Origin of the sequence: Serratia sp. JSRIV004 (assembly GCF_019968705.1) — a bacterium.
Lineage (GTDB): Bacteria > Pseudomonadota > Gammaproteobacteria > Enterobacterales > Enterobacteriaceae > Chania > Chania fonticola_B.
Map to the genome: position 1 here is coordinate 2,814,612 of NZ_CP074140.1, position 114,589 is coordinate 2,929,200.

Genomic DNA, 114,589 nt, shown 5'->3' on the forward strand with positions numbered 1-114,589 from the left:
ACACGGCGAACGTGTCGGTTTCATCGGTGTGGTTCACCCAGAACTTGAACGTAAACTGGATCTTAACGGCCGTACTGTGGTATTTGAATTGGAGTGGAACAAGCTCGCAAGCCGCGCCGTGCCTCAGGCCCGTGAGGTTTCTCGCTTCCCTGCAAACCGCCGCGATATCGCCGTTGTAGTGGCTGAAAACGTCGCCGCAGAAGATATTTTGGCAGAGTGTAAGAAAGTTGGCGCAAATCAGGTAGTTGGCGTAAACTTGTTTGATGTGTACCGTGGCAAGGGCGTAGCTGAGGGTTATAAGAGCCTGGCTATCAGTCTGGTGTTGCAGGATACCGCCCGTACACTGGAAGAAGAGGAGATTGCCGCTACCGTTGCAAAATGTGTAGAGGCTCTAAAACAGCGATTCCAAGCATCCTTGAGGGATTGAACCTATGGCGCTTACTAAAGCTGAAATGTCAGAACACCTGTTTGAGAAGCTAGGGCTTAGCAAACGGGATGCCAAAGACCTGGTAGAACTGTTCTTTGAAGAGGTCCGTCGAGCTTTGGAGAACGGAGAACAGGTCAAGCTGTCTGGTTTTGGCAATTTTGATTTGCGAGACAAGAACCAACGTCCGGGACGCAACCCGAAAACCGGTGAGGACATTCCGATTACGGCGCGCCGCGTGGTCACTTTCCGTCCGGGACAGAAACTGAAAAGCCGGGTGGAGAACGCCAGCCCGAAAGAGTAGGTTACACAACGCCAAAAAGGCCGCGCAAGCGGCCTTTTTCTTTGGGCGGTTTACCAACCTCAATTGGTCAGCGCTGCATGCTGTTCCCATCTATTACCATCATCACCTCGATGATCGGCATTGCCAGCCGCTGCTTTCCCCACCATTCGTTCACTCAGTTCTTCCCCTAAACGGCCGAACCTCCTACTATTTGCTGCAAGACGTTATTTTCAGGCCGCTATCGGCCAGTAGGGAAGTTGTGTAGTTATGCCGAGCAGTCAGACCTTCACTTTGTTACAACAGCATCAACACCGCCGTGATAAACGCTATTTGGCCTGGCTGACGCTGGGCGTCGTACTGGCATTTTCCTTCAGCCTGAGCGCCGGGGATCTGTGGATCTGGCCTGCGCAGTGGTTGGGGGAGCCTGCACAGCTGTTTGTCTGGCAATTGCGCCTGCCACGAGCGCTGGCGGTGATGCTGGTGGGGGCAAGCCTGGCGGTGGCCGGGGCGGCGATGCAGGCTCTGTTTGAGAACCCGTTGGCGGAGCCTGGACTGCTTGGCGTATCCAACGGTGCCGGAGTGGCGCTGGTGCTGACGGTGCTGTTTGGCAACGGCCTGCTGCCGGTGGCGCTGATGAGCATGAACGCCATCGCAGGTGCCTTGGTGATGACCTTCCTGTTGCTGATTTTTGCCCGCCGTCGCCGCTTGAGCAACGCACGTTTGCTGCTGGTGGGGGTAGCGCTGGGGATTGTGTGCAGCGCGATTATGACCTGGGCCGTGTATTTCAGTTCGAGCCTCGACCTGCGGCAACTGATGTACTGGATGATGGGCGGTTTCGGCGGGGTGGATTGGCGGCAGAAATGGCTGTTGTTAGCCCTGTTGCCGGCGCTGCTGTGGCTATGTGCGCAAGGCAAGGTGCTGAACTTGATGGCGCTTGGCGAAATGCAGGCGCGGCAGTTGGGTCTTTCCCTGCACGTATGGCGTAATCTGCTGGTGCTGGCCATCGGCTGGCTGGTGGGCACCAGTGTGGCCTTGGCGGGTGTGATTGGCTTTATCGGCCTGGTGATCCCGCATATTTTGCGCCTCAGCGGTTTGACCAACCAACGTTATCTGTTACCTGGCTGCGCGCTGGCGGGCGCGGGCGTGCTGTTAGTGGCTGACGTGGTGGCGCGGATTGCGCTGTTTTCGGCAGAATTACCCATCGGCGTGGTTACTGCAACGCTGGGAGCGCCTCTTTTTATCTGGTTACTGGCCCGGACAAAAAGCGTAAGGTAAACCGGCTGCCGGTAATGACCGGCGGCGTTTTTCTGTCTCACCTGCAAATAAAACCAAAGGAAAACATCTGATGAGCAACCCCATTTATGCCATTCCCCTGCAAACCATTGAGAACCAATCTACCACGCTGAACGCCTATGCCGGCAAAGTACTGCTGGTGGTCAACGTAGCGTCGGAATGCGGCCTGACCAAGCAATATGAAGGTCTGGAAAAGCTTTATGAAACCTGGCGTGAGCAGGGTTTTGCGGTGTTGGGCTTCCCTTCCAATGAGTTTCTTGGCCAGGAACCGGGCAGTAATGAGGAGATCCTGGCGTTCTGCCGTGGCACCTTTGGCGTCCAGTTCCCGATGTTTGCCAAAATTGAAGTCAATGGTGAGGGCCGTCATCCGCTGTATCGGGAACTGATTGCCGCACAGCCACAGGCCGTCGCACCAGAAGGCAGTGGTTTCCTGGAGCGGATGAGCAGCAAGGGCCGTGCGCCGAAGCAGACCGGCGATATCCTGTGGAACTTTGAGAAATTCTTGATTGGCCGCGACGGTCAGGTGATCCAACGCTTCTCGCCGGATATGACGCCAGAAGATCCACAGGTGTCCGAGGCCATCAAACAGGCTTTGGCCAAGTAAAGGAGCGTTCAGAACCATGCTGCAGCTCAGTGAGGTAGGGGTAGAAGGGCGATTGATGCCGTTTTCTGGGCAGATCGCCGCTGGGTTGCAGGTGCACCTGATCGGCCCAAACGGCGCGGGTAAGAGTACGCTGTTGGCCAGATTGGCGGGTATGCTGCCAGGGTTTGGCGAAGTTCGGCTGTCTGGACGTTTGCTGGAAGCGTATACGGGGAATGAACTGGCAAAACACCGGGCTTATCTGTGCCAGCAGCAGCCTCCGGTTGCGCTGATGCCGGTATTTCAATATCTCGCCTTACATCAGCCCGCCGGGGCGGACGAAGGTGACCTGGAAAAAGCCATCCTGTATTTGGCACGTAGCCTAAAGCTGGCGGATAAATTATCCCGCATGTTGACTCAACTCTCTGGGGGGGAATGGCAACGTGTGCGGCTGGCCGCAGTATTGTTACAGGTTTGGCCAACGGTTAACCCGCTAAGCCAATTACTGCTGCTGGATGAACCGACCAACAGCCTGGATGTGGCGCAAAAGGTGGCGCTCGATCGCCTGTTGCGCGAATTTTGCCAAAGTGGCCGCAGCGCCCTGGTTTGCGCTCACGATCTCAATCATACCTTGCAACAGGCCGATCGGGTCTGGTTGCTGCAAGCCGGAAGGTTGGTCGCCGAGGGGGGGACCCACGAGGTCATGGAGCCGGGGTTATTATCCAAGGTTTATGACGTGGATTTTCATTTGCAGGCGGTAGGAGAGCAGCGCTGGATTATGACCAAAACGGCCTAGCGATGTTTAGCTGCTATTTTAATCGGTTAATTAGAAGTTAAACGGAAAGTAAACGTGCTCGATATAATTCCCCTGCATGGGGACAAATTCTCTGGTTAAGCTCACAAAATAAGATGGAAAATCCACGATTACCTGCTACGCTGATCGGGTTGAAAAAAAATAAGTAAAAAAATATAACTGCATAACTCAATGATTATGCAACTAATTATAAGTTCCTTGATGAAGAAGTTTTACAGAAGGTTTCCTGATAATAATTTCTCCCTTAAGGTTTAGTTAAGCTTGCCCAAGTACATTGGCAGTTAATCCACCAGTGATCATTCTTTGCGACGTTTACTATTCGTTAAATGTAAAAGTCTTACAGTAGTTTAAAGAAAATCGAGACGTTTGGGGTTTAATTATGGATCAATTCCTGCCTTTTTCACGCCCGGCCATTGGGGATGAAGAAATTGCGGCGGTAGAAAAGGTGTTGCGTTCTGGCTGGATCACCACCGGGCCGCAAAATCAGCAGTTGGAAAGCGAGTTTTGCCGAACTTTCGGCTGCAAGCATGCGGTTGCCGTCTGCTCTGCAACGGCGGGAATGCACATCACTCTGATGGCTCTGGATATCGGGCCAGGGGATGAAGTCATTACCCCTTCACAAACCTGGGTTTCCACCCTCAACATGATCGAATTGCTTGGCGCTACGCCGGTGATGATCGATGTTGACCGGGACACTTTGATGGTCAGTGCAGCCGATGTTGAGGCGGCCATCACCCCACGTACCAAAGCGATTATTCCCGTTCACTATGCGGGCGCACCATTACCGATGGATGAACTGCGCGCAGTGGCTGAACGCCACAACCTCCCCCTGATTGAAGATGCGGCTCACGCCGTAGGCACCCGTTTCGATGGTGAATGGGTGGGCGCGCGGGGTACTGCCATTTTCTCTTTCCACGCCATCAAAAACCTGACCTGTGCTGAAGGCGGCCTGATCGCGACCGATGACGATGAACTGGCCGATCGCGTCCGCTGCCTGAAGTTCCACGGCCTGGGCGTTGACGCTTTTGACCGCCAACTGCAGGGGCGTAAGCCGCAGGCAGAAGTGGTTGAACCTGGCTACAAATACAACCTGTCAGATATTCATGCGGCGATTGCTGTGGTGCAGCTGGCGCGTTTGCCAGAGTTGAACGCCCGGCGCAAGGTGCTGGCGGAACGTTACCTGGCCGCGCTGCAAGATTCGCCTTTCCAGCCGTTGGGGTTACCAGATTATCCGCACGATCACGCCTGGCACCTGTTTATGGTGCGTGTTGATGAACAACGTTGCGGCATTGGGCGCGATCAACTGATGGAACGGCTGAAAGAAGTTGGGGTTGGCACCGGTCTGCATTTCCGCGCCGCCCATACGCAAAAATTCTACCGCGAACGTTACCCACAGCTGTCACTGCCCAATACCGAATGGAACTCGGCACGCCTGTGCACTTTACCGCTGTTCCCAGATATGACCGAAGCCGATGTCGATCGCGTGGTCAATGCCTTGTCTTCCGTATTGGAGTCTTCCCGTGTCTCGCGCTGAACCTATTAGCAAAGTTTCGGTGGTGATCCCGGTGTACAACGAGCAGGAGAGTTTACCTGCCTTGTTGGAGCGCACCACCGCCGCCTGTAAACAACTATTGCAACCTTATGAAATTATTCTGATTGATGATGGCAGCAGCGACAACTCTGCCGCCATGCTGACCGCTGCGGCGGAACAGCCTGATAGTTGCATTATTGCCGTGCTGCTGAACCGTAACTACGGCCAGCATTCCGCCATCATGGCGGGCTTCAATCAGGTCAGTGGCGATCTGGTGATCACCCTGGATGCCGATTTGCAAAACCCGCCGGAGGAAATTCCCCGTCTGGTCAGCGTCGCGGAAGAGGGTTATGACGTGGTGGGGACCGTGCGTGCCAACCGTCAGGACTCCTGGTTCCGCAAGACGGCTTCCCGCATGATCAATATGATGATCCAGCGCGCGACCGGTAAATCCATGGGCGACTATGGATGCATGCTGCGTGCCTATCGCCGCCATATCATTGAGGCGATGCTGCACTGCCATGAGCGCAGTACTTTTATTCCGATCCTGGCCAACACCTTTGCTCGCCGTACCACGGAGATCGAGGTGCGTCACGCTGAGCGCGAGTTCGGTGACTCCAAATATAGCCTGATGAAGCTGATCAACCTGATGTATGACCTGATCACTTGCCTGACTACCACGCCGTTGCGTCTGCTCAGCGTGGTAGGTAGCGTGATTGCGCTGTCAGGCTTCGTGCTGGCGGTGTTGCTGATCGTGCTGCGCTTGGTCCTGGGGCCGGAATGGGCGGCAGGCGGAGTGTTCACGCTGTTTGCGGTGTTATTCACCTTTATCGGTGCACAGTTTGTCGGTATGGGATTGTTAGGGGAGTACATCGGCCGGATTTATAACGACGTCCGCGCTCGTCCCCGCTATTTTGTCCAGAAAGTGGTCGGTGCCAAACCAACCCAAAATAATCAGGAAGAAGAATGATGAAAGCTATTGTATTTGCTTACCATGATATCGGCTGCGCAGGTTTGAAAGCGCTGACAGAAGCGGGCTATGACGTACAGGCCGTATTTACCCATACCGATGATCCAGGTGAAAACAACTTCTTCTCTTCCGTTGCTCGCCAGGGTGCTGAACTGGAGCTGCCGGTGTATGCGCCGGAAGATGTCAATCATCCGCTGTGGGTTGAGCGTATCCGTGAACTACAGCCGGATATCATTTTCTCTTTCTACTACCGCAATATGTTGAGCGATGAGATCCTTTCTCTGGCTCCTAAAGGCGGTTTTAACCTACATGGTTCACTGTTGCCACGCTACCGTGGTCGCGCGCCGATCAACTGGGCGCTGGTGAACGGCGAAACCGAGACCGGTGCTACGCTGCACAAGATGGTCAAACGTCCGGATGCCGGTGATATCGTAGGTCAGCATAAAGTGGCGATTTCCGAGCAGGACACCGCGCTGACGCTGCACAAAAAAGTGTTGGAAGCGGCGCAGATTGTCTTGAAAGAGCAGTTGCCGAAACTGAAAAACGGTACGGCCAGCCTGACGGTGCAAAACGAAGCGGAGGCCAGCTATTTTGGCCGCCGTACCGCTGCCGACGGTGAGATCCAATGGCACAAGTCTGCTCATGAAATCAACAACCTGGTACGTGCTGTCACCGAACCTTATCCGGGCGCATTCAGCTATCTGGGCCAGCGCAAAGTGATCGTTTGGCGCGCACGCGTGCTGGACACCGCGCATGATAAGCAGCCTGGCACGGTGCTGAGCACCACCCCATTGGTGATTGCCTGTGGTGAAGGCGCGCTGGAAATCGTGGCTGGCCAGAGCGAATCTGGTTTGTATGTACAAGGCAGCCGCTTGGCAGCGGAAATGGGCATGGTGAGCGACGTACGTCTGGCTGCCAAGCCAAGCTCTGTGATGAAGCGCCGTACCCGCGTGCTGATCCTGGGCGTGAACGGTTTTATCGGCAACCATCTCACTGAACGCCTGTTGCGCGAAGATCGTTATGATATCTATGGCCTGGATATCGGTTCTGATGCCATCAGCCGTTTCCTGGATAACCCACGCTTCCACTTTGTGGAAGGGGATATCAGCATTCATTCCGAGTGGATCGAATATCACATCAAGAAGTGCGACGTGGTTCTGCCGCTGGTGGCGATCGCCACACCGATCGAATACACCCGTAATCCGCTGCGCGTGTTCGAGTTGGATTTCGAAGAAAACCTGAAAATCGTTCGCGACTGTGTGAAATACAACAAACGCATCATCTTCCCGTCCACTTCAGAAGTTTATGGCATGTGCGACGATAAAGAGTTTGATGAGGACACCTCGCGTCTGATCGTCGGGCCAATCAATAAACAGCGCTGGATCTATTCGGTTTCCAAACAGCTGTTGGATCGGGTGATCTGGGCTTATGGGGCCAAAGAAGGCCTGAAGTTCACGCTGTTCCGTCCGTTTAACTGGATGGGGCCACGCCTGGATAACCTGGATGCGGCGCGTATCGGCTCATCGCGCGCGATCACCCAGTTGATCCTGAACCTGGTTGAAGGCTCACCGATCAAGCTGGTGGACGGTGGGGCGCAGAAACGTTGCTTTACCGATATCAACGACGGTATTGAAGCGCTGTACCGCATTATTGAAAACCGCGACGGCCAATGCGATGGTCAGATCGTCAACATCGGCAACCCAACCAACGAAGCCAGTATTCGTGAGCTGGCGGAAATGCTGCTGGCCAGCTTCAATGAGCATCCGCTGCGCGGCAATTTCCCGCCGTTTGCCGGTTTCAAGGACGTGGAAAGCAGTAGCTACTACGGCAAAGGGTATCAGGACGTTGAACACCGTACGCCAAGCATCAAGAATGCTCGCCGCCTGCTCGGCTGGCAGCCGACGATCGCTATGCAGCAAACCGTTGCCGAGACGCTGGACTACTTCCTGCGTACCACGGTAAAGGAAGGTGATGGTGCATGAGGAAGGTCGGCCTGCGAGTTGATGTAGACACCTTTAGCGGTACCCGTGAAGGGGTGCCGCGCCTGCTGGAACTGTTTGCCAAATACGATATTCAGGCCAGCTTTTTCTTCAGCGTCGGGCCGGACAACATGGGGCGCCACTTGTGGCGCCTGCTTCGTCCCCAATTCCTGTTGAAAATGCTACGTTCCAAGGCCGCTTCCCTGTATGGCTGGGATATCCTGCTGGCGGGAACTGCGTGGCCTGGGCGGAATATTTCCCGATCTTTGGGGCCGTTGATGAAGCGCACGTTGGAAGTGGGCCACGAAGTGGGGTTGCATGCCTGGGATCATCAAGGGTGGCAGGCCAAGGTGGGGCAGTGGTCCAAACCCGAGTTGACACGTCAGGTTCAGTTGGGTGTTGATGCACTGGCCAATGCGATCGGCCAACCGGTCCGATTTTCGGCGGTGGCGGGGTGGCGTGCCGATCAGCGCGTCGTGGAGGTGAAGCAAGGTTTTGGTTTCGAGTACAACAGTGATTGCCGCGGCACCCATCCTTTCCGTCCGCTATTAGAGAACGGCCAGCCGGGCACGGTGCAAATCCCCGTTACGCTCCCCACCTTTGATGAGGTGATTGGCCGTGAAACCAGCATGGCGGATTTCAATGATTATATTCTGCGAGCGATAGAAAACGATCGTGGGGTGCCAGTGTACACCATACATACCGAGGTGGAAGGTATGTCGCAGTCGGCCATGTTCGAACAGCTGTTACAGCGTGCAAAACAGCAAGGCATCGAGTTCTGCCCGCTGAGCGCATTGCTGCCCCAAGACGTGTCATCACTGCCGCTAGGCCGCATTATACGCGCACCATTTCCTGGCCGAGAAGGCTGGTTGGGTTATCAAACCGAAGTTGGGGGAGAAAAGGTTTCATGAAAGCGTTGAAAGGATCCTGGGCCATCGTATTGGCCATTTTTTTTGCCCTGGTGTATCTGCTGCCGGTGAATGGGCGGCTGCTGTGGCAGCCGGATGAAACCCGCTACGCCGAAATCAGCCGTGAAATGCTGGCACGCGGAGATTGGATAGTGCCTAATCTGCTCGGCCTGCGCTATTTTGAAAAGCCGGTCGCCGGTTACTGGTTTAACAACATTAGCCAGTGGTTGTTCGGCGATAGCAACTTTGCCGTGCGCTTTGGCTCGATATTCAGCACTGGCCTGACCGCCTTGCTGGTCTTTGCTCTGGCCTGGCTGATGTGGAAAAATGCGCGTCGTGCCTACCTGGCGGTGCTGATTTTCCTGTCAATGGTGCTGGTTTTCAGTATCGGTACTTATAGCGTGCTCGATCCGATGATCTCGCTGTGGCTGACGGCAGCCATGGTCAGCTATTACCTGACGCTGAAAGCCACCACAGCCAAAGGTAAGCTGGGTGGCTATGTGTTGCTCGGGCTGGCCTGTGGCATGGGTTTTATGACCAAAGGCTTTCTGGCGCTGGCAGTGCCGGTGATTGCCGTTATCCCCATTGTTATTCAGCAGCGTAAGGTCAAAGATCTGTTCTGCTATGGGCCAGTGGCGATCGTGGTGGCGGTACTGCTCAGCCTGCCGTGGGCGCTGGCAGTGGCCCAACGAGAGCCGGATTATTGGAACTACTTCTTCTGGGTGGAGCATATTCAGCGCTTTGCCGAAGAGAATGCCCAGCATAAGGCACCTTTCTGGTATTACATCCCGATCCTGATCGCTGCGGTACTGCCGTGGTTGGGGTTGTTGCCAGGTTCCCTGCTTAAGGGATGGCGTGAGCGTGTGCAGCGCCCGGAGCTGTTTTTCCTGTTGAGCTGGGTGGTGATGCCGCTGATCTTCTTCAGCATCGCCAAAGGCAAGCTGCCGACCTATATTCTGCCTTGCATGGCGCCGTTGGCACTGCTGATGGCGGCTTACGCCGAGGATTGCGCGGGGCAGTTACGTACTCGCGTCTTTAAGGTGAATGCCCTACTGAATGGCCTGTTTGGTCTGATTGGCATTATCGCGTTGTTGCTCATCGGCTCCGGTGTGTTACATAAAGTGCATCTGTTTACCGCCGATGAGTGGCCAAAAATCGTGCTCGGCCTGATTGCCTTTGGTGGTTGGCTGTTGTTTGCCGTGATTTCCGCTCGTGATAACGCAAAACGCTGGACCTGGGCGGCCGCCTGTCCGCTGCTGCTTTGTCTGTTGATCGGCTACGCTATTCCGCAGCAGGTGATCGACTCCAAGCAGCCGCAAAACTTCATTCGTGACAATATCGCCACGCTCAGCCAGAGCCAGTTTGTGTTGGCCGATCGTGTGGGTATCGCCGCTGGCCTGGCTTGGGAACTGAAACGCAGCGATGTGCTGATGTACGGTGAAAAAGGCGAGCTGAGTTATGGCTTGGCGTATCCCGATGCACGTGGCCACTATATCGGCGAAGAAGATTTTGCTGGCTGGTTGGCTCAGGCTCGCAAACAGGGGGATGTGTCACTGGTAATGCAACTCTCACGTGGTGAGCACGTGCCGACAGATTTGCCACCGCCAGACAGCGTGGTCGAGATGCACCGCATGGCATTGGTATGGTATAAGCAGCAACCATGATGGGGTATTTGTTGGTGATCCTGGTTAGCCTGTTCACCTGTGCGGGGCAGCTGTGTCAGAAACAGGCTGCCCTTACCTGGCAACAGGCTGGCGATCGGCGGCGGGCTTTAACGCTGCGCTGGTTGGCGCTGGCGGTGCTGCTATTGGGGCTGGGCATGCTGGTGTGGCTAAATGTGTTGCAGCGCCTGCCGCTCAGCCTGGCCTATCCGATGCTGAGCCTCAATTTTGTCCTGGTGACGCTGGCGGCACGCTGGTTGTTTAACGAGCCGACTACGGTGCGTCATTGGTGCGGCGTGGCGTCGATCATGCTGGGGATCCTGCTGATGAGTCTGCAATCATGAAAGGTTATCTTTGGGGGGCGGGCAGCGTTCTGTTAGTGACGTTGGCCCAGTTGCTGATGAAGTGGGGAATGGGGCAAATCCCGCTGTTGTCGTTTGCCGATGTTACCTGGCCGTTACTCAGCCAGTACGGAATTGCCTTGATAGCGGTGGCCGTTGGCATCTTCGGCTATGCATTATCAATGCTGTGCTGGTTCTTCGCGCTACATTATCTGCCACTGAACCGGGCTTATCCGCTATTGAGCGTCAGCTACGCGCTGGTTTACCTAGCGGCGGTGATCCTACCCTGGTTTAATGAATCGGCCACCTTGCTCAAAACGCTGGGGACGCTGTTTATTCTGTTCGGCGTCTGGTTGATTAACAGCCATCGGGCGGCAAAAAATCGTTAATAGCGGAAAAAAACGCTGTTGATTCGAATATCTCATGGACAAAACTTGCCTTTTTATTATCTTGAGCGATAAATTAATGCCAAACAGCATTCTCCTTACCTGGGGTGGCGTGGTGAAATATCGCAGGCGGTTGATCCGCTTCGGTGTTCAAGTGAAAGGTAAAATGCGATGCGTGTGTGGTTTCTATTAGCCAGTTTAATTCTCGCCGGTTGCAGTAGCCATGCGCCGCCGCCGAGTGGCCGTTTGTCCGATTCCATCGTGGTGGTAGCGCAATTGAACGAGCAACTGCGTCAATGGTATGGCACCCCGTATCGCTACGGTGGGCTAGATCGCGGCGGTGTTGACTGTTCCGGCTTTGTCTATCGCACCTTCAGCGATCGTTTTGATATGCAATTACCGCGATCCACGGCGCAGCAAACCGGGCTGGGGACCAAAGTCTCGCGCGACGAGCTGATGCCGGGCGATTTGGTGTTCTTTAAAACCGGCAGCGGAGAGAATGGCCTGCATGTGGGGATCTACGATACCAACGACGAGTTTATTCATGCTTCTACCAGCAAAGGCGTGACGCGTTCCTCACTCAACAACGTTTACTGGCGCAAGGTGTACTGGCAGGCGCGCCGGATTTAACGCCCCAAACCCGCTATCTGGTGTATTATGGCAGCACTGCATGATGAGGTGACTGCCATGAATTCCTTACGTTTATTGATTTCCGATTCCTACGATCCCTGGTTTAATCTGGCGGTAGAAGAGTGCATCTTCCGCGAAATGACCACGCAAAAAATCCTCTTCCTGTGGCGTAATGCCGAAACCGTGGTGATCGGCCAGTCGCAGAACCCGTGGAAAGAGTGCAATACCCGGCGGATGGAGCAGGATGGCATTCGTCTGGCACGGCGCAGCAGCGGCGGCGGGGCAGTGTTTCACGATTTGGGCAATACCTGCTTTACCTTTATGGCCGGTAAGCCCGGTTATGATAAAACCGTCTCTACCGGCATTATTCTGGCGGCGCTGAAACAGCTGGGTGTTGATGCTTCGGCTTCCGGACGTAACGATTTGGTGGTCGAAACGGCCGACGGAGTGCGCAAGATCTCCGGCTCAGCCTACCGCGAAACTCAGGATCGCGGTTTTCATCACGGTACGCTGCTGTTGAATGCCGATCTCAATCGCCTGGCAGACTATCTCAATCCCGATCCGAAAAAATTGCAGGCGAAAGGCATCACTTCCGTGCGTTCCAGGGTCGCCAACCTGGCCGAGTTTGTGCCAGAAATCGACCATCAGCAGGTTTGTGACGCCGTCATTCAGGCTTTCTTCACCCATTATGGTGAAACGGCACAGCCGGAAGTGATCTCCCCGGATGTCTTCCCAGACCTGCCTGATTTTGCCCAGCAATTTGCCAAGCAGAGCAGTTGGGAATGGAATTTTGGCAAAGCGCCAGCGTTTAGCCACTTGCTGAATGAGCGCTTTACCTGGGGTGGGGTGGATATCTTCTTTGACGTGGAGAAGGGCGCGATTGTACGCGCGCAGATCTTCACCGACAGCCTTAACCCTGCGCCATTACAGACTTTGGCCGAAAAGCTGGTGGGCTGTGCCTATCGCAGCGAGGCGTTGGCAGACTGTTGTGCACAGCTGGTAGCGCAATATCCGCAGCAGGAGAACGAGCTTAGTGAGTTGCGGCGTTGGCTGTTGGAAACCATCAAGTAGTGCTGTGTGGCAAATAAATTAGGAATTTTATTAATAAAATCAGGTGGTCGCCGCATCACCTGATCGTTGAACATCAAAAATGAATTCACACCTTGCATAAGGCTATTAATTTGTAACGATAGCTGCCGCAAAGTAAATTAACGCATCTGACTGCCTGCACAAAAAAACATCGCTAAAACTATCAATTACTTGGCAATGCCTGGCTAATCGCATTACTATTTCTGAACTATCTCCCAGGGATTGATCGGTATAACTTATTGTTATAGGATGTTTTGCACGCCATTAAGCCTCTGGCATTAAAATGAATATTCAATCTGACGTTGATTTTATTAGTCAGTATGTCTTCCTGCCGATTTACGCCATGACGGGAAGATTACTGGCGGTGGAACTTCTCACCCGTTTTACTGGCTCGGGCGATAACCTGGCGATGCCTACGGAGATCGGCCTGCGGTTATTAACCCCGGAACAAAGGATTGAGTTATTCAACGACCAGTTAATGCTGGCCGAAAAGCAGGCCTCGTGGTTTGTTGCCAACAAGGTGCTGTTGACCATTAATATCGAAGAAACGGTTGTCGATTGGCTGCTTGGCAGCGAAGAGCGTCGTCAACGCGTTCAGCAGTTGCCGTTTATTGCCTTTGAAATCAACGAGAGTTTCCCCAACCTTTCCGCGGGGAAAGACAACGGGAAAATCCGCTTGTTAAGTGCTTACTTTTCGCTGTGGCTCGATGGCTTCGGTTCGGGCAAAGCGACGTTGACCGCGTTGTACGATGGTTTATTTGATGTTGTGAAGATCGACAAACGTTTTTATTGGCAATTGGTTACCCAACAGGGATATGACCTGGTTATCGATTCACTGCTTAAGAATATCAATCAACTTTGTAAGGGAGTTATTGTTTGCGGCATTGAGAAACATGAGTATTTCAATAAACTGACCAACACCGGTGTTTTAGGGCTACAGGGATTTTTATGGCCTGCCATCAGTGTGGATAATCTGCGGTCTCTACGCAGGATTGCTGAAGAGTTCGATAATAATAACTGATTTTTGCTTACACACCGGGGTAAATAGTGGACTGGATGATTTTTACCGTGATCCCAGTACTGATAATTATTGTCGCTTTATCATTGATAAAGCACTTTAGCCATGCGCGTAGTAGGTCATTAAAAGACTCACGTCGCCGGCGCTAAATAACCAAGCTAACAGGGCTCACCACCGCTTTTTAGTCTACCACGCCCCTGCTGCTTTCCGGCCAGGGGCGATTCCCTTGTAAATCCTCCGTGTTAATCCGCTCCTCCAGGCTCTACACTAAGCGTTACGGAGGGCCTATGCCGCAATTTGAAAACGCTTATTACCAACAGCTGCCTGGTTTTTATACCGCACTGCAGCCGACGCCGCTCAAAGCGGCCCGTTTGCTGTATTACAGCCAGCCGCTGGCTGAGGAACTGGGGTTGGACGCTAGCTGGTTTACTCCAGAGAAAACGCCAATCTGGGCAGGTGAAACCCTGTTACCCGGCATGCAGCCTTTGGCGCAGGTTTACAGCGGCCATCAGTTTGGTTCCTGGGCGGGGCAGTTGGGAGATGGCCGGGGGATCCTGCTGGGTGAACAGCGGCTCGCGGACGGCCGCAGTATGGACTGGCATCTGAAAGGCGCTGGGTTAACGCCGTATTCCCGCATGGGCGATGGGCGGGCGGTGCTGCGCTCGGTGATCCGTGAATTCCTGGCCTCCGAGGCGCTATACCATTTGGGGATCCCGACGACGCGGGCCCTGACAATTGTCACCAGCGAGCATCCGGTGTTCCGTGAACAACCGGAGCGCGGGGCAATGCTGCTGCGAGTGGCGGAAAGCCATGTCCGCTTTGGTCATTTCGAACATTTCTATTACCGCAAACAGTCGGAACAGGTCAGGCAACTGGCGGACTTCGTTATTGCGCGCCATTGGTCGCAATGGGTTGATGAACAAGATCGCTATCTGCTGTGGTTTACCGATGTGGTGGAACGTACCGCACGTATGATTGCTCACTGGCAGTGCGTGGGGTTTGCCCACGGGGTGATGAATACCGACAATATGTCGATCCTCTGCCTGACGATGGATTATGGGCCTTATGGGTTCCTTGATGACTACCAGCCAGACTATATCTGCAATCACTCCGATCATCAGGGCCGTTATGCGTTCGATAACCAGCCAGCCGTGGGGCTATGGAATCTGCATCGATTGGCGCAAACGCTGTCCGGTTTGCTGAGTGCCGAGCAGTTACAGCAGGCGCTAGCCGCCTATGAACCGGCGCTGATGCAGGCTTATGGCGAGCAAATGCGTGCCAAACTAGGCTTCTTCACCCAGTCAAAACAGGATAACGATCTGCTGACCGGCTTATTGAGTCTGATGGCACAAGAAGGGCGTGACTACACTCGCACCTTCCGTCTGTTGAGCGATGTTGAGCAGCAACAGTCGCAAACGCCAATGCGCGATGAATTTATCGATCGAGAGGCGTTTGACGGCTGGTATCAACAATATCGCCAGCGCTTACAGCTTGAACAGGTGAGTGATGCCGTGCGCCAGCAAGCGATGAAGCTGGCGAATCCTAAACTGATTTTGCGTAATTATCTGGCGCAGCAGGCCATCGAAGCGGCAGAGCAGGACGATGTCACTAAGCTGGCACGTTTGCACCAGGCGTTGCTGCAACCTTTTGCCGATGATGCCCAGTATGACGATCTGGCGGCCTTGCCACCGGATTGGGGCAAGCATCTGGAAATTTCCTGTTCGAGCTAAATGCAGCAAGCCCTCCATGGCTTACCGTTACTGACGTAAAAACACCTGCGGCAGTGCGGTCTCTGGGTGGGCGGCGACACCGAGATCTGCCTGATACCAACGCGTCAGGATATCCGTCTGTAATACCTGCTGCGGGGTACCGGAAGCGACCAGGCGGCCCTGATGCAACAGCAGAATGCGATCGGCGTACAGCGCGGCCAGATTAAGATCGTGCAATACGCAACAGACCGCCAACGGCTGCTGACGCGTCAGGGAGCGGAGCAGGCGTAAGGTATGTTGTTGATGATACAGATCGAGCGCCGAGGTGGGTTCGTCAAGGAATAACCAGGATGGTGCGGGTTGTGGCTGCCACAACTGCACCAATACTCTGGCCAGTTGCACCCGCTGCTGTTCCCCGCCGGAAAGCTGGCGGTAATCACGGTGGGCCAGGCTGGTGCAATCGGTCTGCTCCATCACCTGTTGGATCGCCCGTTTGGCATCGCGCCCGCTATGCGGGGAGCGTCCCATGGCCACCACTTCTTCTACGGTAAACGGAAAGGCCAGCTCGCTGTGTTGACGCATTACCGCCCGGACCTTGGCCAACTGCTGCGGTTGCCACTGCTCAAGCGGTTTACCTTGCAGGCGGCACTCGCCACAGTCTGCGGCCAGATAACCGGTAAGTAAGCGAAGCAGGGTCGACTTCCCCGCGCCGTTGGGGCCGATAATCGCCACCATCTCACCGCTGGCGATGCTGAGGGAAACATCGGTGATCAACCGGCGCTCCCCCAGGTTGTAACGCAATTGCCGTGCCGTCAGCGTTGATGAATCATCCACCCGTGCGCTCCCGCTGGCGCATCACCAGCCACAGAAAATAGGGACCACCGATCAGGCTGGTCATCAGGCCTACTGGCATTTCTGCCGGAGCGACCAGCGTACGTGCCAGCGTATCGCTCACCAGCAGCAGGCAGGCACCGCCGAGGGCAGAGGCTGGTAACAACCAACGGTGATCGCCCCCAAGCCGCATGCGCACCAGGTGGGGGACCACCAGGCCAATAAAGCCGATCACGCCACTCATCGCTACGGCGGCCCCAATCAGCAGGGCGCTGAGCAATAGCAACTGCAGCTTGGCGCGTTGCACATTGACCCCAAGGTAATGTGCCTCTTCATCGCCCAGCTGTAGCAGATTCAAACGACGAGCCTGTAACAGCGTCAGCAATGCGGCAGGCAGGATCAGCGAAGCGGATACCACCAGGGTGGGCCACTGTGACTGGCTAAGGCTGCCCATCATCCACAGCGAAAACTGACGTAATTGCTGGTCGCTACTGAGGTACGACAGCACGCCAATCGCTGCCATGCACAGCGCATTGATGGCGATACCGGCCAGCAACAGCCGCGACAGGCTGCCGTGTCCGCTGCGGCTGATGCCGTAAATCAGTATTGAAACCAGCAGGCTGCCAAGAAACGCCGCCAGCATATGGCTATACAGAGCGATGAGCGGGGGCAGAGCCAGCGGCATGACGATCACCAGGGCGACGAACAGTGCGCCGCCGCTGCTGATCCCCAACAGGCTGGGATCGGCCAAGGGGTTGCGGAACAATCCCTGCATCACCGCCCCGGAAACCGCCAACGCGCAGCCGATCACTACGGCCAATAGCACGCGTGGCAGGCGAATATTCAGCCAGATATGCCAGGAGGCATCGCTGAAAGGAGCTTGCCACAGGGTGCGAAATGACAGTGTCAACGCCCCAAGGTTAGCGGCCCCAAGCGCCAGGATCGTCAGCAGGATCAGCAGGCTGACGATCGCCAGGCGGGGTGAGGTTCGGCAACGCATTACTTTTGCTCCGCCGCTTTACGCAACAGGCCCAGCGCCTGCGGCGTTTCCAGACCAAAACCGAGCAGTGCCATATCATCAACGATCAGCACGCGGCGATTTTTCCCCGCCGGTGTCAGAGCCATGCCGGGCAACAGCCACAGGTTTTCCTGGCCACCGATGGAGCGAACGCCATCGGTAGTCACCAACAGCAAGTCTGGTTCGCTGGCAATCACGCCCTCTTGCGAGAGCGGGCGGTATCGGCTGAAACCTTGCATCGCGTTTTTCAACCCAGCGGCTCTGATAATGGCATCTGCCGCGGTTTGCTGGCCCGCGGCCATGGGGGTGATACCTCCGTGACTCATCACGAACAGCACTTTCACCGGTAGCGGCGTATTGGCTATCGCTGCCAACTGTTGCTGATAGCGTTCGGCCAACTGCTTGCCTTGGCTACTGCGATTGATGGCATCGGCTATCACGCTGATTTTTTCGGGCACCGCCTGCACGGTGGTATCCCCAGGGATACGCACCACCTTTACGCCACTGTCTTCCAATTGCTTGAGCACCAACGCTGGCTCTGCCAACTCGGTAGTCAGGATCAGGGTGGGTTTCAGCGCCAGAATACCTTCGGCATTCAGCTGGCGCATATAGCCTATGTCGGGCAATTTCTGCACCGCAGCAGGGTGCAAACTGGTACTGTCTCGTGCCACAACTTCATCGCCCGCGCCCAGCGCGAAGGCAATTTCGGTCACGTCACCGCCTATCGAAACAATCCTCTCGGCCGCCACGGCGGCTAATGGAAACGCCAGGGCGATGCACAGCGCCAGGCGACGGGGCAATGAAGCTATCATGCGGCGACTTCCTTCGGTTCAAGTGCAGCAACCTGCTCACGCCACTGGAGCTGCTCCGGTTGGCCTTCGGTACGCTGCCCGTAAAGTTGCGCGATCTGGGTGCCATCGGCAGCAAACAGCTCCAGGCTGGTGACCACGCCATCTTTGGTTGGTTTGCGGGTGATCCAGCTTTCGGCGATCGCCCCTTCAATCAGGTGCAGGGTAAAGTGGCGATTGAAGATGTTGACCCAGCCGTCCTGCGGCATCAGGCGCTCAATCTGGCCGGTAAAGATTTGCACACAGCCCCGGTTGCCGACGAAGATCATGATTTCGTTCTGCGCAGACTTGGCGGCTTCCAGGAGCGCCGTCAGCGCGCTGTTGTCCACACGATAGGCCAGATCGTTACCCACGGCGCGGAAGGCCTGTTGGCGGGTAAGATTATTGCGGCTCAGCAGTTGGAAGAACTGGTGGACGTCGGTCATGGCTCGCCAGTCGGCATCGATTTTGGCGGCATCTGGCGCGCTGTTGCTCTCTTTAATTTCGGCCGGTTGCAGCTCCAGTGTCGGGTTTTCCGCACTTTGATGGCGCTCGACCAGGGCGAACCAGGCGGCGAGATCGGTTTCGTCTGTGGTGTAGACCTTATGCAGCGCGTCGCCTTGATGATCAAAGAACTGAATGCTGTGGCGCACGCCACGCTTGTTGGTTTCACTCAGGGCAAAAACGCTGGCCCAGTGGTTGAGGAACAGGCGCAGATCCAGCTCGCGCGGATTGAGGATCAGCCCGGCATGGCCATTGAGGTGCTGATTCTGATAACGTCCAACCTGCTCGTGTACCGCATAGCTGTTACGCGTGATGGATTTGGTGACGCCAACCTGTTCCAGTTCGGTCAGCAGCGTACGGGCATCGGCCTGCAGGCGACGAGCATCGTGGCCGACGCGGGCGTGGGTCAGTTCGCCTTCGCTGATACCCAACAGCTCGGCCAGATCGCGGGCATATTTACCTGGGTGATCAATTTTCGCCTGCTCATAACGTTGGTATAGGGTCTCGCTCATTAATTTGATTCCTGTGTTAGTGGGTGAGGAGCGGGCAAAAACGGTCTGCCCGCTGTGGTTCAAAGGGTTACCACTGATAGCTGACCAGCAGTTTGGCGTTACGACCATCCTGCGGAATGCCCTGTGGTGAGTAATATTCTTTATCGAAGGCGTTCCCCAGTACCACGGTAGTGGTGACGCCCTGCAGGTCTTCGCGGCCTTTATAGCTTAGGTAGAAATCGTTCACGCCATAACCGGCTTGCTTGGTGTAGCCGGTAGCCACGTGGTGGGCACTCTGGGCAAAGGTTCCAACCCAGCCGGTGGATAAACCGGTCTCGGCAATAGGAATATCCAACACGCTGGTGACCGTATCCGGGTTGATACTGGAGAGCCAGTCACCCGTCGCTTCATCTTTACCACGTGTGCGGTTGTAGGCCAGATCCAAACCGAACCACCGGGTTTTATAGTTCAGCGAGGCATCCCATCCCCAAATCTTGGCGCGATCGATGTTGGTTGAGAAGGTGGTACAGCTGATGCAGTACATACCGCGTGGGCCACGGCCTAACTCCATGGTGACACCGGTAGTAATATAATCTCTGGCTTTGGTATCGAAGTAGCTGGCCTTGAATTGCAGGCTGTCATCGGCCATTAACAGATCGTCAAAGCGCAAGCCGAAGCCGTATTCCTGCGTGGCGTTGGTTTCCGGCTTCAGATTCGGGTTAGGCACCCAATAGTTGGTGATGGTGGTCGGGCCCATCGGGATCGAGAAGTGCTTGGAGTCGTTGTACATCTCGCCCATGGTTGGTGCGCGGAACGCCTGAGCATAGGAGGCGAACATCATCAGCCAATCGGTAGGGGTAACGCTCATCGCACCACGGGATGACCACTTGTTGGCATTGACGTCGTCATAACCGTCGCTAGAGCCTTTGTAGTTGTCATAACGCGTCCCGGCCAGGAAAGAGACGGGCAGGTCACGCAGAGTGATCTCATCCTGCAACCAGCCGGAAGCGAAGTTGATTTTGGCCTGCGGGAAGCTCTCTGTTGCCCCCCCCGGCGTCTGTTCCTGTCGGTAGGCTTCGCTACCATAGGTAAACAGGTGCGAAGCGAAGCTGTCAGCAAACAGGCGGGTACGGTTTTCCAGCTTGCCACCTTTGGTAGTTTGTTTGCGAGCTTCATCCGTGCTGCCGTCGGTATGCGCATTGATCTCTACTTCGGAGTAATAGAGCTTGGCATCGGCATCCAGCCAATCCTGGCCTGTGGGCTTGAGCTTATAGCCGAGCTGTGCGTCACGCTGAATTGTAGAACGGTCAGTTAACACATTGCTGCTGGAAACATCAGGCGTTTGCGGGTTCTTAGGTTCTTGCGCCCGGTTGTTGTAATAACGCAGATTACCGCTCAGGGACTGGTTGTCATCGATGGCCCAGGTGCCTTTGGCCAGAACGTTGCTGATGGTCTCGTCGTTCGGTGCATTAAAGCCATCGCCCTGGCGAATATCACCGATATCGCGGGTGCCGAAAGAGATCAGACCATCGAGATCGTCAGTTTTACCGTAAGCGCTGGCGCCCATGCCCAGGCTATGATCGCCGGTAGCCGCTGTGCCGAACACGCGGTAGCCGGTGTTATGGCCGGGCAACAGCAGATCGGCGGCATCCACCGTTTCATAGGAGATAACCCCACCTAATGCGCCACTGCCGTACAACAGTGCCGATGGGCCACGCACTACTTCAATCCGTTTTACCAAGCCAGGATCCAGGAAGGTGCCATTGATATGGCCGGTATCGGTTCCCTGACGAATACCATCAACCAGGATCAATACGCCACGGCGATCGTAACCCCGCATCATAATGTCTTGCCCATTGCTCCGGCCAGTACCGGTTACGGTAACCCCAGGCACATGACGCAGCATATCGCCGGCGGTGGTGGCGGTTTGGCTCTGAGGGCTGTTGCCGTCGATCACCGTCACCATCATCGGCGCTTCAAAACTGCTGCGCTGATTACCGGTGGCGACCACGGTCATGGTCTCATCTTTGTTTTTTTCTTGTGCCTTGGTGGCAGCGGAAACACTGGTGTCGGTCTGGGCAAAAACCACCGTAGGCAAAGCGCAGGCAATGGCCAGGCTTAATGCGGATAAACGCAGCCGGGAGGCAAAAATGGCAGGCATGTGGCAACTCTCCGTATGTTTTAAACATATCAATAGATTTGCTGGCTGCCTGGATCGCAAGATCGGGGTGGCTGGCGTTAAAAGGAACTAAGACGTTATTTGGTTAAGATCAATTTTCCCGCTTTGGTTTGGCGAAGTTGATAGCGTTGCCCTTGATGGATGATCACCGCCAGCCCATCGGTGCCCAGCAGCTCGGCACTGTCGAAGCAGGGCGGTAAAGCGGCAGGAGCACTGCCGTCAGGAGTCACCAAAGCGTTGTTGGACTGTTGGCAATTATTGAGATTGTCCATAAATTCAACCGGTAAATGGTAATTAATATCAAATTGATAATCATTATCATGTGAACGAAAGGTTACATCAAGGGAAATTTTCTTACCGATGGAACCTTTTTGTCGTCATGCTTACCGGGGCTAGATTGATTGCGATCAATTTGCTGATAAAACGGCTATTTCAACAAAGTTTCGATACGGCTGAACAGGCGCTCAGGTTTGGTGATGGGGGCAAAGCGTGTGATGCGCTCGCCATCGGCGGTGAGCAGGAATTTGGTGAAGTTCCACTTGATACGTTGGCTGCCTAACAGACCGGGGGCGCGGCGCTTTAACTCGCTGAACAGGGGATGCGCCTGCGCGCCATTGACGTCGATCTTGCTGAACAGCGGAAAGCTGACGCCATAGTTGAGGGTGCAGAAGTTGGCAATCTCCAGCGGATTGCCCGGCTCTTGTCCGCCAAACTGATTGCAGGGGAAGCCCAGCACCATCAACCCGCGTGAGCGATAATACTGCCACAGCTTTTCCAAGCCCGCATACTGCGGGGTAAAGCCACACTTGCTGGCGGTATTGACCACCAGGTAGGCTCGCGCCGGGAAGTCGGCCAGCGTTTTATGTTCCCCTTGCAGGGTGATACAGGGAATGGACAGCAGTGAATGGTTCACGGAAGAGGGCTCCAGATCGGTTTAGTTCAGATGTTTGGCAAGTATAGCGGAATGACGTAAGAATACTTCGTAGAATATGGCATCAATAACCTGATTTAGGTGATGAAGATCCGGTAATGCAGTGTTTAAGATCCCCACTTACTCGTAGGAAAACAATGATTAAATTAAAGCCAGCATCATATGCAAATGCCATTTTATATTTAAAATGTTTAATTGAGTGAGTAATCATAGGTGTTCAGCTTTTATTTTACAGGCATTGACGCTTGGGTTTTTGAATGTGTAATATTATTTTTTTGTGGTATCTACGTAAATAGGGAAAGTATGAGCTAATTGTTACATAGGGAGATGATATGAATGTGTTAATTGTTATTTTTCTAATATTATCAGTGTGTTGCCACTTCTTTGTGGGGGTGGGAGTATTTCCAGACGTTAAGAGGAATACAATGGCACTTGCCTCTTTGATGCTTTTGTTTGCAGGGGTATCTAGTGGCTATAAGATTTTCACTGCAAATTTTTGCATTATTCTCATGCTATTGGCTTGTGTAATACGGTGGGTTAAAGGAAAGAAACGTCTAAAAGAAATAGATAACATAGGTATGTTGTACGTAACGCTTTCTTTCATCCCTTTTTTGGTTTTTATGATTGAGTGGATGAATTATTGAGTTTTCAATCCCATCACGAAAGTGATACTGCGTGAACGGATAAATGAGAGCCAGCAGGCCAAAAGCATGCTGGCTAAAATAATCAGAAACGGGTATCCACCGCATCGGCCAGCATAGCCAGCAACTGCTCGCTGTCCGACCAGCTCAGGCAAGGGTCGGTAATGGATTGGCCGTAGGTTAGCGATTGGCCAGCCACGATTTTTTGCGTGCCTTCCACCAGGAAGCTTTCAGCCATCACGCCAGCGACGGCCACTGAGCCTGCGCGGATCTGTTGGCAGACGTTTTCCGCCACTTCCAACTGGCGGCGATGCAATTTCTGGCAGTTGCCGTGGCTGAAGTCGATCACCAGCTGTTCAGGTAAATCGAACTCGCGCAGGCTATCACAGGCGGCTACCACATCGGTCGCGTGATAGTTTGGCGTCTTGCCGCCGCGCATGATGATATGGCCATAAGGATTACCGCTGGTCTGGTAAATGGTCATCTGGCCGGTTTTGTCTGGCGACAGGAACATATGACCGGCGCGCGCGGCACGGATGGCATCAATGGCGATGCGGGTATTGCCGTCGGTGCCATTTTTGAAACCGACCGGGCAAGAGAGCGCAGAGGCCATTTCACGGTGGATCTGGCTTTCGGTGGTGCGAGCGCCAATCGCGCCCCAGCTGATCAGGTCGGCAATATACTGGCCGATCACCATATCCAGAAACTCGGTCGCCGTTGGCAGGCCAAGCTGGTTTACTGACAATAGCAGCTTGCGCGCCATCTCAATACCACGGTTGACCTGATAGCTGCCGTCCAGATCGGGATCGGAAATCAAGCCTTTCCAGCCCACTACGGTGCGCGGTTTTTCAAAATAGGTGCGCATCACGATTTCCAGGCGATCCTGATAGCGCTCGCGCAGTACGTTAAGACGGGTGGCATAGTCCATTGCCGCATCCAGATCGTGAATGGAGCAGGGGCCAATCACCACCAACAGGCGCTTGTCTTCGCCAGTGAGGATTTTTTCAATACGTTTACGTGACGCTGTCACGTTATCGGCTACCGATGCTGAGATCGGCAACTTTTCTGCCAACGCCTGAGGCGTGACCAAGCTGTCGATGCGCGCGGTCCGCAGTTCATCTGTTTTGTGCATGATTGTCTCTAAAACTGTTCTTCGCGACGGCAGGAATACCGGGAAGTGATGGCGATCACAATAACGCAAAAACGGCTGATTTCAACCGTAGAGATTGTGATCGGCTGATTAAAACCGGTAAAAAAGCACAAAAGAGGGGGGATGGACGACTATCCGGCCAGCCCCTACTATCAGAACATTCGCCGGCTCATACCGAGGATATCGAGGATCTTGGTGGAGATTTCCTCCACCGAATAGTTGGTGGTATTGAGGTAGCGGATCTGGTTTTTGCGAAACAGTGCTTCCACTTCGGCAACTTCCATCCTGCATTGGCGCGGGGAAGAGTAGCGGCTGTTTTCGCGGCGTTCTTCGCGGATCGCCGTTAACCGCTCTGGGTTAATGGTCAACCCAAATAATTTATGTTGAAACGGCTTTAGCGCGGCAGGTAGCTGCAAATTGTCCATATCATCGGCCGTAAACGGATAGTTGGCCGCGCGGATACCAAATTGCATCGCCAGATACAGGCTGGTAGGGGTTTTACCGCAGCGGGATACGCCGAGCAGGATCACCTGCGCCTGATCGAGATTGCGCAGCGATATGCCGTCATCATGGGCCAGGGTGTATTCAATGGCCGCGATCCGGGCGTCATACTTGCCCAGATTGTTTTCCGTCAGCCCGTGGGTGCGATTAGGGACCGGCGTTGGATCCACCGCTAATTCTCCCTGTAGCGGGCCAACCAGGGCTTGCACGATATCCTGGCAGAATCCTTCACTTTGGGTGATCACCTGGCGAACCTCCGGCGAGATAATCGAATAGAACACCAGTGGGCGCACACCGGTTTGTTGGTAAATATCATTGATCTGCTGGCATACGCCCCGCGCACGTGCTTCGGTTTCCACAAAGGGCAGAGTGAAAGTGGTGGCCTTGACGGGAAACTGTGACAGCACCGCATGCCCCAATACTTCGGCGGTAATGGCCGTGCCATCCGAGATATAAAAAACGCTTCTTTCCACCCATAACTCCTTAATGCCTGAAACGACTGATAGCAACATCATGGTCTGCATACCCACATACGGTAAAGAGGAGGACAGAAATTTTGTGACGCTGGGGATCATTCGCGGCAATTGAATATATTTAATAAAACTATATTTCATTTTTAATAAAATGAATGGTGCTATTTTAACTACCTGCTCCGACGCAAATTGGTGCTATTTTCGTCAAATCAATCACTAAAATTACGGGTATTTAAGCAAAAGTTTAAATAATACATAATTTGTTGAATTGTAAGCTTTTAGCCAGTTAGGGAACGATCCCTAATAAAATTGTGCTCGCTGGAATTCTCTTAATTGCTATTTTCTTCATTGGCTTGATCGATTCACCTGTCTATTGTCTATGGATCATTGTGCTAGTGTGGGTGGGTGCCGTTTTTGCGGTACCCGTCAAAAATCCGTCAATACCCTACTGATAGCAATAAGGATTGTCTCGATGTCTAACAATGGCCCAGACTTGCGTAATGTGCTTTGGTACAACCAGCTTGGCATGCACGACGTTGACCGTGTCGGTGGCAAAAATGCCTCCCTCGGTGAAATGATCACCAATCTCTCCGATTTGGGCGTGGCCGTACCCAACGGTTTCGCCACCACCGCCCAGGCATTTAACGATTTTCTTGAGCAAAGTGGGGTTAACCAGCGCATTTATCAGCTGCTGGATCAGACTGACGTGGACGATATTGCTCAACTGTCCAAGGCCGGTGCGCAAATTCGCCAATGGGTGATCGATACGCCTTTCCACGCGGAATTTGAACGTGAAATTACCCTGGCGTACCAACAACTGTCCGAGGGCGAAAGCGAAGCCTCCTTTGCCGTGCGTTCTTCCGCCACGGCCGAAGATATGCCAGACGCCTCGTTTGCTGGCCAGCAGGAAACCTTCCTCAACGTGCAGGGCATTGATGCGGTGATGGTGGCGATCAAACACGTCTTCGCCTCTCTGTTTAACGACCGGGCCATCTCTTACCGTGTGCATCAGGGTTACGATCACCGTGGCGTGGCGCTTTCCGCCGGTGTGCAGCGCATGGTGCGCTCCGACCTGGCTTCCTCTGGGGTCATGTTTACCATTGATACCGAGTCCGGCTTTGATCAGGTGGTATTTATTACCTCGGCGTTCGGCCTGGGGGAAATGGTGGTGCAAGGGGCGGTCAACCCGGATGAGTTTTATGTCCATAAACCGACGCTGCTGAAGGGCAAACCGGCCATTGTGCGCCGCAACCTTGGCTCGAAAAAAATCCGCATGGTGTACGCACCTTCACAGGATCACGGCAAACAGGTCCGTATCGAAGATGTGCCAGAAGAGCAACGCAATCGTTTCTCTTTGACCGATGATGAAGTCCAGGCACTGGCACATCAGGCGTTGTTGATCGAAAAACACTATGGCCGCCCGATGGATATCGAGTGGGCCAAAGACGGCCACACCGGCAAGCTGCTGATAGTCCAGGCGCGGCCAGAAACCGTGCGCTCCAATGAGCAGGTGATGGAACGCTACCAACTGAACGGTAACAGCACCGTGCTGGTGGAAGGGCGAGCCATTGGCCATCGCATTGGGGCAGGCCCGGTGAAGGTCATCCACAATATCAGCGAAATGGATCGTATCGAGCCGGGCGACGTATTGGTCACCGACATGACTGACCCGGATTGGGAACCGATCATGAAGAAGGCGGCAGCGATCGTAACCAACCGTGGTGGACGTACCTGCCATGCAGCGATCATTGCACGTGAACTGGGGATCCCTGCCGTTGTAGGCTGTGGCCACGCAACGGACCTGCTGAAAGAAGGGCAGAAAGTCACCGTCTCCTGCGCCGAAGGCGACACCGGCTTTGTCTACAGCGACATGCTGGAGTTCAGCGTACAAAGCTCGGAAGTCACTGAACTGCCGGAACTTCCGTTGAAGATTATGATGAACGTCGGAAACCCTGACCGTGCGTTCGACTTCGCTCGCTTGCCAAATGAAGGCGTAGGGCTGGCCCGGTTGGAGTTTATTATCAACCGCATGATCGGCGTACACCCGCGTGCCCTGTTGGAGTTCGACCAGCAAACTCCAGAGCTGCAGGCAGAAATCAAGACGCTGATGTTGGGCTATGACGATCCGGTCGAGTTCTATGTCGGTCGTTTGACCGAAGGGATCGCCACGTTGGGCGCGGCATTCTGGCCGAAGCGCGTGATCGTGCGCCTTTCCGATTTTAAATCTAACGAATACGCCAACCTGGTCGGCGGCGAGAAATATGAGCCGCACGAAGAAAACCCGATGTTAGGTTTCCGTGGCGCGGGTCGTTACGTGGCTGACAGCTTCCGCGACTGCTTCGCCATGGAATGTGCCGCGATGAAGCGAGTACGCAATGAGATGGGCCTGACCAACGTTGAGGTAATGGTGCCGTTTGTGCGTACCGTGGCTCAGGCGGAAGCCGTGGTGGCAGAGCTGGGGCGTCAAGGGTTGAAGCGCGGCGAGAACGGGCTGAAAGTGATCATGATGTGTGAGATCCCTTCCAACGCCTTGCTGGCCGATCAGTTCCTTGAGCACTTTGATGGCTTCTCTATCGGTTCCAACGATATGACGCAGCTTACGCTGGGGCTGGATCGCGATTCCGGAGTGGTCTCTGAGCTGTTTGACGAGCGCAATGAGGCGGTCAAGGCGCTGCTTTCCATGGCGATCCAGGCGGCCAAGCGTCATGGCAAATATGTCGGCATCTGTGGACAAGGCCCGTCAGACCATGCGGACTTTGCCGAGTGGCTGATGGATCAGGGGATTGATAGCCTGTCGCTTAACCCGGATACCGTGGTGCAGACCTGGGTTAATTTGTCACAAAGAAAGTAAACCTGAATAACAACGTCTATTGAAAACATAAAACCGCCGGTTAAACCTGGCGGTTTTTTTATATTGGCGGGTTATTTTGCACAAAAAAAAGCCCATCAAAAGACGGGCAAAGACTACACACAGCAATTCAGTGATTCGGAGTAACTCTGTTAGATGACTTGACTGGCAAACAATGCATGGAAAGCAATGCTTTTCAGCAAGATAGAGTTTCATACTAGGCAGTTATCTGGCGCGCGTCATTAAGAATCGTCCCAATAAAACAGCCTGGATTGTATTGGCGCATTGCAAGAACAGGTATTTGATTGGTATCTATTTTGCACCAGGTGAGTCAGCAGAATAATTATCGGGAACGATGCGGTGGGGAATGGGAATATTTGGATTTATCGCCTGCCCAATGAATGAGCAGGCGATGTAGGGATCACAACTGTTCTAAATCTTTAGCGACTTCTTCCAGATCGGCGGTGGGCTCTGGAGCTTCGTTCACCCAGGCGCTAACCAACCGATAAGAGACCGCCAACACGACTGGGCCGATAAACAGACCAATCATCCCGAAGGCCAGCAGGCCACCGATAACGCCTGACAGGATCAGAATCAACGGCAGGTCGGCACCCATGCGGATTAGCGCCGGGCGCAGGAAGTTATCCAGAGTTCCGACCACACAGCTCCACACCAATAGCACGGTGCCCCAGGTGGTATCACCGGTCCAGTAAAGCCAGATAATGGCCGGGACCAAGACCAGCAATGGCCCCAGTTGAGCGAGGCAAAAGACGAACATCACTACGGTCAGCAAGGTGGCCGCCGGAATGCCGGAAACGGCCAGCCCAATACCGCCCAGGATCGACTGCACCAATGCGGTCACCACCACGCCTAATGCGACTGCACGGATCGCTTGCCCGGCCAGTAACACGGCCGCGTCGCCCCTAGTGGAAGCAAGGCGTACGGCAAAATGGCGGATCGCCATGCCAACCTGCTCACCGCGGGCGTACAGCAAGGCGCTGAACAGTAACATTAGCGAACAGTGGATCAGGAAACGGCCAATATGTGCTGCCTGGGTGACAAACCAGGTGGCGGTCTGGCCAAAGTAAGGTTGAATTTTGGCCACCAGAGCGTTACCACCGGTGTTCACCAACAGATGATAGCTGTTATAGACTTTGTGCCCGATCACTGGAATGGAACGCAGCCACTCCAACTGTGGAACGTGGAGCTGGCCCGGCGAGTTCACCCAGGCTACGATTGGCGCGCTGTTGTCCACCACGCTGCTGATCAATAGGGCAATAGGCAGCACAAACAGTAAGAGCAGCAGGATGGTCATCACCAGCACGGCTAGCGACCGGCGGCCCCAAAGTAGGCTCTGTAGTTTAATCAATACCGGCCAGGTGGCGATCACCACCATCGATGCCCAGGCAAATCCCAGAATAAAGGGTTGAATGACCCAAAAACTGGCGACGATCATAATGGCGATAAACAGCACACCAAAAATTATCGTCGGTAAATCGTAGCGGCGTTGCGGTTGTGTCATGAATGCGTTTTCATCCTAGTGAGTTAATTCCTTGGTACCCTTTTATCATGGAGCATTTTTGGCAACTTTCACAGTCAGCAGCACATTTTGCCGTGGAACGTCATCAGCGGTACCGCCTTTCACTATTAAGCGCAGTGGAATAACCGCCAGATTTTCTTCTGCCGAAAGCGCAGCCATCGGTTGCGCTATCATTTTCCCCGCCAAATAATGCCAAATTCAGGATGTACAAGCGGCAAAACACCCGCCATTATGAGGTAGATAGCGATGATGCAGGGGCGGGTAACGGCCCTTGCGGTTATCGTGATAATAAAAGACAGGGGAGGGTCAGTTCCGGGCCCGGTTAAGCAATGAAGAGCAGACAGAGTCAAACAAGCGAATGATCCCACAAATTTCTCAGGCATCCGGCCTCGTTCAACGGGTGCTGGACTTTTTGGCCGCGTTAAAACAGAGCGGATTCAACGGCGATACCGCCACTAGCTATGCCGATCGGTTGACGATGGCGACGGATAACAGCATTTACCAGCTGTTGCCCGATGCGGTGGTGTTTCCTCGCTCAACCGCCGATGTGGCGCTTATCGCCCGGCTGGCCGACGAGGAGCGCTTCAAGGCGCTCACCTTCAGCCCGCGCGGTGGTGGCACCGGCACCAATGGGCAGGCACTTAACACCGGCATTGTGGTTGATATGTCGCGCTACATGAACCGCATTCTGGACATCAACGTCGAGCAAGGTTGGGTGCGGGTAGAGGCCGGAGTGATTAAAGACCAGCTTAACCAGTATCTGCGGCCGTTCGGCTATTTCTTCTCGCCGGAGCTTTCTACCAGCAACCGCGCCACCCTAGGTGGCATGATCAATACCGACGCGTCTGGCCAGGGCTCGCTTGTGTACGGCAAAACCTCAGACCACGTGCTGGGGCTGCGGGCGGTGTTGCTGGGGGGCGAAATGATCGACACTCGCGCCATGCCAACGCCGCTGGCGGAAACGATTGCCCAGGAAGATACGCCAGAGGGGCGGATCTACCACACCGTGCTGAACCGTTGTCGCGAGCAACGCGCACTGATCCTGGAAAAATTCCCCAAGCTTAACCGCTTCCTAACCGGCTACGATCTGCGCCACGTGCTGAGCGACGATCTGCAAACCTTCGATCTGACCCGCATTCTTACCGGTGCCGAAGGAACCTTGGCCTTTATCACCGAAGCGCGGCTGGATATCACACCGCTGCCGAAGGTGCGGCGGCTGGTAAACGTCAAATATGACTCTTTCGATTCGGCCCTGCGCAATGCGCCCTTTATGGTGGAAGCCAAGGCGCTGTCGGTGGAAACCATCGACTCTAAAGTGCTGAATCTGGCCCGCGAAGATATCGTCTGGCACTCGGTCAGCGAACTGATCACCAACGTGCCCGATAAAGAGATGCTCGGGTTGAACATCGTTGAGTTTGCCGGTGACGATAAGGAACTGATCGACGGCCAGATGGAAGCGTTGTGCGAGCGTCTGGACGATCTGATCTCCGAGCAACAGGCTGGGGTGATCGGCTATCAGATTTGCGGCGATTTGACCGGCATTGAGCGTATCTACAATATGCGCAAAAAAGCGGTTGGGTTGCTGGGTAACGCCAAAGGGCAGGCCAAACCCATCCCGTTTGCCGAAGATACCTGCGTGCCGCCGCAGCATCTGGCCGACTATATCACCGAGTTCCGCCAACTGTTGGATAGCCATAACCTGAGCTACGGTATGTTCGGCCACGTTGATGCTGGTGTGCTGCATGTGCGCCCGGCCTTAGATATGTGCGATCCCCAGCAAGAAGTGCTGATGAAGCAAATATCTGACCAGGTGGTGGCGTTAACCGCCAAGTATGGCGGCCTGTTGTGGGGAGAACACGGGAAGGGCTTCCGGGCGGAGTATAGCCCGGCGTTCTTCGGCGAGGAGCTCTATGAAGAACTGCGCCGCATCAAGGCCGCGTTTGACCCGCTCAATCGCCTCAATCCGGGGAAAATCTGCCCGCCGCTGGGCGTAGATGCCGTTATGATGAAAGTCGATGCGGTGAAACGTGGCACGTTGGATCGCCGCATCCCCATCGATGTCCGCACTTCGTTCCGTGGCGCGATGGAGTGTAACGGCAACGGACTGTGCTTTAACTTTGATGTCCACAGCCCGATGTGCCCATCGATGAAGATCACCGCGAATCGGATCCACTCGCCGAAAGGCCGAGCGGCCCTGGTTCGCGAATGGTTACGCTTATTGGCAGAGCAGGGCGTGGACCCCGTCGCACTGGAAAAGCAGTTGCCGCAGCAGCGCCTCAGCTTCCGCACGCTGGTTGAGAAAACCCGTAATAGCTGGCATGCAGGCAAGGGCGAATATGACTTCTCCCATGAAGTCAAAGAAGCGATGTCTGGCTGCCTGGCCTGTAAAGCCTGTTCGACCCAGTGCCCGATCAAGATCGACGTGCCGGGCTTCCGTTCGCGCTTCCTGCAGCTTTATCACACCCGTTATCTGCGCCCAATGCGTGACTACGTGGTCGCTGGCGTTGAGAGCTATACCCCGTTGATGGCCAAAGCGCCAAAGGTGTTCAACTTCTTCTTCAAGCAGCCATGGGTGCGCGAACTGAGCCGCAGCAGCATCGGTATGGTGGATTTACCGCTGCTATCGAGCCCAACGTTACGCCAACAACTGTCGGGCCATAGCGCGTTCAGCATGACGCTTGAACAGTTGGAAGCATTGAGCGAAAGCCAGCGCGAACAGCATGTGCTGGTGGTGCAGGATCCGTTTACCAGCTATTACGATGCCCAGGTTGTGGCAGACTTTGTACGGCTGGTGGAAAAGCTGGGCTACAAGCCGGTGCTGTTGCCATTCTCACCGAACGGCAAGGCACAGCATATCAAAGGGTTCCTGACACGCTTTGCCAAAACGGCGCGCAAGACAGCGGACTTTCTTAACCGGGTAGCCAAACTGGGGATGCCGATGGTGGGTGTCGATCCGGCGTTGGTGCTGTGTTATCGCGACGAGTATCAAGAAATTCTCGGGGCCGAGCGGGGTAATTTCCAGGTGCAACTGGTTCATGAGTGGTTGCAACAGTTGCTGGCAGAACGAGCAGAACAGCCTGCGACCGGTGAAGCCTGGTATCTGTTTGGCCACTGTACCGAAACTACCGCATTACCGGCGAGTACCCAGCAGTGGGCCGCCATCTTTGCCCGTTTTGGCGCCAAGTTGGAAAACGTCAGCGTGGGTTGCTGTGGCATGGCGGGCACTTACGGTCACGAAGCCAAGAATCTGCAAAATTCCCTGGGGATTTATGAGCTATCATGGCATCAGGCGCTACAGCGTTTGCCAAGGCAACGCTGTCTGGCGACCGGTTATTCTTGCCGCAGCCAGGTAAAACGCATTGAAGGCAATGGCGTGCGGCATCCATTACAGGCACTTCTGGAGATGATTGCGTGAAGCTGTGGAAACGTGAAACAACGCTGGAACAACTCAACCAAAGCGGTGAAGGATGCATGGTGGCCCATGTGGGCATTCAGTTTACCCGCTTGGAAGATGACTATTTAGAGGCGGTGATGCCCGTCGATCACCGCACTACCCAGCCGTTTGGCCTGTTACACGGTGGGGCTTCGGTGGTGCTGGCCGAGTCGATGGGCTCAATGGCGGGGTATCTGTGCACCGAAGGGGAACAAAAGGTGGTGGGGTTAGAGATTAACGCCAACCACCTGCGCGCGGTATTTAAAGGGCAGGTGCGCGGGGTTTGTCGTGCATTGCACGCCGGCCGCCGCAATCAGGTCTGGCAGATTGAGATCTTCGACGATCGCGATCGCCTCTGCTGTACCTCACGGCTGACCACGGCAGTATTAGAGTAACACCAACCCCGCAGGTTTTCGCCTGCGGGGTAAACGTTACAGCTGGAACGGCACCCGTTTCACAAAATCCTTCTGAAAAGCGGTAGCCTTGTCCCAGCCGCCTTCCATCGAATATTTCTGGCAAATCAGCGTTAGCGTATGCCGGGCAAAATGATAGCACTGCACGCGGAACAGCTGACAACGCTGTGGGTTGTTGATCTCGACAATCAGCCGGTTATGCAGTTTGCTCAGCGCATGCAGGTAGCTCTCGTCATCGCCATTTTCCAGGCATAAATTCGCCATGCCAAGGCTGACACCGTTGTAACGCTTCAGATGATTGATGTTGCATTCAGGCCGCTGTAGCGCCGCTTCCGCCATATAGAAATCCACCGTGGCATCACGGATGTTGAACTTGTATTCATCAATTTTGCTCAGCAGCCACGCATTCATCGAGATAGCCATAGGTCCACGCTCAATTAAAGCTTAATGATAATCATTATCATATTTGTAGCTGTGGCGATGATCAATGCTCCCCGCAGATTTTTTTCTGTGGTCGGTCTTTTGACCGCCACGGGCTAAAAACACGCGAGCGACTAGACTTAAAGCAGGGAAAGGCATTTTTCAGACAGACAAAATGCAGAAATAGGTATTTTCTATGAATGTTTAAAACAGACGACTTATCCGGCGCTATAACCTTGTCGGAACAGCGGGATAAGCCGTACGAGATATGATGAATTGCTATGAATTCAGAGGGATAAAAATTATCCCCATATCTATTTTGCTTGGATACGCCATCGATTTATCGTGTTGCCGAGCGTAAATCCGGGCGTTTGGTAAATACCCCCGCAAAACAAAAAGTTGAAGTGATAATCATTATCACTAACATGGGCGGTAAGCCAGATCGGCTGTAGTAAACACGAATGTGAGGTAGGCCATATGCATACGGAAGATGTTGGTACTTTTTCTTTGGCAGACAACGTCTGGCAAGGCATTTCGCTGAGCGACAGCGCGGTGAAGCAGATAATCAGACTCATGCAGCAGGATGCTCAGGTGAAAGGGCTGCAACTCGGCGTCAAACAATCCGGCTGTGCGGGCTTTGCCTACGTACTGGATTTGACCCGCGAACCGGCCAGCGACGATCTGTTGTTCGAACGTGACGGGGCCAAGCTGTTCGTGCCGCTCAAAGCGATGCCGTTTATCGATGGCACCACGGTAGATTTTGTTCGGGAAGGGCTGAATCAGATGTTCAAATTTAATAACCCTAAAGCTCAGAACGCCTGCGGGTGCGGTGAGAGCTTTGGCGTTTAAGCGATGCAATCAACATGACACGAAGCAACGTAGAAACAGCGAAAGATGTACCGGCTTGGGTCAGCGAAGGTCGCTATAAGGAAGGATTCTTTACCCAACTGGCCACCGATGAGTTGGCCAAAGGTATCAACGAAGAGGTGGTACGCGCCATCTCTGCCAAGCGTAACGAACCCGAGTGGATGCTGGAATTCCGCCTGGAGGCTTACCGTGCCTGGCTGCAAATGGAAGAACCACACTGGCTGAAAGCCAACTATGACAAGCTTAACTATCAGGATTACAGCTACTATTCAGCGCCGTCCTGCGGTAGCTGTGATGACTCCTGCGGTTCTCAGCCTGGGGCGGAGCAGCAGCCTGGTGCCAGTTCGGAGAACGGCTACCTGACCAGCGAGGTTGAACTGGCGTTTAATCAGTTGGGTGTACCTGTGCGTGAAGGTAGTGAAGTGGCGGTAGATGCCATTTTCGACTCGGTTTCTGTCGCGACCACCTACCGTGAAAAGCTGGCAGAGAGTGGGGTGATCTTCTGCTCGTTCGGTGAGGCCATTCACGACCATCCAGACTTGGTACGTAAATATCTGGGCCGAGTGGTGCCGCATAACGACAACTTCTTTGCCGCACTTAACGCAGCAGTGGCTTCTGACGGCACCTTTGTCTACGTGCCGAAGGGCGTACGCTGCCCAATGGAGCTTTCCACCTATTTCCGTATTAACGCCGCGAAAACCGGCCAGTTTGAACGCACCATCCTGATTGCCGATGAAGGCAGCTATGTCAGCTACATCGAAGGCTGCTCAGCGCCGGTACGCGACAGCTATCAGCTGCACGCGGCGGTGGTTGAAGTGATCCTGCATAAAGACGCCGAAGTGAAGTATTCCACGGTGCAAAACTGGTTCTCCGGCGGCGGCGAAAGCAAGGGCGGTATTCTCAACTTCGTCACCAAGCGGGCGCTGTGTGAAGGCTCAGGGTCCAAAATGTCCTGGACACAGTCTGAAACCGGCTCGGCAATCACCTGGAAATACCCAAGCGTGATCTTGCAGGGCGACAACTCGATCGGTGAGTTTTTCTCGGTGGCGCTGACCAGCGGCTACCAACAGGCGGATACCGGCACCAAGATGATCCACATTGGTAAAAACACCAAGTCGACCATTATTGCCAAAGGGATCTCCGCCGGACACAGCCAAAATACCTATCGTGGGCTGGTGAAAATCCTGCCTGGGGCGGAAAACGCCCGTAACTTTACCCAGTGCGATTCAATGCTGATCGGGCCCAACAGCGGGGCACATACCTTCCCCTATGTGGAAACTCGCAACAACAGCGCCCAGCTTGAGCATGAGGCTACCACCTCGAAAATCGGTGACGACCAACTGTTCTACTGCCTGCAACGGGGCATCAGCGAAGATAATGCCATCTCGATGATCGTCAATGGTTTCTGCAAGGACGTGTTCTCCGAGCTGCCGCTGGAGTTTGCCGTAGAGGCACAGAAGTTACTGGCTATCAGCCTGGAACACAGCGTCGGTTAAGCACCCGTATTTATAGCGCAGCAGCGCGATCAGAGGACACAGCATGTTAAGTATCAAGAATTTGCACGTCAGCGCCGAAGGTAATGAGATCCTCAAGGGGCTGAGCCTGGACATCAAACCGGGCGAAGTGCACGCCATTATGGGACCCAACGGCTCTGGCAAAAGCACGCTTTCCGCCACGCTGGCTGGCCGGGAAGAGTATGAGGTCACCGCAGGGGAAGTGACGTTTAAAGGCAAAGATCTGCTGGAGCTGGCTCCTGAGGATCGGGCCGGTGAGGGCGTATTCCTGGCGTTCCAGTATCCGGTAGAGATCCCCGGCGTCAGCAACCATTTCTTCCTGCAGACCTCGGTGAATGCGGTGCGTAATTACCGTGGCCAAGAGGCGCTGGATCGCTTCGACTTCGCCGACTTTATCGAACAGAAGATCGAGTTGCTGAATATGCCAGCGGATTTGTTGACCCGTTCGGTCAACGTCGGTTTTTCCGGCGGTGAGAAGAAGCGCAACGACATCCTGCAAATGGCGGCGCTGGAGCCGGAGCTGTGCATTCTGGATGAAACGGATTCCGGGCTGGATATCGATGCCCTGAAGATCGTCGCCAACGGCGTCAATTCGCTGCGTGACGGCAAGCGCGCCTTTATTATTGTCACCCACTATCAGCGCATTCTTGATTACATCAAACCGGATTACGTTCACGTGCTTTCCCAGGGGCGCATCGTGAAGTCCGGTGATTTCTCATTGGTGAAACAGTTGGAGGAGCAGGGCTATGGCTGGCTTTCCGACCAACAGTAATTCACGGGCACTACAGCAGATGTACAGCCTGTTCGAAGCCCGCGGCGGCGAGCAGTCTGCGCATGCGTTAGCCCATTGGCAGCAGGTTTTGCGCCAAGGCTGGCCGACTCGCAAGCAGGAAAACTGGAAATATACCCCGCTGGAAGGCTTGTTGGAGCAGCAGTTTCTGGAGCCTGTAGACCACGTGATTAGCGAGGAGCAGCGTGACCAGTTAGCGTTGAAGATTGATGCGTATCGCTTGGTGTTTGTCGATGGGCGCTTATGTCCGCAATTGAGCGATGAGGATCTTGGTGACTACCAGTTGAACAGGGTGACCTATGATGCGCCAATAACGCTGCCAGAACCGATCCAGCCAGAAATTTTTCTGCATTTGACCGAAAGCCTGGCGCAGGAAACCAGTGTGATTAGCCTGGCGGCAGGCAAAGCTCCGGCTAAACCGCTCTATCTGTTGCATCTCAGCACTGGTCGCGAGCAGCCCGGAGAAGTGAATACGCTGCATCACCGGCACCACCTGGAGATTGCAAGTGGTGCACGAGCTTCGGTCATCGAACACTATGCCAGCGTCAGCGCTGCGGCCCACTTCACCGGTGCGCGCCTGACCGTGACGGTGGGTGATAATGCCGAGCTGCATCATTGCAAACTGGCGTTTGAGAGCCAGGCCAGTTATCACTTTGCCCATAACGACCTGCTGGTTGGCCGCGATGCGCGGGTTAAAAGCGACAGCTTCCTGTTGGGAGCGGGGCTGACACGCCACCACACCAGTGCACAGTTAAACGGTGAGGGGAGCAATCTGGTCATCAACAGCCTGGTGCTGCCGGTAGGTAAAGAGGTATGCGATACCCGTACCTATCTGGAACATAACAAAGGCTACTGTGAAAGCCGCCAACTGCACAAAACGGTGGTCAGCGATCGGGCCAAGGCGGTATTTAACGGCATGATCAAGGTCGCGCAGCACGCGATCAAAACCGACGGCCAGATGAACAACCACAATCTGTTGTTGGGCAAGGTGGCGGAGGTAGATACCAAACCGCAGTTGGAAATCTACGCCGATGATGTCAAATGCAGCCACGGTGCCACCGTGGGCCGGATCGATGAAGAACAGCTGTTCTATCTGCAATCGCGCGGTATTGATAAGCACGCGGCGCAGCAGATGATCATCTTTGCCTTTGCCGCTGAACTGACGGAGGGCATTGCCGACCCGGTCATTCGGGAGTTGGTGCTGGCGCGTATCGCCGATCGTTTACCCCAGGAGGCGGCATGAGTTATCCCCTGGAACGGGTACGTAGTGATTTTCCCCTGCTGGCTCGGGAGGTCAATGGGCAACCGTTGGCTTATCTGGACAGTGCTGCCAGCGCGCAGAAACCGCAGAGCGTGATTGACCGCGAACTGGATTTCTACCGTCACGGTTATGCCGCGGTTCACCGCGGCATTCATACGTTGAGCGCCGAAGCTACCCAGCAGATGGAGGGCGTGCGTGAGCAAGTGGCGCGCTTTATCAATGCGGGCTCGGCGGAAGAAATCGTGTTCGTCAAAGGCACCACCGAAGGCATCAATCTGGTGGCTAACAGCTTTGGCCGCCATTTGCTGACGGCGGGCGACAGCATCATCATCACCGAGATGGAGCACCACGCCAACATTGTGCCGTGGCAAATGCTGGCGCAAGAGCGAGGCATCACGCTGCGTATCTGGCCATTGCAGCCAGACGGCACCCTGGATCTGGCGCAACTGCCGGGTCTGATCGATGCCTCCACCAAGCTGTTGGCGATCACCCAGGTATCGAACGTGCTGGGAACCGTCAACCCGCTGAGTGAGATCGTTCCCTTGGCCAAAGCAGCTGGGCTGAAGGTGCTGGTGGACGGGGCTCAGGCGGTGATGCATCAGCGTATCGATGTCCAGGCGCTTGACTGCGATTTCTATGTGTTCTCTGGCCACAAGCTGTACGGGCCTAGCGGTATCGGCATTCTGTATGGCAAGCAGTCGTTGCTGGAACAGATGCCACCATGGGAAGGCGGCGGCGCGATGATCCAACGTGTCAGCCTGACGCAAGGCACTACCTTTGCAGCGCCGCCATGGCGGTTTGAGGCCGGTTCACCTAATACGGCGGGTATGATGGGGCTGGGGGCTGCCATCGACTATGTCGAGGCTCTGGGGTTGGAAAATATCCACGATCACGAGCAATCTCTAATGCGCTACGCATTGGATGGACTGCAGCAGGTGCCAACGCTGAAGATTTATGGCCCTGCGCAGCGTGCCGGCGTGATTGCCTTTAACCTGGGTGAACATCATGCCTACGACGTGGGCAGTTTCCTGGATCAATACGGCATTGCGATCCGCACTGGGCACCACTGCGCCATGCCGCTGATGGAGTTCTACCAGGTACCAAGTATGTGCCGTGCCTCGCTGGCGTTGTACAATACCCGCGAGGAAGTGGATCGGCTGGTCGCCGGTTTGCAGCGCATCCACAGCTTGTTAGGCTAATCATTAAAGGGAACCCCATGGCGCATTTGCCAGACAAAGATAAATTGGTGCGTAATTTTTCCCGCTGCCTGAACTGGGAGGAGAAGTACCTGTATGTGATCGAACTGGGTAGCCAGTTGCCACCGCTGGATGAAAGCGAGCGGCAGGCGGCCAACCTGATTTCCGGCTGTCAAAGCCAGGTCTGGATCGTGATGAGCAACAACGCGCAAGGGCAGGTTGAGTTTCATGGCGATAGCGATGCTGCTATCGTCAAGGGACTGCTGGCGGTGGTGTTTATTGTTTATCATGAGCTTACGCCGCAGCAAATCCTCGATCTGGATATACGCCCATTCTTCAGCGAACTGGCCTTGAGCCAACATCTGACGCCTTCTCGTTCTCAAGGTTTGGAGGCGATGATCCGCGCTATTCGCGGTAAAGCGGCACAGCTCGCCTGACCGGATATCCCAAGGCTTATTGATGGCACGCTATGTCAATGAGCCTTTACAAATCCAGCCAAACCCCGCCTTTTTTCTACAAATCATAAGTATTTCAGCCGCTTACCCGTTGACGAGTCATTGACAATTCCTGCGTTTGATTACGTTATAACATGTTGATTTTTTGCAATTTATTGCCTTTAAATCGGATCTTGCTAATATCGAACGAGCATTTATCTTATTTACCTGCTGGCCAGCGATCGCTAGCCTTGCAATGAACCGTAATAACAATAGGGATCAGAATGAAACGTGCGTTGACTCTAATGGGCGTGCTATTCGCCACTGTACTGACCGGCACCCAGGCCGCCAGTGCGAACGAATACCCATTGCCGCCGCCAGGCAGCCGTCTGATTGGTGAGAATACGATTTACAACGTGCCAAACGATGGCCGTTCGCTGGAAGCCATTGCGGCTGACTACAAGATTGGGCTATTGGGCATGCTGGAAGCCAACCCGGGTACCGATCCCTATCTGCCTAAACCGGGATCGGCGCTGACGATCCCGACACAGATGCTGCTGCCGGATACCCCACGTGAAGGCATTGTGGTCAATCTGGCGGAACTGCGCTTGTACTATTACCCGAAAGGGGAAGATAAGGTGATCGTCTACCCGATCGGTATTGGCCAGACCGGTATGAATACGCCGCTGAAGGTGACCTCGGTCAGCCAGAAGATCCCGAATCCAACCTGGACGCCCACCGCCAACATCCGCAAGCGCTACCAGTCACAGGGCGTGACTTTGCCTGCGGTAATACCAGCCGGGCCAGAGAATCCGATGGGGTTGTTTGCCATGCGTCTGGCCATGGGGCACGGTGAATACCTGATCCACGGCACCAATGCCAACTTTGGTATCGGGATGCGTGTGAGCTCAGGCTGTATCCGCCTGCGCCCGGACGATATCGAAGCGCTGTTCAACCAGGTGCCACAGGGCACCAGAGTGCAAATCGTCAATGAACCGCTGAAAGTCTCCGTTGAGCCAGACGGCAAACGCTATGTAGAAGTGCATCAGCCATTGTCCAGAGTGGCCAGTGACGATCCGCAGACCATGCCAATCGCGCTTTCTAAAAATCAGAAAGCCTTTGCTGCCGATCCACAGACCGATAAGGCAATGCTCGACAGCGCCATCGTACGGCGTTCTGGCATGCCAGTGCTGGTCAGTGTAGGGCAAGACCCTTCCGAGGTCACTACACCGCCTACAGCGCTTCCTGGTGAGGGTGCTGATACCTCTGGCGAGTCTGGTGCACCGATTAGCTCAGTGAACTAAACCTTGATGGTGCGAAAGTCATGGGGTCCGGCATTGAGCCTGGCCCTTTTTTTGTGCCTAAGGTATTGGATGGGGTGATGTGCAGGGGAATTTATAGGCAAAAAAAAACGGTGCACAATGTGCACCGTTTTCAATAACCGAAGCAAACTTACTTTTTGTAAGCGTGTGCTTGGTTGTCCAGACGCTGGTTAGCGCGCGCTGCGTCGTCTTTAGCTGCTTGAACGTCAGAACGGATTGCGTTCACGTCGTTGCTCAGCTGATCAACTTTAGCGTTCAGAGTCTGAACGTCAGAAGACAGTTGATCGATTTTAGCGTTGCTTGAGCAACCAGCCAGCATAGTAGAAGCCAGGATTACCGCGCCCAGTACCAGTTTAGTACGATTCATTATAACACCCTCTAGATTGAGTTAATCTCCATGTAGCGTTACAAGTATTACACAAACTTTTTTCGAAAGAGAATAAATTTTTTGTATTAGGGCCCTTTATTTTGATCGTTCGCTCAAACTTGCATCTTCTTTTGCAAAATAGTTAAAAAATCGAAGGAAAACAGCCTGATTCTATGGGACAACTCTCAAATGAAATTGGCGAAATAAACCGCTTTAATGGTTGCGTTTTTCTGAAAGTGCGTTATTGCAGATAAAAAAAACGCCGCTAAGCGGCGTTTGGGACACAGACTGGTTGTCACGTTTATTATTACAGCACGTGAACCGAGGCAGTATTGGTCGTGCCGCTTGGTACCAGAGCACCAGAAACCATCACCACGACGTCGCCTTTCTGTGCCAGGCCGCTGGCCAAAGCAACTTCTTTACCAATGCGGTAGAAGTCGTCGGTAGAAGCGATTTCTTTGACCATCTGAGTGGTGATACCTTTGCTCAGGATCAGCTGACGGGCAGTGACTTCGTTGGTCGTCAGCGCCAGGATCACAGCGTTAGGGAAGTACTTACGCACGGATTTGGCTGATTTGCCGCCGCTGGTGGCAACCACGATCAGTGGCGCGTCCAGTTTTTCGGCAGTTTCTACCGCACCGCGGCATACTGCTTCGGTGATACGCAGTTTACGGTTGTCGTTCAGGGTGTCGATACGGCTAGGCATCACGCGATCGGTACGTTCGCAGATGGTTGCCATGATGGTAACGGCTTCCAGCGGGTATTTACCCTTGGCGCTTTCACCAGACAGCATCACCGCATCGGTACCGTCCAGGATGGCGTTGGCAACGTCACCGGCTTCTGCACGGGTAGGGCGCGGGTTCTTGATCATTGAATCAAGCATCTGGGTCGCGGTGATAACCACTTTGCGTGCACGGTTACACTTCTCGATCATCATCTTCTGCGCGAAGATCACTTCTTCAACCGGGATTTCAACACCCAGATCGCCACGAGCTACCATGATGCCGTCAGACGCTTCGAGGATCTCGTCGAAGTTGTTCAGGCCTTCCTGGTTTTCGATCTTGGAGATGATCTGAATGTTTTCGCCGCCGTGAGCTTTCAGGTGCTCACGGATTTCCAGCACGTCGGAACGCTTACGGATAAAGGAAGCCGCAACGAAGTCTACGCCTTGCTCACAACCGAAGATCAGGTCACGTTTGTCTTTTTCGGCCAGCGCTGGCAGCTGAATGGATACGCCCGGCAGGTTAACGCCTTTGTTTTCGCCCAGATCGCCGCTGTTCAGTACCTTACAAACCACTTCGCTTTCGGTAACCGCAGTCACTTCCATACCGATAAGGCCATCATCCACCAGCACGGTGTTGCCAATTTTCAGGTCGGCAGCAAAGCCAGGGTAGGTCACCGCAACGCGCTCGTTGTTGCCGATAACGCTCTGGTCGGTGGTGAAGGTGAAGGTCTGGCCAGCAACCAGGGCTGCATCAACGCCGCCTTCCAGTTTCATGGTACGGATTTCCGGGCCTTTGGTATCGAGCAGGATACCGGCGTTTTTACCGGTTTTGGCAATCACCGCACGCATGTTCTTGATGCGGTTACCGTGTTCTTCATAATCGCCGTGGGAGAAGTTAAGGCGCATTACGTTCATGCCCGCGTTCAGCAGGCTGGTCAGCATTTCTTCCGACTCGGTTTTCGGGCCGATAGTACAAACAATTTTGGTCTTTTTCATGACGATTTTTTCTGCAAGTTGTGATGGATTATAAAACTAACGGTACCGGTGGCTAGGCCATCGGTAAGGGATTTGGGCTGTGCCTGGCAATGCAAAACATAGTTAAGGATAGGTGACCTTGGTCGAAATGGGGTGGAAAAATTCGGCCGATGCCCAGGTGCGGGTAGGCTGCGCAAAAAGCGAGGATGAGAATTTTTTGTAATTGCGTTTTCGCAGATCAAGGGCTGAAACCATTCAACTGAAAGCCGTTGCGCATTATAAGGCTATGCGGCTGGAAACAAAACAAAAAACCGCAGTCGTTGGCAGTTTTGTACATAAAGTCAGCAAATGTGGCGCAAATAAGCCGCCTGCCAACGGGTTTGTTGCGCAATTAGCATTACTGTAACGGATTATGTTTTCGAAAAAAATAAAGTGACGGCGATCGCGTTTTCAAACATTTTTCTGGATTTCCAGCAGGACTCCGTCATCCAGACAGAAACAGCCAAAAACGGTAGTGGCAGGGATCGCCAACGTTTCCTGGGCCATCAGAGTATGCACGTCACTGCCGACGGTGAATTCGAAGATCCCAGAAAGGACGCGGATGTGTTGGGGGTAGGGGCGTTTTTGCAGTTGGTCAAAGGTGCCTGCGGCAAACTTGACTTCCCAGGCGGTGCTCCCATCGCTCATTAGCCCTTGGCGGCGGGCGAGGCCATTGTCGAGTTGTTCGAACGGCAGCTGTGATTTAAAAACCGACATCAAAATTACCTCCATCAGGATACTGTGCTGATGATACGCGACGTGCTGACGCTCTGTCCGGTATTACTGTTAAATTGGGTTACCGTTAGGCGAGAGATAATACTGGGAAGCGAAACAAGAAGTGGTGCGTCCGAATGGACTCGAACCATCGACCCCCACCATGTCAAGGTGGTGCTCTAACCAACTGAGCTACGGACGCACTGTGCTACTTTCAGGAATTTGGTGCGTCTGAATGGACTCGAACCATCGACCCCCACCATGTCAAGGTGGTGCTCTAACCAACTGAGCTACAGACGCATCTTTTTCCTCTCTGTCATGGCTGACAGCGGGGACGAATATTAACGAGCAACCTGGCCGCTGGCAAGGGGAAAAACGCAATTTTATTTGGTATTTCACGCGATTGCTGAGCTTATGTGCAGTAAGGCGGTTTTTTCTGCAATGGCTGGCGAGGAACTCGCCGGTTTGCCTGGGGCAAACCGGCGAACGCTATTAACGTGTGGAACGCTGCAAAATCAACGCCGGGGGTTGGCGTTGTAACCAGCGCATCCGAAATACCATCATGATGGCGGCGAAGGTCAGGCCGATAATAAAGCCGAACCAGAATCCGCTCGGCCCCATCGCCGGCACGATGTAGTCCGTCAGCGCCAGCAGATAGCCGCTGGGCAATCCGAGAACCCAATAGGCCACAAAGGTGATGTAGAAGATCGCCCGGGTATCTTTATAGCCCCGCAAAATACCGCTACCGATCACCTGGATAGAGTCGGATATCTGGTAAATCGCCGCCAGCAGCATCAGATGGGAGGCCATGGTCACGACCGCAGGGTTATCGTTATACAGCAGGGCGATAGATTCGCGGAAGGCAGCGGTGAACAACGCCGAGCAACTGGCCATGGCGATGCCGACGGCAATCGCCGCATAGGCGGCAATCCGAGCGCCCTCTACCGAGCCTTCGCCCAGACGGTGCCCAACGCGAATGGTGGCCCCAACGCCGAGCGACAGCGGCAGTACAAACATCAGTGAGCTGAAGTTCAGGGCAATCTGGTGTCCGGCAACCGCAACGATGCCTAGCGGTGAAACCAATAATGCCACCACGGCGAACAGCGTCACCTCAAAGAACAAGGCCAGGGCAACCGGTAGACCAATGCCGATCAGGCGTTTTAACGCCTGCCAGTCCGGGCCACGGCGTGCGCCTTCCTCCAGCTTGATATCCCGCAACGAGGATGCACGTTTGGTATACCAGCGCATCATCAGGAACATCATCCAATACACGCTGGCGGTGGCGACACCACAACCGACGCCGCCCATTTCCGGCATGCCAAACTTGCCGAAAATCATTATGTAGTTGATCGGGATGTTGATCAACAGCCCCAAAAATCCTATTACCATGCCGGGCTTGGTTTTGGATAAGCCTTCACACTGGCCACGGACGACCTGGAAGAACAAATAGCCGGGAGCTCCCCACATAATGGCATGCAGGAAACCAACGGCCTTTTCAGCCAGCAACGGATCGATGTTGTGCATCATGTCGATCACCAACTGGCTGTTATAAATCACGGCGATAATGAGGAGTGAAACCCCCGATGCCAGCCAAAAGCCCTGACGCACCTGATACGCGATACGATCGCGGCGGCCCGCGCCGTTGAGCTGGGCGATAACTGGGGTCAAGGCCAGCAGTAAACCGTGGCCGAACAGAATGGTCGGCAGCCAGATAGAGGTCCCGACGGCAACGGCGGCCATATCCGTGGCGCTATAAGAGCCAGCCATGATGGTATCGACCACGCCCATTGCGGTTTGGGATATTTGCGCGATGATGACCGGAATTGCGAGGGCCAATAAACTACGCGCCTCAATAAAGTACTTCTGCACGTATACACCTTTCTAATTATTTATGGGAAGGGGTGTCGCTGCATCAGCAACAACTAAAAACTGCGGAATATGCCGAAAAGATTGTACCTGCTAGTCGGGGTTAAGCAAAGGTTGTAAAGAAATAGTTATACGCGTCGTCTTTCAAGCTGTAGCTTGAAATCCAAGAGTCTCTATTCGTCGCCTTGAAACTACAGCGCAGTTAGCTGAGGACGCTAATCCCAGGATATAAACTAGGCAAGCACTGCTTTTTTGCCGCTGTGCGTTTGGTTTTCTGCCATAACTGGGGCAAACTGCTTACAGCGCGTTGAACATAGTCATAAAGAAGAGGCCAACATGTTTACCGGTATCGTACAAGGCACCGCCCCGCTGGTTGCCATTGATGAAAAACCCAACTTCCGTACCCACGTTGTTGAAATGCCTGATGAGCTGTTACCAGGGCTGGAGTTGGGGGCCTCGGTAGCCCACAACGGCTGCTGTCTGACCGTCACGGAGATTGCAGGCAATCGCGTCAGCTTTGATTTGATCAAAGAGACTCTGCGGTTGACCAATCTTGGCGATCTTAAACTGGGTGATGTGGTCAATCTGGAAAGAGCCGCCAAGTTTAACGATGAAATCGGCGGACACCTGATGTCCGGGCATATTATCTGTACGGCGGAAGTCACCAAGATTTATACCTCGGAAAATAATCGTCAGATCTGGCTGCGTATGCCGAATATCGATTTGATGAAATATGTGCTGCATAAAGGGTTCATCGGCATCGATGGCATCAGCCTGACCATAGGCGAGGTGGTCAATAACCGTTTCTGTGTGCATTTGATCCCGGAAACCCTTGAGCGCACCACGCTGGGTAAAAAGCGCCTGGGCGATAAGGTCAATATCGAAATCGATCCGCAAACTCAGGCGGTGGTGGATACCGTCGAGCGTGTGCTAGCTAATCGTGAGGCTGCGTTAGCTGTCACCAAGCCGTCTGTACCCAAAGTCTGATAACCCTGCACCAATAACCACACATAGGAGCCAAACGTGAAGTTTTACGGGAAAACGATGATGCTAGCGGCGCTGTTGGCGCTGACCGCCTGTTCAAGCTCCCCGGAACAGGCGAACTCACAGTCTGCCGAGGCCGAAGATGATACCTGTGGTGCATCGCAGTATCAGAATTATGTGGGTAAACCGCTGTCTGCGTTGGACGGGGTCAATATTCCCCAGCAGGTACGGACTATTCCTTATAACTCTATGGTAACCATGGACTTCAATCTAAAGCGCTTGAACTTCCTGGGTGACAGTGAAGACAAAATCATTCGCGTTTATTGCGGTTAATAACCCTTTACCCCAACCCTGTGGGTTGGGGTAAAGGATTTTAGCGGGGTACTCGCAGGCCGCCTTCAACGCCTTTAGGGCTGAATACCACCTGCCAAAGTTGAATATCGCGAGCGCGAAACGCTCCTGCGCAGGCATTAAGGTAATAACTGAACATCCTTTCAAAACGTTCGGAATAGTGCGAAGCCAGCTGTGGCCAGCTCTGTTTGAAACGTTCATACCAGGCCATCAGGGTGCGATCGTAATCTGCGCCGATATTATGCCAATCTTCCATGACGAAGCGGCCTTCGCTGGCCTGGGCAATATGTTTCACCGACGGCAGGCAACCGTTGGGGAAGATATATTTATTGATCCACGGATCAACGTTCATATCGGTCTCGTTGGAACCAATGGTATGCAACAGGAAAATGCCATCGGGTTTTAAATTACGTTCCACCACCTCGAAATAGGTTCGGTAGTTTTTCGGCCCAACGTGTTCGAACATGCCGACCGAGACGATGCGGTCAAACTGCTGGTAGAGATCGCGGTAATCCTGCAGCAGAATTTCCACGTCCAGCCCGGCACAGCGCTCTTGCGCCATTTTCTGCTGTTCGGCGGAGATGGTGACGCCCACCATGGAAACGCCGTAGTGCTTGGCCGCATAAGCAGACAGACCGCCCCAGCCACAGCCGATATCCAATACCCGCATACCGGGCTGCAGGTGAAGTTTTTCGCAAATCAACCGTAACTTGGCCTCTTGTGCTTCTTCCAACGTCGTGGCCTGTTGCCAATAGCCGCAGGAATATTGCATATAGGGATCCAGCATCTGGGTAAACAAATCGTTACCCAGGTCGTAATGCTCTTTGCCAACAATCCAGGCACGTTTTTGGGATTGCAGGTTGGTCAGGCGGGCGGCGGCAATACGCAAGATATCCTTCAGGTGGTGGGGTAGTTTCTTTTCCAGGCCAGCTGCGACAACCCGCTGAAAAAATATGTCCAGCCGCTCGCACTCCCACCAACCGTCCATATAGCTTTCGCCCAGCCCCAGAGAGCCGTCTTGCAGTACGCGTTTAAAGAAATTGGGATTATTGATCTGAATATCGAAAGGGCGTGAACCATTGATTTCAATGCCGGCCATGCTAAGCATTTCATGAGCGATACGATACCAATGGTTGTCCTGGATGCTCAGATCTTCTATACACGATGAACTCATAGCTTCTCCATCACCTTCTTCTGACTTATGATCCTGCAGAATTTAGCGTAGACAATTTCTACAGGGACATACGTATACCTACGGTAAAAATTCACCGTGGTGTCTGAAATCCGACTTGAACAGAGGAAATTTAAGAGACTCCCTGCGTCAAAGGACGCGGGTAAATGCAACCTTAAATAAAGTGTGATGCCATCCACGTACGCAGCAGTTGCTGCAATAAGAGCTTAGTATAACTGTTATTCTAAAAGGTCGTTTTTGAGTATAGGCTTGCCGAGGCGTAGACTCAACTGCAAATCGCGCTCGGCAAGAATTTTCATTAAGTGACTATTTACAGAGATAATTATGACACGGAGTCGGCACGCTTCTGCTGTGTCATCTGAGTTTCATCCGTTCCTTTCCCACGCTGGATCAGATAGCCCAAGGCCGCTAAAAATACGGTAGCCACCATTACGGTAGCCGTGGCTAACAGCGGTTGGGCGATAAATGCCGAAACCAACAGGCTGGCGATAAAACATAACCCCAACTGTAGCGTGTTTTGCAGCGCAGCGGCTTTGCCACTGTTGTTGGGGAAGGGCATCAACGCATTGGCCACTAGAATAGGATAGCTGGCACCGTTTACTAACGCCATAAAGCAGAACGGGATCAGCAGAGTGGTCAACGTTGGCTCACTTAGCGTGGCGATCAGATACAACGCCACCATGCTGACACCGTAAGCTAACAGCAACCACGGCAGCAAGGTTTTGCCAGAGATGCGATTTAAGGCGCTACGGCAGCTATAACCCCCTAATAAGAAAGCCAGCGTTTGCGGCACATAGCTCAGACCAATATCGTTGGGGCTATACCCCATATCGCCGAGGATAAAGGGTGAACCCGTCAGCCAGGCGAAGAAGCCAGCAGAACAGGCAGCAAAAACCATCACGTTGCCGCTGAACACCGGGGATTTCAAGATCTGCATAAAGCCAAGGCTCGGCTTTTTATCGGCGGAAGGTACCAGTCTGCTACGGTCTTTCAGCAGCAAGGTGGGGATCAGCAGCAGGGCGGTGATCCCCAGCAGCACGGCGAAAATGGCCCGCCATCCCATATGGTTGAGCAACCAGGCACCCAGCAGTGGGGCCAGCGCCGGAGAGAGAGCGACCAGCGGCATAATGGAGGCGAAAACGCGGTTGGCTTTGCCATCGCGGTAGCGATCGACCACGATCGCCTGCCAGGTGACGGCGGCGGAACAGACACCAATGGCTTGAATGAAGCGCAGTGACCACAGCTGTGCCACGTTCTCGACCCAAAGCATACCGAGGCAGCCAACGGCGAACAGCGCCAGGCCAATCAATAACACGGGCTTACGGCCAATACGGTCGGACAGCGGCCCCCACAGCAACTGGGCGAAGGCAAAGCCCGCCAGGAAGATACTCAGGCTGGCGCTGATCGCCCCAGCGGAGATTTGCAGATCCTGCTGCATTGCCCCAAAGGCGGGCAGGTACATATCGGTAGCCAGATAGCCCAACATACTCAGGCCGGCCAGGTAGAACATAAATCCAAAATTTCGCATTGCTATTTCTCGTTAAAATTATGTTGTCGCAGGTTTTGAAGCGCCGGCAAGTGTATACGGCTGGATCTCTGCTTGTGAAACGGTAATATTTGCAAGGTGCTGTTAAAAAATTTGAAGGCAAACATATGTGGTCTGAATATTCACTCGATGTGGTAGATGCGGTAGCGCGAACCGGCAGTTTCAGCGCGGCGGCACAGGAGTTGCACCGCGTTCCTTCTGCTGTGAGCTATACGGTGCGTCAACTGGAGCAATGGCTGGCAGTGCCTTTGTTTGAACGCCGTCACCGCGATGTGGAACTCACGCCAGCGGGGGCGCTGTTTATTAAGGAGGCGCGAGTTGTTATCAAAAAAATGCTCGATACCCGACGACAGTGTCAGCAGGTGGCCAACGGTTGGCGCGGGCAACTGCGGATTGCGGTCGATCTGATCGTCAAACCCCAGCGCAGCCGCCAGTTGGTGCTGGATTTTTATCGCCATTTCCCCGACGTAGAACTGATGGTGCAGCCGGAAGTATTCAACGGCGTGTGGGATGCGCTGGTCGATGGCCGCGCTGAGATGGCAATTGGTGCAACGCGTGCGGTGCCGGTGGGCGGCGGTTTTGCTTTTCGCGATATGGGCTTTATGAATTGGCTCTGTGTAGTCCATGCTAAACATCCGCTCGCCGCCTTGCAAGGAAAGCTGCGCGACGAACAGCTACGGCCTTATCCCTCGTTGCTGTTGGAAGATACTTCGCGCAATTTACCCAAGCGGGTAACCTGGTCGCTAGACAACCAGCGGCGGTTGACCGTGCCGGACTGGGTTTCTGCGGTAGATTGTTTGCGTGCCGGGCTGTGTGTGGGCATGGTGCCCGCGCATCGGGTATTGCCGTTGGTACAAAGTGGTGAACTGGTAGTGTTGCCACTGCATGAGCCTTTCCCGCCCAGTGCCTGCTGCCTGACCTGGCAGCAAAACGCCCAGTCTCCGGCCATGGCCTGGCTGTTGGACTATCTGGGCGACAGCGAAACGCTCAATCAGGAATGGCTCAGTGAAGAGGAGCCGGGTGGTTAATCGGGCGCAGTATTGCAGCGCCCCAACAGGAGTTAACGGCGGTAATCGACAAAAGGACCATCGGCAACTGAGCGGCGCTCGATGAGTTTTGGATGCACTTCAATCACCTGCGATTCTTCACGCTTGCTGATAATGCGATCCAACAGCATGGTAAAGGCCATCTCGCCCAGGCGCTCTTTCGGCTGGTGAATGGTGGTTAGCGCCGGGGTGAAGTAGCGGGCATTACGCACGTTGTCGTAGCCAATCACCGAGATATCCTGCGGTACACGCAACCCCAGCTCATCGGCGGCGCAGATCGCCCCCATGGCCATAATATCACCGCCACAGAAAACGGCGGTTGGACGATGTTTTTGCGACAGGATCTGATGCATGGCTTTGTAGCCAGATTCAGGCTCGAAATCCCCCTGCACGATCCATTCTTCGCGCACTTCGATGTTGGCTTCCTTCATGGCTTTCAGAAAGCCCTGGTGGCGACCTCCACCGGTATTACGCGCCAGTTGACCAGGAATGGCACCGATGTCACGGTGGCCACGTTCGATCAGGTAGCGGCCTGCCAGGTAGCCGCCCTCGAAGGCATTGTCGATAATGGTATCGGTGAAGTCTCCGCGCGCGGTACCCCAATCCATCACCACCATGGGAATGTTACGGTAATCTTCCAGCATGCCCAGTAGCTGATCTGGATATTCTGAGCACATCACCAGCAAGCCATCGACGCGTTTTTGCGCCAGCATTGCCAGATAGGCTTGCTGTTTATCCAGATTATTGTGCGAGTTACACAAGATCAGGGTATAGCCTTTGCTGTAGCAGCTGTTTTCCACCGCTTCGATCACTTCGGCAAAATAGGGGGCCTCGCTCGAGGTGGCGAGCAAACCGATCGATTTGGTGTGGTTGACCTTGAGGCTGCGGGCCACGGCGCTAGGTGAATAGTGAAGCTCTTTGATGGCGGCCCAAACGGCCGTTTTGGTATCTTCGGCGACGAAACGCGTTTTATTGATAACGTGCGAAACGGTAGTGGTAGAAACGCCAGCGCGTTTGGCCACATCTTTAATCGTTGCCATGTAAAAAATGACTCCTAAACCCACATGTTACAGCATGTAAGTATGATGTTAATCGTTTGCCTGCGTAGATCCTTCCCCAGATAAGCGAAAACTGAGTTTTTAGTGCTGAAGTCGTAAATCGCTTGAACAGGGAGGGGCAGTTTATCGGTACGCAGTTGTGAACTGCGGATTTTGTCGCATATTGAAGAAAAGTGGAAGAGCTAATCGGTAATTATCAGCGGGGAAATCATAACAAGATTTTAATCACGAACTGTGGGAAAATGATTTGACGTATAAACTGTGTGGCTTATGCTCTGGAAAAGCCAATCTGAGAGGGAGTTGTATATGGATACCAATTTGAAGATGTCATTACTCACCACCGTGGGTGCTTTGGCAATGATTATTGCTTTCAGTTTTATTGCCGCATTGAACTGATCCGCAGCAGAAAAACAAAGGCGCAGCTTGATGCCGCGCCTTATTATTAGCTAGTTACCCGCCGTTAAGCCAGGTTTTCTGCCACGAACGCCCAGTTAACCAACGCCCAGAAGTTTTCCAGGTACTTTGGCCGCGCATTGCGGTAGTCGATATAGTAAGCATGCTCCCACACGTCAACGGTCAATAGCGGAACGTCTGCGCCGGTCAGCGGGGTTGCCGCATTTGAAGTGCTGACGATCGCCAGACTACCGTCCGCTTTTTTCACCAGCCAGGTCCAGCCCGCGCCGAAGTTTTTCACGGCGGCATCGGTGAACTGCTCTTTAAAGGCGGCGAAGGAGCCGAATGACTTATTGATGGCCTCTGCCACTGCGCCCGTTGGCTCGCCACCACCTTGCGGTGATAAGCAGTGCCAATAGAAGGTGTGGTTCCAGACCTGAGCGGCGTTGTTGAACACGCCGCCGGTGGAGGTCTTGACGATCTCGACCAGGGATTTGCCTTCGAACTCGCTACCTTTCACCAGATTGTTCAGGTTAACCACGTAGGTGTTATGGTGCTTGCCATAGTGGTATTCCAGCGTTTCTGCGGAAATGTGCGGTTCGAGAGCGTTTTTCTCATATGGTAATGCAGGTAATTCAAACGACATTGCTTTCTCCTTTTATAGACAATACGCCTCTCCGACGCTGCAGGCCTAAGGGGCCGAGGGCGGAAAAACGCAATTGCACCACTTTTGTTATGGTTATTAATCTTAACAACTTTCCGAGCGAAAAGAACATCCAAAGTGTGCCAAGTGACTGATTGTTTAAAGTTGCAGCGGGTGATAGAGAGCACGGCCGAGCAGTTAGCTCAGCCGTGAAAGGTTAACGGATGGTGGTAGGGGTCACTACGCGGCGGGCACCAATGTAATGGTTTTGCCAATAGTCGTTATCTAACTGACTGATGCGAATTTCTTCACCGGTACGCGGTGACTGGATGAACTTACCGTTACCAAGATAGACGCCAACGTGATCGGCGGTGCCACGGTTGTTGATGCGGAAGAACACCAGATCGCCTTTCTCAAGCTCATTACGCTTGATCGGCGCTGCATCACGCAGGTGGTACATTTCGTTGGCGGTACGCGGCATTTTAATTTTCACCACGTCTTTGTACGCGTAATAAATCAGCCCGCTGCAGTCGAAGCCTGTACCAGGTGAAGACCCACCCCAGCGGTAGGGCTTACCCATTTGCCCCATCAGCTTGGCCATGGCGGTCTGCTTGGCGTGCTGATAACGTTTTTTGTGAGCGGCGGAAAGTTTCAACGGCTTTTCGCGGCCAGCCAATTTTGCCGTAGCTTTGCCTTCTTCACGATGGCGACCATAACCTTTTTTATAGCCTTTTTTAGGCGGAGTTACTTTTAGCTTGGCCGTTTTGGTTGCCTGGCTTTTAGTTTTAACGCTGGTGGTTTTTTTTGCGGTCTTTATCGTTGCTGGTTTGGTTTTTAGCGTTTTCGGAGGGGTGGCTGCCTTCACTTTTTTATTGGCTTTCTCCGCTTTCTTTTTCTTGCGGTCGTCTGGCCGGGCTTCATTAACGTGACTCTTGCGCTGCTCGGCAGAAACACGTGCCTGTGGCGCAGCGTGCGCCAAATTGAAGAAGAGCTGCGTAAATAGCAGCACAAAAAGTGTAATAATTAACCGCATATCGACGTTACCAACCTTGGCTCCGAAACAGAAATCGAATGAGTCACAGTATTCCCGAAATTCACCCTATAAAACAGCGTGGATCTCATAAATACTAATCCATATTGTGAGAAAACGTTAATGGCATTTTTATTGTTGCAAAATCAAACGCCTGGCGCCTAAAAAAGCGACAGAGATCATGTGGTTGGCTTATTGCTCGCCGGCATTGCGCAGGGCAAAGATAATAGTGAAACGTCCCGATTAAAAATGTTATTCTGGGGCCATGTTTTAACCGGTTCGGTGTGTCCGCCGCTTTTGCTAAGGCAATCAGAGAATGTCCCTGCAAAAGATGGCGTTTTCTTGGCACCGGTCCTGCCGCTACAATAGCCAGTGTGATGCATGTTGTAGCCATGATGTGGCTTGAGGAAGCAATAATGACGACGATTGAAAAAATTCAGCAGCAAATTTCTGCCAACCCGATCCTGCTGTATATGAAAGGCTCACCGAAATTGCCAAGCTGCGGTTTCTCTGCTCAGGCCGTGCAGGCGCTTTCAGCCTGTGGTGAACGTTTTGCCTATGTTGATATTCTGCAAAACCCGGACATCCGCGCTGAGCTGCCAAAGTACGCCAACTGGCCAACCTTCCCGCAGCTGTGGGTCGATGGTGAACTGGTTGGCGGCTGCGATATCATCATCGAGATGTACCAGCGTGGTGAACTGCAGCCGTTGATCAAAGAAACGGCCGAAAAGTATAAAGATCAGGAAGACCAGCAGCCTTAATGGCGCAGGGTTTTACCCAATAAAATCGGGCGGCACCTTTAACAGTGCCGCCCGATTTTTTATGTCTGTCAGTTTGCCAGCAAGCTATTGCGATTCAACGTTGGCAATCGGCCAGCCACCGAGACGTTTCCAGCGGTTGACCAGTTCACAGAACAGTTGGGCGGTTTGCTGGGTATCATACAGGGCTGAGTGTGCCTGGCTGCTATCAAACGGCATACCGGCGGCGATACAGGCTTTGGCCAGCACCGTCTGCCCTAATACCAGCCCACTAAGCGCAGCGGTATCAAAGGTGGCAAACGGGTGGAACGGGTTGCGTTTCAGGCTGGCGCGCTCGGCGGCGGCCATCAGGAAACTGTGATCAAAGTTGGCATTATGCGCCACGATGATCGCCCGGTTACAGCCCTGATCCTTAATGCCTTTACGCACGGCTTTGAAAATCGCATGCAGCGCATCATATTCACTCACTGCACCACGCAGTGGGTTATGTGGATCGATACCGTTGAAGGCCAGCGCTTCCGGTTGCAGGTTCGCCCCTTCAAACGGTTCTACGTGAAAATGCAGCGTTTCATCTTGCTGTAACCAACCATTTTCATCCATTTTCAGCGTGACGGCGGCAATCTCTAGCAGCGCATCGGTCTGAGCATGAAACCCGGCGGTTTCCACATCAATAACAACGGGATAAAACCCACGGAAACGGCCACTCAGGGCGTTAAGATCACTTTTTTCGGCCATCAGTTTCTTATCTTTAGCGAATTCAGCGCGCATTATGACAAATTTCTTGTCTTGGTGCAGCGGAGATAGAAAGCAGGGCGCATGGCGCGCCCTGGAGAAACCTCAGTTACCGAGGCCGTGACCTGCATGCTTGTTCTCGATCAGTTCGATCTTGTAGCCGTCTGGATCTTCGACGAAGGCAATCACGGTGGTACCGCCCTTGACTGGACCGGCTTCGCGTGTGACTTTGCCACCGGCCTGTCGGATGTTGTCGCAGGTGGCGGCTACATCATCGACGCCCAGAGCCAGATGACCAAAGGCGGAACCCATGTCGTAGCTGTCGACGCCCCAGTTATAGGTTAGTTCGATGACCGAGCCTTCGCTTTCATCGCTATAACCCACGAAGGCCAGCGAGTATTTGTACTCGGTATTTTCGCTGGTACGCAGTAAGCGCATGCCTAATACCTTGGTATAGAAGTCGATGGAGCGTTGCAGATCGCCGACACGGAGCATGGTATGGAGTAAGCGCATAATTTCCTCTGATTGGATATGCCGCGGCTGACGGCAGGTGACTTGAACAGCGTCAGACAGTATAGCCTTGTCGCATAAGGCAATTCAACGCGTGCGGTTGGTGATAGGGTAGGTTACGTTGTCACAAACAAAAATAGCTGCGGATAATAGTGCAGCAGGCGGGAGCCATACAGAATGCCGACACGCCGTGGATCCTTCCATGGAGGCTCGTATCGCGCGTCGATGCGCTCAACGGTCGGCTAACCTGTATGACCCCACCTGTCAGAGGCTTAGTGTATTGCGGTATTTAGCGCCCCTGTTTAGCTGAGCGTTACAGTGTCGGATAATCGGTATAACCCTCGGCACCGCCGCCGTAGAAGAAATCGGCACGCTGCTCGTTGAGTGGAGCCTGCTGTTTAAAGCGTTCCACCAGATCTGGGTTGGCAATATAGCTGCGGCCAAAGGCGACGGCATCAATAAAGCCTTGGGCGATCAGCTCTTCCGCTTTCTCCGCCGTATAGGCACCCGCGCCAATAATCACGCCTTGGAAGTGCGCTCTTACTGCATCGCGGAACGCGGTTGAGTAAGGCTTGCCACCGGCCCAATCCGGCTCGGAAATATGCAGGTAGGCGATACCGCGCTTGTTCAGCTCTTCGATCAGATACAGCGCCGCTTCTTCCTGATCTTCGCCGTTGTCCAGGCCATTGAACGGGCCCAACGGTGAGATACGGATACCAACGCGATCGGCTCCGATTTCAGCAATGCTCGCATCGACCACTTCCAGCGTCAGACGGGTACGGTTTTCAATGCTGCCACCGTATTGGTCAGTACGTTGGTTGGACGCCGGAGACATAAACTGGTGCAGCAGGTAACCATGCGCGGCGTGCAATTCAATATAGTCAAAACCGGCTTCACGCGAGTTGGCCGCAGCCTGGCGGAAATCGTTGACGATCCCCGGGATTTCGTTGGTTTCCAACGCGCGTGGGGTAGAGGTTGGCACACGCACCCAGGCACCGGTTTCATCACGCACCGTGGTGCGGGTTTCGGCATTGATCGCTGAAGGTGCGACGGGAGCCTGCTGGCCAGGCTGCAAGCTTGAGTGGGAGATGCGGCCTACGTGCCAAAGTTGCACAGCGATATGACCCTGTTTGTCATGTACCGCCTGGGTGATTTTTTTCCACGCGGCGATTTGTTCTGGGGTATGCAGACCGGGAGCTCCGGCATAACCTTTCGCCTGGAAAGAAATCTGGGTGGCCTCGGTGATCAGCAGGCCAGCGCTGGCACGCTGAGCATAATATTCCGCCATCAACGGCGTAGGGATGTCACCTGGCTCGATGCTGCGCAGACGAGTCAGCGGGGCCATGAACACTCGGTTGGGTAAGGTGGTGTGGCCAACTTTGAGCGGAGAGAACAATTTTTCAATCTTCATAGTGCATCCTATAGTATTAGACCAGTCGACTAGTGATGGTAAACAGTATCGCTACAATGTCTTTCGGGTAAAAAAGGGAGTTTATGGCTGCGCTGGGCGCAACAGCAATTCGATACTTTCCAGCGCACAGGTCAGTGGGGCAACAGAGTGGCGGATTTTAGCCCGCAACGATGCGCCCAACCACAGCGAATACAGCGTTTCCGCCGTGGCCGCCGGGCTCATAGTGATAGCCAGTGAACCTTCACGGATACCACGTTCGATCGCGTCTTGCAGATGACCAATCACGCGGCTGGTGCCAGCTTCCAACGCATGGCGCATAGGTTCAGAAAGATCGCTGACCTCTGCGGAGAGTTTCACTGCCAGGCAAGCGTTATGGCACTCACTGCGGCAGTGGAAGCTGATGGCCTGGGCATAATAACTTAATAACTGATTACGCGCGTCGCTGCGAGAGTCGGCAAAAAGCGCCTGCATTTGAGCGTCGTAATGGGCAAAATAGCGTTGCAACATCGCTTCGCCGAAGGCTTCCTTCGAACGAAAATAGTGATAGAACGACCCTTTGGGCACGCCAGCGGTAGCGAGCAACTCACTGAGGCCCATGCCGGTAAAACCAAGGCGCAGGCTGAGCGTTTCGCCGGTAGCGAGCAGATGTTCTCGGGTATCCCCGTTGCAATTCGTCTGTTTTGTCATAATGAAAATGAGAATAATAGACCGATTGGTCTAGGTCAAGTCGCAGATAAAAAAAACCGGGAAAAAATCCCCGGCTCTGACGGTAAAAACGTCGACTAACTTACATTCTATCGAGTTGCTGCACAAGACCTCATGCCGGTGTGCAGCATGCTGCGTCAGTCTAGCTGCGGCAGCGCTGCAGAATATCCAGGTTGGGCTGATATTGCTGTGTCTGCACGTTCAACATGCCCAACAGGGTGTGGAACAGATTATCCTGTGAAACCTTGTCGTTATCCGCCAAGGATTGCAGGCATTGGCGGTTAATGCCGAAATTGCGTTCATAATCGGCCGACATCCACATCAGGAAAGGCACGTGGGTCTGCTGAGAAGGCGCGAACATATAAGGCGTACCGTGCAGATACATGCCATTCTCCCCGAGCGATTCACCGTGATCGGAAAGATAGACCATCGCCGTATTGAATTTGCCGCTGTATTGCTGCAACAGCTTGATGGTGTTGTCCAGCATGGCGTCGGTGTACAGTAGCGAATTGTCGTAGGTATTCACCAGTTGCTCGTGGGTACAGTCCTGGATCTGGTTGCTGTCACAGGTGGGTGAGAACTGGCGTAATTCGGGCGTACTGCGGCGGTAGTAGGCCGGGCCGTGGCTTCCCATCTGATGCAGTACGATCACACCGTCCCCTTTCAGGCCGTTGATATAATCGTCCAGTTTATGCAGCAGCACGTTATCCATGCAGACATCGCCGTCGCAATACTGCGAAAGCTTCAGCTTGGTCATGTCGATATGTGGGATGCGATCGCAGGCCCCCTTACAACCGCCGTCATTTTCGCGCCACAGCAGGTTCACTCCGGCATGAGCCATCACGTCCAGCATGCCTTCCTGGTGTGCGGCCAAGGTGGCGTCGTAGTCGCCGCGTGGCATGTTGGAGAACATACAGGGCACGGAGATAGCCGTTTCGGTACCGCAGGAACTGGCATTCTTGAAATAAACCACATGGTCCTGCTTCAAGCGGGGATTGGTCTCCCGTGAGTAACCACCTAGCGAAAAATTCTCTGCCCGCGCGGTTTCACCGACCACCAGTATCACCAGGGTTTTCTTGGTCTGGCTGCTAATGACTGGGCCTAAATGAGCATCTTCACCAATCTTGACCAGCGGCAGATTTTGGTGGAAATAGCGGTGTTGAGCGTACTTGATGGTGCCAGACACAAAATTGCTTGGGGTGAGCATTTTCACCACGCTTTTATTGTTGCGGATCAGCGAGGCGTAATCTTTATAGAATAACGCTGCAACCAACAGGATCACCACCACGGAAAGCATCACATTGGCCGCGCGCAGGCCAATCATGTACCACCAAGGGCGGGTTTTATTGATGCGGACAAAGCACACGAAAACGGCAGGCAAAATGCCCAGCAACAGCAGCCATAGCCCCATACGAGGGGTGAGCAATGCCGTCGCTTCCTGAGGGTTGGTCTCGAAGGCGTTCTGCATCATATTGCCATCAATCACCACGCCGTAGCTGAACATAAAATAGTTGGCCGCCGCGCTGCCGAGCAGTAACAGAATAACCAGGGGTTTACGCAGGAACGGAATGGTTAATACGCTGAAGATAATATTCAGGGCACAGAAAATAACCACTGGCATAGTCGCCGCAAAAATGACGCTATGTACGCTATCAAAGGTGATATATGACCAGGCCTGGTGAATAAATAGCAGGTTCTGGAAAACCGTGAAGAATAGGGCGCAAGCCAGGATAAAACCCAAGCTGTTGCATTGTAATGATGGACGTAAGCGCATTGCCAAATCTGGATCCTGCCATGAGGTAATGCGCCGAAATTTATCAGATGAAACTTAAGATAACCTTAGACGTAGTGAGTGGCAGGACAGCGGCTGCAACGATTACAGCCGCTGGCGGACGATTAATAGGCAGCGGTAAACTGTGCCTTGATGAACTGCGGTTTTTCCACTTCGTCGATAATGGCAACCGCGAGGTCTTCTACCGAAATACTGGCCGGCGCGTCACCCTTCATCAACAATTGTGTCGTGCCCAAACGGAACTGACCGGTACGCTTGCCGGGTTCCAGCAACGCGGCAGGAGAAAGGTAGGTCCAATCCAACTGGGTTTCTTTTTTCAACGCATTACGTAAATCTCGTACCGCCTGGGCCCCTGGACGAATATTTTCCGGGAACTGCGGAGTATCAACCAGCTCAACTCCCGGAGCGACTTCCAGGCTACCGGCACCGCCAACGTACAGCAGGCGTTTAACCGCGGATTGTTTTACCGCCGCCAGGATTTGTTGGGCACCTTTAGCGGTTTTCTCATACAGGTCCGTTTCTGCCCAACCTGGGTTATAGGCGCTGATCACGACATCATGGCCAGCTAACTGTTGTGCCAGCCACGGGCCGTCGGCCACGTCACCCAGGGCGACGGTGAGATTGGCATTATCCGGCAGATCTTTTTTCTGACGGGCGATGGCGGTCACTTGCAGGCCGCGGGCCAAAGCTTCATCCACTACGCGGCGGCCAACAAAACCGGTTGCTCCAATAATGGCGACTTTCATGAGGTCTCTCCTGTGAAATATTTTTTAGTGGGTTGCCGTACCACTCAGTGGCGGCGCAGTAGAAATACTATAAGCCTTAACAATGCGGCTGATTAGTGCCATATTTATGCTTTCTTGATTAAGTAAAACTTCATAATCATGGATAAACTGAATCGAATGGCGGTATTTGCCACCGTGGTAGCCGAGGGATCTTTTGTTGCGGCGGCCCGTCGGCTAGAGATGACGCCTTCAGCGGTCAGCCAGCATATGAGGTCGTTAGAAAAGTCGCTCGGGATGCCGTTATTGCACCGCTCGACTCGCCGTTTGGCACTGACCGATGCGGGGGAAGCCTTTTATCCCGGTTGCGAAGCCATGTTGCAGGAAGCACAGCGCGCGGAGCAGCGGCTGGCGGAACTGCGGGATACGCTGGTGGGCGAACTACGTATTGCCACCACCGTCGGGATCGGTAGCGGCCCCTTGGCTGAGGCTCTGGCTCCCTTGCTGCTGGCGCACCCAAAGCTGACGCTGCGCATTCTGGCAGACGACCAGGTGGTGGATATGATCGAGCAGCGGGTAGATATCTCGCTGCGCGTAAATCTGCAACTGGCAGATACCAACCTGATTGCTCACCCGCTGACCGCCTGGCCCATGGTGCTCTGCGCCGCGCCGCGTTATCTTAGCCAGCATGGCGTGCCGGAAACGCCCCAGGAGCTGGTGCAACACCGCTGGATCACCGGTAGCGGTCATGGGCTGCATCTCGATTTACATCACCATGCGGGCGAAACATTCAAACTACGCCTGGCGGCGGGGCAGGTTGTCAGCGGTAGTATGAACGTGATCCGGGCCTTTACCCGCAATGGTCTGGGGATTTCCGGTCAACCGCTGTATGAAATTGGTGATGAACTGCGCAGGGGGGAATTAATCGCTCTGTTACCGCAGTGGAGGCCAGCGCCATATCGGCTGCATGCGTTAACTCTGGAGCGGGTTCTACCGGAGAAAACGCGCCAGGCGTTGCACTATTTGCGAGAATATTTTCGCCGTCATGGGGAAAAGCCACTTGCCAATGGCCCCGATGACGTCTTCAATTAGCATGACAACGCAGGAGGACGTGTGGCGCAGCAACTCGAGTTCTTTGACATCCCAAGCCCGTGTCGTGGCATTTGCCAGGCCGATGAGCGCGGCTATTGTCGTGGTTGCCTGCGCAGCCGCGAGGAGCGCTTTGGCTGGATGCAAATGAACGATGTCCAGAAAAAGGACGTTCTGCGCCTGTGTCGCCAGCGTTACCTGCGCTCACTGCGTACCGGCAAGCAGCCGGAAGAGATCCCGCCTGAGCAGCCCTCACTGTTTTAACTTTAATGCTGATTTTCTCGATCTGCCGCACGTAAAGGCCACTTTTGCGTTTCCTACGTCTTGGACGCTTGTGTATGCTGGCGTTAACTATTGTCATGAGGTTTAACAATGCTGAATCGTACTAAGCTGGCACCCCTTGGGCCAGAGTTCTCACGCATGATTTGCGGCTACTGGCGTTTGATGGAGTGGGGCATGTCTCCGCAGCAGTTGCTGACGTTTATCAAGCAACACGTTGAGCTGGGGGTGACCACGGCGGACCACGCGGATATTTATGGTGGCTATGCCTGCGAGCAGGCCTTTGGCGAGGCTATCAAGCTACAGCCCTCGGTGCGCCAGGGGATGGAGCTGGTGTCGAAGTGCGGCATCGCGACCACCGCCAAGCCGGGTAACCCTATCGGGCATTACATCACCGATCGCGAGCATATCGTGCATAGCGCAGAGCAGTCATTATCGCACCTGCATACGGACTACCTGGATTTATTGTTGATCCATCGCCCCGATCCGTTGATGGAGGCCGATGAGGTAGCAGAAGCCTTTGTGGCGCTGCATAAAAGCGGCAAGGTGCGCCATTTCGGCGTTTCGAACTTTACGCCAGCACAGTTTTCCTTATTGCAGTCGCGTCTGCCGTTCTCGCTGGTGACTAACCAGGTCGAAATTTCCCCGATCTATCAGCCTGCGATCCTCGACGGCACCTTGGATCAATGCCAGCAGTTGCGTATCAAACCGATGGCCTGGTCATGTCTGGGTGGCGGGCGGTTGTTCAGCGATGCTGAGTTCCAGCCGTTACGCGATGAACTGCAAGCGGTGGCGCAAGAGATTGGTGCCGAAACCATTGAGCAGGTGGTGTATGCCTGGGTGATGCGTCTGCCTTCGGCACCGCTGCCAATTATCGGCTCCGGCAAGATCGAGCGCGTACGTTCGGCCCTGAAGGCGCAAGAGCTGACCTTGAGCCGCCAGCAGTGGTTCCGCATTCGTAAAGCGGCACTGGGTTACGACGTACCTTAAGTTGAGCGGGTAAGGCTGGCATCGTGCCAGCCTTATCCGATGTCCTTTGCCGCTACTTCACTTGCACCCCTTGGCTAAATATTATCAGTAAGCTTGCAGCCCAAAACATTAAGAATGCCAGTATCTTTATGTTAATGACACTTGCCGACGCAGGGGGGCAGAAAACCAAGGAATACGGGAGCAAGGTCACAAAATATTATAACCGGCTCAGTGGCTGCGCTGATTAACGACGGTTTCCCCTGTAGCAAGGTTTAATCGGTATATACTCCCTAAGGACTATAACTATCGCATGGAGATTGAGTGATGAAACGTTATTGGTGTGCGGCATTGGGTTTGATGGCCTGTGGCGTTGCGCAGGCGGCAACGGTTGATGTCGAAATGAATCTGGTGACCGGCCAGGGAATTGGTCAGGACATTGGTAAAATCACAATTAGCGAAACGCCTTACGGCCTGTTGTTCACCCCGCAACTGAAAGCCTTGCCTGCCGGTGTGCACGGTTTTCACGTTCATGAGAAAGGCAGCTGTGAGCCGGGTATGAAAGAGGGCAAGGCGGTAGCCGCACTGGCTGCGGGGGGCCACTTTGATCCTGAGAAAACCGGCAAGCATCTCGGGCCTTATGATGCCAACGGGCATTTAGGCGATTTGCCAGCAATCTATGTCACGGCGGACGGCATGGCTGACACTCAGGTGCTGGCTCCGCGCTTGAAGAAAATCAGCGAAATCGAAGGCAAGGCGCTGATGGTACACGCCGGGGGGGATAACCACTCCGATCAACCCAAACCGCTGGGTGGTGGTGGCGATCGCTTCGCCTGTGGCGTAATCAAATAAATCAGCTGCCCGCGTCAGCCTGGCGTGGGCGCTGTTATCGCTTCCGGTGGAATGATCGCCTGCTGTAACTGCTGCAGTGAGCAGTACAGCCGCCAAATCAAGCCCGCCAAATCACGTGCTGCCTGTTCTGGATGTTGGGCAAGTGTGTTACTCATACGCTGCAACTCCTGCAAGGTGGCGTCCAACGACGCATGCTGCACTCCTTTCTCAGTCATGACTCCCTTCAAACAATGAATACAGACGTCACGTACGGCGGCCAGCGGATCTGATCGGGTTTGCCAATCACGCAGTTGCCAGACCACGTGGCTGCAGTTCAGCAGCACTACTCCCCAACGTAATAGCCAGGTGCGGGCCTCCTGATCCAGGCTTTGATTCAGTTGACTGATGCGGTGATAGATACGCGACTCAAACTGGCTTTCGCTTTGCTGCGGTTTCTTACTCAACTGATCGATAAAATCACGGCGTAATGCGCGGATAATCCGTCGGCTTTTACGTTTGTCCGAACTGGGCCGCAGGATTTGGAACGCCAGCCCTGCCAACAGCACACCGGCAATCTTGGCGAGACTGTCATTGATATAGCCTTGATAATCGTAGCTCGGCGGGTTGGTCACGGCGAGAAACGATCCCATAAACACGATCAACTGACCCCAGAGTGGGGCATAGGGTGGATTTTGCAGTTTCATCATCTGCATCGTGACCAGGGTCGGGAACAGGAAGGCGCAAAACACCCAGAAGTCGTCGATCTGGATCATCAGGCCAAACTTCATCACAAAGCAGAAGGCAAACAGCAGGGAAACGGCCTTCAGTAAGGTGGTGATGGATTTGATCGGCGAAGGGGTAGAGGAATAGAGCACGCAACTGATGGCGATCAGCGTCAGCGCAGAGCTACCTGCGTCCCACTGGGTCGTGATCCAATAAGCGCAACCGATCAGGATACACAAGAAGGTGCGAAGCCCGTTGTAGGCGGCCTCAACGCTGTCTGTATGGCGCGCTAGTGAGGTAACCCGCGGTGGTTCGATATCGCTGACCTGGGTAGCGCTTTCCAGCCGTTGCAACCAACGGGTACAGCGCAGATAGAGCCAGCAAAAGTGGCGCAGGCGCAGGAAGAAGGCCCGATGGCGATAATCTGTCGGATCCTGAGGGGCGATGGTGACCAGAATATGCGCCAGCCGATATTTGTCCGTGGTGGGATCGCGTAATTCATTCAACAACTGCTCTAACACCGCCGCCAGATTCTCCGGGCGGTCTGGCCAGTTTAACAACATGCGGCGCAGGCTGGAGATAACGCTGGTGATGCGCAATTGCTGGTGCAGCATGTAATTGAGGATATTGTTTTGCCGACGCAGCCGGTAATGGCTCCAGAAGGCCTGAATACGTAGCAGGTTCATGGTCAGGATCTGGCCGATAACGCCCTCGTGGGAGGTACGCATCCGCAGGCTGATTTCCGGTTGCCACAGCATGGCGGCGTGTTCCAGCAGGCGTAAGTGCATGCGGCGTAGCGATACCAGCAGAGTTGCGCCATCCGAGGTGCTTGGCAGGATCATCATCATCAGGCCGCCGCACAGGATACCGGTGATCACCTCACAGACGCGTGCCTGGGTGATATCAAAAATTTGCTGGGTGTCGGTAATATTAACCGTGCCAAACACGATGATAGCGGCGGTATAGCCCGCCAGGGCAAAGGCGTAGGAGACATTGTTCTGGTAGTGGTTGGAAATGTAGGTACACAGCCCCAACCAACTGGCAATCGACAGGGTGAACAACCAGGGATCGTTCAGACAACCGGCAATCAGCAGTGACGCCATGGCACCAAGCAGGCTGCCAAAAATGCGGCCAATGCTCTTGCTGATCACGCCGCCAACCGTCGGGAAACTGACGACGGCGGCGGAGGTCAGCGCCCAATAGGGTTCATCCAGCTGTAAAACGAAGGCGACCCACAGCGCCAGGCACATTGCCAGGGTGTTGCGTAACGCATAGCGCCACTGCCCTGCGGTGGCTTTACCCCAGGGCGAACGCTTCCATTCAAGAAAGGGCAGGTTCACACATTAGTCCTGCTGATGAATTGAAATGGTGCAGGTGGTACCGGCTACCAGAGTCAGGTCGGCCGGAATATCGATCAGCTTGATACGTACCGGCACCCGTTGTGCCAGGCGCACCCAAGGCACGTTGGGTTTCACATCCATCAACAAATCACTGCTGCTGTCAGCGCTTTGGTCGTAAATGGCCCGGCCAATGCTTTCGACCACCCCTTGCAGCCGAATATTGCCGTTATACAACACGATATCCGCTTTGCGGCCCTCCCTGATATGCCTGAGCTTGGTCTCTTCGAAATAACCGAGCACATAGAACGAATGGGTGTCTACCAGCGCCACCAACGGCGTTCCTGCGGTGGCGTAGTTGCCGACTCGGGCCTGTAAGTTGGTAATGTAACCGTCGGTTGGAGCATAGATCCGCGTCTTACTGAGGTTCCATTTGGCCTGTTCCAGATTGGCCTGAGCCGCCTTATACGAGGCTTTCATGGAGGCGGCAGCCAGGTTTGACTCATCCAGATCTTCAGAGGAGATGACGTTACGGGGCAGGCTACGGCGACGGGACGCTTCGTGATCGGCCTTGGCCATATCGGCCTGTGCTTTGGCCAGCGCCGCCTCGGCATTGTCCAACGCAATTTGGTAAGGCACTGGGTCAATGCTGAAAATCAGGCTGCCCGCAGTAACGAACTGGTTATCATGAACCAGTATCTTCTCCAATCTGCCAGAGACTTCAGGGGTAATGTTGACGAGCTCAGCCCGCACTTTACCGTCGCGTGTCCAAGGGGATTGCATGTAGTAATTCCATAACCACCAGCCGGCACAAAGCGCGATGGCGCAAACAATAACCGTCGAAAAATACTTTAATGTCTTATGCTTCATGAGCTACCAACTCGCTAGGAGCCACAGGGAACCGCTGACGGTAATGACGAAAATGGATAGATCCATCAGCATAGGGTGCCAGATATCACCGGAGTACATCCAGTCGCGTAGCAAATGATGCACCAGCAGCCAGAAGACTAATCCGAGTAAGAAAGCTTTAAAGAGAGGAGGGAAATAAAGCGATGCACCCAGCACCAGATCGGGCAGTGGTGACGCAGTGTGGAGCCAGGTCGTATTCACGTTAGCAATCCCGATGAGTGAATATGAAGGATGTTTGCATAGAGGATAACCAATTACCGAGAGAAATGTGTCTATTTTTGCGATTTGGATTATATACATTTGTGTTTTTAATGTTAATTAACCAAAATGGGCTACACTTTTGGGAGTAATGTTAGCATGCTAACTATAAGGAGGGGGAAGTGGAATCAACGTTAGGTTCAGATTTAGCACGATTAGTTCGTGTTTGGCGTGCGCTGATCGATCATCGGCTAAAGCCGTTGGAGCTTACACAAACGCATTGGGTGACATTGCACAATATCAATCGATTACCGCCTGAACAGTCGCAAATCCAGTTGGCAAAAGCGATCGGTATTGAGCAGCCTTCCTTGGTACGTACCTTGGATCAGCTGGAAGAAAAAGGGTTGATCACCCGTCACACCTGCGCTAACGATCGACGTGCCAAGCGCATCAAATTGACCGAGGCGGCAGAGCCGATTATTCGTGAAGTGGATAGTGTGATCACGTCGACCAGAGGCGAAATACTCAGCGGTATCTCGGCAGAAGAAGTGAGACTTTTAGTTGGTCTGATTAGCAAGCTGGAACAGAACATCATCGAACTGCAAGAAAAACAATAAATCCAGCGCCTTTTTATTATGCTTAGTCACAGCAACAAACAGAAACCGGAGGCCCAGGGGCCTCCGGTTTTGCATTCAGGCAAGGACGTTACAGTGGAGAAACGGTAACGGTACTGCCATTTTGCGCCATACGAACGCGCTGACCTGGGCTGAATTTAGTTGACCCGGCTTTCTGTACCACCACGATATTTTCTTTGTTATCGGTTTTGATTTCCAGCTCCCAGGCGTTGCTACGGCTAGCAGCGCTACCGACGCTATCGCCTACCACACCACCGGCTACGGCACCCGCTGCGGTTGCCAGGCTACGGCCAGTACCGCCACCAATAGTATTACCCAGGAATCCACCCAGGACTGCGCCGCCGATAGTGCCAAGCATGCTTGAGCCTTCACCGCCCTGAATTTGCACCGGGCGTACGGATACCAAGGTCCCAAAGGTCACGGTTTGTACCTGTTTGGCCTGAGAGGCGGAATAGACATCACCGGACGCGGTTTGGTTTGCACAGCCCGCCAGTGTGACGGAGGCGAGAGCGACAACAAGAAGACGCTTGATCATATAAAGCTCCTGCAGTTGGTAATCCAGATCTGGGAGATAGACCCAAACCAAGTTCTATAAATATTACAGCAATGATGGTTGAATCGGTTTGATATCACCCATGTGTTGCCTTCTGTATACAGCTTAGCTTTTCTCTGTTCAACCAATAATAAACGGTGGTTTAACTTTGTGACAGAACTGAAAACAAATAACCGGCGCTTTATCCTCCCTTGAGTTGCTTATTATGTAACCAATGCTCGACATAAAATAAACAACTTCGCTCACAGCCTGTAAAAAAGACATCATAATTCATGGCGTTAATCGCACAATTCTGGTCTATTTAAAGGGTGAAAACGGTTGCAACCTGGAAAGGGTAAAGGATAGTGCTGATGAAGTCAGGCCGCTATATTGGTGTTATGTCCGGCACCAGTCTGGATGGGATCGACGTGGTGCTTGCCGCGATCGATGAACGTATGGTGGCGCAACAGGCAAGCTATAGCCACCCAATGCCGATCCAACTGAAAAAAGATATTCTGGGGATGTGTCAAGGGCAGCAGACGACGCTTTCTGCCGTAGGACGGTTGGATGCCCAGTTGGGCACGCTGTTCGGTGAAGCGGTGCTGGGGTTGTTAAAACAGACCGGTATTCCGGCCCATGAAATCACCGCCATTGGCTGTCATGGCCAAACGGTGTGGCATGAACCGGAGGGTGAGACACGCTTTTCGATGCAGCTAGGGGACAATAACCGGGTGGCGGCATTGACTAATATCACTACCGTGGGGGATTTTCGCCGCCGTGATATGGCCTATGGTGGCCAAGGGGCGCCCTTGGTTCCGGCGTTTCATCAGGCTTTGTTAGCTCACCCAACCGAACGCCGCATGGTGCTGAATATTGGCGGCATCGCTAATTTGTCACTGCTACTGCCCGGCGCACCGGTGCGCGGTTTTGATACCGGGCCGGGGAATATGCTGCTGGATGCGTGGGTATGGCGCCACCGCTCGAAACCTTTTGATAAAGATGGCCTTTGGGCGATGGAAGGGCGCGTTTGCTTACCGCTATTGCAGCAGATGTTGGCCGATCCTTATTTCGCCTTACCGGCACCGAAAAGTACCGGTCGTGAATATTTCAATATCAGCTGGCTGGAAAAACAGCTGGCGACGTTGCCGGGGTTAGCACCGGTGGATGTGATGAGCACGCTAGTGGAGCTGACCGCCACCACCATTAGCGAGCAGGTGATGCTGGCTGGGGGCTGTGAGCGGCTGCTGGTCTGCGGTGGTGGTGCCCGTAATCCACTGCTGATGTCGCGAATGTCCGCTTTACTGCCGGGGACCGAGGTGGCTACCACCGATCACTTTGGCGTCAGTGGGGATGACATGGAGGCGTTGGCCTTCGCCTGGCTGGCATTCCGAACCATTTCCGGTCTGCCGGGAAATCTGCCTTCGGTTACCGGTGCCAGTTGTGAAACTCTGCTGGGTGGGATTTATCCGGTTTTGCCGTTGGGCCACCGCTAGCTCTGTTAGGATAAAGAAAGGGTTAATATCTTAAGGAGCACCTGATGAAAAAAATAGTGATGGTTGCCGGGGTTCTCGCGTTGGCGGGTTGCAGCTACGTGGTTCCACAAAAGAGCGAAACGCTGCATTATCAATGCGGAACGACACAGCTCACCGTGGAGCTCAATGGTGAAGAGAGCACGGTCAGCTTCCTGATGGACGGCGAACAGCTGAAGCTGAAACAGGTGGTGGCGGCGTCCGGTGCCAAATACAGCGACGGTAAATACACCTTCTGGTCGAAAGGGCCAAACGCCTTTGTCGAGCGCAATGATAAAGTGATCATGAGCGACTGCGTGCTGGCTCAATAAACCTACCTTGTAGCAGCAGAATGATTGAGATCCTGCTGCTACAGGCGCAGAATATGACAACGAATTTACCGCTTGGTTGCTAATCCAGATGACTGATAATAATGAGTTTGATGTGGCGGATCTGCGCCGTGAATATACCCGTGGCGGGCTGCGCCGTAACGATTTGACCGCCAACCCCCTGGATTTGTTCGAACGCTGGCTCAAACAGGCCTGTGAGGCGCGTCTGGCGGATCCTACCGCCATGTGCGTCGCTACCGTGGACGAGCAGGGACAGCCTTTCCAACGTATCGTGTTGCTCAAGCACTTCGATGACCAGGGTCTGGTGTTTTATACCAACCTGGGCAGCCGCAAAGCTCAGCAGCTGGCGCAAAACCCGCATATCAGCCTGCTGTTCCCGTGGCATATGCTGGATCGCCAGGTGATCTTCCTCGGCAAGGCCGAGCGGCTATCGACGCTGGAAGTGATGAAGTATTTCAACAGTCGGCCCAAAGACAGCCAGATAGGCGCTTGGGTATCGCAACAGTCAACGCGCATTTCTGCCCGTGGCATCCTCGAAAGCAAGTTCCTCGAACTGAAGCAAAAGTTCCAGCAAGGAGAAGTGCCATTGCCCAGTTTCTGGGGCGGTTTCCGCGTCAGATTCGACTCCGTTGAATTCTGGCAAGGGGGCGCGCACCGCTTGCATGACCGTTTCCTGTATCAACGCGAGGGAAATGACTGGAAAATTGACCGACTGGCACCCTGATAGACGGAAAATCCCCCTTAAGCGCTGGCACTGATGCCGCTGGCGCTTTATTCTATGCGCTACCCCGAATTTTGTGATTTTCGCCAATGGGCGAAGGCCGTGTACCGGCAAAGGTGCATTCGTTTATACATGGAGAAATTGATGGCTAGCATCAACCTGATTCAACAACTGCAAGAGCGGGGCCTGGTGGCTCAAGTGACGGACGAGGAAGCGTTAGCAGAGCGACTGGCGCAAGGGCCAATTGCACTGTATTGCGGCTTCGATCCGACCGCTGACAGCTTGCATTTGGGCCATCTGGTGCCTCTGCTGTGCCTGAAGCGTTTCCAACTGGCCGGCCATACGCCGGTAGCGTTGGTAGGTGGCGCGACCGGTATGATCGGCGACCCAAGCTTTAAAGCCGCCGAACGCAAACTCAACACCACGGAAACGGTCAACGAATGGGTCGAGAAAATCCGCAAGCAGGTTTCTCCGTTCCTCGATTTCGACTGTGGCAGCAACAGCGCCATTGCGGCCAACAACTACGATTGGTTTGGCGGCATGAACGTGCTGACCTTCCTGCGTGACATCGGTAAACACTTCTCAGTAAACCAGATGATCAACAAGGAAGCGGTCAAGCAGCGCCTGAACCGTGATGACTCCGGGATCTCCTTCACCGAGTTTTCCTACAACCTGCTGCAGGGGTTCGATTTCTCCGAGCTGTATAACCGCCATCAGGTGGAGCTGCAGATCGGTGGTTCCGACCAGTGGGGCAACATCACCTCGGGTATCGACCTGACTCGCCGTATGCACCAGAAACAGGTGTTCGGCCTGACGGTGCCATTGATCACCAAGTCAGACGGTACCAAGTTTGGCAAAACCGAAGGTGGCGCAGTATGGCTGGCTCCGGAAAAAACCAGTCCGTACAAATTCTACCAGTTCTGGATCAACACCGCGGATGCGGACGTTTATCGCTTCCTGAAGTTCTTCACCTTCCTGAGCATTGAAGAGATTAATGCGCTGGAAGAAGAAGACAAGAACAGCGGCAAAGCACCGCGCGCCCAGTATGTGCTGGCAGAAGAAGTGACCGGTATGGTCCATGGCGCTGAGGGGTTGGCCGCGGCGAAACGTATCACCCAGAGCCTGTTCTCTGGTGCTCTGCACGAAATGACTGAGGCGGACTTTGCGCAGTTGGCTCAGGATGGCATGCCAACCATCAAGCTGGAGAACGATGCGGATCTGCAACAGGCGTTGGTGAATGCAGAGCTGGTTCCTTCTCGCGGGCAGGCTCGCACCATGATCGGTTCCAACGCGGTGACCATCAACGGTGAGAAGCAGTCCAACCCTGAATATCTGTTTACCGACAGCGATCGCCTGTTTGGCCGTTACACGCTGCTGCGTCGTGGCAAAAAGCATTACTGCCTGGTTGACTGGAAATAATCTGTTTTGATACTGACAAGGGGCCCAATGTGGCCCCTTTCTTTTATTCAGGCTTTATAGACCTTCGGCACTCAACGTGGCTGCCACTGCCGGGCGAGCCGCTACGCGATCGAAATAAGCCGTCAGGTGTGCGTGCTTCGTGAGATCAAACTGTAACGCCTTCGCCCAACGCAACACGGTGAACAGATACGCGTCCGCCACGCTGAAACGCTGGCCCAACAGGTAATGCTGCTTCTCCAGCACTGAATCCAGGTAGCTGAACTGGTTAGCCAGCTTATCGCGGGCAATCGCTTTGTATTCGTCCGGCGTCTTCGGGTTAAACAGCGGGCTGAAGCCTTTGTGCAACTCGGTAGCCACGTAGTTCAGCCATTCGATCGCATGATAGCGAGAAAGCGTGCCAGCGGCCGGGATCAGGTTACGATCCGGTACGCGATCCGCCAGGTATTGCACAATCGCCACGCCCTCGGTCAGCAGGCTGCCATCGTCAAGTACCAACGCCGGGACTTGCCCCTTCGGGTTGATCGCCAGATAGTCGGCACCACTTTCGGTTTTCTTGTGAGCTAAATCGACTTTCTCTGCGGTGAAATCCAACCCGGCCTCACGTAATACGATGTGAGGGGACAGGGAACAGGCGCCAGCTTTATAGAACAATTTCATCGAAAACTCCTTGATGGTGATGAAGGACAGGCAGGTTTAACTTCCCATCCTAGTCCTAGGCCGGAAAAATTACAGCGGTTTTGCGAACAATATTTTATTACTCCGCCAGGGCGAGAGGTTGCAACTGCGCCAGTAAATCGGCGATTTGCTGCTGCAACGCCTGTGGTGCGGTTTGCATTGGGGAACGAAGCTCGTTTTTTATCAGCCCCTGCTGCGACAGTGCCGCTTTAACCGGGCCTGGGTTCGGGTAGCTGAACATCTGCTGGATCATCGGCAGCAGGGTATAGAAATTGCTGCGTGCGGCGGCCAGATCCCCTTGCGCGACTTGTTCCACCAGAGCAACAAAGCGTTCCGGGTGCAGGTGTGCCGCAGCGGAAATTGCGCCACTGCCCCCCAGACATAGCGTGGTCAGGATCAGATGGTCTTCGCCGGTCAGCACGTCGATCTCGCCGTCGTGGATCAGCGCCATGGTGGCCTCAGGGCAGCCGCCACAATCTTTGATCGCCTTGATTTGCGGGTGACGGGCGAGTTGCCGCAGCGTTGCCAGCTCAAAGGTTGCTCCGGTGCGATAAGGCACATTATACAAAATCACCGGCACGCGAGAGGCATCGGCAAGGCGGGTAAAATACTCCACCAGGCCCGCCTGCGAAGGGCGAATATAGTATGGCGCGGGGATCAGCACACCGGCGATATCGCGCTGGTTGATGGCCTGCTGCATCTGCAAGGTGCTAGCCATGTTATTACCGGAAAGGCCCATGATCACCTGGCGGGCTGGCACCACTTCGAGAACGGCATCCAGCACCGCCAACTGTTCTTCTTTGCTCAGGGCCGCGGCTTCGCCAGTCGAACCGCAGACCACCACGCCAGCGACGCCTTTGGCGATCAGATGCTGAGCCAGCCTTTTGACTGCCGGGAAATCAACGTCGTCATGATTGAATGGGGTAACCAGTGCTACCCAAATACCGGAAAATGAAGCCATGTAAAACTCCTGCTGCGTGACCGACTAGGAGTCAGATGAAAAAACCAGAGAGGGGTATCGCGTTGCACACCATCCAGTCAGCTCATCTGACGGGACAGCGCGCCCCGGTCAAATGAGCGGCTGTTTCTTCGAAGTAAACGCCAAAGCTTCACCCACGGTCAACGCGGTTTGCTGCGGTGTGGCCTGTTGGATGAAAGGGGACATGGCGATCTCATAACCTGTGAATGTCCCCCGATAGTGGACAGGTCACGGTTAACTGTCAATGGATAACCGGATGATAATAGGGATATTAATAATGGCAGGGCGTAGATGAATCTGGCTTATCAAACAGAGACCCCGCCGAAACGGGGTCTGTGATCAACGATGTGGGCGCGTGCTGATGGAAGCAGTCCAACTGAAGGTGGCACCTGTTGGCTGTGCCCGGTTGGCTTTGCGTTCTGCGCGGGTCGCTTTGGCAATCTTTTCACGTGCGGCCATAATGCGATCGATGGCTTCGTCTTTAATTTTATTATGTTCGGAGTTGGTTAACTGGCGCTCGAGGTTTTTGCTTGCTCTGTCCAGATCGGTCTTTACTTCACGTTGTTCGCTTTCTGTCATCTCTTTCAGCGTTAGTCTCTTCATTTTGGCAACCTGTGTTGTGAAGTTGACTTTCAGTGTACAGCATTTATGGCAAAGATATTGCTCTGTAGTTATCAAACTTCTTCCAGCAGTTCGCTGAGAAAGCGGCGCATGCGTTGCGTGCGTAATGCCGCCATCCTTCGGCCTGCCTCAGTCTGAAACCCTTCCTGCAGTTTGAACAGCTTGGTTTCGAAGTGATCCAGAGTGAATCGCTTGTCATCATACTGGCGCTGTTGCGCCAGCGGGTCGGCGGCATCGTATAGGGCGCTACGCATGCGGCCACCGATGTAGAAACAGCGGGCAACGCCGATCATGCCAATCGCATCCAGTCTGTCGGCATCCTGCAGGATTTTGGCCTCCAGCGTTTGCGGGGGAATAGCGGCAGAAAAGCTGTGGGCTTCGATCGCGTGCGCAGTTTTGCTGATATCGCCAACAGACCAACCAAGGCTTGCCAGCGCGATGCTGGCTTTTTCTGCCGCCATGCGTGAGGCCAGGTGGCGCTGAGGAGAGTTTTTCTCTACCGCAACGCAGTCATGCAGCAACACGGCGGCACACAGAATTTGCTGGTCTCCTCCTTCATCCTGACTGATTTGGCGGCTATTTTTCCAAACGCGGTGCAGGTGGGCCACATCATGCGAGCCATCATCGCCCTCTAGCGTCAGAGGTAGTAGCTCTTGGGCTAATGCCTGAAACGGAGTGAAGGGTTGTAGCAGCTCTGGGGAGACAGTTGGAGAATGCACAAATCGATCCTTATCAATAGGCTGGAAGTGAGGAGGGATTACTCGTGGCGAGAGTTGCCGTATTTGTCGTCGTACTCACGCCGATAGCCGCGTGCTTTATTGCGATCGCGGATCCACAGATAGCCGCAAACCAGGGCCACCAGGGTTGAAAATGAAACATTACGCATATCCCGGTCATAATAAAACACCAACAATGCATCCAGCGCCGCCACCAGGGCAATCCACTTATACATGTGCGACTGCCGCCGCGTTGCGGCGTTAAGGCGTTTCAACTGTCTGGCTTCGTGCAAAACCGGCTTTTGCTGCATAGTCACTCATCATCAATCAGTCCAGTTGCTAAATTAGCAGATTATTCCCGACAGCGTCATAGCGGATAAGGGCTGTCATGTCACTTTCTGCATCGGTTTAAAAATCATGCGTTGACGGATTGAAATCGGCTAAAAACATGATAGGTTATTTATTCACTATTTCCGGTTTTATATTCAGTAGGTGGCGATGATTGTCAGAACCTGGCACGGCTGCGTGCCGCTACAACATCGGCAAGGATTTGCCGATCATTTGCATGTCACAGGCGTCAAGCATGCTAAAGCGATTGCGGGCAACCGTGGGGCTTTTGTCAGGCAAGAGGTGCAGGGAGACTATGCGCATTTCTTTCTGGCAACTTATTGGACCTCGCTGGAGGCCATCAAATGTTTTGCCGGTGAAGCCTATCAAGTTGCGGTCACTTATCCGGATGATGAAGCCTTCGCGCTGATCTCCGATCCTTACGTGTTTCACCATCAGGTGGATGAAATCGTCGAGCTTTAACCTCGGATTCAACGTTATGCAGGGGATTACGATGAACAGCAAAACAGTACGCCCAGAAGAGATCGTGCAACAGCAGCTTGATGCCTACAATGCCCGTGATATCGACGCCTTTATGGCCTGCTGGGCAGACGATGCGCTGTATTATCAGCATCCGGATACGCTGCTTGCCCGTGGTAAAGGTGAAATTCGTGAGCGTCATCTTGCCCGCTTCCAAGAGCCAAGCCTTTACGGTGAGCGTATCAAACGTATGGTGGTTGAGAATTTGGTCATAGACCAAGAGGTGGTCACGCGCAATTTTCCGCAGGGGCGCGGGAAGATGGACGTTATTGCCATCTATGAGATTGAGCAAGGGAAGATCGCCAAGGCCTGGTTCAAGATTGGGCCTTGTGAACTGGATGAGGGCGCGTTATAGCGCCCCCTGATTTACAGTGCCAAAATGGCTTCGATCTCGACGTTCAAATCGGGCGAAAACAGGGCGCTGACGGCAACCAGAGAACTGGCAGGGAGTGCACCGTCCAGATAGTCGAACAGGACGTCACGAATGGCGGCCAAGTCGGCTATTTCGGTCAGAAAAACGGTGATCTTGATCAGTGATTTAAGATTGGTGCCCTCACTGGCAGCCACGGCCGCAAGTTGTTCCAGTATGGCGCGAGCCTGGTCTTGTACCGCTTGCCCCTGGGCTTCGGTGGCAAAGGCGGTCAGGCCAGAGACGTACAGCGTATCGGCGTGGAGTACCGCGTGCACATAGGGCCCACCCGGCTTAGGTAATTTTGCATAGTTGGTGCGTTTTAATGACATGATGACCCCACGAGATGACCAAGAGCACGCACTCATCAGCGCGTGCAGCCGAAAGTTTTGCAGGATGCTGCCTGGTAATACTATCATCCCAGGCAGTCGTTCATGCAATAAGGGTGCATAAGGGTGATCAACCAGGCATTTATTCCTTATCTGCAACGTTGGCAACTTGAGCCAGACGGGCCAGCGTTTGAAACCCACAGCAGCCTGTTGATGCCGGTACGCTATCAAATGATGCCCGCAATGTTGAAAATTGCCCGCGAACAGGAAGAAAAATTTGGCGGCCTGCTGATGTGCTGGTGGCGTGGAGAAGGTGCTGCGCGGGTGCTGGCCTGGCATGATGACGGCATTTTGCTGGAAAGGGCTATGGGGCCTTTGTCATTGGCACAACTGGTACGCCACGGTGAAGACCAACGGGCAACCGCTATTCTGTGCCAGGTCATTGCCCAATTGCATGCGCCGCGAGATGAGCCTTATCCCGAACTGATCCCCTTGCATCAATGGTTTAATGCCTTATGGCCCGCAGCACAGGCTCATGGTGGTATGTTGCGTCTGAGTGCTACCGCTGCGGCAGAACTGTTGACCAGCCCAAGGGATCAAGGGGTGTTGCATGGGGATATTCACCATGACAACGTGCTGGATTTTGCCGAACGCGGCTGGCTAGTGATCGATCCCAAGCGTCTGTATGGCGAGCGTGGATTTGATTACGCCAATATCTTCTGCAACCCCAATTACGGTGTCGCCACCGATCCCGATATCTTCCATCGTCGCGTTGACCAGGTTTGCTCCTTGGCTGGTTTGGAACGTTACCGTCTGCTGCAGTGGATCCTGGCCTGGGCGGGGCTTTCCGCGGCCTGGTTTTTGGAAGATGGTGAGCCAGCGGATATCGATTTTCGTGTGGCAGAACTGGCAGCGCGTGCCTTGGGTATCGCGCTGCCGCAGGGTGATGGCGGATTTATCCTGCCAATCGTTGAGAGCCAATAGCGGGATTCAAGGCATTTTGCGCCGTGGTAATGAGAAAATAGCGTAAGCCAGTACACCGCCAATCAGTCCCCAGAAGGCAGCCCCCACGTTTAACAACGTCAGCCCGGAAGCGGTGATCAGAAAAGTGATCACCGCAGCGTCCCGCTGTTTATCATCCTGGAGCGCGCGTTGCAAACTACCGGCAATGGTGCCTAATAACGCCAGCCCGGCGATGGTATGGATCAAGGTTACCGGCAGCGCGCTGAACAGCATGCCAATGGTACCGCCGAACACCCCAGCTAACAGATAAAAGCCGCCGGCGGCCACGGCAGCCATATAACGGCGCTTGGGATCGGGATGTACGTCCGGCCCCATGCAGATGGCGGCGGTGATGGCGGCAATACACACCGTGAAGCCGCCAAAGGGGGCCAGCACCAGAGCCGTCAGGGCAGTCCAACTCATTAAGGGGGAAGTGGGAACGTCATATCCGCCGGCCTTGAGAGTGGCGATGCCTGGCGCGTTCTGCGAGGCCATCGTCACGACAAAGAAAGGAATACCTATGCCCAGCAACGTCGACAGCGTGAAGTGCGGAGCGATAAATTCCGGCTTGGCGAAGGACAGCGTTTGTTGGGTGAAATGAATGTTACCCTGTAACGCCGCGATGATCAGCCCGGCCAGCAACGTCAGAACGATCCCGTAACGCGGCAGATAGCGGCGGGTGAACAGATACACCAGGCACATGCCGGCGCTGAGTGAAAAATTGATCTGCAAGGAAGCAAAGGCATCTAACCCGAAGCGGAGCAATATGCCGGCCAGCATCGCTGCCGATATGGCCTGCGGGATATGATTCATCAACCTGGCAAACAGGCCGGTGACACCACACAGCAGGATCAGCCCGCTGGCAAAAATAAATACCCCGATGGCCTCATTGAGCGGGGTTCCAGGCAAGCTGGTGACCAGCAACGCGGCACCAGGCGTCGACCAGGCGGTGAGGATTGGCGTACGGTAATAGAGCGAGAGCCCCAATGAAGTGATACCCATACCTAGACCAAGCATGCTCAGCCAGCCGCCAATTTGTATCGGGCTGGCCCCTGCGGCAGCAGCGGCCTGAAAGATAATCGCTGCAGAACTGGTATAGCCGACCAGCACGGCGACAAAACCGGCAACGATGGCAGAAAAGGAGATATCACGTAATGAGAGTGCAGGACGCATAACCGCTCCCGAGTCAGTGTGCGTTATAACGTACGAATTGACGGAGCATAGCATCGTGCGTTATAGCGCACAAGGGGCTATAATCGCCGCAGGTTTATCAGGAGAACCGCTATGCAGGATCTTGCCAGCCATTTGGCGCAAACGCTGAAGTCATTACGTACGCAACGCGGTTGGAGCCTTAATCAGGCTGCCGAAAATACGGGCGTCAGCAAGGCTATGCTGGGGCAGATCGAACGGGGTGAGTCCAGCCCAACGGTGGCGACCTTATGGAAAATTGCTACCGGGTTTAACGTGGCTTTCTCTGCCTTTCTGGAAACGGCGCCGCTGCAACCGGCGGCTATGCTGCATCGTTATGGCGAGTTGCCAATCTTCAATCAAGACAATGCCGACATGCGTGTGGTGCCGCTGTTCCCATTCGACCGCCAACTGGGTTTTGATATGTTTGTGATCGACTTGGCTCCTGGCGCGCTCAGTGAATCCTCGGCTCATGAGCCGGGCGTGATTGAACATGTCATTGTCATTAGTGGCCAACTGGAACTGGCGATTAATGGCGAGTGGTACAGCCTTGCCAGCGGCGAAGCCATGCGTTTCCAGGCGGATTGCCCACATGCGTATCATAATGCCAGCGTAGAGCCGGTACGCATTCACGACTTGATCCATTACCCACGGATTTAATCGTAGCCGTGAATTTTGACGTGCAAAAAAGGGTGCTCACGGAACGTCTCCCAGCAAGTTACGGACGGGGCGCACCCCATCCGTGGGATCGCCTTACCGCTGTTTCAGGCAAGACAGAATGGCGGCAATTTCCGTTGTTCCTTGCCTGACACGTAACTCACACAGCGAATCACGTGTTATCCAGGTGAATGCGATCAGCGTCACACAGATAACGATCAGGCATAAAACCAGCAGTTTTTGCGGCATTCTTAACCTCCTTGTCCCTTGATTTTGGGATTTTAAGAGGCTAACCTCACCTTGCTTAGGAGTGAGATCGGCCTCGGATTGATGTAAATCGGTCCGGGGCTTTTCTCTTTCCATCCTTTACCAAATGCTCCAGACGGAAAGATCCAGAGCACCCACCTGCAGTCTACTTAATACCCATGCTGTTGAATGCACTCGATTGTTCAGATAGCGAAGCGTTTCGCAATTTTTCTGTGCACCATAAAAAAACGCCGAAGCTAGGCTCCGGCGTTTTTGAGGTCAGGTTACAGCAGAGATTAGAGAGCTGCAGCTTTCGCTTTTGCTGCCGTATCTTCTGCGGTATCCAGCGTCATGCGGTACAGCTTCGGTGCGGTCAGCATCATCAGCACGGCGATCACCGCCGTGGCGATACCAATCTGCATAAACACGTGGCTATAGATAGCCAAAGAAGCATGCGCATCGTTAATGTCGCTTGGGACGGCGGTCAGACCCGCGACCTTACCGGCGATCAGCGCGGCGGCGGCGGTGGTCAGGAACCAGGAGCCCATGATAAAGCCCATCAGGCGCTGTGGCACCAACTGAGCCACCATAGCCAGGCCCAGACCAGAGATCATCAGCTCACCGATACTCTGCAGCGCATAGCTCAAGATTAGCCAGTTAACGGACACGATGCCCTGGTCGTTGGCGAAGCTTGCGCCCCACGGCAGCACCAGGAACGCCCCGGAGCACAGGATCATGCCGAAGGCAAACTTGTGCGGCATCGGCAGACGATCGCCCATCTTGTTATACAGCGCAGCGAGAATAGGGCTGGCCATCATGATCCAGAACGGGTTCAGTGCCTGATACTGCTCCGGTTCAAACGCGATCCCCAGAATATTGTGCTCAACGTTGTGGATAGCAAAGAAGTTCAGTGAGGTTGGCATCTGGCTGTACAACACGAAGAACACCACCGCTTCGAGCATCAGCAGGAAGGCCACGATCATTTTACGACGTGCTGCGCCGTGCAAGGCGAAGGTTTCCTTGGCGAACACGATGACGATACCCACAGAGATGATAGCCAGTGCCCAGCGCGCGATAATCTGGTTGTGCAGCAACCAGCTGGAAACCGCGATCAGTGCTACCACACCAACGATCACCATCAGCAGTTTTTTGACCTGCAGGGGCTTAAAGTCAGGTTTTGAACCGTATTGCTTAACCCAGCCGTGGCACATCATAAAGTTGACCAGGGTGATCAACATCCCCACCACGCTCAGTGAGAAGGCGACGCTCCAGCCATATTTGGCCGCAAGCCACGGGGTTGCCAGCATGGAGAAGAATGAACCGATGTTGACGGACATATAGTACATGGTAAATGCACCGTCCAAACGCGGATCGTCTTTCTCATAGCAGGTAGACAGCAGGGAAGAAGGGTTGGCTTTAAACAGACCGCTACCCACGGCGATGGTGGCCATCCCCAGATAAACCCAGAAGATATCATGACCAGAATAGGCCACCATGGCGTAACCGGCGGCCAGCACGATGGCCCCCAAGACGATCACACGCTTGGAGCCGAGAACTTTATCCCCCAGCCAGCCACCAATGGCCACGAAACCGTACACCAGCGCACTGAATGAGGAGAACAGCGTAATCGAGTCGGCTTCACTCAGGCCAAGCATCTTGACCAGATAGACTGCCATGATGCCTTGCAGACCGTAGTAGCCGAAACGTTCCCAGAGTTCAATCGAGAAGATCAGGTAGAAGGCCTTAGGTTGCTTAAACGCGTTAAGGCTAATGTTTTCCGAAGAATTGTTGTTTGCAGTTGACACTGGTACCTCTGGTTTTTTCACTACCCGTATTGTCAGGACGGGAAATAGCAGAATGTGATGCAGGGCTGCACACTTCTGCATTGTTATAGGATGAATGCCGGCGGTTAATGTTCACTATCTTTGTCAACGTGGCAAGCTTTTTGACATGTTCTGTTACATATAACATAGGCAGCGCTATGCAACTATGTTGCAAATGTTATGCAGTATTAACGTTTGCCATTTTTAAATTTGCCGAGTTTTTGTTTTGATTAAAAGCTATCCTGAATTAATTTAGTTATATCTTCTGCTATTTAAGCCATATCCAGTCCATACCAATGCTCATGATTGATTAGGCCTTGGTTTGTTGTGCATAAATTGGGTTATGCAAAATTTCTGAAAATGGACAGATCGGTAGTGAGGTTTGTAAATGAGATGTGATCGTCAAGACGTGAGGTTAACCACAATTTTTGACTAATTTTACGGTTGAAAATATCTGAAACAGCGAGTTTGTAGGGTAATCCCGGATTCCACCAAGGTTAATGCTGCCCGACGTCACATTTTTGATAAAAAACCGGAGGGAAGAGTCGCGGACACGGATCGCCGTGCCCGGTACTCTCAATCAAGCGGATAGACCTTCTCTTTAAACTCGCACAGGTCTTCGATAATGCATGAACCGCAGCGCGGTTTACGGGCGATACAGGTATAGCGGCCATGCAGGATAAACCAGTGATGGCAGTCGACTTTAAACTCGGCGGGAACCACTTTCAGCAGCTTTTCCTCTACCTGCTCCACGTTTTTCCCTGGGGCGAAGTGGGTGCGGTTACAGACGCGGAAGATATGGGTATCAACGGCAATGGTCGGCCAACCGAAGGCCGTGTTCAACACTACATTGGCCGTTTTACGCCCCACGCCGGGCAGGGCTTCGAGTGCTGCGCGATCTTCCGGCACTTCACCGTCATGCTTTTCCAACAGAATACGGCAGGTTTTGATCACGTTCTCGGCTTTGCTGTTAAACAGGCCGATGGTTTTGATGTATTCTTTGACGCCGTCTACCCCTAACGCCAGCAAGGCCGCTGGCGTGTTGGCAACCGGGTAGAGCTTGGCCGTGGCCTTGTTAACGCTGACGTCGGTTGCCTGAGCGGAGAGCAGCACGGAAATCAACAGCTCAAAAGGTGTGGTATACACCAGCTCGGTGGTCGGATGCGGGTCGTTATCCCGCAAGCGGGTCAGGATCTCCAGGCGTTTCTCTTTATTCATAGCGCTTTCTCTGCGTGTCCCTGTTCCATGTTAGCTTCAACTGCCAAGGCCTTGGCTTTACGCGCCTTCATTTTTTCATCAATCAGATATTTGGTTGCCAGCATCAAGCCCAGACCGATAAAGGCACCTGGTGGCAGCATGGCCAGCAGGAAAGGGGTGTCGAAATGGACAATCTCAATGCGCAACACCTTGGCCCAACTGCCTAGCAGCAGGTCAGCGCCATCAAATAGCGTACCGTTACCAATCAGCTCGCGTAGCGAGCCCAGCACAAACATGGCACTGGTGGCACCAAGGCCGATAGCCATACCGTCGATCAATGCCAGTCCTACCGGTTTTCGCGCCGCTACTGCTTCAGCCCGGCCCACCACGATGCAGTTGGTGACGATCAGCGGGATAAAAATCCCTAACGACTGATACAGGCCGAAAGCGTAGGCGTTGATCAGCATCTGCACGATACTCACTGCGGCGGCAATGATCATCACATAAATCGGAATGCGGACCTCGCTCGGGATCCAACGGCGCAGGGCGGAGATGGAACCGTTGGTAATGGTCAGCACCAGTGTGGTAGCCAGTCCAAGCCCCAAGGCGTTGGTGGCAGTTGACGTTACCGCCAGCAGCGGACACAGCCCCAATAATTGCACTAACGCAGAGTTGTTTTTCCACAACCCCTGTACGATTAACTCTTTGGCTTCACTCATTCGCTGGCTCCGCAGGCAGGCAAAGTATCCAGTTTAGGCGGCAGCGTCTCCATAAACAACGCTGTACGACGCACGGCGTTGACCACCGCTCGCGGGGTGATGGTGGCCCCAGTGAACTGATCAAACATGCCGCCGTCTTTCTTCACTGCCCAACGTTTATCATCCGGGCCGTCGATCTTTTTACCGCTGAAGAAGGTGATCCAGTCGGTGATACGTAATTCGATTTTGTCGCCCAGCCCAGGCGTTTCGTGATGTTCTATCACGCGGGTTCCCAATACCGTGCCGTTAAAATCGGCCCCGACCAGCAGTTGGATCGCCCCAGAATAACCGTCTGGCGCGGTCGTTTCCAACGCGGCTGCCACCAGTTGACCATTTTTGCGGGCCAGATACAGATGGTGCGGCGCGCCATTGCCTAAAGCCGGATCGCTGACTAGCAGGCATTCGCTCTGCATATCATTGTCATAATGTTCCGGCGGGACGACCTGGTCCAGCAACGCTTTTTGTTGCAACGCCGCCTGATGTGCAATGGTGGTTTTGGTTAACTGGTACACCACGGCGGTCAGGCCGGTGGTGACCGCGGCAAACACGGCCAGTGTGGTGCCATGCTTTCTCATGGAATTAAGCATAATGACTCCTCAACGGTGGCCATACACGCGTGGCTGCGTGTAGTGATCGATCAACGGTACGGTAATGTTGGCCAGCAGTACGGCAAAGGCTACCCCGTCGGGATAACCGCCATACACGCGGATCAGCCAGACCAGCAAGCCAACCAGGCCGCCGTATATCAGCCGACCTTTGGGCGTAGTAGAGGCACTGACCGGGTCGGTGGCAATAAAGAAAGCCCCGAGCATAGTGGCCCCGGAAAACAGATGGATCAACGGGGAAGCCTGATGGGCCGGATCCAACGTCCAGGCCAATCCTGAGCACAAGGCAATGACGGCCAACATGCTGAACGGGATTTGCCAGTGGATCAGCTTACGGCCCAGCATAAACAGGCCGCCGAGCAGGAAGCCCAGGTTAATCCACTGCCAGCCGATACCGGCCAGGGTGCCACCGAACAGCGGTTGCTGGAGCACTTGCTCGACCGAGTGGCCGCTGCGTAGGCCGGTTTTAAAACCGTCTAATGGCGTGGCCTGGCTGATGCCATCGACGCCCATCTGCAATTCGTGCAGAGTGGCCCCCTGGGCAGTGTGGCCGCTGAAAATAGCTAGCAGGGTATCTGGCAGGGTCAGGGCGGTTGCGCGCAGCTCTTCCGGCGGTAACCAACTGGTCATCTGTACCGGGAAGGAGATTAACAGCACCACGTAACCCACCATGGCCGGATTGAAAGGGTTTTGCCCAAGTCCGCCGTATAGCTGTTTGGCGATCACAATGGCGAAAAAGGTGCCGATAACGATCATCCACCAGGGAGCTAGAGGTGGCAGGCTAATGCCCAGCAACAGCGCAGTGAGCAGGGCGGAATTATCTGCCAGCCGAGCCTTGACTGGCTGTTTACGTAGCGCAAGAATGGCGGCCTCGGACCCGAGAGCGGTCACCATGGCCAGCGCGGTCTGAACAAGGTTGCCATAGCCAAAGAACCATAGCTGTGCTGCCATGCCGGGAATGCAGGCCAGCATCACCCAAAGCATGATGCGGCTGGTGCTTTGCTGGTTATGGGTAAACGGAGAGCTGGCGATGTGTAAGCCCTTGGGGGCTGCCTGTTGTACCGGCCTGAACTTCATAGAATAACTACCATTTCTTTGCCATGTTAATCAGTGCATTCACGGTGCGGGCACCGGGGGAAATTACAGCGCTGCATTCTACCTCAATCATATGCCGGGTAATACGTGCTAATCATAAGGATATTCAGCTTTTGCGGTGAGAAAAAGCCAGGCTGGGTGTAAAACGTGCAGTATGGGTTGTCATACTGATGATCGAGCTGCTATTTTTGGACTGCTTGGCGCACGGAATAACAACTTTCATATAATTAACGTAGGTTACTATCCTGAGCATTTTTGAAGTAGCGAACAATTAATAATGACTAATGAAGATATTTTATTTATTGAAGAACTGATTGAATGGGTCGAAATTCATCTGGAGACTCGGCCAAATCTGGATGAAGTTGCGCGTATCTCCGGCTACTCCAAGTGGCACCTGCAGCGCAAGTTCAAGCGAATCACCGGTATCCAGCTCGCCACCTATATTCGCTCACGCATTCTTACCCGTGCGGCGGTCGCGCTGCGTATCAGCAACCGTACGATTATCGATATCTCCGATGAGTTGGGCTTTGATTCACAGCAGACCTTTACCCGGATGTTTAAGCAACGTTTTGGCATTACGCCAAACCGCTACCGTACCATGGAAAAATGGGACGTGAAGAGCCTGATGCCGCGCTTCGACTTCGAAGCCGTGTATGAGGCAGGTTTTTATCCGGAGATACAACGGCTGACGTTACCTGATACGCACCTGGTCGGTTTTACGCGTGAGATGGAATTTGATACTGCCCAAGAGATGGCTATTTCTTCCTGTATCGCCATGAAGGGGGAAATCTTTAATGACTTCTTCAAAGGGCTGAATATGGAGTGCCACAAGGTTTACAGCATCCATTCTGCCAATGAGCGTGGCGAAGGCGAGTGTTCAGTCACGCATACCATGGCGGTGGAGCCGGAATTCAAGAAGGACATCCTTTCTGGCCACAAGATTGAAGATATTCGCTTGCCAGCGCGCGAGTACATCGCGATTACCCATCAGGGGACGGCCAAAGAGTGCGTGAAATTTATCTCTTACCTGATCTCGCACGTGATGCCAGGGCTGCGCAATGAAGTACGCGGAAGTGTTGAGATGGAGATAATCGAAGCTAAGGCGTGGAACCAGGATGCCAAACTGCGGCAGATCGATGTCAATTACACCTACCTGATTTCTATCGATTAAGTGGGGCCTTACGTTCGGCAAGACCCCCATACCGCTTACTCTTTATCTACCGTAGCTAGCTGTTGTGCGGCCTTTTTAGCTTTGACTCGAGCCAGCGCTGCGGCCACGGCAGCCTTGCGCGGATCTTCCGGTTCAGCCGTGGGGATGGGGTCGTCGTCAACTAGTGGTTGAGAACGCTCAGCTTGCTGCGCCGCTTTTTTGGCTTTGACTCTGGCAAGCGCGGCAGCAACGGCAGCCTTGCGTGGATCCTCCGGTTCAGCCGTTGGGATAGGTTCCTCGTCAACTAGTGGTTGAGAACGCTCTGCTTGCTGCGCCGCCTTTTTCGCCTTCACGCGGGCTAATGCTGCCGCTACTGCAGCCTTACGAGGATCCTCTGAAGCTACCGTTTCCGCCACGCTCTCTGCGTCTTGTGCCTGCGCCGCTTTCTTGGCTTTGACTCGAGCCAACGCCGCAGCCACGGCCGCTTTACGCGGGTCTTCCTCTTGCACCGCTGTCGCCGCAGGCATTTCGCTTGCTCGCTCGAGCTTGCGCTCTCTGGCCTGTGCCTTACGCGCTTCGCGGGCAGCTATGGCTGCGCTGTTATCCGGCTCCTGGCCGGTGATAGCAATGCCAGCAGCCTCACTGTTTTTGCTGCGCACGCGAGCCAAAGCCGCCTGAACGGCATCTTGATCGTTGTCGGTCAGTTTCACCGCGGCCTTTTTATGACGCTCTTCGCGCGCCAGCTTCTCACGCTCTAAGCGGGCCAGCTTGGCTTCATAACGTGCCTTGGCTTCGGCGGTACGTGCCGCTTCCTGATCCAACGCGTTAATCTCGGCCTTCTCTTGGCGATAATATTGCACCAGCGGAATATTGCTGGGGCAAACGTAGGCACAGGCACCACATTCGATACAGTCGAACAGATTGTGCTTACGCGCCTTCTCGTGCTCTTCGCCACGGCTGAACCAGTAAAGCTGCTGCGGCAACAGCCCGGCAGGGCAGGCATCAACGCACAGCCCACAGCGAATACAGGACTGCTCTGGTTCTTGTACGGCCATTTCGTCAACCGTCGGGGCCAGTAAGCAGTTGCTGATTTTGACGATCGGCACGTCTAACGTTGGCAACGTAAAGCCCATCAGCGGGCCACCCATTACCACCATCTGTTGGGATTGAGGTTGATAGCCGCCAAAGGCCAGCAGGTGTTGCACCGGCGTGCCGAGGCGCGCCCAGACGTTGCCCGGTTGGCTCATGGCCTCACCGGTTAAGGTGACGACGCGTTCAATCAACGGCTCGCCATCGACAATCGCCCGCTTGATGGCAAAGGCGGTGCCCACGTTCTGCATCAGCACGCCGATGGTGGACGAACGCTTGCCGTGAGGCACTTCTTTGCCCGTCAGAATTTTGGTTAACTGCTTGGCACCACCGGAAGGATATTTGGTGGGGATCACCCGCAGGGCGATGCCATCCTGCCCGCGCAAAGCGGCTTTCAGAGCGGCGATGGCTTCCGGCTTGTTATCTTCGATGCCGATCAACGTCACTTTGGGTTGTAGCAGGTGGCGCAGGATCTGGGTGCCTTCGATAATTTGAGTGGCCTGTTCCTGCATCAGCCGGTCATCGGCGGTGATATAGGGCTCGCATTCGGCAGCGTTGAGGATCAGGGTTTCCACCTCTTCACGGCCACCTTGCAGCTTACTGGCCGTTGGGAAACCCGCACCCCCCAGTCCGGCAATCCCGGCCTGATGAATACGTTGGATCAGCTCTGCCGCATCCAGTTGGCGGTAATCGGCGACCGGCGTCAGTTCGCACCAGCGATCTTCACCGTCTGGATCGATAATCACGCACAGTTCCGCCAGCCCTGAAGGATGGGCGGTAACGTGAGGTTCAATGGCGCGGATGGTGCCCGAGGTTGGTGCATGTACCGGCAAGGTGCGGCCACGGCCAAAGGTCAGTGGTTGGCCTTTCAGTACGTGGTCACCGGCTTTGACGCACAGCTCACCTTCTGGGCCCAGATGCTGTTGCAAGGGGACGATAAAAATGTCGGGCAGGGGAGCCACGCGCAGTGGCACACCGCTGGACTGGGTCTTCATTTCGGGTGGATGAATGCCACCGTCAAAATCCCAAATCCGATCTTTTTTCAAAGCGGCGAACAGATTAAACATGTTGCTCCACGGGGATCACTTGCACCGGAATGGTTTGCATATCCCACTTCCAGCTGGCGGTCGTGGTGGCGACCGGTTTCATTTCAATACAATCGGTTGGGCAGGGCGCAACACACAGATCACAGCCGGTACAGAGATCGGTAATGACCGTGTGCATGGCGCGGGTGGCACCCACGATGGCGTCCACCGGGCAGGCCTGAATGCACTTGGTGCAGCCGATGCAGTTGGCTTCGTCAATAAAGGCGACCTTACGCACCGGCTCTGCCACGGCGGCACCGCCGTCCAGCGGTTGTGGCTCGACGTTGAGTAATTCGGCCAGCTTGAGCATCACCTGCTCGCCCCCCGGGGCACATTTGTTGATCATCTCGCCATTGGCAACCGCTTCGGCATAGGGGCGGCAGCCGGGATAACCGCATTGGCCACATTGGCTCTGCGGCAGAATTTCGTCGATCTGTTCGGCAACCGGATCTTCTTCCACTTCAAAGCGGCGTGCGGCAAAACCCAGCACCAGGCCAAACAGCAATCCCAAGGCGCTTAATGCCGCCACCGCAATCCACAACGCAGTCATTAGAATCTCACCAGCCCGGTAAAGCCCATAAAGGCCAGAGACATCAGGCCAGCGGTGATCAAGGCGATAGAGGAACCGCGAAACGGCGCGGGCACATCGGCGACCGCCAGGCGTTCACGGATGGCGGCAAACAGCACCATCACCAATGAGAAGCCTGCGGCGGCACTAAAGCCATAAACCGCAGACTGCAGGAAGTTGTAGCCAAGGTTGACGTTGAGCAACGCCACGCCTAATACAGCGCAGTTGGTGGTGATCAACGGGAGGAAAATCCCCAGCAGGCGATAGAGCGCCGGGCTGGTTTTACGCACCACCATTTCGGTGAATTGCACCACGACGGCGATCACCAGAATAAAGGACAGCGTGCGCAGATAAACCAGATCCAACGGGATCAGGATAAAGCTGTTGATTAGCCAGGCGCAGACCGAGGCCAGCGTCATCACGAATGTGGTGGCCATACCCATGCCGATGGCACTTTCCAGTTTCTTGGAAACGCCCATAAAGGGGCACAGGCCCAGGAATTTCACCAGGACAAAGTTGTTCACCAGTACGGTGCCAACAAACAAGAGCAGGTATTCGGTCATTGCAATGCCTAAAAAAATAAAAGCCGCCTATTATCGGTAATCGGCGGCGTAACGACAACATACTAATCGCAAGGGTATTGCGCTTTTTTGCCCGTTTTGTTGAAAATTTACACAGCAGGGCGTTCAAATCGTGCCTTGCCGTGGTTACTTCTCGGTGAAGGTGCTTTTCACGCGCTGGGAACGCTTAAAATAGGGCACCAGCAGGGCGGCCATCACCAACGGCCATAGCAGGCTACGCACGGCAAGTTCATCGGGCACGGGGGCAAAGGCGAACGCCTTGATCGCCAATAGCACGGTGATCAGCAGCCAGACCAGGAACAGCTTTGGAAAACGTTGTGAACGCTGGCAGAACAGCCACAGCAGGTACAGCGTAAAGCACCACATTACCAGCGTGGTGAGCACCGATAAATACCACTGCGTGGAGAAAGCCTGAGCATTGGTGCTCAGATACTCGCGTGATTCCGGCATAAAAATGGCCATACCGTACAGGGCCAACATCAGGCTGGCGCTGAGCAGGGTAACGATCAGATAGGCCATCGGGGCTAGCAACCAACCGCCAATGCGCGAGTATTCAGCTTGGGTCATACGAGATCCTGAGTGGTATTCCAACAAAGTAAGCGGCATAGCTTACTCAAATATGAGCCAATGCGCGAGGAGAAGGCGGTACCAACGGCAAAATGCCAGTCAGATTGCACTGACTGGCATGACATGGTTTACAAACCTCAGCCGGTTCTCATTGTAGGGGCGCTGCATGCTGCGCCCACTTAACGGCTGTTAACGTTCCGCACCGTTGCTGGCGATCAGCTTCTGGTACCAGAAGAAGCTTTTCTTACGCTGGCGTGCCAGATCCTTGTTGTGGTCAACGTAGATAAAGCCGTACTGTTTCTGGAAACCGTTGAGCCAGCTCAGCAGATCGATAAACGACCATGGATAATAACCGCGTACGTCAGCCCCCTGTTTGATAGCGTCTTCAATGGCACCAATGTGCTGGCGCAGATAGTCGATGCGATCGTCATCCACCACTTCACCGTCGATAATCGGATCTTTGGCTCCCAGACCGTTCTCGGTGATGTAGATAGGGATATCGCCGTAACGCGCCTTGATATTCATGATGCCTTCGGTGAGGCCCTGCGGATAAATTTCCCAGTCCCAATCGGTATACACGCCGTTCGGGTTGCGGACGAACTTGAACAGCCCCTTAAAGCCGAATTCGTTACCCTGCTGGTGGCCGCTGCCTTTCTCACCGGTGGTGTTGATGGTCAGATGTGACTCTTGATTATTGGCCGCGATGGTTTCACGTTTGTAGTAGTTCAGGCCAATAAAGTCACAGATATTGTCACGCAGCAGTTGCTCATCACCAGGGGCGAATTGCGGCACGCCCCACAGCGCCTGAGTCTGTTCTAGCAGTTCAGCCGGATATTCCCCTTTCAGCACAGGATCGTACAGCCAGTGGGTAAAGATCCCTTCGGCCAACTGATAGGCCGCCAGATCTTCCGCTGATTGGCTGAGCGGGGTATGGGTTTGCAACACGTTGACGAAGCCGATTTGGCCGGCAATGCCGCTGGTACGGAATGCGGCTACCGCTTTAGCGTGGGCTACAAAGACGTGGTGACAGGCCTGGATCGCACGTGCCGGGTTCTGTACGCCCGGTGGGTGGCCGCCGGTGATGTAACCGAAGCCGATAAAGCACACGGTTTCATTGAAGGTAGACCACAGTTTGACGCGATCGCCGTAACGTTGGTAACACAGGCGGGCATACTCTTCAAAAGCCTCCGCAGTGCTGCGTGCTTCCCAACCGCCTTCATCTTGCAATGCCTGCGGCAGATCCCAGTGGTACAGGGTGATCATCGGTTCAATGTTGTGTTCCAACAGGGCATCAATCAGATCGCTGTAGAATTTGACCCCGGCCTCATTGATGGTGCCCCGGCCCTGTGGCAGCAGGCGCGGCCAGGAGATTGAGAACCGGTAGCTCTGCATCCCCATTTCGGCCATCAGCGCCACGTCCTCACGGAAGCGGTGATAGTGATCGACGGCAACGTCGCCGTTAGTGCCTTGGTAAGTGGTACCCGGCAGGTGGGAGAAGGTATCCCAGATGGATGGGCCTTTGCCGTCGGCATCGTGTGCGCCTTCAACCTGATACGCCGCGCTAGCCGCGCCCCAGAGGAACGCTTTCGGGAAAGCAGACATAACTATTCTCTCTATACGTTAAATATTGAGTCTAGTTTAGGTCGAGTTGAAATGAGTTTGCAACCGGTTTCTGAAACCGGTTGCAGTTTTTGCGGGAGCGTTTAGCGACGGTTGATTTGGTAGTAGGTTTCATTCCAGCGGATTTCGTTCTTGAACGCTGGTAGGGTGGTGTCGTTGTCGATCAGCAGGAATTCGATGTTGTGCATCTCGGCATACAGGCGCAGGTAGTCGGCGTTTAGTGACTGTGAGAACACCGTGTGGTGCGCACCACCTGCCAGGATCCAGGCTTCTGCGGCCGTAGCCAGGGAAGGCTGAGCGCGCCAGATCGCCCGGGCCACCGGCAGCTTAGGTAATGGTTTAGGCTGCTCAATAGTATCAACCTGATTGACCAGCAGGCGGAAACGATCGCCCATATCGATCAGGCTGGCATTCACCGCCGGGCCTGCCGGGGTAGAGAAGATCAGGCGGGCCGGGTCGGCCTTGCCACCGATGCCAAGATATTGAATATCCAGCAGTGGCTTCTGTTCTTTGGCAATGGAAGGGCAGACTTCCAGCATATGGGACCCCACCACCAAATCGTTGCCCGGCTGGAAGTTGTAGGTGTAATCCTCCATAAACGAGGTGCCGCCATTTAAGCCGCTGCCCATCACTTTCATAATGCGCAGCAGGGCCGCGGTTTTCCAGTCGCCCTCACCGGCAAAGCCGTAACCTTGCTGCATCAGGCGCTGTACCGCTAAACCTGGCAACTGCTTCATGCCGTGCAGCGTTTCAAAGTTGGTAGTGAAGGCGTGGAACTTGCCCTGTTCGAGGAAACGTTTCATGCCCAGTTCGATGGCGGCTGCATCAATCAGGTTCTGCCGTTTGGCCCCGTTAACTTTTGCTACGTCGCTCAGCTCATAGCTGGCTTCGTACTCCTCGATCAGAGCATCGATATCGCCCTTGCTCACTTCATCGATCACGTTGACCAAATCGCCGATGCCATAAGCATCCACGGAATAACCAAACTGGATCTGCGCGGCCACTTTATCGCCATCGGTCACGGCGACCTGGCGCATGTTGTCACCAAAACGCGCCACTTTCAGCTGTTGGCTTTCCTGTTTGGCGCAGGCAACACGCATCCATTGAGCGATTCGCTCCTGGGCATTTTTGTCTTGCCAGTGGCCTGCAATCACGCTGTGCTGCTGGCGCATACGGGCACCGATAAACCCGAACTCGCGGCCACCGTGGGCGGTCTGGTTCAGGTTCATAAAGTCCATATCCATGCTGTCCCACGGAACCTCAGCATTAAATTGGGTATGGAACTGGAGCAGCGGTTTATCGAGGATAGACAGGCCGGCAATCCACATTTTGGCCGGTGAGAAAGTGTGCAGCCAGGTGATGATGCCGATGCAGTCCTGGTGATAGTTGGCATCACGGCAGACGGTGGTGATTTCGTCCGGCGTGGTGACCAGCGGTTTCAGCACCATCTTCACCGGTAAACCTGCGTCGCGGTTCAGGCTGTTCACGACCTGCTCGGCATTTTCCATCACCTGTTGCAGGGTTTTGGGGCCATAAAGATGCTGGCTGCCGATCACGAACCACACTTCACGTTGCTTAAAGATGTTCATCAAAAACTCCTGGAACTAGAGGTTTTATTGAGCCGAGGGATCTGCCACGGCGTATTAATTTTTGGTGATTGCGGCAAAGCGCGGCTCTGCGGCCTGGCACCACTGTTGATAGCGTTCATAAAGTTGTTGGTAACGCGCGACGTTTGCGGGATCGGGCTGCAAAGTACGTTCAATACTGCAAGCCATATGCTGCTGAGCTTGCGGAACGTCGCTGAAATGCCCGGCGGCTACGGCGGCGAAGATGGCTGCACCCAACGCGCAGCACTGGTCGGAGGCGACAATCTGTAGCGGACGATCCATCACATCGGCGCAAACCTGCATAATCACCGGTGACTTGCGGGCAATACCGCCCAAAGCCAGCACGTTATCGACGGGAATGTCCTGCTGTTCGAAGCACTCCATGATGGCGCGGGCGCCAAATGCCGTTGCGGCGATAAAGCCACCAAACAGCGTGGGCGCATCGGTGCCGAGATTGAGATCGGTGATCACTCCTTTCAGGCGCTGGTTGGCGTAGGGGGTGCGGCGGCCATTGAACCAGTCCAATACCACTGGCAGATGGTCAAGAGACGGGTTTTTGGCCCAGGCGGCGGTCAGGGCGGCCAGCATGTCATGCTCGATTTGTTGCAGCTGTGTCTGGAGTTGCGGTTGCGTCTTGGCGGCTTCACGCAGTGGCCAGCTCAGCAGGCGGCTGAACCAGGCGTACATATCGCCAAAAGCGGATTGCCCGGCCTCCATCCCGATGGTTTGCGGCACCACGCTGCCGTCCACCTGGCCGCAGATGCCGCTGATGGCGCGATCTCCCACGCGCTCACGATCGGCGATCAGAATGTCGCAGGTCGATGTGCCAATCACCTTCACCAGCGTATAAGGCTGCGCTCCGGCTCCCACTGCCCCCATATGACAGTCAAAGGCGCCACCGGACAGCACCACGCTTTCTGATAGCCCAAGCCGTGTGGCCCACTCTTTGCTCAGCGTCCCTACCGGCAAATCGGCAGTGTAGGATCCGTTGAACAGTGGATAGGGCAAATCTTCCACCAGCATCGGATCCAAGGCCGCAAAGAAGGCTTTCGGTGGCAAACCGTCCCAATCCGGATGCCACAGCGTTTTATGCCCAACGCTGCAACGTCCGCGCTTTAACCGATCCGGTGCAGTAGTGCCAGAAAGCAGTGCCGGTACCCAGTCGCATAGCTCAACCCAAGAGGCGGCTGCGTGGCGTACCGCCTCGTCCTGGCGTGAAACGTGCAAGATTTTGGCCCAGAACCACTCAGAGGAATAAACGCCGCCGATATAGCGCGAATAATCGGGGAAATCACCACGGCGACAAAGCTGGTTAATTTCCTCCGCCTCCTCGATGGCGGTGTGGTCTTTCCACAACACAAACATGGCGTTGGGATTGCTGGCAAACTCTGGCCGCAACGCCAACACGTCGCCATATTCATCAATCGGGGCGGGAGTGGAGCCGGTGGAATCAACCCCAATCCCGACCACGCTCTGCCGCTGTTCCTGGCTCATGCGCTGCACTACGGCGACGATGGCTTGCTCCATGGCTTCGATATAGTCGAGTGGATGGTGGCGGAACTGGTTCTGCGCGGCATTACAGAAATCACCACGCTGCCAGCGAGGGTAGTAGACCACCTCGGTATCCAGTTCGTTACCGTTTTGACAGTCGACAGCCAGTACCCGCACTGAATCGCTGCCGAAGTCTAATCCCAGGGCAATAGCACCTGCCGTCATGATGCGGACTCCTTACTTGTTAGGTTGAGATTAACGATAGGAGCGGGACGGGGAGGCAGGTGAGGAAGCATTGGCTGGAAGTATGCACTTTTCTGCTTGCTACAGTGATTTTGTGATGGGGGTCAAAAGTTATCACTTGGTTAAATTTGCTAAATGTATGCACATATCTGCTGTTATCTCGGGATGTGATAGCGCTCTACATTTAACTAACAAATACCGGCTAAAACTGTTTGCGTCTTACCTGAGTCGACGGCAAGAAGCGAGATGCAAGGCCATTGCCGTGACAGGATCTCATAATGATAACGTTTTCACGGCGGCCCGATTTTTCTGCCGATGAAAGCAAAACAGCGGAGAGTACCATGCATAAATTCACTAAGGCGTTGGCAGTGATCGGTCTGACGGCGGTTATGTCACATTCAGCTATCGCAGAGACCATGAAACTGGGTTTTTTGGTTAAACAGCCAGAAGAGCCCTGGTTCCAGACTGAATGGAAATTTGCCGACAAGGCGGGTAAAGACCTGGGGTTTGAAGTGATCAAGATTGCCGTGCCGGACGGCGAGAAAACCCTCAATGCCATCGACAGCCTGGCGGCCAGCGGGGCCAAGGGATTTGTTATCTGCACCCCAGACCCAAAACTCGGCTCGGCGATTGTCGCCAAGGCACGCAGCTACGACCTGAAAGTGATCGCGGTTGACGACCAGTTTGTTAATGCCAAAGGCAAGCCGATGGAGAGTGTGCCGCTAGTGATGATGGCGGCCACCAAGATAGGTGAGCGCCAAGGTGCCGAGCTGTGGAAAGAGATGAACAAGCGTGGCTGGAAAGTGGCAGAGACCGGCGTAATGGCGATCACCTCCGATGAACTGGACACGGCACGCCGCCGTACCGGTGGCTCGATGGATGCATTGAAAACCGCGGGTTTCCCAGAACAGCAAATCTACAAGGTACCGACCAAATCCAACGATATCCCAGGGGCGTTTGATGCCGCCAACTCGATGCTGGTGCAGCATCCTGAAGTGAAAAACTGGCTGATCGTCGGGATGAACGACAATACCGTGCTGGGCGGCGTGCGTGCCACCGAAGGTCAGGGCTTTAAAGCGCCTAACGTGATCGGCATTGGTATCAACGGCGTTGACGCGGTAAGCGAGCTTTCCAAGAAACAGGCAACCGGCTTCTACGGTTCACTGCTGCCAAGCCCGGATATTCATGGCTACAAGAGCATTCAGATGCTGCATGACTGGGTAGAGAAAGGCGTGGAACCAGAGAAATTCACCGAAGTGACCGACGTGGTGCTGATCACCCGCGACAACTTCCAGGTGGAACTGCAGAAAAAAGGCCTGATGTAAGGAGCGTGCCGCCTGTACCAAGCGGGCGGCCATTTATCGCACAGCATTGAGGAAAGCACTATGACTGCCGTCACGCCCTATCTGGCTTTTAAAGGCATCGGTAAAAGCTTCCCTGGCGTCAAAGCGCTGGATGATATCAGTTTCAACTGTCAGGCCGGGCAGATCCACGCCCTGATGGGGGAAAACGGCGCCGGGAAATCGACGCTGCTGAAAATCCTCAGCGGCAATTACGCCCCAAGCAAAGGGGAGATCCACCTCCAGGGGCGAGCCGTACAGTTTGCCAATACCACCGACGCGCTGAACGCCGGGGTGGCGATTATCTACCAGGAACTGCATCTGGTGCCGGAAATGACCGTGGCAGAGAACATTTACCTTGGCCAGTTGCCGACCAAACATGGCCTGGTGGATCGTAAACTGCTGCGTTATGAGTCCCGCTTACAGCTGGAACACCTCGGTTTGGACATCGATCCGGATACTCCGTTGAAGTACCTGTCGATTGGTCAATGGCAGATGGTGGAGATTGCCAAGGCTCTGGCGCGTAACGCCAAAGTGATTGCGTTTGATGAGCCGACCAGTTCGTTGTCGGCACGTGAAATTGAGCAGCTGTTCCGGGTGATCCGCGAGCTGCGGGCTGAAGGGCGAGTGATCCTGTATGTCTCACACCGGATGGAGGAAATCTTTGCGCTGAGTGACGCCATCACCGTGTTTAAGGATGGCCGCTATGTACGTACCTTCGACGATATGCAGCAGGTCAACAATGAAGTGCTGGTGCAGGCGATGGTGGGTCGCGATCTTGGCGATGTTTATGGCTACCAGCCACGCGAGTTGGGAGAAGTGCGGTTGCAGCTTACCGATCTGCAGGCCGTCGGGGTGAAAACGCCTATCAGCCTCAACGTACGCGCTGGCGAAATTGTTGGCCTGTTTGGTCTGGTGGGTGCAGGGCGCAGCGAATTGATGAAAGGGATTTTTGGCGCTACGCGGGTCACTGCGGGCCAATTGATGCTCGATGGCAAGCGGCTTGATGTCCGTTCACCGATCGATGCTATCCGTGCAGGCGTAATGCTGTGCCCGGAAGATCGTAAGGCCGACGGCATCATTCCGGTGCACTCGGTGCGCGACAATATCAACATCAGCGCACGCCGCAAAAGCATCAAGGCGGGCTGCCTGATTGATAACGCCTGGGAAACCAGCAATGCCGATCACCACATCCGCGCGCTGAATATCAAAACCCCCACTGCCGAACAGCTGATCATGAACCTCTCCGGTGGCAATCAACAGAAGGCGATCCTGGGCCGCTGGCTGTCGGAAGAGATGAAGGTGATCCTGCTGGATGAGCCGACACGCGGTATCGACGTTGGCGCAAAACACGAAATCTACCACGTGATTTATCAGCTGGCGCAGCAGGGCATTGCGGTGCTGTTCGCCTCCAGCGATTTGCCCGAAGTGCTGGGGCTGGCGGATCGCATCATCGTGATGCGTGAAGGGGCGATCTCTGGCGAGTTGACCCATAGCGAGGCCACTGAGGAAAAAGCCCTCAGCCTGGCGATGTTACGTACCCCCGATATTGCTGCGGCGATAGCCTGATTGTGAAGGAGCAAGAGATGTCGAGCATGACAACCAATTCTGTGAAAAACCGCGGTGGCCTTGGGTTGGCGCGTATCTGGGACAGCTATGGCATGCTGGTGGTATTCGCCGTGCTGTTTGTCGCCTGCGTTGCGTTCGTGCCGAATTTTGGCAGTTTTATCAATATGAAAGGCCTGGGGCTAGCGATCTCCATGTCCGGGATGGTGGCGTGTGGCATGCTGTTTTGTCTGGCCTCAGGTGATTTTGACCTGTCGGTGGCGTCGGTTATCGCCTGTGCGGGTGTCACCGCGGCGGTGGTGATCAACATGACCGAGAGCCTGTGGATCGGCGTGGCTGCCGGTTTGCTGTTAGGTGTGCTCTCTGGGCTGATCAATGGTTTTGTGATCGCCCGCCTCAAGATTAACGCGCTGATCACCACGTTGGCCACCATGCAAATCTTCCGCGGCTTGGCCTATATCATTTCCGATGGGAAAGCGGTGGGGATCGAAGATGAGCGGTTCTTTGCGCTCGGCTATGCCAACTGGTGGGGGCTGCCTGCACCGATTTGGATCACTATCGGCTGTCTTATCCTGTTTGGTTTCCTGCTCAATAAAACCACCTTTGGCCGTAATACCCTGGCTATCGGTGGCAACGAGGAGGCGGCTCGTCTGGCCGGGGTGCCGGTAGTGCGTACCAAGATCATCATCTTTGTGCTTTCCGGACTGGTATCTGCCGCTGCGGGCATTATTCTGGCTTCGCGTATGACCAGCGGCCAGCCGATGACCTCCATCGGTTATGAGCTGATCGTGATCTCCGCCTGCGTGCTGGGGGGCGTTTCGCTCAAAGGCGGCATCGGTAAAATTTCCTACGTTATCGCCGGGATCCTGATCCTGGGTACGGTGGAGAACGCCATGAACCTGCTGAACATCTCGCCGTTCTCGCAGTATGTGGTGCGCGGCGTGATCCTGCTGGCCGCGGTGATTTTTGACCGCTACAAGCAACAAGCGAAGAGCAGGGCGTGAAGACCCATCACAATTTTGCGATTGCTATGAGCAGCATTTTGCCGAATGGGTAAACTTGCTATAGGTGGATAGTGTTTTGTCGTTTATTCAGCAATCTCTATTTTCCCCTCACCCCAACCCTCTCCCCAAAGGAGAGGGAGCTGCACGGAGCGCGTGGTTGGCCCGTGCAGCTTCGGTAAGTAGGTAGTAAGAGGAAAGGCAGGTATTACACAGAAAAATCAACGAACTCGATCGGTTCCCTCTCCCTGTGGGAGAGGGGTAGGGTGAGGGAAGCAGACCACTCATCTTGCCAAGTTTTGGGATAAAGAAACGACACATTCGGAGGCCAGATGTATCATCGCATGGTTCAGGAACCCCAACCGAACCCGCTGTTGCCGGGTTACACCTTTAACGCCTACCTGGTTGCCGGGCTGACGCCGATTATGGCGGACGGGCCGCTGGATTTCTTTATCGACCGCCCCGGCGGCATGAAGGGCTACATCCTCAATCTGACCATTAAAGGCCAGGGCAAGGTGTTTGACGGTGAGGAAACGTTTTACTGTAACCCCGGCGATCTCCTGCTGTTTCCGCCCAAGGCGGCGCATAACTATGGCCGATCACCGGATAGTGACTGCTGGTATCACCGTTGGGTGTATTTCCGCCCGCGGGCCTATTGGGCCGACTGGCTGGAATGGCACAGCAAGGCGCATCAGGTGGGGCGTCTGACGTTGCCCAACAACCCGTTGCTGACCGAATTTGACCGTCTGTTTGCCAACATTGAGCAGACCCAACGCTCCGGCCGCCGTTTTGCCGAAGAAATTGGCATGAACCTGCTGGAACGGCTGTTGCTGCGCGCGATGGAGGAGGATCCCCTCAGCCCACAGAAGATTATGGACCCACGGGTGATTGAGGCTTGCCAGTTCATTACCGGCAATCTGGCAGGGGAGCTGCGTATCGATGAAGTGGCCCGCCACGTTTGTCTTTCGCCATCGCGGCTGGCACATCTGTTCCGTGACCAGGTCGGGATAAATATCTTGCGCTGGCGTGAAGATCAGCGAGTGATCCGCGCCAAATTGCTGCTGCAAACTACCCAGGAATCGATTGCCACCATTGGCCGGGTGGTTGGCTATGACGATCAACTCTATTTTTCCCGGGTGTTTCGTAAGCGAGTTGGCGTCAGCCCCAGCGATTTTCGCCGCCGTAGCCTGGAGATCAACTACCCGGTGAACCATTCCCGGGATCGGTCACTGATTGCCGCATCCCGTTAATCGGCCAACGGATACGATCGTTGTTGGGGGCGCCGCGTGCAGCGCCCGCTTTGTTGTATTGCCCGTTTATTATCGATTTGCATTTAGCTCTTGTTCCAGCCCGCATGATGGTGTCAAATCGCATCAATCCCTACTTCATTTTTCTAGCGGCAACACTCAGGGGTAGCTTTCTTGCCCCAACTTACACGGACGTAGCATTTCATCTGCCTGGAATTGATGCGTATATCGCCCTGTATGAGGAAACAAGATGTCTGAAACAATCCGCGTTGGCCTGGTGGGCTATGGTTACGCCAGCAAGACCTTTCATGCTCCGCTGATCGCAGGAACCCCTGGCATGGAGTTGGCTGCCGTTTCCAGCAGCGACGCCGGTAAAGTCCACGCTGACTGGCCGATGATGACGGTGGTCAGCGACCCGCAGGCGCTGTTTAACGATCCCTCGATTGACCTGATTGTCATTCCAACCCCGAACGATACCCATTTCCCGCTGGCGCAACAGGCGATGGCGGCGGGCAAAAATGTGGTGGTGGATAAACCGTTTACCGTGACACTGTCACAGGCGCAGCAGCTACAACAGCAGGCTGCTCAGAGTGGACAACTGCTTTCAGTGTTTCATAACCGCCGCTGGGACAGCGATTTCCTGACCTTAAAAGCCTTGCTAAAAGACGGCGCGTTAGGAGAAGTGGTCTATTTTGAATCCCATTTCGATCGTTTCCGCCCGGAAGTCCGCCAGCGCTGGCGTGAGCAAGGTGGGGCTGGCAGCGGTATTTGGTACGATCTGGGGCCGCATCTGATCGACCAGGCGTTGCAGCTGTTTGGCAAGCCACAAACGCTTTTTGTCGATCTCGGCGAGCTACGCCCGGGTTCACAATCGGTAGATTACTTCCATGCGGTGCTCAATTACGGCCATCGGCGTGTGGTGCTGCATGGCACGGTGCTGGCCGCGGCAGAAACTGCTCGTTACATTGTGCACGGCACGCAGGGCAGCTTTATCAAATATGGTCTGGATCCGCAGGAAGACCGCCTGAAAGCCGGTGAGCGTTTGCCGCAGGCCGACTGGGGTTACGACATGCGCGACGGAGTAGTGACGTTGTCACGTGATGGCATGTTGGCGGAACAGCCGCTATTGACCATTCCGGGCAATTATCCGGCCTATTACGCCGCCATTCGTGACGCAATTTCCGGTGCCGGTACCAACCCAGTTCCGGCCAGCGAGGCGATACAGGTTATGGAAATGATCGAGCTGGGCATTGAGTCGGCCAAACAGCAAAAAGCGCTACCGGTCAGCTAATATCAATAACAACAGTAGGGTTCAGAGCGCTTCTGAACCCTTTTTACGTATTAAATAGCAAGGAATTTTGCAGGATGTCCTGGTTACAACGTCTACGTATCGACAAGTTTTTACTGGTACTGCTGATGGTGGTGCTGTTGGCCTCATTGCTACCCTGTGAAGGGATTTGGCAGACTTTCTTCGAACATTTAACTACCGCCGCGATAGCCTTGTTGTTCTTCATGCACGGGGCGAAACTCTCCCGTGAGGCGATCGTTGCCGGCATGAGCCACTGGAAGCTGCACCTGGTGGTGTTTCTCAGTACCTTTGCGCTCTTCCCCTTGTTAGGGTTGTCGATGAACCTGCTGGTGCCGGGCTTGATGACGCCTACCGTTTATCTGGGTTTCCTCTATCTGTGTGCTTTGCCTGCCACGGTTCAATCGGCAATCGCCTTCACCTCCGCAGCAGGAGGGAACGTGGCGGCGGCGATCTGCAGCGCTTCGGCATCCAGCATTCTTGGGGTATTCCTGTCTCCGCTGCTGGTGGGGGCATTGATGCATACGCAAGGAGGCAATACTGACGTACTGCATGCCATTGGCTCGATTATTCTGCAACTGATGGTACCGTTTGTTATTGGCCATCTGGCGCGTCCGCTGATTGGCAAATGGATCGATCGCCATCGCAAACTGATTAACCTCACCGACCGTTCCTCGATCCTGCTGGTGGTCTATACCGCGTTCAGCGCGGCGGTGGTTGAGGGGATTTGGCACACCATTGACGGCTGGTCGCTGCTGACGATCCTGGTGATGTCGCTGGTGCTGTTGGCGGTGGTACTGGTTATCAACACCTATGCCGCACGTTGGCTGGGCTTTGATACCGCGGATGAGATCACTATCGTGTTTTGTGGTTCGAAAAAGAGCCTGGCCAACGGCATTCCGATGGCCAACGTGCTATTTCCTGCTGCCGCCGTTGGGGCGATGGTATTACCGTTGATGATTTTCCATCAGGTACAGTTGATGGTATGTGCGGTGCTGGCACAGCGCTATGCGCGTAAAACAGCCCAGCAGCGTGAAGTAGCCGTAACTAAATAACAAGGACGTAGCATGAGCAAGGTAGTCGAGATTTTGCAATATCGTTTACAAGCGGGTAGCGGCGAGCGTTTTCACCACATCATGCAGCATGACAGCGTGCCGCTGCATAAGGCCGCAGGGATCACTGTGCTGGAGTACGGTGTCTCGCTACACGATCCCGATGCCTATTACCTGCTGCGGCGGTTTGACGGCATGGCGGAAATGGAACAGGTATTGCAGGATTTCTACCGCAGCCAAGCTTGGTTGGAGGGGCCACGAACGGAAATTGTGGCCCTGATCGAGGAGAGTCACCGGGTGGTGCTGCCGTATCAGCCCTGACATGCCGTGGGTTGTGGGCTTAACGGAATTGTCCGGTCGGGGATTTGGCACTGGTGGATATCGGGATCGGTGCCGTCCCCAACTGGCAAACGGATTTCAGACTTTGGATAAATCTCTTATTTTCTCTGCATGAGCTTTGCGGTATCTGCAAAGCCATTATCTGATTTAATGGTATTCCACTATTGTCGCCAGTAAATAAAATGAAAGCAGGGTATTTATTATTTTTTTTTTGATTCATTTTAATTCAACTGAAGCAGTTAATGACAATGGTGAATTTACTATGATAGATACAAGGGTTTACTTTTCGTTAGCCTGTTTGTGTGCTCTGTCTGTGGCGAATATTTATTATAACCAACCGTTACTGGCGTTATTTTCCAGGGAATTCAGCGCAGATGCCAAGACGGTAGGCTCAATTGCGATGGTTGTTCAGTTATCTTACGCTGCAGGATTGGTCTTTTTTGTCCCCTTGGGCGATCGCGTTGTGCGGCGGAGGCTGCTGGGTATTTTACTGGGGATTAATGCCGCTGCCTCACTGTTCGCTGCTATGGCTCAAGATATTGCACAACTACTGATAAGTCATATCGCCATTGGTATGACCGCAGTAGGGGCACAAATAATTATTCCAATGGCGACTTTGTTGGCGCCCCCAGAACAGCGGGGGCGGGCTGTCGGAATAGTGATGAGTGGACTGATGGCTGGAGTGCTGTTTGCTCGTATTCTTTCAGGCGTTATTGGCGAGCACTGGGGATGGCGTGCTATGTACATCATAGCAGCGGCCATCAATGCGATAATGATCGCGATAATCTATCGCTTACTGCCTCATAACTGCCCATCAAAAAATCCGATGCCTTACCGGCAGTTAATCGTATCGCTCTTAACCTATTTCCGGCAAGAGAGCGAGTTACGCAAAGCCTGTCTGTCTGGAGCCTTACTGTTTGGCTCTTTCAGTGCACTATGGGGGGCTTTGGCTTTGCTTCTGTCTCGTCCTCCTTATCATTTCGGTAGTGATATTGTTGGAGCTTTCGGTTTTGCTGGAATCGCAGGGATCCTGATGACACCGATCATCGGTAATTTGGCGGACAGGTATACGCCACAGGCGATTGTTTTTTTAGGCAGCCTCTGCGCTATAGTCGGTTTTTTACTGTTGGCAATGTCAGGACACTATTTGACCGCACTCATCATCAGCGTCATTTTTCTAGATGTTGGGGGACGTGCAGGCCTAGTTGGCAATCAGTTACGGGCACTGGCATTGTCGGAAGTCGCCCGCAGTCGGCTCAATACTGTTTTTATGTTTTGCTATTTTCTCGGCGGAGCCTTTGGCACACGTATAGGCGCAGAGCTAAGCCTGCGATTTGGATGGTTTGGCATTGCGTTGCTTGGCGTTATCACCTCCCTGATCGTCATGTTCTTCAACTTCACAGGTATGTTGTCTTTGTTCCGGCGACCCTCTCCCCCTTATTTATAATATGGGGTTTATTGTTGAGGTTTCCCCAATTCGTTGGCCAGGTGTTTATGTAGTGCCTGAAGAAACACTGTCAACCTAGGGGAAATTTTTGGTTCGGCACGTAAGAGGTGGATTTCCTGAGTCTGCCGCTGAGGATCATCAAAGACTTTCACGAGTCGTCCTGCGTTGATATCAGTACCGACCACCCAGTTAGGAAGGAATGCAATACCTAATCCATGGACAGCCGAATTGCGCAGTGCATCAAAATCATTGCAGCGTAGATAGATATGATGCTTCCTCTCGGGATCCTGATAGATCACTCTCCGCCAACATATCGAATAGGGATCCTGAAATTTATCTAGCAGATGATGCCCTTCAAGTTCATCAAGCCCGCTTGGATGACCATGGTTTTGCAGATAAAACGGGCTTGCACATGCTATCCAATACTGGTCTGCAATATGCGTGGCATACAGAGCGCTGTCTTTTAGGGGGCCAATTCTGATGACGGCATCAAGCCGTTCGATCGATGGATTGGTCAACCGTTCAGTTAAATCCAGCGCAAGATCAATATCAGGGAAATTTTTCTTGAACTCAGCTAGCCATGGGAATATATGAAGTTTGGCGAAGGTAGGCAAACAGCTAACACGTAAAATTCCTTTCAGCCCTGTATTCATTGAGCCAATTTCACTATACATATCACTGAGAGCATCAAGAATTTTTATTGATCGAAGATATAAGGCCTCTCCGGCATCGGTAAGCATTAGACCACGGGGCGAACGGATAAATAACTTTATCCCCATTACATCTTCAAGCCTGTTTATTTTGCGCATGATCGAGGATGGGTTCACCCCGTGCCTGCGTGCAACAGAAGAAAATGAACCATTTCTGGCAATATCAATAAATAGCGATAAGTTTTCCGTATATCTGTACAAATCCATATGCGCACCATTTATAACTTTAGTTTCTGACGTCTATACTGTTGAGGATAAATGACGAGTTCAAAAATCAACCATAGCACATTTTATTCTGGGGCTATAGTCTGATACTTATGGAGCGAAAACTCATGATTACTGAGTTTTGCGTTTTGAGATGGAAATATCCAGAACGGCCAAGACAAGATCCTGAGAGCAGACCCAACGGCCAGTGCCGCTGAGCCTGCAGCAAGGGATCAGCCAAGCACTTTCGCGCGTAGCGCCTGTTTTTCCTGCTCGCTGAGGAAGGCCATCTTCAGGCCGTTTTCCTGGGCGGTGCGGATTTCTTGCGGCGTTAATCCGGCCTGCGGCGCCGCTACGCGGTATTCGTGTTCAATCTCAATGCCTTGCACAGCTGGATCGTCGGTATTGATGGAAGCTACCACGCCATGGCGCAGGAAGGTGGCCAGCGGATGTTGTGCCAACGAAGCTACGGTGCTGGTTTGAATATTTGAAGTCAGGCACGACTCAATGCCGATGCCATGCTGCGCCAGATAATCCATCAGTGCTGGATCCTCCACCGCTTTAACCCCGTGCCCAATGCGCTCTGCACCCAACTCACGGATCGCCTGCCAGATGCTTTCCGGACCAGCGGCTTCACCGGCATGAACGGTAATGCGCAGGCCAGCGTCACGTGCACGGTTGAAATGGCTAAGGAACAGGCTGCCAGGGAAGCCTAGCTCATCGCCAGCTAGATCCAACGCGGTGATGCCGTCGCGATGGGTCAGTAGGGCGTCTAGCTCTTGCAGGCAGGCCGCTTCGCCGAAGGTACGGCTCATGATGCCAATCAGGCGTACGTCAATATCGCGGTCGCGGCAACCAGAGCGAATGCCGTCAATCACCGCTTCCACCACGCCAGCCACCGGTAACTGGTGCTTCATCGCCATGTAGTAGGGGGAGAAACGCAGCTCGGCGTAGTGCAACCCGGCATTTGCCGCATCTTCCACGTTTTCATAAGCCACGCGACGGCAGGCATCCAGATCGCCCAGCACCGCGACTCCCCAGTCAAGCTTTTGCAAAAAGCTCATCAGGTCGGGTTCGGTATGGGTGATTTGCACATGGGGAAGCAGGGCAGCCAGCTCGTTGGCTGGCAGGGCTAGGTTGAACTGGCGGCCGAGTTCAAGAATGGTTTGCGCGCGGATGTTACCGTCCAGATGACGGTGAATATCGGTAAGGGGCAAGCGGGAGTCAATCATGGCGGCACTCATTATTTTTGTATAGGTAAAGTGCGGATCAGTATAAAAACAAACGAATGAAAATAGCTATTGAGTTGCATAAAAAAGTGATAATTGTCACATTAAATCGCAAGTTCGCCGTTCAGGATAAAGCGACGATGGACTCCCCCATGCGTTTTATATTTAGCCACGGTTCTTTATGGCTTGCGCTCAGGTCTTTTCCAGATCCACCGGCGCAGGGCCACGAAATGCCCGGCGCCATTCGCTTGGGCTGACGCTGAATCTCGCCTTAAAACTCTGGCGGAAAGAAATCGGCGACTGAAACCCCGCCATGTCCGACACACTTTCAATGCTGTCGTCCGTGGTTTCCAGCAATTCCTGGCTTCTTTGCAGACGCTCTGCGTTAAGCCATTCTCCCAGCGTGGTTCCGGTTGCCTTGAAAAAATGACGGGTCAACGTTCGCCGGCTCATGCTGACAAACCCGGCCAGTGAGTCGAGATCGTGCGGCTTGTCCAGATTGCGACGCAGGTAGTCCATCAACTCGTTCATTTTGCTGTCACGCGTCGATACCGGTATGGGGCGTTCAATAAACTGAGCCTGACCGCCTTCCCGGTAGGGAGGAACAACCATTCTTCGTGCCACCCGGTTGGCAACCGCAGTTCCGTAATGGTCACGGATAATATTCAGGCAGCAGTCAATGCCGGCGGCGGTGCCGGCAGAGGTAATAAGACGTTCATCACTGGTATACAGCGAGTTGCTGTCCAGATGCACGGCGGGAAATCTTTCAATAAAGTCCTGTTCGTACTCCCAGTGCGTTGCGGCGCGGTGCCGATCAAGCAAACCGGAATAGGCCAGCACGTAAGCGCCGAGACAAAGGCCCACCACTTCTGCGCCGCGCTGCCATGCGCTTATGAGCTTATCCAGCAGCGCCTGCGAGGGTCTTTCTTCAGGATGATGCCAGTAGGGCACGATAACAATGTCTGCGACGTCAAGCCGCTCAAGGCCATGCTCCACATTGATGGACAGGCCAATATCAGACAGAACGATGCCCGGTTGTTCAGCACAGATTTCGACGCTGAATAAATCCGGCTGCGGCATCGACTGTCCGAAAATAATACACGGCACTGAAAAGTGAAACGGGCTAAATCCGGCCGTGGCGATCACGGCGACCGTCAGTGTAGACATAACGTTAACCTTACCGTAAATGACAATCGCCGGATCACCGACGGCTAACATGCTGATTTTGACTGACCAAAGGATTCGTAATGGCATCCTTCCCTCAATCAGACGGCGTGATTGATCAGAACGCCATTGTTTCACCGTCTGCAGGAATAAGCACTCGATCATCAATGCTGTGTTCAAGGGTGAACTCTTTTAACTCCGCGCGCGTAAGAAGGCAATGGTTAATCGATTCCATATGAGACGCCACGATGGTGGCAGTCGGCAACATCTGTAGCGTGCGAAGCGTGTCCTCTTTGCCCATGATAATCGGGCCGTAAAGGTCGTTGACAGCATAGCCGGTGTTTAGCACCACAATCTCCGGCTTGAAGCGTTGCAGGCTTCTTACATAAGGTTTAACCCAGACGGTATCACCCGCGATATAAAGCGTTTTTTCATCATGATGAGTGAAGACCAGCCCGCATGCATCACCCAGTAAATCACCCCATTGGGCATCTGCGTACAATTCGTTACTGCCGTGCTGACCGTCCGTTTTATAAATAGTCAGACCGTCAACGAAATGATTTTCATCTTGCAGCACGCGAATGTTGCGAAAGCCCTGGGAACGGATCAGCGCCGCGTCGTTCTCATCCTGCGTGTAGATAAGCATGTCTTTGGGTACAGCCTGCTGTGCCGCCTCATCCCAGTGATCGGTGTGGGTGTGGGTCAGGATAACGGCATCAACAGCCAGTAAATTCTCTACGGCCACAGGCAAAGCAACCATGGGATTACGCAGGTGCGGGCGAGCATTCCCGGCAAAGCCATCCCAGGCTTCCTTTTCTGCCAGCATCGGGTCGATAAGAAATTTTTTACCGGAATATTCCAGCACGAGCGTAGCATTGCGGATTTGCGTTAATTTCATCGATTGCTCCAGTCATTCATCAGATATTGAGGCTAATCTATCGTGTTTGCGGTTGTCCGACAGGATGGATGCGAGTGGGCTTACTATAAAATGGGGCAGGGATAAGCCGTGACATGCTCTCGGGTCATTAGTCGATGAAATCAGGTCAATCGCAATGGTTCGGGTTTTAACGGGTACCATGACAATGCTGAGGGGAGTTGACGCTCAATGAAAAACCAGGGGCACTATGCCCCTGGCGATATGACCTATTTTGCGTCCAGGACAAATTGCAACGCGGCGATCAGCTTATCCATCCCGGCCTCAACCTTGCTGCGCGGGCAGCCGACGTTCAGGCGCAGGAAACCGCGGCCCTCTTCGCCATAGGTAAAGCCTGGCATGATGGCGACTTTCTCTCGTTCGATCAGCACCTGCTGCAATTCGCGGTCGTCAATGCCTAACGGGCGTATATCAATCCACGCCAGATAGGTGGCCTGCGGTGGCTGCCAGTTTAGCTGCGGTAACGCCTGGTTGAGCCGTTCGGCCACGTAGGTCAGGTTATCTTGCAGATAGTCGCGCAGGGCGTCTAGCCAAGGCTCGCCGTGGCGGTAGGCGGCAATATGGGCTACTACTGCCAGCACCGCAGGGGAGGATAATCCATCGCGGCTTTTTAGTGCCTGAACGTAGCTATCCCGCGCGCTATCATCGCTGATAATGCCATAGGCCCCGGTGAGCGCCGGAATGTTGAAGGTTTTAGAGCCGGAAGTCAGCAACGCCCACGGGGTGGTGGCCACCTGGCTCCATGGAGTGTGACGATGTTCTCCCCAAACCATATCCATATGGATCTCATCGCTGATCACCTTCACGTCATGGCGTTCGCACAGCTCTGCCATCTGCTCCAGTTCATGCTGTGTCCACACCTTACCAGTGGGGTTTTGCGGGCTGCACAGCAGCAGGATCTTGGTTTGTGGACGGGCCAGCAGGGCTTCCAGATGGGCCATATCGCATTGCCAATCGTTATCCACTTTGTGCAGCGGGCAAGGTAACACCTGACGCTGATTACCCAAGATCACCTTATAGAACGCATCATAGGCTGGTGTATGGGTGACCACATATTCCCCCGGAGCCGACCAGATACGCACCAGCTGCGCCACCATGTAAATCACCGAGGGGCCATAGACCGCCTTGGTCGTATCGATGGGCGCATTGAAGCGTTGTTGATACCAATGCCGCACCGCGCCAAGAAAGTCTTCATGCTGCCAGCGGCTGTAGCCCAACACGCCGTGTTGCAGACGCTGTTGCAGAGCTTCAAGAATGCAGGGGGCGGTGGCGAAATCCATATCGGAGATGGTGAAAGGCAGCAGATCTGCGGTGCCAAAACGGTCGGCGATGTAGTCCCACTGGGTGCACCAGGTACCGTGACGATCTACCGGGGTAGAAAAATCAAACATGTGAAACTCCGAACAAGGGCGCAGCAGGCTGCGCCCGGGGGGGAAGGTTATGCGTTGGCCATCAGTGATTCTAACTCATCTTTCACCGATTGCACCTGCGGGCCAATCACCACTTGCAGGTTATGGTCATTAAGGTGTACCACGCCGATAGCCCGGTTGGCTTTCAGCACCGCATCATCCACCTTGCTCATATCGTTAACTGACATACGCAGGCGGGTAATGCAGTTATCCAGCGAAACGATATTCTCTTTACCGCCCAACGCCGCCAGGATAGCAGGCACGTTATAGCCGGATTTACCCACGGCACCGACAGGGGCGCTCTGTGTAGCGGTGGTTTCCGCCTCACGGCCCGGCGTTTTAATGTTCCAGCGCTGGATGGCGAAGCGGAAGATCGCATAGTAGGCAACAAACCAGATGGCGGCCACCAACGGCACCAGATACCACTTGGTTGCGGTGCCGTGCAGGATACCGAACACCACGAAGTCGATAATGTTGCCGTCGGTGTTACCGATAGTGACGCCCAGCAAGGCCATCACGGTGAAGCCCAGACCGGTCAGAATAGCGTGGATCAGATACAGGAACGGAGCCACAAACAGGAACAGGAACTCGATCGGCTCGGTGGTACCACCGACCACACAAGCCACTACACCGGAAATCAGCAGCCCTTTGATCTTGTGACGGTTCTCCGGTTTGGCACAGTGGTACATGGCTAACGCCGCACCCGGCAGGCCACCGAGGAAGGCAGGCATTTTACCCTGGGACAGGAAGCGGGTAGCGCTTTCGGCAAAGCCGTGGGTGGTTGGACAAGAGAGCTGTGCCTGGAAGATGGTCAAGGCACCGCTGACTTCACGGCCACAAACGTCCAGCGTACCGCCCGCTTCGGTAAAGCGGATCAGCGCTACCAGAATATGGTGCAGCCCGAAGGGCAGCAGCAGACGCTCGCCGGAGCCGAAAATCATCGGCCCAAACATGCCAGCGCCGTTAATCATACGGCCCAACCCGTTAATACCTGCAGCGAACCAAGGCCAGATCAGCGGGATAATCAGGCCGCACAGGCCCAGTACCACAGTGGTGACGATTGGGACGAAGCGAGTACCCCCGAAGAACGCCAGCGCATCCGGCAGGCGGATGGTGTTGAAACGCTCGTGCAGCAGATAAACGATGATCCCGACGATCACTGCACCTAGGATACCGGTATCGATAGACTGAATGCCCAGGATGTTCTGGATGTTATTGGCTTTCAGCACCAGCGGATCGACGGTAGGCAGCACGCCTGACGTGGTCAGGTAGAAGTTGGTCGCCAGGTTCAGCACGGCAAAGCCGACAAAACCAGAGAAGGCGGCCACGCCTTTGTTCTCACGCGCCATGCCCAAAGGAATGGCAATGGCGAACATCACCGGCAGGAAGCTGAAGGCAAAGGAGCCGATCTTGCTCATCCAGGTGAACAGCAGTTGGAAAGCCGGATGACCAATGAAAGGCAGCAACGTGATCACGTCACGGCTGCTTAGTGAGCTACCGATCCCCAGCATGATGCCGCAGAATGAAAGCAGTGCGACGGGCAGCATAAATGTCTTGCCCAGGCTTTGGAAAAACTCCCAAAGCGTAATTTTTTGTTTTTTAGACGCTGGCATAACCGACGACTCCTGGCGAAAAAGCATGCAATGTTGTGTGTACCTGATTAGGTAAAAATAAGATAAAACGTTTTACCTAGTAAAAATGCGTCCCTAATCACAATTATGAACGGTCCTTTGCGGTGACAATACTTATGTGGGTAAATCGTTTTACTGCATTGAGAGATTCGGTATACCATTTGTTATCAGGGTGAAACTCGCCCTGATAGGGCATTGCAGAGGTTATAACCATCAAAAAGATCACTATCACCGACGTCGCACAGTTGGCAGGCGTATCCGTGACCACCGTTTCCCTGGTGCTGAGCGGTAAAGGGCGTATTTCTCCCACCACCATGAGCCGAGTGAATCAGGCGATCGAGCAGCTTGGCTATGTTCGCAACCGTCAGGCCGCGACGCTGCGCGGTGGCGAATCGGGGGTGGTAGGGCTGATCCTGCGTGATATCTGTGAGCCGTTTTATGCCGAGATGACCGCCGGGGTGAGTGAGGTTCTGGAAGCCAATGGCAAAGTGCTGTTTCTGACCCAAAGCGGGCGCGAAGGCAAAGGGCTGATGCGCTGTTTTGATATGCTTCTGGAGCACGGCGTCGACGGCATGGTACTGGCGGGTGGGGTACGAACAGCGAAAGGGCTGAAAGAGAAAGCCGAAGCTCAGGGGGTGCCGCTGGTGTGTGCCGCGCGTTCCAATGGGCTGGAAGGTGTAGACGTGGTGCGGCCAGATAATATGCAGGCCGCGAAAATGGCCACCGAATTTCTGATCAAACGAGGTCATAGCCAGATCGCCTACCTTGGTGGACAAAGCGATTCACTCACCCGCGCCGAACGCCTGGGGGGATTCTGTGCCACCTTGGTGCAATACGGCCTGCCATTCCGCTCAGAGTGGATCGTCGAATGCGATTGTCATCAACGGGCAGCGGCTGAAGCTGCCGAAAACCTGTTGCGTCAGTATCCCAATATCAGTGCGTTGGTGTGCCATAAGGCCTCGGTGGCGTTGGGTGCCTATTTTGGTATCGTGCGCAGTGGCCGTAGTATTGGTTCGGAAGGGATGGACAGTTTCTATGGTCAACAGGTGGCGCTGATCGGTTTTGGCGATGTGCCGGAGGCCGAACTGACCGAACCCCCGCTGACCTTTATCTCCAGCTCGGCTCGTGAGGTTGGACGCAGTGCTGCCCTGCGGCTGTTGCAACGTATTGGCGATGATTCATTGGCCCCGCAGAATGTGATCCTGTCCCCAGAGCTGATCAAGCGCGGATCGGCCTGATCCGCCGCTATATCTCCAATCTTGCCGTTGTCCCAATCTTGTAAATTCTCAGGTGTTTCTAAATAGGCTTGCTCTGATGCCGATTAAATTAAAGCGAAATTTTTGATATAACCGACGCGGTATGAGATTTAATTTGGGAGCGGCTATGAACAAATATGGGATATTTGGTTTCTGCATGGTGAGCTTCCTGGTCGTTTTTTCACTGATTCGGTTATCTGAATTTGAACTTTCCGATGATGGTCACCAACGAACTATCAGCTTTGAGCATCATCAGGACATTCTGGAAGGCACATTAATCCTCCCTTCTGGGAAGATATCGCCACCGCTTGTCCTGCTGGTTCATGGCGATGGCGCTCAAGACCGCTGGTCTGAAGGCGGCTATATTCCGTTGGTGAATTTCCTGGTTGCCCAAGGAGTAGCGGTTTATTCATGGGATAAACCCGGCGTTGGGGCCAGCAGTGGTAACTGGCTGGCACAAACCCTGTCAGATCGTGCAGAAGAAGCAGCATCTGCTCTGAGAAAACTGAAACAGGAACCGGAGTTTAACCACAGCGATATAGGTTTTCTTGGCTTTTCTCAGGCGGGTTGGGTTGTGCCAAAGGCCAGCCAACAGGTAAAAACCGACTTTGTCATTCTGGTGGGGGCGGCGATAAATTGGCGAGCTCAGGGGATTTATTATACGGGGCAACGTCTGCAATCTGAGGGCCTGTCAGCTGAAAATATCGTGAAGGCGCAAGAACGTGAAGCCGCCGCTTTTGACAGGCAGTTTACGCAGGAGGCAGCCGCATCTCCCTGTATTTTTCGTTGTACCCGGCAGGACTTTGAGCGTCGAAACTCACAGGCCGATGCAAGGAAAGATATTTCAGCGATGCAAACGCCGGTAATGATCCTGATGGGGGCGGACGATCGGAATGTCGATCCGCACGAAACGATCGCTGTCTGGAGCGAAGAACTACCGGCCAAAACACCTCGCTGTATCAGACGGGTCGCTGATGCTACCCACGGGCTTTTACGGAGCGAATGGTTTGACTACCAGCTATCCTCTCAGTGGCCTTGGTGGAAGCAGGGCGGATTTCTGCTGGCCGGACAACAGGCTTACTCGCCGGGTTCCCTAAGTGCTATTTCTGCCTGGATACTTAATCAGCAATGTCATGAGTGAACCGCATTCTGATGCCACGCTGAAAGCAAAAAGTGAAAGATCCCTCCCAGGTCTTCAATGACCCAGTAGCTCAAGCGTGGATTGGCTTGATCTGTTGCTCGCGTTTTTCCCGCATAAAATCGATAAAGACGCGCAGCTTGAGCGGCATATGCCGGCCTGCCGGAAAGTAGATAAAGAAGCCGGGCGCGAC

General features: G+C 54.0%; 114 protein-coding genes and 2 tRNA genes (2 of these 116 only partly in view). 56 read left to right on the forward strand and 60 right to left on the reverse strand.

The features are described from left to right. The 16 genes from pheT to KGP21_RS13575 form a co-directional block, all read left to right on the forward strand. On the forward strand, nt 1–427 hold the 3' portion of the coding sequence (gene pheT, locus KGP21_RS13500) for a phenylalanine--tRNA ligase subunit beta (protein WP_223538440.1). Its footprint begins 1,961 nt before the window's first position; only the last 427 of its 2,388 coding nucleotides appear in the window; the start codon falls outside the window, past its left edge; its stop codon occupies nt 425–427. Between the two features lie 4 nt (nt 428–431). Continuing rightward, on the forward strand, nt 432–728 hold the full coding sequence (gene ihfA, locus KGP21_RS13505) for an integration host factor subunit alpha (RefSeq protein WP_004943604.1): 297 nt from the start codon (nt 432–434) through the stop codon (nt 726–728). 246 nt (nt 729–974) lie between these two features. After that, a complete protein-coding gene (btuC, locus tag KGP21_RS13510; protein WP_021804592.1) occupies nt 975–1,982 on the forward strand; it encodes a vitamin B12 ABC transporter permease BtuC in 1,008 nt (335 codons plus the stop codon). Between the two features lie 70 nt (nt 1,983–2,052). Beyond that, the gene (locus tag KGP21_RS13515) at nt 2,053–2,604 is read left to right on the forward strand and encodes a glutathione peroxidase (RefSeq protein ID WP_021804591.1); all 552 of its coding nucleotides are present in this window, start codon (nt 2,053–2,055) and stop codon (nt 2,602–2,604) included. A 16-nt stretch (nt 2,605–2,620) separates the two neighbouring features. Continuing rightward, nucleotides 2,621–3,376, forward strand: coding sequence for a vitamin B12 ABC transporter ATP-binding protein BtuD (gene btuD / locus KGP21_RS13520; RefSeq protein WP_209523573.1), 756 nt, complete (start codon nt 2,621–2,623; stop codon nt 3,374–3,376). 397 nt (nt 3,377–3,773) lie between these two features. Continuing rightward, on the forward strand, nt 3,774–4,928 hold the full coding sequence (gene arnB / locus KGP21_RS13525; protein WP_021804589.1) for a UDP-4-amino-4-deoxy-L-arabinose aminotransferase: 1,155 nt from the start codon (nt 3,774–3,776) through the stop codon (nt 4,926–4,928). Continuing rightward, entirely contained in the window at nt 4,915–5,895 is a 981-nt protein-coding gene (gene arnC, locus KGP21_RS13530; protein ID WP_021804588.1) for an undecaprenyl-phosphate 4-deoxy-4-formamido-L-arabinose transferase, read from the forward strand. Before arnB ends, arnC begins: the two co-directional genes overlap by 14 nt. After that, a complete protein-coding gene (gene arnA / locus KGP21_RS13535) occupies nt 5,895–7,877 on the forward strand; it encodes a bifunctional UDP-4-amino-4-deoxy-L-arabinose formyltransferase/UDP-glucuronic acid oxidase ArnA (protein WP_059202021.1) in 1,983 nt (660 codons plus the stop codon). Before arnC ends, arnA begins: the two co-directional genes overlap by 1 nt. Further along, a complete protein-coding gene (gene arnD, locus KGP21_RS13540) occupies nt 7,874–8,785 on the forward strand; it encodes a 4-deoxy-4-formamido-L-arabinose-phosphoundecaprenol deformylase (protein WP_021804586.1) in 912 nt (303 codons plus the stop codon). Before arnA ends, arnD begins: the two co-directional genes overlap by 4 nt. Then, on the forward strand, nt 8,782–10,446 hold the full coding sequence (gene arnT / locus KGP21_RS13545) for a lipid IV(A) 4-amino-4-deoxy-L-arabinosyltransferase (protein ID WP_021804585.1): 1,665 nt from the start codon (nt 8,782–8,784) through the stop codon (nt 10,444–10,446). Before arnD ends, arnT begins: the two co-directional genes overlap by 4 nt. Further along, nucleotides 10,443–10,787: a 4-amino-4-deoxy-L-arabinose-phosphoundecaprenol flippase subunit ArnE gene (arnE, locus tag KGP21_RS13550; RefSeq protein WP_021178136.1), complete on the forward strand. Its 345-nt coding sequence runs from the start codon at nt 10,443–10,445 to the stop codon at nt 10,785–10,787. Before arnT ends, arnE begins: the two co-directional genes overlap by 4 nt. Next, entirely contained in the window at nt 10,784–11,173 is a 390-nt protein-coding gene (arnF, locus tag KGP21_RS13555) for a 4-amino-4-deoxy-L-arabinose-phosphoundecaprenol flippase subunit ArnF (RefSeq protein ID WP_021804584.1), read from the forward strand. The genes arnE and arnF overlap by 4 nt, the downstream gene beginning before the upstream one ends. Before the next feature lie 168 nt (nt 11,174–11,341). Beyond that, nucleotides 11,342–11,800: an NlpC/P60 family protein gene (locus KGP21_RS13560; protein WP_021178133.1), complete on the forward strand. Its 459-nt coding sequence runs from the start codon at nt 11,342–11,344 to the stop codon at nt 11,798–11,800. 57 nt (nt 11,801–11,857) lie between these two features. Continuing rightward, complete coding sequence (locus tag KGP21_RS13565) at nt 11,858–12,871, forward strand: lipoate--protein ligase A (protein WP_223538441.1); 1,014 nt, start codon at nt 11,858–11,860, stop codon at nt 12,869–12,871. Between the two features lie 301 nt (nt 12,872–13,172). Next, entirely contained in the window at nt 13,173–13,910 is a 738-nt protein-coding gene (locus KGP21_RS13570; RefSeq protein WP_021804581.1) for an EAL domain-containing protein, read from the forward strand. A 284-nt stretch (nt 13,911–14,194) separates the two neighbouring features. Next, the gene (locus tag KGP21_RS13575; protein ID WP_223538442.1) at nt 14,195–15,637 is read left to right on the forward strand and encodes a protein adenylyltransferase SelO; all 1,443 of its coding nucleotides are present in this window, start codon (nt 14,195–14,197) and stop codon (nt 15,635–15,637) included. A 27-nt stretch (nt 15,638–15,664) separates the two neighbouring features. Here KGP21_RS13575 and KGP21_RS13580 read toward each other — a convergent pair whose 3' ends face one another. The 7 genes from KGP21_RS13580 to KGP21_RS13610 form a co-directional block, all read right to left on the reverse strand. Further along, nucleotides 15,665–16,450, reverse strand: coding sequence for a heme ABC transporter ATP-binding protein (locus tag KGP21_RS13580; RefSeq protein WP_021804579.1), 786 nt, complete (start codon nt 16,448–16,450; stop codon nt 15,665–15,667). Next, complete coding sequence (locus tag KGP21_RS13585; protein ID WP_021804578.1) at nt 16,443–17,447, reverse strand: iron ABC transporter permease; 1,005 nt, start codon at nt 17,445–17,447, stop codon at nt 16,443–16,445. Before KGP21_RS13585 ends, KGP21_RS13580 begins: the two co-directional genes overlap by 8 nt. Next, entirely contained in the window at nt 17,447–18,277 is an 831-nt protein-coding gene (locus KGP21_RS13590; RefSeq protein WP_209554407.1) for a hemin ABC transporter substrate-binding protein, read from the reverse strand. The genes KGP21_RS13585 and KGP21_RS13590 overlap by 1 nt, the downstream gene beginning before the upstream one ends. Beyond that, the gene (locus KGP21_RS13595; RefSeq protein ID WP_179247400.1) at nt 18,274–19,308 is read right to left on the reverse strand and encodes a hemin-degrading factor; all 1,035 of its coding nucleotides are present in this window, start codon (nt 19,306–19,308) and stop codon (nt 18,274–18,276) included. The genes KGP21_RS13590 and KGP21_RS13595 overlap by 4 nt, the downstream gene beginning before the upstream one ends. 67 nt (nt 19,309–19,375) lie before the next feature. Then, the gene (locus KGP21_RS13600) at nt 19,376–21,448 is read right to left on the reverse strand and encodes a TonB-dependent hemoglobin/transferrin/lactoferrin family receptor (protein ID WP_223538443.1); all 2,073 of its coding nucleotides are present in this window, start codon (nt 21,446–21,448) and stop codon (nt 19,376–19,378) included. Nucleotides 21,449–21,543: 95 nt separating this feature from the next. Then, nucleotides 21,544–21,738, reverse strand: coding sequence for a hemin uptake protein HemP (gene hemP, locus KGP21_RS13605; protein WP_021804574.1), 195 nt, complete (start codon nt 21,736–21,738; stop codon nt 21,544–21,546). A gap of 155 nt (nt 21,739–21,893) precedes the next feature. Next, entirely contained in the window at nt 21,894–22,379 is a 486-nt protein-coding gene (locus tag KGP21_RS13610; RefSeq protein WP_021804573.1) for a glutathione peroxidase, read from the reverse strand. Nucleotides 22,380–22,729: 350 nt separating this feature from the next. Here KGP21_RS13610 and KGP21_RS13615 point away from each other — a divergent pair, with 350 nt between their 5' ends. Next, on the forward strand, nt 22,730–23,041 hold the full coding sequence (locus KGP21_RS13615; protein ID WP_223538444.1) for a hypothetical protein: 312 nt from the start codon (nt 22,730–22,732) through the stop codon (nt 23,039–23,041). A gap of 82 nt (nt 23,042–23,123) precedes the next feature. On the opposite strand, the gene KGP21_RS13620 is transcribed toward KGP21_RS13615, so the two are convergent. Both KGP21_RS13620 and KGP21_RS13625 read right to left on the reverse strand, forming a co-directional pair. Beyond that, nucleotides 23,124–24,170, reverse strand: coding sequence for a 3-deoxy-7-phosphoheptulonate synthase (locus KGP21_RS13620; RefSeq protein WP_021178121.1), 1,047 nt, complete (start codon nt 24,168–24,170; stop codon nt 23,124–23,126). Nucleotides 24,171–24,340: 170 nt separating this feature from the next. Then, nucleotides 24,341–25,162, reverse strand: coding sequence for a pyruvate, water dikinase regulatory protein (locus KGP21_RS13625; RefSeq protein WP_021804571.1), 822 nt, complete (start codon nt 25,160–25,162; stop codon nt 24,341–24,343). Nucleotides 25,163–25,634: 472 nt separating this feature from the next. On the opposite strand from KGP21_RS13625, the gene ppsA reads away from it, so the two are divergent. Further along, nucleotides 25,635–28,013 carry a phosphoenolpyruvate synthase gene (ppsA, locus tag KGP21_RS13630; RefSeq protein WP_021804570.1) on the forward strand — a complete coding sequence of 793 codons (2,379 nt, stop codon included), beginning with the start codon at nt 25,635–25,637 and terminating at the stop codon, nt 28,011–28,013. A 418-nt stretch (nt 28,014–28,431) separates the two neighbouring features. Here ppsA and ydiK read toward each other — a convergent pair whose 3' ends face one another. Both ydiK and KGP21_RS13640 read right to left on the reverse strand, forming a co-directional pair. After that, complete coding sequence (gene ydiK, locus KGP21_RS13635) at nt 28,432–29,532, reverse strand: AI-2E family transporter YdiK (protein ID WP_021804569.1); 1,101 nt, start codon at nt 29,530–29,532, stop codon at nt 28,432–28,434. 45 nt (nt 29,533–29,577) lie between these two features. Beyond that, the gene (locus KGP21_RS13640) at nt 29,578–29,724 is read right to left on the reverse strand and encodes a hypothetical protein (RefSeq protein ID WP_155621742.1); all 147 of its coding nucleotides are present in this window, start codon (nt 29,722–29,724) and stop codon (nt 29,578–29,580) included. 184 nt (nt 29,725–29,908) lie between these two features. Between KGP21_RS13640 and KGP21_RS13645 the strand changes: the two genes are divergently transcribed. Together KGP21_RS13645 and menI are read left to right on the forward strand one after the other, a co-directional pair. Then, nucleotides 29,909–32,965: an FAD-binding and (Fe-S)-binding domain-containing protein gene (locus KGP21_RS13645; RefSeq protein ID WP_021804567.1), complete on the forward strand. Its 3,057-nt coding sequence runs from the start codon at nt 29,909–29,911 to the stop codon at nt 32,963–32,965. Continuing rightward, nucleotides 32,962–33,378 (forward strand): 1,4-dihydroxy-2-naphthoyl-CoA hydrolase, encoded by a 417-nt coding sequence (menI, locus tag KGP21_RS13650; protein ID WP_021178115.1) that lies wholly within the window; start codon nt 32,962–32,964, stop codon nt 33,376–33,378. Before KGP21_RS13645 ends, menI begins: the two co-directional genes overlap by 4 nt. 36 nt (nt 33,379–33,414) lie before the next feature. On the opposite strand, the gene KGP21_RS13655 is transcribed toward menI, so the two are convergent. Further along, complete coding sequence (locus tag KGP21_RS13655) at nt 33,415–33,819, reverse strand: hypothetical protein (protein WP_024486172.1); 405 nt, start codon at nt 33,817–33,819, stop codon at nt 33,415–33,417. A 474-nt stretch (nt 33,820–34,293) separates the two neighbouring features. Here KGP21_RS13655 and sufA point away from each other — a divergent pair, with 474 nt between their 5' ends. The 7 genes from sufA (at nt 34,294) to KGP21_RS13690 (ending at nt 41,182) form a co-directional block, all read left to right on the forward strand. Beyond that, nucleotides 34,294–34,665, forward strand: a complete 372-nt coding sequence (sufA, locus tag KGP21_RS13660) for a Fe-S cluster assembly scaffold SufA (protein WP_021178114.1) — start codon at nt 34,294–34,296, stop codon at nt 34,663–34,665. A 14-nt stretch (nt 34,666–34,679) separates the two neighbouring features. Next, entirely contained in the window at nt 34,680–36,179 is a 1,500-nt protein-coding gene (sufB, locus tag KGP21_RS13665; protein WP_037374809.1) for a Fe-S cluster assembly protein SufB, read from the forward strand. A gap of 43 nt (nt 36,180–36,222) precedes the next feature. Further along, nucleotides 36,223–36,969 (forward strand): Fe-S cluster assembly ATPase SufC, encoded by a 747-nt coding sequence (gene sufC / locus KGP21_RS13670; protein ID WP_021804565.1) that lies wholly within the window; start codon nt 36,223–36,225, stop codon nt 36,967–36,969. After that, nucleotides 36,944–38,230, forward strand: coding sequence for a Fe-S cluster assembly protein SufD (sufD, locus tag KGP21_RS13675; RefSeq protein ID WP_179247406.1), 1,287 nt, complete (start codon nt 36,944–36,946; stop codon nt 38,228–38,230). Before sufC ends, sufD begins: the two co-directional genes overlap by 26 nt. Next, nucleotides 38,227–39,447 carry a cysteine desulfurase SufS gene (gene sufS / locus KGP21_RS13680; protein ID WP_209554400.1) on the forward strand — a complete coding sequence of 407 codons (1,221 nt, stop codon included), beginning with the start codon at nt 38,227–38,229 and terminating at the stop codon, nt 39,445–39,447. The genes sufD and sufS overlap by 4 nt, the downstream gene beginning before the upstream one ends. Before the next feature lie 17 nt (nt 39,448–39,464). Then, the gene (gene sufE, locus KGP21_RS13685; RefSeq protein ID WP_021804562.1) at nt 39,465–39,881 is read left to right on the forward strand and encodes a cysteine desulfuration protein SufE; all 417 of its coding nucleotides are present in this window, start codon (nt 39,465–39,467) and stop codon (nt 39,879–39,881) included. Nucleotides 39,882–40,162: 281 nt separating this feature from the next. Continuing rightward, nucleotides 40,163–41,182 carry a L,D-transpeptidase family protein gene (locus KGP21_RS13690; protein WP_021804561.1) on the forward strand — a complete coding sequence of 340 codons (1,020 nt, stop codon included), beginning with the start codon at nt 40,163–40,165 and terminating at the stop codon, nt 41,180–41,182. 148 nt (nt 41,183–41,330) lie between these two features. Here KGP21_RS13690 and KGP21_RS13695 read toward each other — a convergent pair whose 3' ends face one another. The 6 genes from KGP21_RS13695 to KGP21_RS13720 all read right to left on the reverse strand — a co-directional run bounded on the left by KGP21_RS13695 (nt 41,331) and on the right by KGP21_RS13720 (nt 45,888). Next, nucleotides 41,331–41,567: a major outer membrane lipoprotein gene (locus KGP21_RS13695; protein ID WP_005165631.1), complete on the reverse strand. Its 237-nt coding sequence runs from the start codon at nt 41,565–41,567 to the stop codon at nt 41,331–41,333. Nucleotides 41,568–41,874: 307 nt separating this feature from the next. Further along, nucleotides 41,875–43,287: a pyruvate kinase PykF gene (gene pykF, locus KGP21_RS13700; RefSeq protein WP_021178107.1), complete on the reverse strand. Its 1,413-nt coding sequence runs from the start codon at nt 43,285–43,287 to the stop codon at nt 41,875–41,877. A gap of 429 nt (nt 43,288–43,716) precedes the next feature. Beyond that, complete coding sequence (locus KGP21_RS13705) at nt 43,717–44,022, reverse strand: pectin degradation protein (sugar phosphate isomerase family) (RefSeq protein ID WP_021804559.1); 306 nt, start codon at nt 44,020–44,022, stop codon at nt 43,717–43,719. Between the two features lie 122 nt (nt 44,023–44,144). Next, a tRNA-Val gene (locus KGP21_RS13710) sits at nt 44,145–44,221 on the reverse strand. Nucleotides 44,222–44,242: 21 nt separating this feature from the next. Next, nucleotides 44,243–44,319: transfer RNA gene (locus KGP21_RS13715), tRNA-Val, on the reverse strand. Nucleotides 44,320–44,511: 192 nt separating this feature from the next. Continuing rightward, entirely contained in the window at nt 44,512–45,888 is a 1,377-nt protein-coding gene (locus KGP21_RS13720) for an MATE family efflux transporter (protein ID WP_021804558.1), read from the reverse strand. A gap of 333 nt (nt 45,889–46,221) precedes the next feature. Here KGP21_RS13720 and KGP21_RS13725 point away from each other — a divergent pair, with 333 nt between their 5' ends. Both KGP21_RS13725 and KGP21_RS13730 read left to right on the forward strand, forming a co-directional pair. Next, a complete protein-coding gene (locus KGP21_RS13725; RefSeq protein WP_037374801.1) occupies nt 46,222–46,872 on the forward strand; it encodes a riboflavin synthase in 651 nt (216 codons plus the stop codon). Between the two features lie 36 nt (nt 46,873–46,908). Beyond that, the gene (locus tag KGP21_RS13730; protein WP_037374799.1) at nt 46,909–47,202 is read left to right on the forward strand and encodes an I78 family peptidase inhibitor; all 294 of its coding nucleotides are present in this window, start codon (nt 46,909–46,911) and stop codon (nt 47,200–47,202) included. Nucleotides 47,203–47,242: 40 nt separating this feature from the next. On the opposite strand, the gene cfa is transcribed toward KGP21_RS13730, so the two are convergent. Together cfa and punC are read right to left on the reverse strand one after the other, a co-directional pair. Beyond that, nucleotides 47,243–48,394, reverse strand: coding sequence for a cyclopropane fatty acyl phospholipid synthase (gene cfa, locus KGP21_RS13735; RefSeq protein ID WP_021804555.1), 1,152 nt, complete (start codon nt 48,392–48,394; stop codon nt 47,243–47,245). A 340-nt stretch (nt 48,395–48,734) separates the two neighbouring features. Continuing rightward, entirely contained in the window at nt 48,735–49,940 is a 1,206-nt protein-coding gene (punC, locus tag KGP21_RS13740) for a purine nucleoside transporter PunC (RefSeq protein ID WP_059200715.1), read from the reverse strand. Between the two features lie 125 nt (nt 49,941–50,065). Between punC and punR the strand changes: the two genes are divergently transcribed. Further along, nucleotides 50,066–50,986, forward strand: coding sequence for a DNA-binding transcriptional activator PunR (punR, locus tag KGP21_RS13745; RefSeq protein ID WP_071683650.1), 921 nt, complete (start codon nt 50,066–50,068; stop codon nt 50,984–50,986). A 32-nt stretch (nt 50,987–51,018) separates the two neighbouring features. On the opposite strand, the gene purR is transcribed toward punR, so the two are convergent. Further along, entirely contained in the window at nt 51,019–52,044 is a 1,026-nt protein-coding gene (gene purR, locus KGP21_RS13750; protein ID WP_021804552.1) for an HTH-type transcriptional repressor PurR, read from the reverse strand. Nucleotides 52,045–52,368: 324 nt separating this feature from the next. Between purR and KGP21_RS13755 the strand changes: the two genes are divergently transcribed. After that, entirely contained in the window at nt 52,369–52,458 is a 90-nt protein-coding gene (locus tag KGP21_RS13755) for a YnhF family membrane protein (RefSeq protein WP_158006235.1), read from the forward strand. Between the two features lie 64 nt (nt 52,459–52,522). Here the strand turns inward: KGP21_RS13755 and sodB are convergent, their stop codons facing one another. Together sodB and KGP21_RS13765 are read right to left on the reverse strand one after the other, a co-directional pair. Further along, nucleotides 52,523–53,101, reverse strand: a complete 579-nt coding sequence (gene sodB / locus KGP21_RS13760) for a superoxide dismutase [Fe] (RefSeq protein ID WP_021178097.1) — start codon at nt 53,099–53,101, stop codon at nt 52,523–52,525. A gap of 214 nt (nt 53,102–53,315) precedes the next feature. After that, nucleotides 53,316–54,131: a C40 family peptidase gene (locus KGP21_RS13765; protein WP_021804551.1), complete on the reverse strand. Its 816-nt coding sequence runs from the start codon at nt 54,129–54,131 to the stop codon at nt 53,316–53,318. 410 nt (nt 54,132–54,541) lie between these two features. Here KGP21_RS13765 and KGP21_RS13770 point away from each other — a divergent pair, with 410 nt between their 5' ends. Continuing rightward, complete coding sequence (locus tag KGP21_RS13770) at nt 54,542–54,889, forward strand: Grx4 family monothiol glutaredoxin (protein WP_172413932.1); 348 nt, start codon at nt 54,542–54,544, stop codon at nt 54,887–54,889. An 84-nt stretch (nt 54,890–54,973) separates the two neighbouring features. Here KGP21_RS13770 and rnt read toward each other — a convergent pair whose 3' ends face one another. The 6 genes from rnt to KGP21_RS13800 form a co-directional block, all read right to left on the reverse strand. Further along, nucleotides 54,974–55,654, reverse strand: coding sequence for a ribonuclease T (gene rnt / locus KGP21_RS13775; RefSeq protein ID WP_021178094.1), 681 nt, complete (start codon nt 55,652–55,654; stop codon nt 54,974–54,976). Nucleotides 55,655–55,723: 69 nt separating this feature from the next. Continuing rightward, the gene (gene gloA / locus KGP21_RS13780; RefSeq protein WP_021178093.1) at nt 55,724–56,131 is read right to left on the reverse strand and encodes a lactoylglutathione lyase; all 408 of its coding nucleotides are present in this window, start codon (nt 56,129–56,131) and stop codon (nt 55,724–55,726) included. A gap of 310 nt (nt 56,132–56,441) precedes the next feature. Further along, nucleotides 56,442–57,539 (reverse strand): alkene reductase, encoded by a 1,098-nt coding sequence (locus KGP21_RS13785; RefSeq protein WP_021178092.1) that lies wholly within the window; start codon nt 57,537–57,539, stop codon nt 56,442–56,444. Nucleotides 57,540–57,620: 81 nt separating this feature from the next. Further along, complete coding sequence (locus tag KGP21_RS13790) at nt 57,621–58,226, reverse strand: TetR/AcrR family transcriptional regulator (protein ID WP_021804550.1); 606 nt, start codon at nt 58,224–58,226, stop codon at nt 57,621–57,623. A 160-nt stretch (nt 58,227–58,386) separates the two neighbouring features. Further along, entirely contained in the window at nt 58,387–60,018 is a 1,632-nt protein-coding gene (eptA, locus tag KGP21_RS13795; RefSeq protein ID WP_223538445.1) for a phosphoethanolamine transferase EptA, read from the reverse strand. 122 nt (nt 60,019–60,140) lie between these two features. After that, the gene (locus KGP21_RS13800) at nt 60,141–60,782 is read right to left on the reverse strand and encodes an NAD(P)-dependent oxidoreductase (RefSeq protein WP_021178089.1); all 642 of its coding nucleotides are present in this window, start codon (nt 60,780–60,782) and stop codon (nt 60,141–60,143) included. A 138-nt stretch (nt 60,783–60,920) separates the two neighbouring features. Between KGP21_RS13800 and KGP21_RS13805 the strand changes: the two genes are divergently transcribed. The 4 genes from KGP21_RS13805 (at nt 60,921) to sodC (ending at nt 63,944) form a co-directional block, all read left to right on the forward strand. Further along, nucleotides 60,921–61,850 (forward strand): LysR substrate-binding domain-containing protein, encoded by a 930-nt coding sequence (locus KGP21_RS13805; RefSeq protein WP_037374794.1) that lies wholly within the window; start codon nt 60,921–60,923, stop codon nt 61,848–61,850. Between the two features lie 21 nt (nt 61,851–61,871). Next, nucleotides 61,872–62,111 carry a DUF1289 domain-containing protein gene (locus tag KGP21_RS13810; protein WP_021804547.1) on the forward strand — a complete coding sequence of 80 codons (240 nt, stop codon included), beginning with the start codon at nt 61,872–61,874 and terminating at the stop codon, nt 62,109–62,111. 108 nt (nt 62,112–62,219) lie between these two features. Then, complete coding sequence (locus KGP21_RS13815; protein WP_223538446.1) at nt 62,220–63,116, forward strand: aldo/keto reductase family oxidoreductase; 897 nt, start codon at nt 62,220–62,222, stop codon at nt 63,114–63,116. Nucleotides 63,117–63,419: 303 nt separating this feature from the next. Beyond that, complete coding sequence (gene sodC, locus KGP21_RS13820; RefSeq protein ID WP_021804545.1) at nt 63,420–63,944, forward strand: superoxide dismutase family protein; 525 nt, start codon at nt 63,420–63,422, stop codon at nt 63,942–63,944. Nucleotides 63,945–63,958: 14 nt separating this feature from the next. On the opposite strand, the gene KGP21_RS13825 is transcribed toward sodC, so the two are convergent. The 3 genes from KGP21_RS13825 to KGP21_RS13835 are packed head-to-tail and all read right to left on the reverse strand — an operon-like array spanning nt 63,959 to nt 67,093. Continuing rightward, complete coding sequence (locus KGP21_RS13825; RefSeq protein WP_021804544.1) at nt 63,959–65,986, reverse strand: FUSC family protein; 2,028 nt, start codon at nt 65,984–65,986, stop codon at nt 63,959–63,961. Nucleotides 65,987–65,989: 3 nt separating this feature from the next. Continuing rightward, nucleotides 65,990–66,853 carry an HlyD family secretion protein gene (locus tag KGP21_RS13830; protein ID WP_059200720.1) on the reverse strand — a complete coding sequence of 288 codons (864 nt, stop codon included), beginning with the start codon at nt 66,851–66,853 and terminating at the stop codon, nt 65,990–65,992. A gap of 3 nt (nt 66,854–66,856) precedes the next feature. Further along, on the reverse strand, nt 66,857–67,093 hold the full coding sequence (locus KGP21_RS13835; protein WP_024486868.1) for a DUF1656 domain-containing protein: 237 nt from the start codon (nt 67,091–67,093) through the stop codon (nt 66,857–66,859). Nucleotides 67,094–67,272: 179 nt separating this feature from the next. Here KGP21_RS13835 and slyA point away from each other — a divergent pair, with 179 nt between their 5' ends. Continuing rightward, nucleotides 67,273–67,707 carry a transcriptional regulator SlyA gene (gene slyA / locus KGP21_RS13840; RefSeq protein WP_021178082.1) on the forward strand — a complete coding sequence of 145 codons (435 nt, stop codon included), beginning with the start codon at nt 67,273–67,275 and terminating at the stop codon, nt 67,705–67,707. 88 nt (nt 67,708–67,795) lie between these two features. On the opposite strand, the gene KGP21_RS13845 is transcribed toward slyA, so the two are convergent. After that, nucleotides 67,796–68,260: a glycine zipper 2TM domain-containing protein gene (locus tag KGP21_RS13845; protein WP_021178081.1), complete on the reverse strand. Its 465-nt coding sequence runs from the start codon at nt 68,258–68,260 to the stop codon at nt 67,796–67,798. A gap of 368 nt (nt 68,261–68,628) precedes the next feature. On the opposite strand from KGP21_RS13845, the gene anmK reads away from it, so the two are divergent. The 4 genes from anmK (at nt 68,629) to tyrS (ending at nt 72,255) form a co-directional block, all read left to right on the forward strand. Beyond that, nucleotides 68,629–69,750, forward strand: coding sequence for an anhydro-N-acetylmuramic acid kinase (gene anmK / locus KGP21_RS13850; RefSeq protein ID WP_021804542.1), 1,122 nt, complete (start codon nt 68,629–68,631; stop codon nt 69,748–69,750). A 44-nt stretch (nt 69,751–69,794) separates the two neighbouring features. Continuing rightward, a complete protein-coding gene (locus KGP21_RS13855) occupies nt 69,795–70,097 on the forward strand; it encodes an MliC family protein (protein WP_223538447.1) in 303 nt (100 codons plus the stop codon). Between the two features lie 88 nt (nt 70,098–70,185). Then, entirely contained in the window at nt 70,186–70,839 is a 654-nt protein-coding gene (gene pdxH / locus KGP21_RS13860) for a pyridoxamine 5'-phosphate oxidase (protein WP_021804541.1), read from the forward strand. A 141-nt stretch (nt 70,840–70,980) separates the two neighbouring features. Beyond that, entirely contained in the window at nt 70,981–72,255 is a 1,275-nt protein-coding gene (tyrS, locus tag KGP21_RS13865) for a tyrosine--tRNA ligase (RefSeq protein ID WP_024529915.1), read from the forward strand. A gap of 54 nt (nt 72,256–72,309) precedes the next feature. Here the strand turns inward: tyrS and gstA are convergent, their stop codons facing one another. From gstA to KGP21_RS13890, 5 genes are all read right to left on the reverse strand, one after another. Beyond that, complete coding sequence (gstA, locus tag KGP21_RS13870) at nt 72,310–72,912, reverse strand: glutathione transferase GstA (protein WP_223538448.1); 603 nt, start codon at nt 72,910–72,912, stop codon at nt 72,310–72,312. Nucleotides 72,913–73,009: 97 nt separating this feature from the next. Continuing rightward, entirely contained in the window at nt 73,010–73,891 is an 882-nt protein-coding gene (gene dapA / locus KGP21_RS13875; protein ID WP_021804539.1) for a 4-hydroxy-tetrahydrodipicolinate synthase, read from the reverse strand. A gap of 357 nt (nt 73,892–74,248) precedes the next feature. Next, nucleotides 74,249–74,512 carry a DUF3811 domain-containing protein gene (locus KGP21_RS13880; protein ID WP_021178074.1) on the reverse strand — a complete coding sequence of 88 codons (264 nt, stop codon included), beginning with the start codon at nt 74,510–74,512 and terminating at the stop codon, nt 74,249–74,251. A 71-nt stretch (nt 74,513–74,583) separates the two neighbouring features. Then, a complete protein-coding gene (locus KGP21_RS13885; protein WP_021804538.1) occupies nt 74,584–75,249 on the reverse strand; it encodes an HD domain-containing protein in 666 nt (221 codons plus the stop codon). A 38-nt stretch (nt 75,250–75,287) separates the two neighbouring features. Beyond that, entirely contained in the window at nt 75,288–75,557 is a 270-nt protein-coding gene (locus tag KGP21_RS13890) for a hypothetical protein (RefSeq protein ID WP_115158447.1), read from the reverse strand. Between the two features lie 187 nt (nt 75,558–75,744). On the opposite strand from KGP21_RS13890, the gene KGP21_RS13895 reads away from it, so the two are divergent. Together KGP21_RS13895 and KGP21_RS13900 are read left to right on the forward strand one after the other, a co-directional pair. Next, entirely contained in the window at nt 75,745–76,056 is a 312-nt protein-coding gene (locus KGP21_RS13895; RefSeq protein WP_115158448.1) for a hypothetical protein, read from the forward strand. A 31-nt stretch (nt 76,057–76,087) separates the two neighbouring features. After that, nucleotides 76,088–76,468, forward strand: coding sequence for a nuclear transport factor 2 family protein (locus tag KGP21_RS13900; protein ID WP_021804535.1), 381 nt, complete (start codon nt 76,088–76,090; stop codon nt 76,466–76,468). 11 nt (nt 76,469–76,479) lie between these two features. Here the strand turns inward: KGP21_RS13900 and KGP21_RS13905 are convergent, their stop codons facing one another. Further along, nucleotides 76,480–76,857, reverse strand: a complete 378-nt coding sequence (locus KGP21_RS13905) for a RidA family protein (protein ID WP_223538523.1) — start codon at nt 76,855–76,857, stop codon at nt 76,480–76,482. Between the two features lie 123 nt (nt 76,858–76,980). On the opposite strand from KGP21_RS13905, the gene KGP21_RS13910 reads away from it, so the two are divergent. After that, nucleotides 76,981–77,835: an aminoglycoside phosphotransferase family protein gene (locus KGP21_RS13910; protein ID WP_223538524.1), complete on the forward strand. Its 855-nt coding sequence runs from the start codon at nt 76,981–76,983 to the stop codon at nt 77,833–77,835. 6 nt (nt 77,836–77,841) lie between these two features. Here KGP21_RS13910 and KGP21_RS13915 read toward each other — a convergent pair whose 3' ends face one another. After that, a complete protein-coding gene (locus KGP21_RS13915) occupies nt 77,842–79,026 on the reverse strand; it encodes a benzoate/H(+) symporter BenE family transporter (protein ID WP_059200723.1) in 1,185 nt (394 codons plus the stop codon). Between the two features lie 111 nt (nt 79,027–79,137). Here KGP21_RS13915 and KGP21_RS13920 point away from each other — a divergent pair, with 111 nt between their 5' ends. Then, complete coding sequence (locus KGP21_RS13920) at nt 79,138–79,701, forward strand: helix-turn-helix domain-containing protein (protein WP_059200724.1); 564 nt, start codon at nt 79,138–79,140, stop codon at nt 79,699–79,701. A 93-nt stretch (nt 79,702–79,794) separates the two neighbouring features. Here the strand turns inward: KGP21_RS13920 and KGP21_RS13925 are convergent, their stop codons facing one another. The 6 genes from KGP21_RS13925 to rsxD all read right to left on the reverse strand — a co-directional run bounded on the left by KGP21_RS13925 (nt 79,795) and on the right by rsxD (nt 85,404). Continuing rightward, entirely contained in the window at nt 79,795–79,947 is a 153-nt protein-coding gene (locus KGP21_RS13925) for a Hok/Gef family protein (protein WP_059200725.1), read from the reverse strand. 293 nt (nt 79,948–80,240) lie between these two features. Beyond that, nucleotides 80,241–81,749 carry a dipeptide/tripeptide permease DtpA gene (gene dtpA, locus KGP21_RS13930; RefSeq protein WP_074031407.1) on the reverse strand — a complete coding sequence of 503 codons (1,509 nt, stop codon included), beginning with the start codon at nt 81,747–81,749 and terminating at the stop codon, nt 80,241–80,243. A gap of 594 nt (nt 81,750–82,343) precedes the next feature. Further along, on the reverse strand, nt 82,344–82,985 hold the full coding sequence (nth, locus tag KGP21_RS13935; protein WP_021804529.1) for an endonuclease III: 642 nt from the start codon (nt 82,983–82,985) through the stop codon (nt 82,344–82,346). Next, on the reverse strand, nt 82,982–83,683 hold the full coding sequence (locus KGP21_RS13940) for an electron transport complex subunit E (protein ID WP_059200728.1): 702 nt from the start codon (nt 83,681–83,683) through the stop codon (nt 82,982–82,984). The genes nth and KGP21_RS13940 overlap by 4 nt, the downstream gene beginning before the upstream one ends. Next, a complete protein-coding gene (gene rsxG / locus KGP21_RS13945; RefSeq protein WP_021804527.1) occupies nt 83,680–84,309 on the reverse strand; it encodes an electron transport complex subunit RsxG in 630 nt (209 codons plus the stop codon). Before rsxG ends, KGP21_RS13940 begins: the two co-directional genes overlap by 4 nt. A gap of 9 nt (nt 84,310–84,318) precedes the next feature. Further along, complete coding sequence (gene rsxD, locus KGP21_RS13950; protein ID WP_094981778.1) at nt 84,319–85,404, reverse strand: electron transport complex subunit RsxD; 1,086 nt, start codon at nt 85,402–85,404, stop codon at nt 84,319–84,321. Nucleotides 85,405–85,699: 295 nt separating this feature from the next. On the opposite strand from rsxD, the gene KGP21_RS13955 reads away from it, so the two are divergent. Further along, a complete protein-coding gene (locus KGP21_RS13955) occupies nt 85,700–86,593 on the forward strand; it encodes a helix-turn-helix domain-containing protein (RefSeq protein ID WP_021804525.1) in 894 nt (297 codons plus the stop codon). Nucleotides 86,594–86,628: 35 nt separating this feature from the next. Here KGP21_RS13955 and rsxC read toward each other — a convergent pair whose 3' ends face one another. The 7 genes from rsxC to KGP21_RS13990 form a co-directional block, all read right to left on the reverse strand. Continuing rightward, nucleotides 86,629–88,728, reverse strand: coding sequence for an electron transport complex subunit RsxC (gene rsxC / locus KGP21_RS13960; RefSeq protein WP_021804524.1), 2,100 nt, complete (start codon nt 88,726–88,728; stop codon nt 86,629–86,631). After that, a complete protein-coding gene (gene rsxB, locus KGP21_RS13965) occupies nt 88,721–89,296 on the reverse strand; it encodes an electron transport complex subunit RsxB (RefSeq protein ID WP_021804523.1) in 576 nt (191 codons plus the stop codon). The genes rsxC and rsxB overlap by 8 nt, the downstream gene beginning before the upstream one ends. After that, the gene (gene rsxA / locus KGP21_RS13970; protein WP_021178056.1) at nt 89,296–89,877 is read right to left on the reverse strand and encodes an electron transport complex subunit RsxA; all 582 of its coding nucleotides are present in this window, start codon (nt 89,875–89,877) and stop codon (nt 89,296–89,298) included. Before rsxA ends, rsxB begins: the two co-directional genes overlap by 1 nt. Before the next feature lie 144 nt (nt 89,878–90,021). Continuing rightward, nucleotides 90,022–90,462 (reverse strand): DUF2569 domain-containing protein, encoded by a 441-nt coding sequence (locus KGP21_RS13975; protein WP_223538449.1) that lies wholly within the window; start codon nt 90,460–90,462, stop codon nt 90,022–90,024. A gap of 189 nt (nt 90,463–90,651) precedes the next feature. Further along, nucleotides 90,652–92,064, reverse strand: a complete 1,413-nt coding sequence (locus KGP21_RS13980; protein ID WP_021804521.1) for a glycoside hydrolase family 1 protein — start codon at nt 92,062–92,064, stop codon at nt 90,652–90,654. Between the two features lie 101 nt (nt 92,065–92,165). Next, nucleotides 92,166–93,671 (reverse strand): L-arabinose isomerase, encoded by a 1,506-nt coding sequence (gene araA, locus KGP21_RS13985; RefSeq protein WP_021804520.1) that lies wholly within the window; start codon nt 93,669–93,671, stop codon nt 92,166–92,168. Nucleotides 93,672–93,725: 54 nt separating this feature from the next. Further along, nucleotides 93,726–95,405: a ribulokinase gene (locus tag KGP21_RS13990; RefSeq protein ID WP_059200733.1), complete on the reverse strand. Its 1,680-nt coding sequence runs from the start codon at nt 95,403–95,405 to the stop codon at nt 93,726–93,728. A 359-nt stretch (nt 95,406–95,764) separates the two neighbouring features. On the opposite strand from KGP21_RS13990, the gene KGP21_RS13995 reads away from it, so the two are divergent. From KGP21_RS13995 to KGP21_RS14030, 8 genes are all read left to right on the forward strand, one after another. After that, the gene (locus tag KGP21_RS13995) at nt 95,765–96,748 is read left to right on the forward strand and encodes an arabinose ABC transporter substrate-binding protein (protein WP_037374918.1); all 984 of its coding nucleotides are present in this window, start codon (nt 95,765–95,767) and stop codon (nt 96,746–96,748) included. Between the two features lie 60 nt (nt 96,749–96,808). After that, a complete protein-coding gene (araG, locus tag KGP21_RS14000; protein ID WP_223538450.1) occupies nt 96,809–98,332 on the forward strand; it encodes an L-arabinose ABC transporter ATP-binding protein AraG in 1,524 nt (507 codons plus the stop codon). Between the two features lie 17 nt (nt 98,333–98,349). After that, nucleotides 98,350–99,333 carry an L-arabinose ABC transporter permease AraH gene (araH, locus tag KGP21_RS14005; protein ID WP_021178049.1) on the forward strand — a complete coding sequence of 328 codons (984 nt, stop codon included), beginning with the start codon at nt 98,350–98,352 and terminating at the stop codon, nt 99,331–99,333. A 329-nt stretch (nt 99,334–99,662) separates the two neighbouring features. Further along, entirely contained in the window at nt 99,663–100,580 is a 918-nt protein-coding gene (gene araC, locus KGP21_RS14010) for an arabinose operon transcriptional regulator AraC (RefSeq protein ID WP_021804516.1), read from the forward strand. 247 nt (nt 100,581–100,827) lie between these two features. After that, nucleotides 100,828–101,868 (forward strand): oxidoreductase, encoded by a 1,041-nt coding sequence (locus KGP21_RS14015; RefSeq protein ID WP_179251514.1) that lies wholly within the window; start codon nt 100,828–100,830, stop codon nt 101,866–101,868. 74 nt (nt 101,869–101,942) lie between these two features. Continuing rightward, on the forward strand, nt 101,943–102,938 hold the full coding sequence (locus tag KGP21_RS14020) for a bile acid:sodium symporter family protein (RefSeq protein WP_021178046.1): 996 nt from the start codon (nt 101,943–101,945) through the stop codon (nt 102,936–102,938). A gap of 12 nt (nt 102,939–102,950) precedes the next feature. Beyond that, nucleotides 102,951–103,256 (forward strand): NIPSNAP family protein, encoded by a 306-nt coding sequence (locus KGP21_RS14025; RefSeq protein WP_179251515.1) that lies wholly within the window; start codon nt 102,951–102,953, stop codon nt 103,254–103,256. A 331-nt stretch (nt 103,257–103,587) separates the two neighbouring features. Then, nucleotides 103,588–104,721: an MFS transporter gene (locus KGP21_RS14030; RefSeq protein WP_245398488.1), complete on the forward strand. Its 1,134-nt coding sequence runs from the start codon at nt 103,588–103,590 to the stop codon at nt 104,719–104,721. A gap of 8 nt (nt 104,722–104,729) precedes the next feature. On the opposite strand, the gene KGP21_RS14035 is transcribed toward KGP21_RS14030, so the two are convergent. The 6 genes from KGP21_RS14035 to malX all read right to left on the reverse strand — a co-directional run bounded on the left by KGP21_RS14035 (nt 104,730) and on the right by malX (nt 111,984). Then, nucleotides 104,730–105,638, reverse strand: coding sequence for a LysR family transcriptional regulator (locus KGP21_RS14035; protein ID WP_223538452.1), 909 nt, complete (start codon nt 105,636–105,638; stop codon nt 104,730–104,732). A gap of 230 nt (nt 105,639–105,868) precedes the next feature. Further along, complete coding sequence (gene add, locus KGP21_RS14040) at nt 105,869–106,867, reverse strand: adenosine deaminase (protein ID WP_223538453.1); 999 nt, start codon at nt 106,865–106,867, stop codon at nt 105,869–105,871. A gap of 189 nt (nt 106,868–107,056) precedes the next feature. Continuing rightward, nucleotides 107,057–108,031 carry a GlxA family transcriptional regulator gene (locus KGP21_RS14045; RefSeq protein WP_021804508.1) on the reverse strand — a complete coding sequence of 325 codons (975 nt, stop codon included), beginning with the start codon at nt 108,029–108,031 and terminating at the stop codon, nt 107,057–107,059. A 115-nt stretch (nt 108,032–108,146) separates the two neighbouring features. Continuing rightward, entirely contained in the window at nt 108,147–108,926 is a 780-nt protein-coding gene (locus KGP21_RS14050; protein ID WP_223538454.1) for an MBL fold metallo-hydrolase, read from the reverse strand. Between the two features lie 245 nt (nt 108,927–109,171). Continuing rightward, nucleotides 109,172–110,353: a MalY/PatB family protein gene (locus tag KGP21_RS14055; RefSeq protein WP_166734881.1), complete on the reverse strand. Its 1,182-nt coding sequence runs from the start codon at nt 110,351–110,353 to the stop codon at nt 109,172–109,174. Between the two features lie 47 nt (nt 110,354–110,400). Beyond that, nucleotides 110,401–111,984 carry a maltose/glucose-specific PTS transporter subunit IIBC gene (gene malX / locus KGP21_RS14060; RefSeq protein ID WP_021178042.1) on the reverse strand — a complete coding sequence of 528 codons (1,584 nt, stop codon included), beginning with the start codon at nt 111,982–111,984 and terminating at the stop codon, nt 110,401–110,403. Nucleotides 111,985–112,208: 224 nt separating this feature from the next. On the opposite strand from malX, the gene KGP21_RS14065 reads away from it, so the two are divergent. Together KGP21_RS14065 and KGP21_RS14070 are read left to right on the forward strand one after the other, a co-directional pair. Then, a complete protein-coding gene (locus KGP21_RS14065) occupies nt 112,209–113,240 on the forward strand; it encodes a Mal regulon transcriptional regulator MalI (RefSeq protein ID WP_037374777.1) in 1,032 nt (343 codons plus the stop codon). Between the two features lie 145 nt (nt 113,241–113,385). Beyond that, nucleotides 113,386–114,399, forward strand: coding sequence for a S9 family peptidase (locus tag KGP21_RS14070; RefSeq protein ID WP_223538455.1), 1,014 nt, complete (start codon nt 113,386–113,388; stop codon nt 114,397–114,399). A 70-nt stretch (nt 114,400–114,469) separates the two neighbouring features. On the opposite strand, the gene KGP21_RS14075 is transcribed toward KGP21_RS14070, so the two are convergent. Next, nucleotides 114,470–114,589 carry the 3' end of a LysR family transcriptional regulator gene (locus KGP21_RS14075; protein WP_223538456.1) on the reverse strand. 798 nt of this gene lie beyond the right edge of the window, so 120 of the gene's 918 nt are visible here — the last part of the coding sequence; its start codon lies beyond the right edge, outside the window; the stop codon is at nt 114,470–114,472.

Excerpts from the sequence above, each read along its gene's own strand:
- purR (WP_021804552.1), bottom strand. The coding sequence starts at position 52,044 with ATGGCAACGATTAAAGATGTGGCCAAACGCGCTGGCGTTTCTACCACT.
- KGP21_RS13790 (WP_021804550.1), bottom strand. The coding sequence starts at position 58,226 with ATGACAAAACAGACGAATTGCAACGGGGATACCCGAGAACATCTGCTC.
- KGP21_RS13800 (WP_021178089.1), bottom strand. The coding sequence starts at position 60,782 with ATGAAAGTCGCCATTATTGGAGCAACCGGTTTTGTTGGCCGCCGCGTA.
- btuC (WP_021804592.1), top strand. The coding sequence starts at position 975 with ATGCCGAGCAGTCAGACCTTCACTTTGTTACAACAGCATCAACACCGC.
- KGP21_RS13765 (WP_021804551.1), bottom strand. The coding sequence starts at position 54,131 with ATGCGGTTAATTATTACACTTTTTGTGCTGCTATTTACGCAGCTCTTC.
- KGP21_RS14050 (WP_223538454.1), bottom strand. The coding sequence starts at position 108,926 with ATGAAATTAACGCAAATCCGCAATGCTACGCTCGTGCTGGAATATTCC.
- arnA (WP_059202021.1), top strand. The coding sequence starts at position 5,895 with ATGAAAGCTATTGTATTTGCTTACCATGATATCGGCTGCGCAGGTTTG.
- KGP21_RS13920 (WP_059200724.1), top strand. The coding sequence starts at position 79,138 with ATGCAGGATCTTGCCAGCCATTTGGCGCAAACGCTGAAGTCATTACGT.
- KGP21_RS13585 (WP_021804578.1), bottom strand. The coding sequence starts at position 17,447 with ATGCGTTGCCGAACCTCACCCCGCCTGGCGATCGTCAGCCTGCTGATC.
- KGP21_RS13695 (WP_005165631.1), bottom strand. The coding sequence starts at position 41,567 with ATGAATCGTACTAAACTGGTACTGGGCGCGGTAATCCTGGCTTCTACT.
- KGP21_RS13560 (WP_021178133.1), top strand. The coding sequence starts at position 11,342 with ATGCGTGTGTGGTTTCTATTAGCCAGTTTAATTCTCGCCGGTTGCAGT.
- araG (WP_223538450.1), top strand. The coding sequence starts at position 96,809 with ATGACTGCCGTCACGCCCTATCTGGCTTTTAAAGGCATCGGTAAAAGC.
- rsxC (WP_021804524.1), bottom strand. The coding sequence starts at position 88,728 with ATGTTTAATCTGTTCGCCGCTTTGAAAAAAGATCGGATTTGGGATTTT.
- arnD (WP_021804586.1), top strand. The coding sequence starts at position 7,874 with ATGAGGAAGGTCGGCCTGCGAGTTGATGTAGACACCTTTAGCGGTACC.
- punR (WP_071683650.1), top strand. The coding sequence starts at position 50,066 with ATGTGGTCTGAATATTCACTCGATGTGGTAGATGCGGTAGCGCGAACC.
- KGP21_RS13620 (WP_021178121.1), bottom strand. The coding sequence starts at position 24,170 with ATGCACAAAACAGATGAACTGCGGACCGCGCGCATCGACAGCTTGGTC.
- hemP (WP_021804574.1), bottom strand. The coding sequence starts at position 21,738 with ATGGACAATCTCAATAATTGCCAACAGTCCAACAACGCTTTGGTGACT.
- pdxH (WP_021804541.1), top strand. The coding sequence starts at position 70,186 with ATGACTGATAATAATGAGTTTGATGTGGCGGATCTGCGCCGTGAATAT.
- arnB (WP_021804589.1), top strand. The coding sequence starts at position 3,774 with ATGGATCAATTCCTGCCTTTTTCACGCCCGGCCATTGGGGATGAAGAA.
- KGP21_RS14035 (WP_223538452.1), bottom strand. The coding sequence starts at position 105,638 with ATGGATTTGTACAGATATACGGAAAACTTATCGCTATTTATTGATATT.
- KGP21_RS13955 (WP_021804525.1), top strand. The coding sequence starts at position 85,700 with ATGACTAATGAAGATATTTTATTTATTGAAGAACTGATTGAATGGGTC.
- KGP21_RS13980 (WP_021804521.1), bottom strand. The coding sequence starts at position 92,064 with ATGTCTGCTTTCCCGAAAGCGTTCCTCTGGGGCGCGGCTAGCGCGGCG.
- KGP21_RS13690 (WP_021804561.1), top strand. The coding sequence starts at position 40,163 with ATGAAACGTGCGTTGACTCTAATGGGCGTGCTATTCGCCACTGTACTG.
- ihfA (WP_004943604.1), top strand. The coding sequence starts at position 432 with ATGGCGCTTACTAAAGCTGAAATGTCAGAACACCTGTTTGAGAAGCTA.
- sufC (WP_021804565.1), top strand. The coding sequence starts at position 36,223 with ATGTTAAGTATCAAGAATTTGCACGTCAGCGCCGAAGGTAATGAGATC.
- sufB (WP_037374809.1), top strand. The coding sequence starts at position 34,680 with ATGACACGAAGCAACGTAGAAACAGCGAAAGATGTACCGGCTTGGGTC.
- rsxD (WP_094981778.1), bottom strand. The coding sequence starts at position 85,404 with ATGAAGTTCAGGCCGGTACAACAGGCAGCCCCCAAGGGCTTACACATC.
- KGP21_RS13640 (WP_155621742.1), bottom strand. The coding sequence starts at position 29,724 with ATGATAGCGCAACCGATGGCTGCGCTTTCGGCAGAAGAAAATCTGGCG.
- sufE (WP_021804562.1), top strand. The coding sequence starts at position 39,465 with ATGGCGCATTTGCCAGACAAAGATAAATTGGTGCGTAATTTTTCCCGC.
- rsxG (WP_021804527.1), bottom strand. The coding sequence starts at position 84,309 with ATGCTTAATTCCATGAGAAAGCATGGCACCACACTGGCCGTGTTTGCC.
- ppsA (WP_021804570.1), top strand. The coding sequence starts at position 25,635 with ATGTCTAACAATGGCCCAGACTTGCGTAATGTGCTTTGGTACAACCAG.
- cfa (WP_021804555.1), bottom strand. The coding sequence starts at position 48,394 with ATGAGTTCATCGTGTATAGAAGATCTGAGCATCCAGGACAACCATTGG.
- gstA (WP_223538448.1), bottom strand. The coding sequence starts at position 72,912 with ATGAAATTGTTCTATAAAGCTGGCGCCTGTTCCCTGTCCCCTCACATC.
- KGP21_RS13645 (WP_021804567.1), top strand. The coding sequence starts at position 29,909 with ATGATCCCACAAATTTCTCAGGCATCCGGCCTCGTTCAACGGGTGCTG.
- KGP21_RS13815 (WP_223538446.1), top strand. The coding sequence starts at position 62,220 with ATGCTGAATCGTACTAAGCTGGCACCCCTTGGGCCAGAGTTCTCACGC.
- pykF (WP_021178107.1), bottom strand. The coding sequence starts at position 43,287 with ATGAAAAAGACCAAAATTGTTTGTACTATCGGCCCGAAAACCGAGTCG.
- KGP21_RS14055 (WP_166734881.1), bottom strand. The coding sequence starts at position 110,353 with ATGTTTGATTTTTCTACCCCGGTAGATCGTCACGGTACCTGGTGCACC.
- KGP21_RS13725 (WP_037374801.1), top strand. The coding sequence starts at position 46,222 with ATGTTTACCGGTATCGTACAAGGCACCGCCCCGCTGGTTGCCATTGAT.
- btuD (WP_209523573.1), top strand. The coding sequence starts at position 2,621 with ATGCTGCAGCTCAGTGAGGTAGGGGTAGAAGGGCGATTGATGCCGTTT.
- KGP21_RS13890 (WP_115158447.1), bottom strand. The coding sequence starts at position 75,557 with ATGCAGCAAAAGCCGGTTTTGCACGAAGCCAGACAGTTGAAACGCCTT.
- arnT (WP_021804585.1), top strand. The coding sequence starts at position 8,782 with ATGAAAGCGTTGAAAGGATCCTGGGCCATCGTATTGGCCATTTTTTTT.
- KGP21_RS14045 (WP_021804508.1), bottom strand. The coding sequence starts at position 108,031 with ATGTCTACACTGACGGTCGCCGTGATCGCCACGGCCGGATTTAGCCCG.
- malX (WP_021178042.1), bottom strand. The coding sequence starts at position 111,984 with ATGCCAGCGTCTAAAAAACAAAAAATTACGCTTTGGGAGTTTTTCCAA.
- KGP21_RS13990 (WP_059200733.1), bottom strand. The coding sequence starts at position 95,405 with ATGACGGCAGGTGCTATTGCCCTGGGATTAGACTTCGGCAGCGATTCA.
- araA (WP_021804520.1), bottom strand. The coding sequence starts at position 93,671 with ATGAACATCTTTAAGCAACGTGAAGTGTGGTTCGTGATCGGCAGCCAG.
- KGP21_RS13975 (WP_223538449.1), bottom strand. The coding sequence starts at position 90,462 with ATGACCCAAGCTGAATACTCGCGCATTGGCGGTTGGTTGCTAGCCCCG.
- arnF (WP_021804584.1), top strand. The coding sequence starts at position 10,784 with ATGAAAGGTTATCTTTGGGGGGCGGGCAGCGTTCTGTTAGTGACGTTG.
- KGP21_RS13855 (WP_223538447.1), top strand. The coding sequence starts at position 69,795 with ATGAAAAAAATAGTGATGGTTGCCGGGGTTCTCGCGTTGGCGGGTTGC.
- KGP21_RS13755 (WP_158006235.1), top strand. The coding sequence starts at position 52,369 with ATGGATACCAATTTGAAGATGTCATTACTCACCACCGTGGGTGCTTTG.
- KGP21_RS13785 (WP_021178092.1), bottom strand. The coding sequence starts at position 57,539 with ATGAAGATTGAAAAATTGTTCTCTCCGCTCAAAGTTGGCCACACCACC.
- KGP21_RS13915 (WP_059200723.1), bottom strand. The coding sequence starts at position 79,026 with ATGCGTCCTGCACTCTCATTACGTGATATCTCCTTTTCTGCCATCGTT.
- araC (WP_021804516.1), top strand. The coding sequence starts at position 99,663 with ATGTATCATCGCATGGTTCAGGAACCCCAACCGAACCCGCTGTTGCCG.
- KGP21_RS13600 (WP_223538443.1), bottom strand. The coding sequence starts at position 21,448 with ATGCCTGCCATTTTTGCCTCCCGGCTGCGTTTATCCGCATTAAGCCTG.
- KGP21_RS13590 (WP_209554407.1), bottom strand. The coding sequence starts at position 18,277 with ATGATAGCTTCATTGCCCCGTCGCCTGGCGCTGTGCATCGCCCTGGCG.
- KGP21_RS13570 (WP_021804581.1), top strand. The coding sequence starts at position 13,173 with ATGAATATTCAATCTGACGTTGATTTTATTAGTCAGTATGTCTTCCTG.
- anmK (WP_021804542.1), top strand. The coding sequence starts at position 68,629 with ATGAAGTCAGGCCGCTATATTGGTGTTATGTCCGGCACCAGTCTGGAT.
- sodC (WP_021804545.1), top strand. The coding sequence starts at position 63,420 with ATGAAACGTTATTGGTGTGCGGCATTGGGTTTGATGGCCTGTGGCGTT.
- KGP21_RS13900 (WP_021804535.1), top strand. The coding sequence starts at position 76,088 with ATGAACAGCAAAACAGTACGCCCAGAAGAGATCGTGCAACAGCAGCTT.
- KGP21_RS13655 (WP_024486172.1), bottom strand. The coding sequence starts at position 33,819 with ATGGCTATCTCGATGAATGCGTGGCTGCTGAGCAAAATTGATGAATAC.
- rsxA (WP_021178056.1), bottom strand. The coding sequence starts at position 89,877 with ATGACCGAATACCTGCTCTTGTTTGTTGGCACCGTACTGGTGAACAAC.
- KGP21_RS13515 (WP_021804591.1), top strand. The coding sequence starts at position 2,053 with ATGAGCAACCCCATTTATGCCATTCCCCTGCAAACCATTGAGAACCAA.
- rsxB (WP_021804523.1), bottom strand. The coding sequence starts at position 89,296 with ATGACTGCGTTGTGGATTGCGGTGGCGGCATTAAGCGCCTTGGGATTG.
- add (WP_223538453.1), bottom strand. The coding sequence starts at position 106,867 with ATGATTGACTCCCGCTTGCCCCTTACCGATATTCACCGTCATCTGGAC.
- KGP21_RS13615 (WP_223538444.1), top strand. The coding sequence starts at position 22,730 with ATGAATGTGTTAATTGTTATTTTTCTAATATTATCAGTGTGTTGCCAC.
- sufS (WP_209554400.1), top strand. The coding sequence starts at position 38,227 with ATGAGTTATCCCCTGGAACGGGTACGTAGTGATTTTCCCCTGCTGGCT.
- punC (WP_059200715.1), bottom strand. The coding sequence starts at position 49,940 with ATGCGAAATTTTGGATTTATGTTCTACCTGGCCGGCCTGAGTATGTTG.
- KGP21_RS13830 (WP_059200720.1), bottom strand. The coding sequence starts at position 66,853 with ATGAAGCATAAGACATTAAAGTATTTTTCGACGGTTATTGTTTGCGCC.
- araH (WP_021178049.1), top strand. The coding sequence starts at position 98,350 with ATGTCGAGCATGACAACCAATTCTGTGAAAAACCGCGGTGGCCTTGGG.
- eptA (WP_223538445.1), bottom strand. The coding sequence starts at position 60,018 with ATGCGCTTACGTCCATCATTACAATGCAACAGCTTGGGTTTTATCCTG.
- KGP21_RS13595 (WP_179247400.1), bottom strand. The coding sequence starts at position 19,308 with ATGAGCGAGACCCTATACCAACGTTATGAGCAGGCGAAAATTGATCAC.
- KGP21_RS13895 (WP_115158448.1), top strand. The coding sequence starts at position 75,745 with ATGATTGTCAGAACCTGGCACGGCTGCGTGCCGCTACAACATCGGCAA.
- KGP21_RS13925 (WP_059200725.1), bottom strand. The coding sequence starts at position 79,947 with ATGCCGCAAAAACTGCTGGTTTTATGCCTGATCGTTATCTGTGTGACG.
- sufA (WP_021178114.1), top strand. The coding sequence starts at position 34,294 with ATGCATACGGAAGATGTTGGTACTTTTTCTTTGGCAGACAACGTCTGG.
- KGP21_RS13995 (WP_037374918.1), top strand. The coding sequence starts at position 95,765 with ATGCATAAATTCACTAAGGCGTTGGCAGTGATCGGTCTGACGGCGGTT.
- KGP21_RS13845 (WP_021178081.1), bottom strand. The coding sequence starts at position 68,260 with ATGATCAAGCGTCTTCTTGTTGTCGCTCTCGCCTCCGTCACACTGGCG.
- KGP21_RS14070 (WP_223538455.1), top strand. The coding sequence starts at position 113,386 with ATGAACAAATATGGGATATTTGGTTTCTGCATGGTGAGCTTCCTGGTC.
- KGP21_RS14015 (WP_179251514.1), top strand. The coding sequence starts at position 100,828 with ATGTCTGAAACAATCCGCGTTGGCCTGGTGGGCTATGGTTACGCCAGC.
- sufD (WP_179247406.1), top strand. The coding sequence starts at position 36,944 with ATGGCTGGCTTTCCGACCAACAGTAATTCACGGGCACTACAGCAGATG.
- ydiK (WP_021804569.1), bottom strand. The coding sequence starts at position 29,532 with ATGACACAACCGCAACGCCGCTACGATTTACCGACGATAATTTTTGGT.
- nth (WP_021804529.1), bottom strand. The coding sequence starts at position 82,985 with ATGAATAAAGAGAAACGCCTGGAGATCCTGACCCGCTTGCGGGATAAC.
- KGP21_RS13880 (WP_021178074.1), bottom strand. The coding sequence starts at position 74,512 with ATGAAGAGACTAACGCTGAAAGAGATGACAGAAAGCGAACAACGTGAA.
- KGP21_RS13940 (WP_059200728.1), bottom strand. The coding sequence starts at position 83,683 with ATGAGTGAAGCCAAAGAGTTAATCGTACAGGGGTTGTGGAAAAACAAC.
- rnt (WP_021178094.1), bottom strand. The coding sequence starts at position 55,654 with ATGCGCGCTGAATTCGCTAAAGATAAGAAACTGATGGCCGAAAAAAGT.
- KGP21_RS14025 (WP_179251515.1), top strand. The coding sequence starts at position 102,951 with ATGAGCAAGGTAGTCGAGATTTTGCAATATCGTTTACAAGCGGGTAGC.
- arnE (WP_021178136.1), top strand. The coding sequence starts at position 10,443 with ATGATGGGGTATTTGTTGGTGATCCTGGTTAGCCTGTTCACCTGTGCG.
- gloA (WP_021178093.1), bottom strand. The coding sequence starts at position 56,131 with ATGCGCTTACTCCATACCATGCTCCGTGTCGGCGATCTGCAACGCTCC.
- KGP21_RS13705 (WP_021804559.1), bottom strand. The coding sequence starts at position 44,022 with ATGTCGGTTTTTAAATCACAGCTGCCGTTCGAACAACTCGACAATGGC.
- sodB (WP_021178097.1), bottom strand. The coding sequence starts at position 53,101 with ATGTCGTTTGAATTACCTGCATTACCATATGAGAAAAACGCTCTCGAA.
- KGP21_RS13575 (WP_223538442.1), top strand. The coding sequence starts at position 14,195 with ATGCCGCAATTTGAAAACGCTTATTACCAACAGCTGCCTGGTTTTTAT.
- dapA (WP_021804539.1), bottom strand. The coding sequence starts at position 73,891 with ATGGCTTCATTTTCCGGTATTTGGGTAGCACTGGTTACCCCATTCAAT.
- KGP21_RS13565 (WP_223538441.1), top strand. The coding sequence starts at position 11,858 with ATGAATTCCTTACGTTTATTGATTTCCGATTCCTACGATCCCTGGTTT.
- tyrS (WP_024529915.1), top strand. The coding sequence starts at position 70,981 with ATGGCTAGCATCAACCTGATTCAACAACTGCAAGAGCGGGGCCTGGTG.
- KGP21_RS13805 (WP_037374794.1), top strand. The coding sequence starts at position 60,921 with ATGGATAAACTGAATCGAATGGCGGTATTTGCCACCGTGGTAGCCGAG.
- KGP21_RS14020 (WP_021178046.1), top strand. The coding sequence starts at position 101,943 with ATGTCCTGGTTACAACGTCTACGTATCGACAAGTTTTTACTGGTACTG.